The organism is Nitratidesulfovibrio sp. 1201_IL3209, assembly GCF_036763125.1.
In the GTDB taxonomy this organism is placed as follows: Bacteria; Desulfobacterota; Desulfovibrionia; order Desulfovibrionales; family Desulfovibrionaceae; genus Cupidesulfovibrio.
Window position 1 is genome coordinate 1 of the sequence record NZ_JBAIYT010000002.1, and the last position, 115,343, is coordinate 115,343.

Below are 115,343 nucleotides of genomic sequence, written 5' to 3' on the forward strand. Positions count from 1 at the left end.
AGGGTGAACCCGCTGCCAGGCCGTGCCCATGGGACATTGACGCGCTTGAGGCCATGTTCCGGGCATCTCACTCGGGGGACACGGGCCTTGATCAGGCAGTGATGCTGGAAGAAGTTGAGATGCCGCCAGCTGAACTCAGCGAAATCATGGGCCTTACACAACGCACCGCACGCCGGGCAAGGGTAGCGCTCACCTCTCGCGGCCTCGACCTCAAGGCGAAGTTCGCTTGGCTGCTTTGAAAGGTCCAGAGACTGGTCCACGACTCGCCAGGGAGCTGTGAGGCCAAGGCCCAACGTCAGTAAATCGTTAGCTTCCACGGCTCCTTCCCTCCTGGGCAAAGGGAAAGGCTACGATGCGTCAGGAAGGAGAGTCAAGAAAGCTGATTTCCACGTCTCGCGTCGAGGAACCAAAAGTTTCCGGAGGCCACGCCCCACACCACGAACTTGCGGGTTTCCTCGGCCACCAGCATCTTCACGGTCTGGGCGGTCTGCGACTGCGCGCCGGACTGCACCGCGCTGGACAGCATGGCCAACAGGGGCAGGGTTTCGCCGCCGCCGGAAACGGCCTTGGGGGGACGCGCCACCAGGTCGGACATGAAGGCATCCACCCCGCGCTGGGCGATGCGGCCCACATCCACGTACTTTTCCAGCAGGGCGGCGTTGTTGGTGTCGATGGCGGTCTGCACCTGGCGCAGGGCGGCTTCCGGGGTTTCCTCGGCGACGGCTGGGCGGGGGGCGGCCAACAGCAGGATTGCGGCCAGAATCAAGCCGAATGGAATCAGGCGAGGCGGATTCAAACGGAGCGAAATCAGACGGCGAAAATATCCGGGCATGTGAGGCTTCCTGTTCAGGGTTTGGGGCCGCACGGGCGGCTCATGCGGCTTCTACTCCAGCGGCGGGCCGGGGTCCAGTGCCGCCCTACCCCATGCAGGCTGCGGGCACCCCGCCCTTGACGGCCAGGGGCAATCCGCTGACGGCCAGGACCACGCCGGTACAGGCTGAAGCCAGCAACTGGTTGGCCTCGCCGGACAGGTCGCGGAAGCGGCGGCCCAGCGGGGTTTCCGGCACCACGCCCCAGCCCACCTCGTTGGTCACCACGGCCACGGGCACGGTGGACGCGCGCAGCAGCGCCGCCAGATCCTTCACCCCGCGCAGGATGGCCGCGTCGTCGTGATCGGCCAGCATGCGGTTGGTCAGCCACAGGGTGACGCAGTCCAGCAGCACCCCGTTAGGGCGGGCCGTGACGGACTGGCCCGCACCCTGCCCCATGCAGCCGCGCAGGGCGGCGCACACGTCCAGCGGTTCTTCCACCGTGCGCCATCCCGCGCCCCGCGCGGCCTGGTGGCGGCGCACCCGCTCGGCCATTTCCGCGTCGCGGGCGGCCCCGGTGGCGATGTACACCCGCGACGGCCCCAGCGATTCCACCCAGCGCTGGGCCAGCCCGCTCTTACCGCTGCGGCACCCGCCGGTGAACAGGATGGTGCCGACGGGGGCGGAACAGGTGTCGGCGGGTGACGGTCGGGACATATGGGACATGGCGGGTTCCACGGTTGGGGTGACGGGGCCGATGCGGCGCGGCGGAACAAACGGATGACGGCACGGCGGCGCAGTCAGGCGGGACGGGTTGTGCCCGCCGCCGGGCATCCCCTGCCGCCCGCGCCTGCTGTAGCACGGTGCGGGCCGGACTAGCCAGCGCGCCCCGCTTGCCCGCCGGGCGGGGGTGTCCTATGGTCGCCCCGGCGCGGCACCCGTCCCGTGGCATTCCGCCCTGCGCCGCACGCCCTGACCCACGTCACGCACCCCAACCCGCACCCCAATCCACATCACCGATGCCCGGATACCGCACCCACCTCGTCGGCGGCGCCGTGCTGGCCGCCGGAGCCCTGTTCGTGGCGCAGACCCTGCGCATTCACGCTCCCGGCCTGCCCACCCAGGCCGCCCTTCTGGCCGTGTCCACCGCCTTTGCCCTGGCCCCGGACGTAGATACCCACTCGCGCGGGCGGACGTGGTTCTACGGACTGCTGGCCGTGGCCGACGTGGCGCTCATCGCCACCCGGCGCTACCAGTGGGCCGCCCTGCTGGGGCTGCTGGCCATGCTGCCCGCCATCGACGGCCACCGGGGGTGGACCCACACCTGGTGGGCCATGCTGCTGGTGCCCCTGCCCCTGCTGCTGGCCCCGGTGCTGCTGTACGGCTGGGCGTGGCAGACCGCCGCGCCTTGGTACGCGGCTGCCGTGCTGGGGTATTTCTCGCACCTGTTGCTGGACAGGCAGTTCTGACGGCCGAAGGAAGGCAAAAGGCAACGGTCGCACCGGGTCATGCCGTGCGCACCGGTCCGCTCCTCCCCCGATTCCGTCTTTTCCCCACACATTCCCACGCAAAAACGCCGCGAAGGGTTGCCCCCTCGCGGCGTCGTCGTTTCCGTATCGCCTTTCCGCACCTACTGCCGCGCGGCCTGCGCCGCCTTGTCGAAGCGGGCGGCCGTGTCGGCCAGCACCGTGGCCGCCATGCGCACGGCGTCCATCTTTTCCGGCTTGCCGTTGGCCCGGCGGTACACCCACCCCGCCGTGTAGACCAGGGTGTCGTCGTCCAGCCTGCGGGCGTCGGGGTTGCGGCGGATGGCCTCGGCCAGGGTTTCGCGGGCGCGTTCGCGGGCCATGATGGCCTGCTGGTACGCCTTGCCGGAAAGCTCCATGATGCGCCGGGCCTGCTCGGCCATGTGCGCGGAATTGCCCTCGCGCGCGGTGTCGTAGCCGAACACGGCGTCCTGGTACTTGGCGTTGGCCTCCAGCGCGGTCTGCTGCGCGGTGAGCCAGGCGTTCACCCGCACCACCGCGTCGGGCATGCCCGCAATCTCGCGCAGGGCGCCGGACAGGCCGCGCAGGCGCGTGGCGTACAGGCCGTACATTTCCGCAATCTCGGCGGGGGCCAGCGGCCGCTCCCTGCCCTTGTCCGTGACCTTGGCGGCCGACGCCGCGGCGGCCATGGCCTCCATGAACCGGTCGGCGTACAGGCGTTGCAGGGCTTCGAGCATGGCCGGGGTGAAGGCGTAGTCCAGCACGCCGGCGCGCCCGGCGGAAATATCGTCGCCGGACCACGACAGCCCGGTCATGTTTACGCCGTAGCGCATGTTGGCCGACTTCAGGCTGGGGGCCACCCAGCCGGAGGTGCGCGCCTCCATGTGCGTGCCCTTGGGGTAGTAGCTTTCCACCAGCCAGTTGGCCACATCCTCCACGAAGGCGAAGCGCACCACCGCGTCGTCCTGGGCAAAGGCCCCGTCCGGGCTGGTGGCGTTGACGCCGGGCGCCGCAGCCGTGGCGTTGGCCTGGGCATCGGCGGCCGCGTCGCCGCCCATCGGCACCATGGAGGGCAGCGTGCCGTTGGTGGCGTTGGGCCCCAGGATGGCGGCGTCCGTGCCGGTCATGTTGGCCTGCCGCTCGGGCACGGCATCGCGCAGGACCAGGTCGCGCAGTTCCCACAGGGCCACGCCAGCCACGGCCAGGGCCAGCAGGAACACCCAGACCAGCTTGCTGCGCGTGCGCCTGGGGGGCCTGGGCATGTCGAGCAGGCTGCCGTCCTGCCGGGTGGGGCCGGAGGCGGAACGGGCGGGGTCGCGGCCGGGAGTCGTAGTGGAGGTCTGGTCGGGCTTCTGGTCTGGAGTCTGATCGGGCGTTTCGGGGGCCATCCGTGGCATCCTCCTGCGGGCGCGGGCCGTGCGGCGCGGGCCCATTGGTCGGGCGTGTCGGGTGAGCGTGCCTGGTGCGTCGAGTCTGGTCCGGCATGATCCGGCGACATGGGCTGGCGGCACGGTCTGGCGGGACAGTCTGTGCCGTACCGTCCGGCCGCGCCTGCACCGTCCGTCTCCGGCGGGCATGTCTGGGCGGTATGTACCATCCCGCAGGGCCACTGTGAAGCCGCCGCCGGGTTACGGAAGCATCACGCGGCCATGCGTCCGTTTTTCCGGGCGTTCCGGGCTTGCCTTCCCCACCGCCATCGTTCACAACACCGGTACGACAACAACGGGAGGATGCCATGCCGCTGGCCGGATACGGCTTCGTGCTGCTTGCCGCCGGGTTGTGGGCGCTCATCGGCCCCCTGGCCCGCTACTGCCTTGCCGAAGGGGTGACCCCGCTGGAAATCGCCTTCTGGCGCGCCACGTTCGGCGCGCTGTTCTTCGGCCTGCACGCGGCCCGGCACGGGCTGTGGCGCGCCCCGGCGCGCGACGCGGCCGCCTTCGCCGTGTTCGGGCTGGTGGGGGTGGCGTTGTTCTTCGGCTCGTACCAGTTGGCCGTGCGCGAAGGCGGCGCGGCGCTGGCCTCCATCCTGCTGTACACCGCCCCGGCGTGGGTAGCGCTGCTTTCGCGGCTGTGCTTCGCGGAACCCTTGACCCGTGCCAAGCTGGCCGCCCTGGGCTTGGCCATGGCCGGGGCCTTCCTGATCTGCCGGTCCGGCGGAGGATTGCAGGGCGGCACCAGCGCGGCGGGCATCGGCTTCGGCCTGCTGGCGGGCTTCACCTATTCGCTGCACTACGTGTTCAGCCGCCACTTCCTGCACCGCCATTCGCCGGTGACCCTGTACCTGTTCTGCCTGCCCGTGGGGGCGCTGGCCCTGCTGCCCTTCGTGGACTTCGCCCCCAAGGGGCCGCTGGCGTGGGCGTTGCTGGTGCTGGGCATGGGGCTGGTGACCACCTACGGCGCGTACATGGCCTACTGCGAGGGCATGCGCCGCCTCTCGCCCACCCGCGTGGCCGTGGTGGCCAACTTCGAGCCGGTGCTGGCGGCCCTGCTGGCCTACTGGCTGTGGGACGAACTGTTCCCGCCCTCGGGCTGGCTGGGTGCGGGGCTGGTCATCGCGGCGGTGTTCTGCGTGGTGCTGGACGGCGCGCGGGGCCGCGACAGGCATGACGGGGGCGTATCCCGCGCCGTCGGCGCGGCATGCGCACGGGACGCGGCGCAAACGGAAACGGCCACGGAAACGGCCGATGACGACACCGGCCTGACGCGCGGGCACATGCCCGTGGAATGAGCGGAAGCGGGAAGGCCCCGGAATCGCCGGGCGGCCATGTCCTTAACGAACGGCCACGTCCTCACCAACGGCTACGCCTTGGCGAGAATGCGCAGGTACAGGTCGCCCTGCCACGGCCCGATGCGCTTGCCCAGCCCCTTGAGCCGGATGGGCCGCCCCACCACGTAGTCCTGCGGCAGGGTCACCTCCACGGTGCGCACCTCTCCGGACAGGCCCTGGGTGACCTGCAAGCGCAGCCGCGCCCCCGGCACGATGCTGAGGGCGGGCAGGTACACCGTCTGCTCGTCGTCGATCTGGCGACGCAGCCAGCCCTTCACCGCACCGCCGATGCCGTGGGTGAAGTCCAGCGTCAGGGCCTTGCCGCCCCATTCCAGGCTGAGCTTGCGCTTCTTGGGCGGGCGCGCGGCCAGCCCGCCGCTGTCGCGGCGGATCTGGCTGTAGATGTCCTCGAACACGCGCCGGGCGAACGGGTCGCGCAGGATGTCCTGCAACACCTCGTCCTGACTGGCCTGGTAAGTGGCCTCCGCCTTGCGGCGGCTGCGGTCGGCCCCGCCGGTACCGCGCGCGGTGGACGCGCCGCCCGTGAACGTGTTCCCGGCAGAGGCCCCGGCCGATGCGGACGAGGCCGAAGATCCGGGTCCGCCCCCGGCTCCCCCCGCTCCACCAGCTCCCCCTGCTCCCCCGGCTCCCATGTCACCGAAGCGCTGGCGGGCCTGCTCGTAGGCGCGGGCGGCCTCGCGCTCGGCCGATGCACGGTCGGCGGCGCCGGCGGTACCCGTCCCGTTCCCGTTGCCGCCGGGTGCGGCCGCGTCCAGGGTACGCGAAAGCTGCACGTACGCCTCGTTCAGGCGCTGGAACCGGCGGGCCGCGTCGGACCGGCCGGGGTTCAGGTCCGGATGCAGTTCGAAGGCCAGCTTGCGGTACGCCTTCTTGACCTCGTCAAGCGACGCGCCGTTGCCCACTTGCAGTATCCGGTAGCAATCCCTCAGCGTCACGCGACCTCCACGCCCCCGCTTGCCTCGCCTCCAGCCTTTCGGCCGTTTCGGCGAAAAACCTTACCGCGGACCCGCGCCCTTTCCGTCGGCTATTTCGCGCCGTCTTCGTCCCGTTCAAGCACTAGCGCGTTGGCCTCGCACGTACAGTCCGAGGCCAGCAGCCCCCGCGCGGCCAGATAGGCCCGCCCGGCGGCCGCGAAGTCCGCGTGGCGCACCCCGGGCCGGATGCCGGGACAGTATTCCTTGGCCATGGCCAGGCTGCCCGCATCCACCAGGTTGCCGCGAAAGAACGGCCAGGCGCGGCAGATGTCCGGCTTGCCCTCGTGCACGGTGCAGCCGCGCCCGGCGGCAAAGAACACGCAGTTGCCGTCCGGCCCGGTGCGCACCTTCAGCTTGCCGTTGCTCCGCTCGCAGTAGGCGACCTCGAAGGCTTGCGGCGTCATGCCCAGAAAGGCGCAGATGCGCGAAAGATCGGCGGGGCTGACCACGATGCCGCCCTCGCCCTGGCAACACTGGCCGCACATGCGGCAGTCGAAGGCGTCGTCCCAGGGTTCCGGGGTGGCGGACGCCGAAGAGGCCGGGGAGGATGCCGGTGGAGAGAACGCCGGTGTCGTGGGGGCGCTCACAGCAGCCCCCCGGTCATCAGCCGACGGTGCTCCACCATCAGGCACAGGTCTTCCACCACGGCCACGCCCCGCTCGAAGAGCATCCGCCCGGCCTCCGGGCTCGATATGCCCGACTGCATCCAGAACAGGCGCGGCAGGCGCGGCAGGGCCAGCACCTCCACGGCGTGGGCCGGGCAGTGTTCCGGCGCGCGGAACACGTTGACGATGTCCACGTCCACCGGCACGTCGGCGATGGTCGGACAGGCCGGGATGCCCCACACGGCGCGGCGCACCGGATGCACCGGGCGCACGTCGTATCCGGCCTCGATGAGGTAGCGGCCCACCATGTCCACGGGCTGGCCGGGCTTGTCCTTGGCGCCGATGACGGCGATGGTGCGCGATTCGCGCAGTATGGTGCGAAGCGTGGCGTCGAGCAGCATCCTGTACCCCTGAAACCATATGTACGGCCGAAGCCGAAGCCGCGCGCCCCGGCTGACCGGCGCGGCCCTTGCCTCTTCTGCGGTCGCGCCGCCGTTGCCGGCCGCGAGCAACAATCCGGAAACATCCTCTCTACCCGGCCTTGCCGCCAAGCGCAATCGCCGCGCCTGGCGCCGCCATCGCGTGGGGGACGGTGCGGGGTCGCCCGCCGGGACCGCCCCCCTCCTCTGTCGCGGCAGGTCGCGCCCGCCCCCCCACCGGTTGCGCCCGGCCGCCCCTTGGCCTACCCTGAGCCCATCGCCGGAACCCGGTCACCAAGGAGCCCCGCAGCCATGTCCCACGCCCGCATTCCGCACGCCCCCGCCGCCCCCCGCCCGTTCACCGCCGCCGAGCGCATGCCCGCCGAAGAGGCCCGGCTGCGCCAGTCCCGCTCGCTCGACATCCTTGCCGCGCTGGCCCCGGACGCCGGGGGGCTGATGGCCTTCTCGCGCGTGGCCATCTATTATCTTGCCGGCACGGCGGGCAACGGCGTGCTGTGGCTGCCGCGCGAGGGCGAACCGGTGCTGCTGGTGCGCAAGGGCGAGGAACGCGCCCGGCTGGAAAGCCCCCTGGACAACATCGTGTCCTTCCGCTCCTACGGCGACCTGCCCGGCCTGTGCGCCGACGCGGGCAGTCCGCTGGCCCCGGTGGCGGCGGCGGAAATGTCCGGTCTGCCATGGTCGCTGGCCGCCATGATGCAGCAGCGGCTGGCGGACGTCGCCTTCGTGCCGGGGGACGCGGCGCTCACCCGCGCCCGGGCCCGCAAGACCGGATGGGAACTGGTCAAACTGCGCCTGGCCGGGGCTCGCCACCACGAATGCCTGCACGACGTGCTGCCCGGCCTGATGCGCCCCGGCATGACCGAGCGCGAGATTTCGCACCTGGCGTGGCAGGTGTTCTTCAGCCGGGGGCACGGCGGCCTGATGCGCATGGGCGCGCCGGGCGAGGAGTGCTTTCTCGGGCACATCGCCGCCGGGGATAACGGCAACTACCCCAGCCACTTCAACGGGCCGCTGGGCCTCAAGGGAGAGCATCCGGCCATCCCGTTCATGGGCTACGCGGGCTCGGTGTGGCGGCACGGAACCCCGCTGGCCCTGGATATCGGCTTCTGCCTCGAAGGCTACCACACCGACAAGACCCAGCTGTACTGGGCGGGCAACGCCGCCTCCATCCCCGACGCGGTGCGCCGCGCCCACGACCTGTGCATCGAGGTGCAGGCCCGCGCGGCGGAACGGCTGCGCCCCGGCGAAATCCCCTCGGACATCTGGCGCTCCACCCTGGAACTGGTGGAACGCGCGGGCCTGTCCGAAGGCTTCATGGGGCTGGGGTCCAACAAGGTGCACTTCCTGGGGCACGGCATCGGCCTGACCATCGACGAATATCCGGTCATCGCCCACCGCTTCGACGAGCCGCTGGAGGAAGGCATGACCATCGCCCTGGAGCCCAAGATGGGCATCCCCGGCGTGGGCATGGTGGGGGTGGAGAACACCTTCGAGGTCACCGAACAGGGCGGCCGCGCCCTGACCGGCACGGCCTACGACATGGTCTGCGTGTAGCGGAAGAGGGCTGCGACGGGCCACGATTCCCTGCGTCCGCAGGGCGGGCTCAGTCCTTCCACTCCGGCTTCGGCTTGCCAAACGCCTCCAGCAGGGCCTGCTCCATCTGGCCCGTGGTGAACAGGTCGCGCAGCACCACCGGCGAGGCGGACAACAGCCCCTTGGGGAACAGCGCCACCACGGGAATGCTGCTGCTGCCCAGGGCGCGCAGCAGGGCCTGGGCCTCGGGCGATTCCTCGGTCAGGTCCACCCGCACCAGCCGCGCGCCATGGCGTCGCGCCCATTCGGACACCGCGCCGCCGGACAGGGTGGTCTGCTCCAGCAGCTTGCAGTTGGGGCACCAGTCGGCGGTAAAGTCCACGATGAGCGGCTCGCGCCCCAGCATGGCCCGGAAGGTGGCGGGCTCGAAGGGTTCCCAGTTCGCGGGCGGCGCCGAAGGGGCAAAGGACAGCCACACCGCCACGGCCACCAGCGCCGGAGCCGCCAGGCGCACCACCGACCGGCGGCGCGGCGGGGCGTCCAGGCCGCCCCAGCGCCCCCAGACCCACGCGGCAAAGGCCACGGCCAGCAGCGACGCCAGCGCGGGCATCAGCCAGGCGGCGGGCAGGATGGTCAGCAGGTACACCGAGGTGCCCATCAGGAAGAAGCCCACCAGCTGTTCCAGCGTGCCGGTCCACGCCCCCGGCCGGGGGAAGTGGCGCACCAGCCCCGGCCGGGCCGCCAGCACCAGGTACGGCAGGGCCATGCCCATGCCCACCGAGGTGAACACGAAGGCCATGATTTCCGGCGGCTGCTGGAAGGCCCAGCCCAGCACCCCGCCCAGCAGCGGCCCGCTGCACGGGGTGGCCAGCAGCGTGGCCACCAGCCCGGTGAAAAAGGGCTGCGCACGCCCGGCGCCGCCCGCGCCCACGGCCTTCAGGTCCAGCACGGGCAGGGTGAACACCCCGAACATGCTCAGCCCCAGGCCGAACACCAGCATCAGCAGCCCCAACACCACGCCGGGCCGCTGGAACAGCTGCCCCCAGGCCAGGCCCGCGCCGCCCAGGATGAAGGCCAGCAGCAGGAACCAGGCCATGATCCCCGCCGCGAACAGCAGGTTGTGCTCGCGGAAGTGCGCCCGGCGCACCTCGTCGCCGCCAAGGGCCGCCACGGCCACGAAGCCGCTCAGCTTCAGGCTGATCACCGGCAGCACGCAGGGCATCAGGTTCAGCAGAAGACCGGCCAGCAGGCCCAGCAGCAGCGCCTTGCCGAGGCCGGACACCTCCAGTTCCGGCACCTGGTAGCGCGGCGCGAAGTTCCAGTGGGTGACGCCCGGCAGACTGCCGGACACGGCGCCGTCCGTGCCATTGGCCCCATTGGCGGCACTGGCCGCCGCCTGCGTGTCGGGCATGCCTGGCAGCGGCACGGAACGCCCACCCTTGCCGAAGGGAATGGTCACCCGGTCGCCCTGCTCCGGCGCGTCATGCCCGGTTTGCGCCGGAGACGCGGCGACGGACGGAGCGGAGGCCGGGGCCGCGTCCCCTCCGGACCGGGCGGAAGCAGGCAGCACGGCCGGACGCGCCGCGCGCAGCTGTTCCGCCCAGGGCTGCTCGTCGGCGCGGGGCAGTTCGCCCAGCATGGCGCCGTCCACGCGGAATTCCACGACGCCGCGATAGGGCAGGCAGTTGCGGTCGGAACACAGCAGCAGGGAGACCGAAGCCAGCAGGTCGCGGTCCAGATGATCCTGCGGCAGCCGCACGAACACCGGCGCACGCCCCTCGTAGACCCGCACCCGCTGGCCGGGCGACAGGGGGTCCATGATCTCGCGGCCCGGCGGGTACAGCACCCCGGCCGCGCTGGCCGGGGCCGGAACCTGCGGCGAGGCCCCGCGCACGGTGACCACCGTGGGCAGGCCCACGCCGCCGCCCCCGCTCCCCCCGCTCCCCCCGCTCCCCCCGCTCCCCCGGACGCCGCTGCCGTCCACGTCGTTGGCATAGGCATGGTATCCGGCGGGCATTTCCAGCCAGACCACCAGCAGCGCGCCGTCCTCGCCCGCACGCACTTCGCGGAAGACCTCGGCGGTCACGTCGGGGCGGGGCCCGAAACCGGCCGGACCGCCGCCGGAAGCGGCAACATCGGCCGCGCGCAGGGGGATTGCGGCGCAGAACAGCCAGACAAGCAGCGCCGTCAGCGTTCCCGCTCCGAAAATTGTACGCTTCAATATGATGATATAACTTTCTTTTTTCATAATTTCAGAAAATTTTAAAAGCCCCGGAAAAATCCGCTTGACTTCGGAGCGGGTTCTCTTTAGTTTGCCCTTCGCGTTGAGGCGCTGGGCCATTAGCTCAATTGGTAGAGCAGCTGACTCTTAATCAGTTGGTTCGGGGTTCGAGTCCCTGATGGCCCACCAGAGCAAACGAAACCCCGCAGTGGAAACCCGCTGCGGGGTTTTTGCGTTGCATGGCGGCAAAAGCGACAGTTGCGCGACATGAATTCTCCGCATGTTTCCGTGCATGGCGGCCAGCGGTGCATGGCACGGCAGGCGCACGACCCGGCACCGCGATGCGGAACCATCACACGCCACGGCAGTTGCATTGGCGCATGCCGTCCCGCCTCCTCCCTCTCCGTACTGCACGTGTGGACATGCCCGGCATGACTGACAGTACGGGCAGTACCGGCAGTACCGGACCGGAGGGAACTCCGGCACCTTAGCCGTTTTCCCCGCGCCGCGAAAGCCCGAACACGCCGCTCACCTTATAATGTCGGATCTGCCTGCGCCAACCGGCGCTCCCGTCCCCGGTGCTGCCCCGTCAATGCGACACGGCAGCCAGCGACACAGCGGCCAGGTGGTCCAGCATGGCCTGGCACACGGCTTCGGGCGTCAGGCGCACAAGGCAGGCCAACTGGTCGGGGTTGGCGCATTCGTTGCGGTTGCAGGGCTGGCAGTCCAGTCCGAGGGCCATGTGGAAATGTTCCGGGGCGGGGAAGGACCAGGCCCTGCTGGTGGCCCCGCGCACCACGAAGGTGGGCGTGCCCACGGCCACGGCGATGTGACACGGCGCGGAACAGTTGCCCACGTGCAACGCCGCCTGCTCGATGCAGGCGGCCATTTCACGCAGCGACAGTATCCGGCCGGGCATCAGCACCTTGTCCGGGCAATCGCAGGCGGCCACCACGGCGCGCACGTCGTCCTCCTCTCCGGGGCCGGACAGGGGCATGAAGCGCAGCGAAGGGTCGCGCGCGGCGGCCAGCGAAAGCAGCCTGCCGTAATGGGCGGCGGGCCAGCGCCGGGTGACGCGGCGGTGCGTGGGGTCCACGGTGACCAGCCGCTGCCCCGGGGCAAACCCCAGCGAAGCCAGCAGATCGCGCGCGGCGGCGCGCTCCGCGTCGCTCAGGTACAGGCGGGGGCGCTCGCCGTTCCAGCGTACGCCCAGCGGTTCCAGCACGCTGGCCTTGGCCATGGCGGCATAGCCGTCGCGCGGGCGCACCCAGTGGGTGAACAGCCAGCGGTTGTACCACGCGGGCGTGTAGGACAACCGCACCCGCGCGCGCGACATGGCCACCACCCACCGGCAGCGCGGCAACTGCTGGAAATCCACCACCACGTCGAAGCCGGTGCGCGCCACCCGCCAGTAGAAGGCCACCTCCCGGACAAGGGAGCCCAGTTCCTTCTTGTCGATGGCCCACACGGTGTGCACGGCGGGGTTGCCCTGCAGCATGGGCGTGCACTTGCGCTCGGTGAGCACGTGCAGTTCCGCGTGGGGAAACCGGCGATGCAGCAGTTCCAGCGAGGGGGTGGCCAGCAGCACGTCGCCGATCTGCCGCAACTGGCAGACCAGGATGCGCCGCACGCTGGCGGGGTCGATGATCGGGGGGACGGGGGGGACGGAATACCCGGCGGCGGGGGCCACGCGGGCTTCGGAAGAACGGGAAGGGGGGGTGCTGTTCACGGGTGCTCCGGTCTGGAATGGTGCCGTGCTACCGTCTTGCGCACGGTGCGTCAACCGGATGGGGGCAGATAGGGGCGGATGGGGGCAGAGGGGGGGCGGGCCGGTGCATGCCGACACTCCCCGCCGCACACGGAAAAAGCCCCCGGAGACCTGGCGGCTCCGGGGGCCTTGAACCGCCGGCGGCGGCGCGCCGCGCCGGACGGGAACTGGCAAGCCCTCTTGCGCAGCCGGTACCATGACCGAATGTCCCCGACCCTGCGCGGCCGGTGCGGGTGCCATCCGCGCCGTGCCTCGCCTGAAAGTGCGGTGAGGTCCGCCGCGCCGTTTCGTGCCCTGCGGCGCGAGCGAACTGATTAATCAATCAGCAATTCCCATATTGCCGAAGCCGCGTGGAAAGTCAAGCCGCCCGCGCGGTCCGGCCGGAATTGCAGGCCGGGGCGCATGCCGGTTACGCCGCGCCCACGGCCTCGGCAATACGCAGACAGGTATCGGCGCGGTTCAGCGTGTACAGGTGGATGCCCGGCGCCCCGCCGTCCAGCAGCGCGCGGATCTGCCGCTGGGCGAAGGCGATGCCCGCTTCCTTCACGGCCTCGGCGCCGCCCTTCCCGTTGGCGGCCTCCAGTTCCAGGTACAGATTGCCGGGAATGTTGGCCCCGCACAGCGAAAGGATGCGCCGCACCGACTCCAGGCTCTGGATGGGCAGGATGCCCGGCAGCACCGGCTTGTCCACGCCCATGGCGCGCAGCCGTTCCACGAAGTCGAAATATTCGCGCACGTCGAAGAACAACTGGGTGACGATGAAGTCCGCCCCGGCGTTGACCTTGTCCGCCGTGTGGCGCAGGTCGCTGGCGAAGCTGGGCGATTCGGGATGCGCCGCCGGGTACCCGGCCACGCCCACGCCCATGTCCGGCTGCTCGCTGCGGGTGAACCGCACCAGGTCCGCCGCGTAGCGGAATTCCGCCGTATCCCAGTCGATGGCCTGCCCCTTGGGGGCGTCGCCGCGCAGGGCCAGCACGTTGTCCACGTTCACCTCGCGCAGGCGGCGCAGGTAGTCGGCGATGCGTTCGCGCGTGGCGCCCACGCAGGTCAGGTGGGCCATGGGCTCAAGCCCCATGACGTTCTTGAGGTGCGAGGTGATTTCCAGCGTGTTGTCCTGGGTGGAGCCGCCCGCCCCGTAGGTGACCGAGGCGAACAGCGGGTTCAGGGCCTTCAGCCGTTCCACGGTGGCGAAGAAGCCGGGCCAGTTCTCCCGTTCCTTGGGGGGAAAGAATTCCAGCGAATAGAAGGGACGGGTGCTGGCGGCGATGCTGTCTCTGATCTTCACGGCGTGTCCTTTGCGGCCAGGGTCTGGCGTCTGCGTGTGCTGTCGGGTGGACCGGGGTAGCGCGTTGCGGCCGGTGCGGGGCCGGATGTCCTTGCCGATACGGGACCGGAGTCCGTCCGGGGGTCTTCCGGAGCCGGTGCGGGGCCGGGGGGACCGTCCGGGGTGCGCCCCTCGCTTCCACATTGTGGAGTTGTTCTATATCAAGCTATCTTGATATGTCAATATTGAAATGTTCATCAAAATATTCCGCCGTCCGTCCGGCTCGCCCAGTCCGCCCGGCCCGACCTGTCCAACCGGGCCAGCGCCGACCGTTGCGCCACGCAGGGGTTTCCCCTACACTGCCTCCCTGCGCCGGGGGTCACCCCCGGCCCGCGCCCCGGCTCGCGCCCAGGCCCGCGCCCCGGCTCACGCATGCCCCGTCCCATCGCCATCCGGGCGCACGGCACAACGCCTGCCGCCTGCCCCGGCCACCCACCGCATAGCCACATCCGCCATACCGCCATGATCGTCACCGCCCGTTCCGCCGCAGCGCCCGCGCGCCCCGCCCCCTCCGGCACCTGTCGGCCTGGGGCCCGCATGCGCGCCCCGCGCCGGGCAGCGGCCATGCTGGCGGTGCTGGGCATGCTGCTGGCGGCGGCACTGGCGCATGCGGACGAGGCGCTCCCGGACGGAATCCGCACGGACGATACACCCGGCTGGACCGAACTGGACACCGGGCTGCAACTGGGGGTCTTTCCCGCGCCCGACGCGCCCGACGGCCCCGAACGCATCGTGGCCGTGCGCATCGACCCCGCCTACTACGAATTCAGCCTGCACACCACGTCGGAAGAGGGCGAACCCGCCCTGTCACTGACGGACTGGGCCCGGCGCCACGACCTGAACGCGGTGATCAACGCCAGCATGTACCTGCCCGACGCGCGCACCAGCACCGGCTACCTGCGCAACGGCGCGCACCTGAACAACCCGCGCATCGGGGGCAACCTGGGGGCGTTCTTCGTGTTCGGGCCGTTGTCGTCCGACCCGCCCCAGGCCGACCTGCCCCAGGCCGACCTGCCCCAAGCCGATCTGTTGGACCGCACCGCAGACCCGTGGGAAACGCTGCTGCCGCAGTACCGTTCGGTGGTGCAGAACTACCGGCTCATCGGGGCCAACCGGCGCATCCTGTGGCCGCAGGGCGGGCCGTTGTACTCGGTGGCCGCCGTGGGCCAGGACGGGAGCGGGGCCATCCTGTTCCTGCACTGCCGCGAGCCGCTCACGGCATGGCGCTTCGCCACCATCCTGCTGGCGCTGCCCATCGACATCCGCGACGTGATGTACGTGGAAGGCGGCCCGCAGGCCGGGCTGTACCTGCGCACCCCCGTGCGCACCGACATCTGGATGGGCCGCCACCCGGCCGACTTCTGGAGCGGCGGCAACGCGGCCGCCCCCCTGCCCAACGTGCTGGGCGCGCGGCGCAAGGCCACGCCCCCGCAGCCCGGCCTGTTTCCCGACAGCCGGGAACGGGCCACGCCGCAGTTCTAGGACGCGCGCGGCATCCCGGCTGCCCGGAGTCCGGGCCTACGGCCACGGGAAACCTGCGCCGTCACCCTGCCCGCAGACATTCCTCGAAAAAGCGCAGCACGTCGTCCCAGGCCCTGGCTTCGGTGCGCGGGCAATGCCACGACGCCGCCGCATCGAACTCCGTTCCGTACGCCGCGTTGCAGAAGCCGTGGCCCGCGCCCGCGTGCAGCACCATCCGGCAGTCCACGTTGGCGTCGGCCATCTCGCGCACGAAAGGCTCCACGTCGCGCAAGGGGACGACGTGATCGCGCCCGGCCAGATGCACCAGCACCGGGCAATGCGCCACGCCGGGCGTTACCTGTTGTGACGTGGAAAGATAGCCGTACATGCTGGCCGCACCGCGCAGGGGCGCGCCGGAGCGGACCAGTTCCAGCGTGGCCCCGCCGCCCAGCGAAAAGCCCATGGCCAGCAGGCGTCCGGCATCCACGCCGCGCACTCCGGCCAACGCGTCCAGCCCGGCCCGCGCGCGCAATTGCAGCAGCGCCCTGTCGTCGCGCAGCGGGCGCAGGCAGGCGCTGGCCTGCTCGCGGTCGGCCGGGCGCAGCGCCTTGCCGTACAGGTCGGCGCACAGCACGGCGTACCCGGCCTGCACCAGCCGTGCGGCGCTGCGGAACAGGTAACTGCCGAGGCCGGTGTATTCGTGCAGCAAGAGCACGCCGGGCACGCCGCCGGAGCGCCCTCCTCCGCTGGCCGCGTCGAAGTCGTCCGCCTCGAACCGGTTCGGCAGGAACAGCCGCCCTTCGCAGTCCACGGTGCCTCCGTCCGGCTCCCCGGTTCCCGCAGGCGCGGCGTATGCCACCGCCCGGCCCGCCCGCGCCAGATCGTCCACCAGTGCATCGTCGGCGAACAGGCCCACCTTGCCGCTCCATGCGCCCATCCCGGAATCCTTGCCCATCATGCCTCCCCCAATGGCTGGTCCCCGCCATATGCAGCGACGTCCGGCGGGTTCGCCGGACGTCGCGTTTCGATCTTAAACGAGGGCGGTATCCAGGGCGTGTTTGCAAACCAGTTTTTTGTTCGCTGGCGAGGAAAACGAGCCTGCCATGAAGGAATATACTCTTTGGTATTTGACTGAGCCTTAGCCGTTAGGTGAGCTTGCGAACCTTACGGATAAGGACAGCAGCGCAATGGCAGGCGAAGTTTGACGAAGCCAGCGGGCAAAAGGACTGTTTGCACACACGCCCTAAGGTTCGATGCGCGAACCCAGCACCACCAGGAACTTGCGCATCCACTCGGGGTGCGCGGGCCACGCGGGCGCGGTGACCACATTGCCGTCCACGCAGGCGTTGGTGAAGGTGTCGTTCACCTCGCACCACGTGCCGCCCGCGCCTTCGATGTCCGGCTTCACGGCGGGGTACGCGGTGCAGGTCAGCCCCTTGACCACGCCCGCCGTCACCAGCAGCTGCTGGCCGTGGCACACCGAGGCGATGGGCTTTTTGGCCGCCGCCATCTCGCGCACGATCTCCACCACGCGCGGGTTCAGGCGGATGTACTCGGGGGCGCGGCCGCCGGGAATCACCAGCGCGTCGTAGTCGGCCGTGTTCACCGCGTCGAAGTCGGCGTTCAGGGTGAAGTTGTGGCCCGGCTTTTCGGAGTAGGTCTGGTCGCCCTCGAAGTCGTGCACCGCCGTGCGCACCTGCTGGCCCGCCTTCTTGCCGGGGCACACCGCGTGCACGTCGTGCCCCACCATCAGCAGCATCTGGAACGGTACCATGACTTCGTAATCTTCCACGAAATCGCCCACCAGGAACAGAATCTTCTTCACTGCCATGTCCGTGCTCCTTTGCGCCGGCGCACCCGGTGGCGGACGTGGCCGCCGCCCGGCGTGCCGGTCGGGGGTTGGGGGAAGGGGATGCGCGCGCCGGTGCCGCGCAACGCTTGCGTCCCGGTGCGAAATGGTTATTGAAGTGCGGACGCCCAAGGGACGTCAAGGGGGACGCCACAGGGCCGATGCCCCCGCCGGAGCGGCCCGCCGGAAAGGACGCGGCCCCGCGCGAGGGTGTTTGCGCATTCTATCAATAGCGCGTTCGGCGACTGCTTACAACCGGAACCACACATCGGAACCGGCCGGAACCCGGCCGACACGCAAAGGTCACACCCATGCCCATGTACGAATTCTCCTGCCAGGGATGCGGCGCCGTGTTCGAGGAACTGTGCGCCCGAGACGCCGAAACCTGCGCCTGCCCCGCCTGCGGCGGCCAGGGCAACCGGCTGATGTCCGCCGCCACCCCCAAGCTGCGCGCGGGCAGCCCGTTCACCAGCACCCCGCGCAACGCCGGGGCCGGGGCCGCCACCGGCTGCGCCTGCGCGAACGGTCCCGCCACCCCCGCGTCCGGCTGCGCCTGCGCCACCGGGTCCGCCCCCAGGCCGGGCGGTTGCGGCGGTGGCGGCAATGGAGGAGGGTGCGGCTGCGCCAACTAGGCGCCCCGCTCCCCCATCCCGTCTTTCCCATGACCAAACGGCGGGCCATCCCATGGGATGGCCCGCCGTTTCATTGGCAATATCCGTACGCGCGGCCCTACTCCGGCGTATCCGCCTCGTCCGCCTGATCTGGGCGCACCCCGGCCATCATCAGGCCGATGGCCTCCACCTTGGCGGTGTCGTCCCTGTCGAACACGTCGATGAACCGGCCCCGGTACATCACCGCGATGCGGTCGGCCAGTTCCAGCGCCTCGTTCAGGTCGCCGGTGACCAGCAGCACCCCGGCGGTGGAGCGCGCCTCCAGCAGCCTGCCCCACACTTCCTCGGTGGCGGAGATATCCAGCCCCTGGGTGGGGTTTTCGGCCACGATCACCTCCGGCTTGCGGAAGAACTCGCGCCCGATGACCAGCTTTTGCAGGTTGCCGCCCGAAAGCGCCCGCGCGGGCACGGTGATGTCGCCCGGCTGCACGTTATACTCCCACACCACCCGCTTCACGGCGTTGATGGCCTCGGTGCGGTCCAGGAACACGCCCCTGGCAAAGATGTTGCGGGTGGTCAGCAGGAAGTTGTCCACCAGGTCCAGTTGGCGGCAGGTGGCAAGGCCCTGCCGGTCCTCGGGGATGTAGGCCAGGCCGCGCCTGCCGGGAGGCCCGGCGAAGAATTCGCGCCACGGGCGGCCAAGGATGCGCACCTCGCCCGATTCGGGCCGGGCCAGGCCGCAGATGGCTTCCACCAGTTCCTTCTGCCCGTTGCCCGCCACCCCGGCGATGGCCACGATCTCGCCGCGCCGCACGTCCAGCGACACGTCGGAAAGGCCCGAGCCGGAAAGATGTTCCACGGACAGCACGGTGTCCACCGGGGCCAGCCGCTTGGCGTCCACCTGCAACACCACGTCGCGGCCCACCATGCGGTTGGCCAGCACGGTCTGGTTGGGCACGTCGGCCTCGCTGAACTCGTCCACCACCTCGCCCCGGCGTAGGATGGCGATCTCGTCGGCCACGGTCAGCACTTCCTGCAACTTGTGGCTGATGAACACCAGCGCCTTGCCCTGACCGGCCATGCGCCACATGGCCTCGAACAGCTGGTCGGTCTCGCGCGGGGTGAGCACGGCCGTGGGCTCGTCCAGGATCAGCACGCGGCTGTCGCGGTACAGCAGCTTCAGGATTTCCACCCGCTGCCGCTCGCCCATGGACAGTCCGCCCACGCGGGCCGCCGGGTCCACGGCCAAGCCGTAGCGTTCGGCCAGGGCGGCCACCTCGTCGCGCATGCGCGCGGGGCGCAGCACCATGTGGGGCGACTGGCCCAGCAGCACGTTTTCGGCCACGGTCATGGAATCCACCAGCATGAAGTGCTGGTAGACCATGCCGATGCCCGCGCGCAGGGCGTCGCGCGGCGAGGCGAACACCGTGGGCGCGCCGTCCACGATGATGGCGCCCGCATCCTGGCGCAGCTTGCCCGCCAGGATGGACATGAGCGTGGACTTGCCCGCGCCGTTCTCGCCCAGCAGGGCCTTGATGCAGCCGGGGCGGATGTTCAGCGTGATGTCGTGGTTGGCGCGCACCTTGCCGAACGACTTGCAGATGCCGTCCAGCCGCACCACGGGCGGCAGGTGGGCATGGGCCTCGCGGGCGCGGCGCGGGGTTTCCGGGGCCACGGCGGCGGGGGTATGCGGCGTATCGCTCATGGCATCATTCCTCGGGCTCGATGTTCACGCCCAGCGCGGCGGGCGCGGCACGCCCGCCGCCGCGCGCCGACGAGACCAGCAGCACCAGCACGGTCAGCGCGTAGGGCAGCATGAGCATCAGCGACGAGGGCAGGTTGGCCCCCATGGCCTGCAAGCGCAGTTGCAGGGCCATCACCCCGCCGAACAGATACGCGCCGAACACGGCGCGGCCCGGCCGCCAGAAGGCGAAGATGACCAGCGCCACGGCGATCCAGCCGCGCCCGGAGGTCATGTTGTTGGTCCACAGATGGGTGTAGGCCAGCGAAAGGTAGGCCCCGCCAAGCCCGGCCAGAAAGCCGCCCGTGAAGATGCCGCACCAGCGGATGCGCACCGGCGACAGCCCGGCGGCGGATGCGGCGGCCGGGTGTTCGCCCGCGGCGCGCAGGGCCAGCCCCGGCCGGGTGCGGGCCATGAACAGCCAGAACAGCGGCGGCAGCAGGTACGAAAGGTAGACCAGCGCGTCGTGCCGGAAGAAGACGGGCCCCAGCACGGGGATGTCGGCCAGCACCGGCACGGCGAAGGACTGGAAGCCGGTGGTGGTGATGCCCACGTACGGCGTGCCCAGAAAGTCGGCCAGCCCCAGGCCCAGGATGGTCAGGGCAAGGCCCGACACCACCTGGTTGCCCTGAAAGACCAGACAGACCACCCCGTGCAGCAGGGACAGCCCGCCCCCGCACAGCCCGGCGGCCAGCACCCCGGCCCACGGATTGCCGGTGAGGTGGGTGGCCAGAAAGGCGGTGAACGCGCCCACGATCATCATGCCTTCCACGCCCAGGTTCAGCACGCCGGAGCGTTCGGTGAACATCTCGCCCAGGGTGGCGTACAGGATGGGCGTGCCCGACTGCACCGTGGCGGCCAGGATGGAGAGCAGCAGCGCGGTATCCATGTCCATGCTAGCTCCTCCCGTGCAGCGTGAAGCGGTAACGGTCGAAGAACTGCCCGGCCAGCACCGAGAGCAGGATCATGCCTTCAAGGATGCCCCCGAAGGCGGCGGGCACCTGCAAATCCAGTTGCAGGTGTTCGACGCCCACACGCAAGCCCGCCAGCAAAAAGGCGAAACAGGCGATGGAACCGATGCGCAGGCGCGACAGCCAGGCCACCACGATGGCGGTGTAGCCGTAGCCCACCATGATGCTGGGTTGCAGGCGGTTGACCGTGGCCGATGTCTCGATGCATCCGGCAAAGCCCGCCAGCGCGCCGCACAGCGACATGACCAGCAGCACCAGCAGGTTGTAGGGCATGCGGGCGTAGCGGGCGGCGCGGGGGTTTTCGCCCCCGGCCAGCAATTCGAAGCCGAGGCGGGTGCGCTTCAGGAACACGGCCAGCAGCACGGCCACGCCCGCGCACACCGCAAGGCCCCAGTGCACCCGGCCCAGGGTGGCCGGGGATATTGGGCCGATGATGGCGGCCTCGGGAAAGATGGGGGTCATGGGAAAGCCGAAGCTGGTCGGGTCCTTCCACGCGCCGTAGACCAGGAATTGCAGGAACAGGATGCCGATGTAGTTGAACATCAGCGTGGAGATGATCTCGTTCATGCCGAAACGCAGGCGCAGCACGGCGGGCACCGCCGCCCACAACCCGCCCGCCGCGGCGGCGCACAGGAACATCACCGGCATCATGGCCCACACGGGCAGGCCCGGAAAGGCCAGCACGGCCCATGTGGCCCCCACCGCGCCCAGGGCGAACTGCCCCTCGGCGCCGATGTTCCACACCTGCATGCGGAACGATACGGCCACCCCCAGCGAACACAGGAAGATGGGGATGGATTTCAGCAGCGTGTCTTCCAGCGCGAAGGGACCGCCGAAGCCGCCCGACCACAGGACCGCCAGCGCCTTCAACGGCGGCTTGCCGTGCACGGCGAGCAACGCGCAGCTGACCCCCAGCGAAACGACGAGGGCCGCCGCGAAAATGAAAAAGGAGCCCCACTGAAGGGGCTCCTGCCGTTTCACGACTCTGGGGAGGAACATGGACAGGGGGCTCCGGTTCTTGGCCGCGGCTACTGGGTGGAACCGACCACGCCTTCCACGAACCAGGTCATGCCCAGCATGTCCTGGTCGGAAAGCACCTGGCCCTCGGCCACGCGCACGGCGCCGCTCTGGTCCTTCACCGGGCCGGAGAACACCTTGTAGGCGCCGGACACGATCTCGGCCTTGCGTGCGTCCACCTTGGCGCGCACGTCCTGCGGCACCATGTCGCCGTAGGGGGCGATGCCCACGATGCCGGTATCGATGCCGGGCCAGAACGCGCCGGACTTCCATTCACCCTTGCGGACCTTTTCCACCACATCCTTGTAGAACGGGGTCCAGTTCCACATGGCGGAGGTGAGGTGCGACTTGGGGGCGAACTGGCTCATGTCCGAGTTGTAGCCCACGGAGTACACGCCGCGTTCCTGGGCGGCCTCCTGCGGGCCGGGGGAATCCTGGTGCTGGGCGATGACGTCGGCGCCCACGTCCAGCAGGCTCTTGGCTGCTTCCTTTTCGGTGGCCGGGTCGTACCAGGTCTTGGTCCACACCACGCGCACCTCGGCCTTGGGGTTCACGGCGCGCACGCCCAGGGTGTAGGCGTTGATGCCGCGAATCACCTCGGGGATGGGGAAGGCCGCCACGTAGCCGAGGATGTTCGACTTGGTCATGGCGCCGGCCACCATGCCGGTCAGGTAGCGGGCCTGGTACATGCGCCCGAAGTAGTTGCTCATGTTGGGCGCGGTCTTGTAGCCCGAGCAGTGCATGAAGGTGATGTTGGGGAACTGTTCCGCCACCTTCAGCGTGGGGTCCATGTACCCGAAGCTGGTGGTGAAGATGATGTCGAAGCCCTTGCGCGCCATGTTCTGGATGACGCGTTCGGCGTCGGCCCCTTCGGGCACCGATTCCACGAACGAGGTGGTCACGCCGGGCATTTCCGCGATGGCCTTGCGGGCCTGGTCGTGCGCCCAGGACCAGCCCACGTCGCCCACGGGCGAAACGTAGACAAAGCCGACCTGCATGTCCTTCACAGGAGCGGGTGCGGGCGCGGCGGCCGCCGGCTTCTGTTCGGCCTTGGGGGCCTCGGCGGGCTTCTTGTCTTCGCCGCAGCCGGTCAGGGCGGCCATGAGCAGCATGGCGGCAACCAGCAACATCGCGGATACGGATTTGCGCATCGGGAGCCTCCTCGGGGGCTGGGTGAATGGAACGGTATACGGCCACGGACGGCGGTTGCCCGTCCGCTGATGTACCAGAGGCAATGCATCAGGGCTCGCGGCCGGGAACGTTCCGGGCGGCGAGGCCGACAGGATCGCCGGCGGCGAGGCCGCTTGGCGCGGCGCCGACACTGATGCGGAAAAAGAGATTTCTAGCCCGCTTCCCGCTGGTTGACAAGGGGCTGCACGTACTGCACCTCCGAGTCCCACGGGAAGAGAATCCATGTATCCTGGCTGACTTCGGTGATGTAGGTGTCCACCAGGGGGCGTCCTTCGGGCTTGGCGTACACGGTGGCGAAGTGGGCCTTGGGCAGCATTTCGCGCACCGCCTTGGCCGTGCGGCCGGTGTCCACCAGGTCGTCCACCATCAGCCAGCCCTCGCCGTCGCCCTGCATGCCCTTGAGCACTTCCAGGCGGCTGGACTGGTCCTGCCATTTGTAGCTGGTGATGCACACCGTGTCGATGAGGTGCACCCCCAGTTCGCGGGCGATGATGGCGGCGGGCACCAGGCCCCCCCGGGTGATGGCGATGATGCCGGTCCAGGGCCCTTTCTCCAGCAGCCGCCACGACAGCGCCTTGGCGTCGCGGTGAAGCTGTTCCCAGGTGACGGGAAAGACCTTGCGGTAGGAGTCTGCGGTGCGCACGACGGGTTCCTGCGGGTTGCGGAGCCGGGACGGATGCGGCCTGTCTTGCGGCGCATCGCCGGGCTCCCGTTGCGGTGACGCCTCCCTTGCCCTGCCCCGCCCGCGCTGTCAAGCGCTTACCGCCCGGCCGCGCGCGGCCAAGGCCGGAGCCCCGGCGGGGCGTCTGCCTGCCCTGCCCCGCGCAACCTGCGGACGGCATGCCCCCGGCGTGCTCGAAGCCCTGCACATGATGCGGGGCAAAGACGGAAAGGCCGCCCTTCCATGAGGAGGGGCGGCCTTGTGCGGTTTCGGTCGGCGATCGACGGCTAGTCGTCGATGAGCTTGGCGTTGCGCAACTCGATCTTGGCGGCCGAGGACAGTTCGCCCACGAACACCCGGAAGAGTTCCTCGCGCTTGGCGGACAACACGGTGGCGCGCACCGTTTCGGCGGCGGCGGACCATTCGGCGTCGGTGGGATGCTGCACGTCCTTGACCCGGAACAGCACCGCGCCCGCAGAGGTGTCCACCGGGGTGGCCTGCCACGCGCCGGGGGCGGCGGCAAAGGCGGCGTCCACCAGGGCGCGGCTCTGGCCGAAGGGGGCGATGACGCCGTTGCGGCCGAAGGGCTCGGCGGTCTTCACCCTGGCGGCGAGGTCGGAGGGCAGGCCATCGGCCAGCTTGGCCCCGGCTTCCTGCGCGGCCTTGACGGCCAGCTTTGCGCCTTCCACGCGGCGCACCTGGGCGGCCACCTCTTCCTTCACCTTTTCCAGCGGGGTCACGCTTTCCGGCTGCGATTCCAGCACGGCGGCGATCATGTAGCCGCCCTCGATTTCCAGCGGAGTGTCGATGACCGTGCCCGCAGGGGTGGAGAACGCGGCGCCCACGGACTGGCCCTTCAGGCCCACGGCAACGCCCGCGTCGGCGCGGGAGAACAGGCCGGTGGGCTTGTGCTCCAGCTTCAGCGCCTTGGCGATGTCGTCGATGGACTTGCCCGCCCCGGCCATTTCCAGGGCGGTGTCCAGGGCCTCGTGCATCCGTTCCGAAGCCTTTTCCTCGCCCAGGCGCTGGCGGATCTCGCCGCGTACCTCGTCCAGGGTGCGGGTGCGCTGGGCCTCGTGCGCATCCAGCCTGATGACGTGCCAGCCGAAGGCGGTGCGCACGGGGGCGCTGACCTCGCCGGGCTTCAGGGCGAACACGGCCTCCTCGAAGGGGGGCACCATCTGGCCCTTGGTGAACCAGCCAAGGTCGCCACCCTGCGCGCCGCTGCCCTTGTCGTCGGACAGCCTGGCCAGCGCGGCGAAGTCCTTGCCCTTCTTCAACTGGGCGATGACGTCCTCGGCCTTGGCGCGGGCGGCGGCGTCCTCTTCCTGGCTGGCCCCTTCCTGGGCCATGAACAGGATGTGCCGGGCGCGCACGCGCTCGGGCACCACGAAGTAGGTTTCGGCGTTGTCCGCGTAGAAGGCGGCCACGGCCGACTCGGGAATCTCCACGGCGGCGGCCAGGCTGGCCGGGGTCAGGGTGACCGCGTCCAGGCTGATGCGCTGCGGGTTGCGCCAGGCGTCCAGGTTTTCGTTGTAGCGCTCGGCGATCTGCTCGTCGGTGGGGGTCACCTTGAGCACGTAGTCTTCCAGCGGGAACAGCACGTATTCGATGGAGCGGCGCTCGCGGCCGTAGTCGAACAGGGCGCGGGCCTCTTCGTCGGTGACCGAGGCGGGCGAGGTGATCCGGTCGCGCAGCTTCTGCAGCAGCATGTCGCGACGGATGCCGTCCTCGAAGCGGCCGGGCGTGGTCTGCTGGCCCTTGAGCACGGAGCGGTACACGTCGGCGTCGAACCTGCCGTCGCCGTTGCGGAAGGCCACGATGGACTCGATGGAGCGGCGCAGTTCGGCCGGAGCCACCGAAAGCCCGATGCGCGCGGCCTCGTCGGCCAGCAGGCGTTCGGTGATCATGGCCTGCAACACCTGGCGCTTGAGGCCCATCTGCTTCATGTCCTCGGCGCTGATGCCGGGGTAGCGGCCGCGCAACGCCTCCACCTGGCGCTCGTATTCGCGCCCGAATTCCTGCACCGTGATGGGCTTCTTGTTCACCGTGGCCACGGCGCCCGTGGGGCCGTTGCTCATGGAGCCGACGCCCCAGAAGACGAACACGATGATGATGACGCCGAAGGCAATCTTCACGCCCCACGACTGCGCGTGGGCACGGATCAGTTCAAGCATTGAGAGACTCCATTGAGGTGTGCGCCAATGCCCCCCCGGTGCGTCTGCGCGGTGCGTTCGGGCGGTGCGCCAGTTGCGTCGGGGGGCCGGGGGGTGCCGGAGGCTCCGTGCGGAGCCCCGGCAAGGACACCCTACTGTTTTCTGGAAAGACGGACGTGATTCAGCAGCCCGCCTGCCCGGATAATATCCAATTCCTTTTGCGTCAAATCGTTCCGGACGCGGACGGCGCCCACGCCCTCCACCTGCACGTCCACCTCGCCCCCGGCGGCGATGGCCGACGCGGGAATGGTCACCGCGCCGCCCACGGCCAGCCTGTCGTAGTCGGCCCGGTCGCACAGGATCAGCGGCAGGATGCCGAAGTTGACCAGGTTGGCGCGGTGGATGCGCGCCAGCGAGCGCACGATGACCGCGCGGATGCCCAGGTGGCGCGGGGCCAGGGCCGCGTGCTCGCGGCTGGAACCCTGCCCGTAGTTGTCCCCGGCCACGATGACCCCGGCGCCCGCCGCCCTGGCGCGGGCCACGAAGTCCGCGTCCACCCGGCCGAAGACGTGCTGCGCGATGGCGGGCACGTTGGAGCGCAGCGAGGTGATCTCCGCCCCGGCGGGCATGATGTGGTCGGTGGTGATGTCGTCGCCCAGCTTGATGACGATCCGCGCCTGCACCGTGTCGTCCATGGGCGTGAACTGCTCCAGGGCCACGATGTTGGGCCCGCGCAGCACTTCCACCCCGCTGCCGTCCTCGGGCGGGAAGACGAACAGATGGCGGATGGAGGGGGCCTTCTCCGGCAGTTCCGGCTGGGCCGGGGGAGTGCCCCAGGTGGCCGGGTCGGTGAACCGCCCGTGCAGCGCGGCCATGGCGGCGGTGAGCGGCGAGACCAGGTACACCCTGGCGTCCCTGGTGCCGCTGCGGCCTTCAAAGTTGCGGTTGAAGGTGCGCACGCTGACCCCGCCCGACACGGGCGAGCCGCCCATGCCGATGCACGGGCCGCACGAACATTCAAGGATGCGCACGCCCGCGTCCAGCAGGGGTTCCACCAGCCCTTCGGCGGCCAGCATCTTCAGCACCTGCTTGGAGCCGGGCGAGACCATGGTGTCGGTGCCCACGCTGACCAGCTTGCCGCGCAACACCTCGGCCACCATGCGCAGGTCGGCGTAGGACGAGTTGGTGCACGAGCCGATGGCCACCTGATCCACCCCAAGGCCCGCCAGTTCCGCCACGGGCACCACCCGGTCGGGCATGTGCGGCTGGGCCACCAGCGGCGCCAGCGCGGAAAGGTCGATGACGATCTCGTCGTCACAGGCCGCGCCGTCGTCCGCGCGGAGTTCCTTCCAGTCGCCCTCGCGGCCCATGGAGGCCAGGAAGGCGCGGGTGCGTTCGTCGCTGGGGAAGATGGAGGTCGTGGCCCCCAGTTCCGCGCCCATGTTGGTGATGACGGCGCGCTCGGGCACGCTCAGGGTGGCCACGCCCGGCCCGGCGAACTCGAACACCTTGCCCACCCCGCCCTTGACCGTGAGCAGGCCGAGCAGGTGCAGGATGACGTCCTTGGCGGACGCCCAGCCGGTCAGGCGGCCTTCCAGGCGCACCCTGACCACGCGGGGCATGGAGATGAAGTACGGCTCGCCCGCCATGGCCAGGGCCACGGAAAGGCCGCCCGCGCCCATGGCCAGGCTGCCGATGCCGCCCGCCGTGGGGGTGTGGCTGTCCGAGCCCACCAGCGTGGCGCCGGGCAGCGCGAAATTCTCCAGGTGCAGTTGATGACAGATGCCGGTGCCGGGGGGCGAGAAGATCACGCCGTGCTTGGCGGCGACAGTACGCAGGAAACGGTGGTCGTCCGGGTTGCGGAAGCCCATCTGCAGGGTGTTGTGGTCCACGTAGCTCACCGAAAGGTCGGTGCGCACGCGGTCCACGCCCATGGCCTCGAATTGCAGGTAGGCCATGGTGCCGGTGGCGTCCTGGGTCAGGGTCTGGTCGATGCGCAGGCCGATTTCGGCCCCCGGCGCCATCTCTCCGCTGACGAGATGCGCCGCGATGATCTTCTGCGTAAGGTTCATGGACATGCTACCCTCGTGGATTCGGCGTTGCCGGTATGGCGTGCGCACCCGCGCCGCCCGTATGCTGGTTCGTCCGGCGGGCCGAAGGACCTCGGGACACAATGGATCGCATGGCTGCGGGCCTGCTCCACGGGGGGCAGGCGTCCGCGAGACGTCATGCGAAACGTCATGCGGAACGTTACGCGCAACAGCAGGGGATGCGCGGCACGGGGCGGCTCCCTTGGCGGGGGCCTCATGCCGCAACCGCCCGCGAACCCGCGCGAGGGGTTCCGGGCGGTTCGTCCGGTGTAGTGCACATCACCGCGGCCCGCAAGGGGCGTCAGGCCACTTCTATGCCCATTCCGCGGTATTCGTTGAGCTTGTTGCGCAGGGTGCGCACCGAGATGCCCAGCAGTTCCGCCGCCTGGGTGCGGTTGCCGGAGGTGACCTCCAGCCCCTTCAGGATCATGATGCGCTCCATCTCGTGCAGCGGAATGACCCCGCCGGGGAAGGAACCGCCGCCGTCAGGCCCGCCAGCCGGGCCGCCGGCCGAAATCGCGCCGTCACCCCCCGTCCCGGCAAGGGGCGATGCGGCGTCCCCGTCCCCTTCGGCGCCGGGGGGCAGGTCGCCCTCCTCGAACAGCGGCCAGGTGTCGGGATCCAGCAAGAAGTGCCGGGTGGTGATGGGCCGCCCCCCGGCCAGCAGCACGGCGCGCTCCATCAGGTTCTGCAATTCGCGCACGTTGCCGGGCCAGTCGTAGCGTTGCAGCCATTCCTCCGCGTCCGGCGCGAATTCCGCCGGGGCCAGGCCGTACTCGCGCACGTAGGTGGCCGCGAAATGATGGGCCAGCACCAGCACGTCGTCGCCGCGCTCATGCAGGGCGGGCAGGCGCAGGGGAATGACGTTGAGGCGGAAGAACAGGTCCTGCCGGAACTTGCCCTGCTTCACCCAGTCGTCCAGGTCGCGGTTGGTGGTGGCCAGCACGCGCACGTCCACCTTCACCGTCTCGGTGCCGCCCACGCGGTCGATCTCGCCTTCCTGCAACACGCGCAGCAGCTTGGCCTGCAAGCCAAGGTCCATCTCGGAAATTTCGTCCAGCAGGATGGTGCCGCCGCTGGCCAGCTCGAACTTGCCCAGCTTGCGGGCGATGGCCCCGGTGAAGGCGCCCTTCTCGTGGCCGAACAGTTCGCTTTCCAGCAGGTGTTCCGGCAGGGCGGCGCAGTTCACGGCCACGAAGGGGCCGTCGGCCCGGTCGCTCCAGCCGTGCAGGAACCGCGCGAACATTTCCTTGCCGGTGCCCGATTCGCCGGAAATGAGCACCGTGGCGCGCGAAGGAGCCACCTGCCGGGCCAGGGCCAGCACGCGGCGCACGGCCGGGTGGTCGCCCACGATGCGCGGCACGCCGGGACGCGGCTCGGGCGTGCGGCCGCCCAGGGTGGACGAGGGGGGCGCGGGCGCGGCGGCGCGGCGCGGCGCGGGCAGCGCGGCCGCCACCTTCTCGAACAGCAGCGGTTCCAGCCAGTAGTCGCGCGCGCCCAGCGAAAGGCAACGCTCGGCCTCTTCGGCGGAACCCTTTTCGGCAAACACGATGACGGGGGGGAATGCGGGGTCGTCCGCGCCCACGGCAAGCAGGTCGTCCACCTTGTATCCGGGCAGGCTGGGCCGCGAAAAGATCACGGCCGGACCCGACTTGCGGATGAAGGCGGAGGCACCCTTGAGGTTCTCGGCGATGCCGACCTCGAATCCCGCATCGCGCAGCTTGGGGAAGATTCGGGTCACGGCGGTGGCCGGAGCGAGGAATAGTATGCGCCGGGCGGACATGTTGAACCTTGTACCCGCAACCTTAAGCTTTATCAACTGATGGAGTATGAACGCGCCCGGCGGGGGCGGGTTCGCCCCCATGCGGACGGCGAACCCCGCGCCAGAAGGCGGGCGGCAGGCCCGGGCGGCCCGCCGGCGCGGCCCCAACTGGCGCACGGTCGGCACCGGCCGGAGTGGCGGAACGGGCCGCGCACACGGGAAGGCCGCCCCCCGTCCCGCGCCGCTTTCCATGTCAGCAACCCTTGACCGCGCGGCGGGCTGCGAGTAGGACCGTTCAGCATTCGCGCCCCGGCCTGCCCGACACGGCCCGACACGGCCCGCACGGCCGGACGCCGACATCTGCCCGGCCGCGCATGCGGCAATGTTCCCGCAACCATCAGCCGGAACTCAGGATGAAGATCGCCTATCTCGTCGGCGGGCTGCCCTTCGGCGGCATCGAAAAGTGGCTGTTCGACCTGGCCCTGGCCTACCGCGCCAACGGCCTCGTCACGCCGCGCGTCTTCAACCTTTCGGGCACGGGGCAGATGCTGCCGGAATACCAGGCCGCGGGCATCGATGTGCACTGCGTGGGCTCGCACATCCGTGCCATCGCCTCGCACCGGCTGGACACCTCGCTACGCCTGCGCGCCATGCTGCGCGAATTCTCCCCGGACATCATCCACACCATGCACATCAGCGCCAACCATCACGGGCGCATTTCCGCGCTGGGCCTGGGCATCCCGGTGGTCACCCACCTGCACAACACCAAGCACGAAAAACGCCTGCACCGCAGGCTTTCCGACAATCTGCTGTCCTACGCCACCACGCTGTACCTCACGGTGTCCAAGGCCGTGGCCGAGGTGGTCGCCACCGACCACAATCTGGCGGGCCGCCCGGTGAAGGTACTGTACAACGCCATCGACGCGGGCCGCTTCGACGTGCCCCCGCTGGACCTGCGCGCCGCCTTCGGCCTGAGCGGCCCGGTGGTGGTGGCGGTGGGCCGCTACGTGCGGCAGAAGAATTTCGACCTGCTCATCCGGGCCATCCGCATGGTGCGCGACGCGGGCGTGCCCGCATCGCTGGCCCTGGTGGGCGAAGGGGCGGAGCGCCCCCGCCTGGAAGCCCTGCGCGACGAGCTGGGCCTGCGTGACCATGTGGCGCTGACGGGATTCCGCCCGGACGTGGCGGCCTTCTACAAGGCGGCCGACGTGTTCGCCATGCCCTCGCAGTTCGAGGGGTTCCTCATCGCCCAGCTGGAGGCCATGTACTGCGGGCTGCCGTGCGTGGTGTCCCGCCATGTGCCCATGCTGGAACTGGCAGGCGAGGCATCGCTGGTGTGCGAAACCGAACCCGCCGACATCGCGGACAAGCTGCTCGCCATCCTGCGCGACGACGCCCTGCGCCAGCGGCTGTCCGACGCGGCACGCCGCCTGTCCGCCCCGCACACCATGGACCGCTACGCCGTTGCCCTGCACGCCATCTACACCGATCTGCTGGCCGGAAACCTCGCGGGGACCGCGCGTTGACCTTCACCTTCCCGCTCGAACCATCCGTCCCGTCCGCACAAGCACCTTCCCGCGGCTCACGGGGTGGGATATAGTTTGCCGCATGACCGACATCCGCCATCACACCGCCACGGCCCGCATGGCCGCCGCCCTGGATAGCTTTCGCGCCGCCCCGGACCCGCAAAAGGCGGAATGGGCGCGCACCCTGCTGTTCTGGCTGTTCTGGCTGTCCATCGCCACCTTTCCACTGGGGCAGGCCTTTCGCGAAACCGGACCCATCCTGTGCCTGGCGGTCCTGCTGCCCTACCACTACTGGGGCTACCGGCAGTCCGCCCTGCGCCGTTTCCCGCTCAAGTGGCTGTTCGTGCTCTTCTACGGGCTCATCTGCGTGAAGACGGCCATGTCGCTGGACCCCCGCCAGAGCCTGGTCTACGTGCTGCCCAACGCCTGGAAGGGCTTCGCCCTGCCCTTCGTGGCCATGGAATGCGCGCGCGACATGCGCGACATGCGCCGCCTGGTCTGGGCCTTCGTGACGGTGGGCTTCTACGAAGGGCTGGACGGCATCTACCAGCACCTCACCGGCCACGACTTCATCCATGGCACCGCCATCATGGCCAAACGCCTCACCGGTTCCATGTCCACCTACCGCGTGGGCGACTACATGGCGCTCGTGCTGGTACCCGCCTTCGGCCTGTGGGCCATGCTGCCCCGGACCCGGTCCGCGTGGCGCAGGGCCGCCGCCACCGCGCTGATCCTCGCGCCGGGCATCTACCTGTGGGTCTTCGCCCAGGCCAGGAGCGGCTATCTTGGCGTGGCCGCCGCGCTGTTCCTGCTGTGGTGCCTGTTCACCCGGCCGAAACCCGTGTACCTGCTGGCGCCCGCGTGTCTCGGCATCCTGGCCGTGCTGTTCGGCCCGCAGCGCATCACCCTGGAAACGGCCATGCGCGACGGGCGTATCGAACTGTGGCGCATGGCCTGGCAGGTCATCCAGGAACGCCCGCTGACCGGTTGGGGCATGGGCATGTTCGGCCCGGCCTTCAAGGCGCTGGGGCTGCAACCGGTCATCAACTCGCCCCGCATCCAGCACCCGCATTCGGTGTACATCCAGTTTCTGGTGGATACCGGCGCGCTGGGCTTCGCCGTCGCCATGGTCTTCCTGTTCGGCATGCTGATCTGGGGGCTGCGGCGGATATACCGCAACCTCCCGCGTTCCGGCGCGCCGTACGACATGTGGACCATGGCCGCCTTCTTCCTGGCCGGATGGCTGTGCTATCTGGTGGAGGCGCTGTTCGCGCACGACTTTCTGCGCACCTGGTGGATGGCCGTGTCCATGGGCCACCTGGGCGTGATGATCGGCGCCGTGCTCAACGCCGAAAACACCCTCACCGCGCGCGCCGAACTGCTCGCCAGCGCTCCCCCCAGCGCTCCCCCCAACACTCCCCCGGACGCCGCATGAACATCGCCTTCGTCAACAGCACCCGCAAATGGGGCGGAGTAAAGACCTGGATCCTCGATTTCGCCGAACGCCTTTCCGCCTACGGGCATGACGTGCGCGTCTACGGCCGCCAGCAGGCCTTCGTGGACCAGGCCAGACGCCGCGTGGGGCACGGAGAGACCGCCAGCTTCGGCTTCGACCTCAACCCCGCCACCATCGCGTGGTTCCGCCGCCGGTTCACGGAGCACCGCACCGACGTGGTGATCATCAACATCGGCAAGGACCTGGCCACCGCCGGGGTTGCCGCCCGCCTGCTGAACATCCCCGTGGTGCAGCAGATCGGCCTGCCCGGCGACATCCCCCACCGCCTCAAGACGCGCCTGCTGCACGCCTGGATCGCCCCGAAATTTCTTTGTTCCTGCCAGTACATAGCCGACGGCTTCCTGACCAGCCTGCCCTACCTGCGGGCCGACGACGTGCACGTGGTGCTCACGGCCAAGCGGGTGGCCACCGGGCCGCTGTCCGTGTCCACACCCCGGCGGCTGGTGGCCACGCAGCAGCTGAACCCCGACAAGGGGCACGAAACCCTGCTGCGCGCCCTGGCCAGCCTGGACCTGCCCTTCGAACTGGACGTGGCGGGCACCGGCTCGCACGAAGCGTACCTGAAGGAACTTGCCGCCTCGCTGGGCATCGCGGAGCGCATCCGCTGGCACGGCTTCACCACCAGGGTGCCGGAACTGCTGGAGCGGGCCGACGTGTTCCTGTTGGCCTCGCTCAGCGAAGGGCTGCCCAACACCCTGCAGGAGGCGCTGGCCCAGGGGCTGCTGCCCGTGGCCCGCGACGTGGGCGGGGTACGCGAGGTGTACACGCCCGAACTGGAGCCCTGGTTGCTGCCCTATGCCGCCGGTCCGGCCGAATTCGCGGACATGCTGCGCAAGGCGCTGACCCTGCCGGACGAAGACCTGGTGGAGATGAAGCACGCCGCGCGCCGGGCCTGCGCCACCCACTGCGAACTTGACAGCAAGGCCCGCGAACTGGAAGCGTGGCTGTCTGGCCTGATCACCTGTTCGGCCTGATCACCTGTTCGGCCTGATCGCCTGTCCGGCCCGCCGCGCGTTCCGCAACCGACCAACCCTTCACGCCCCACGCCGCCCATGCACAAGCGCCCCGTCGTCTTCCGCCTCACCAACAGCCTGCACTACGGCGGCGTCGCCTCGCGCTTGCGGGCCGTGCTGCCCCTGCTGCTCGACGAGTTCGAGGTGCACGTGGTCACCTACCGCACGCCGGGCGCCTTCGCGCCGGAACTGGCCGACAGGGGCGTGCGGGTGCACCACCTGCCCATTCCCACCAAGTGGAGTCCCACGGGCATCGTCCGGCTGGCGCGAATGCTGCGCGCCCACGGCGCATCGGTGCTGCACAATCATTCCTTTTCCGCCAACGTCACCGGGGCGCTGGCCGGGGCGCTGGCGGGCACGCCCGTCCGCATCGGGCAGATCCACACCCTGAAGAGCCACTGGTACGACAACCCCGCCCACCGCGCCAAGCAACGCATCGAGGAAATGCTCATCCACCGGGTTCTTTCGACACGGGTGCTGCACGTCTCGCACGAAAGCCTGCGCTACTTCAGCGCGCACATGCCGCTTGCCGCCGCCAGGTTCGAGGTGCTGCACAACGGCGTGGACTTTTCGGCGCTGGTCCCCCGCAAGGAGGCTGGCCAGCTGCGTGCCGAACTCGGCATCTCTCCCCGCGCCCGGGTCGTCGGCAACGTGGGCCGCGTCACCGGGTGCAAGCGCCTGGAACTGATCCTGTCCACGGCCGCCAGGGCCCTGGCGCACAATCCGGACATGGTCTTCGTCATCGTGGGCGGCAGCCGGCGCCAGGCCGAAGGCCTGTGCCGCCAGGCCGACGAGATGGGCATAGGCGGCAAGGTGATCTGCCCCGGCGAGACACCGCACCCCGGCGACTACTACAACATCTTCGACGCGTTCATCTTCACCTCTCCTCCGGGGTCCGAAGGCATGCCCGGCGCGGTGCTGGAGGCGGCCTCGTTCGGCATGCCCATCGTGGCCATCCGCACCGACACGCTGGAAGAAATGGCCGAGTGGTACGACGGGTTCCACTTCATCACCGAAGACTGCGACCCCGTGCAGGAACTGGCCGCCCAACTGGCCGCCGCGCTGGCCGCCCCCCGGCCCGACCCGGCCCGGCTGCGCGCGCACTTTTCCATCCAGTCCATGGCCGACCGCACCCGCTCCCTGTACCACCGTCTGCTGCGCCAGCACGCCGACCGCACGTAAATGCGCATCCTCCTCGTCACCTCCTCGTCCACCCGCAGCGGCGGCGCGCGCCAGGCCCTGTACCTTGCCGAAGGGCTGATGGAACGCGGCCATCAGGTCACCTTCTTCACCCCGCGCGAATCCACCCTGCGCACCCTGTCGGACACCATGCGCTGGGCCGACCTGCCCGCGTCGCCCGGCCGGTGGAAGGCCGCGCTGGAAGCGGCCATGCCCCCGCCGGGCCAGGGCTCCTGCATCGTGCAGGCCTTCCACAACAAGGCGGTGAAGCGCCTTGCCTGGCACGGGCTGTTCTGGCGGCGGCGCGGCGTGGTCTGCGTGGGCTACCGGGGGGTGGTCTACCGCCCCGGCAACCCGCTGACCTACTGGTCGCCGGGGCTGGACGCCTTCGTGGCCAACTCGCACGCCTGCGCCAAGGTGCTGCGCCGCATGGGCGTGGGCGAGCGGCGCCTTGCAGTCATCCACAACGGCATCCCCGCCGACCGGCTGGCGCCCCGGCGCGGGGCGGACGCCGTGCGCGCGGAACTGGACCTGCCCGCCGGAACCACGCTGCTGGGGTGCGTGGCCGGTGACAAGGGCGTGAAGGGCGTGGACCCGCTGCTGCGGGCCTTTGCCCTGGCCTGCGGTCAGGACGGCGGCACGAACGCCGACGACGGTCCGCACCTGATCGTCGTGGGGGTCACTCCCGGACGGTGGCAGCCGCTGTGCGCGGAACTGGGCATCGCCCACCGCGTCCGTCTGGTGGAGCACAGCAACTGCGTGGCCGACTACCTGCAACTGCTCGACGCCTTCGTGCTGCCCTCGTTGTCCGAGTCCATGCCCAACACCCTGCTGGAAGCCATCTGCTCCGGGCTGCCGGTGGTCGCCTCGCGGGTGGGCGGCGTGCCCGAACTGGTGCGGGGCAACGGCCTGCTGGTCCCGCCCGGCGACGTGCCCGCCCTGGCCGACGCGCTGGTCACCGTGACCGGCGACGCGGCCCTGCGCGCCGCCTGGGCCGAGGCCAGCCGGGCCCTTGCGCCGGAGTTCTCCACGGGCGCGCGCGTCACCCGCTTCGAGACGTTGTACCGCACGCTGCTGCACCGCAGGGGATTGTCCGATGCCTGATCCCGGCCCTGCTCCCCACGCCGCGCCCGCACCGGTCGCCCTCGCGTCCACCGGCAGCACGCCCACCGGCCGCGCACCGGACCAGGGCGCGCACGGCGGCGACGTCTACCGCGTGGCGCGCGAGTTGGGAGTGGACCCGGAACGCATCCTGGATTGCAGCAGCAACGGCTTCGCCCACGTGCTGGAACTGACCCGCGCCCTGGTGGCCGCACAGCCCCACCCGTTCGAACACTACCCGGACAGCGCCAGCACCGCCCTGCGCGAGGAACTGGCCACCCACGAGGGGCTTGCACCCGGCAACATCATGGTGGGCAACGGCTCGTCCGAACTGATCTGGCTGGCCCTGCGCCTGTTGCGGCCCGACCGGGTCACCCTGCTGGGCTCCACCTTTTCCGAGTACGCCCGCGCCTGCGAGGCCCACGCCATACCGTGGCGGGTGCTGCACACCGACCCCCTGCGCGCGCTGGACCCGCCCCCATCGGGTTTCCGGGCCGATGCGGACGGCGAACTGGCGGTGCTGTGCTCGCCGGGCAATCCCTGCCCGGTCACCGCGCCCGACCTGCCCGCCCTGGTGGCCGCCCTGTTCCGGGCCGGTTTCCGCACCGTGCTGGCCGACCTGACCTACCGCGACTTCCTGTGGGACACGCCGGAGCATGCGGCCCACCATCACCGAGCCCTCGCCCCGGCCTGCCCGCCCCGCCTGGCGGACGGCATCCTGCTCTGCCTGCACAGCTTCACCAAGTTCTTCCATTGCACCGGGATACGCCTGGGCTACCTGACCGGTCCGCAGGCCCTGCTGGACCGCCTGCAAGCGCAGCGCCCGCCGTGGATGGTCTCCCCCTTCGCAGAGGCCATGGGCAGGCGCTTCCTGCGCGCCCTGCCGGACTACCGGGCGCACCTTGCCGACCTGCGCGCCGACCGCGCCGCCCTGCTCCGCGACCTGCGCGCGGCGCAACTGTTCGATCCCCGCGCCACCGACGCGGGACCCAGCTTCGTGACCTGCCGCCTGCGCCACGAACTGCTGCGGAACGGCGTCACGTCGGAAATGGTGCGCCGCGAACTGCTGCGGCTCGGCATGCTTGTCCGGGCCTGCGACAACATACCCGGCATGCCCCCCGGCCACATAAGAATGCAGGTCCGCCGCCAAAGCGACAACCAACGGCTGCTGCAACACATCGCATCGCTGTCCTTCGCGCCGCATGCAGTGACGCAACAGGGCGCATGAATCTCCCGAAGGCGCGCCTTGCGTCGCCACGCCGCGCACGGGATGCGGCGCGTCTCCGCGCCGCGTGGCGCAATGGACTTTCCGCACGATATCCCGTAACACGGGTGCGTCACGGCCCGGAACCGCTCCGGCCTTCCGGCCCGCATGCCGCCCCCGCCAGCGCGGGAACGGCGCCTTGCTCCGGCATGATCACCCTACTCGCATCCGTGGCGGCCCCAGCGTGAGCAACGAGATCAAATACACCTTCGCTCCGGCGTTCGCCCGCGCGGTCGTGGACCTGCTGCGCGCCGTGTGCCGCCCCGACCCCGAATTTCCCGCAGCGGACGTCTTTTCGCTGTACTACGACACGCCGGACCTGGACCTGCTGGAAGAAAAGCGCAACAGCGACTACCTGAAGACCAAGATCCGCTGCCGCTGGTACGGCGCCGTGGCGGGAACGGAAATGGGGCGCGCCGTGTTCATCGAGGCCAAGCGCAAGGAAGGCGCGGCCCGCGACAAGGCCCGCGTGCTGCTGCCCATGGACGGCGCCACCCTGTGGAACACTCCGCTCACCGCCCCCGAACTGCACCGCCTGCCGGAACACCTGGCCGAGGCGGGCATTCCGTTTCCCCGGCCCATCTTTCCCATGTTCATCCTGCGCTACACCCGCCACCGCTTCATCGACCCGGCCAGCGGGGCGCGCATCGCCGTGGACGCGGGCATCCACGTGCCCAGGGCCAACCCGGCCTTCATCCCCCGGCACAACCCCACCCCCCTGCCGGTGGCCGTGCTGGAGGTGAAGGGCGGCCTGCGCGAGATGCCGCGCCCGCTCCAGGCCGCAAGCACCTTCCACTTCCGGCGGGAAACGTTTTCCAAATACCTCGCATGCCACGACATGCTGTTCTGTTCCACCGGGGTGCCGGGCGGCTACACATGCTTCGCCCCGGCGGCGCCGCCTCGCAGCCGCGCCTGACGCCCTTCCCGCCGCCCGCAAGGCCCCGAACACCCGACCTTCGAACACCTCACCTCCAGACAAGGCCGTCATCCCCATGGTTGAATCACTTTTCGACGTTCTCGGCAGTTCCTACCAGGCACTGGTCGCCGTGACCGGCTTCGGCTCCAAGCAGGCGGCGAACATCGGCGCGGGCACCTTCCTGCTGGCCCTGCTCATCTCCCTGCTCACCTCGCAGTACACCGCTCTGCTGTACTCCCGCTTCTACGAAAACCGGGGCACGGGCAGCCTGGTCCACCGCAGCTTCCTGCTGCTGGGGCCGTCCATCACCGCCATCTTCATCTGCGTGCAGTTCTCGCTGCCGCTGTCCCTGGGCCTGCTCGGCGCGCTGTCCATCATCCGCTTCCGTACCCCCATCAAGGAACCGGAAGAGGTGGGCTTCATCATGGTGAACATCGCCACCGCCATCTGCTGCGCCACCCTGAACATCGTCATCCTGGCCCTGTTCCTGGGCGTGATCACCGCCGGGCTCGTGCTGGTGCACCGCTTCCGGCGCAACCGGGTGGCGCGGCGCAGTGGCACGGCGGTCATCGCCTACCCGGCCTCCGAGCGCGAGGCCGACGCGGCCATGCTGCCCGCCCTGCGCGAAAGCCTGCCGGAACTGACCGTGGCCAGCATTTCCGGCGACGGCGAGCGGCGCACCATCGTCGCCACCTTCGCCCGCTCCGACGAAACCCTGGTGCAGCGCCTGACCACGCTGGCCGGCGGGCTTGCCCCCCACGCGGAAATCAATGTCTATTTCGACCACGCGGCCCGGTAGCGCCCAGCCGCCCGCCCCGGGGCCACACTCCGGCGCGGCCCGCATCTCCCGCGTTCCCCACGCTCCCCACATTCCGTTGTGGACGGCGGCGCTGTTTCTGGCGGCCCTGCTCTGCGCGGGCCTGCTGCTGGAACGTTCCCCCGCCCTCCGGCAGTACCGCGCCGTATCGCTGGACATCGCCACCAGCAAGGATTCGCTGGGTTCCCCCCGAAAGCGGCAACTGCTCACCGAACTGGGCCTGCCCGACGTGCACGCCGTATCGCCCGAGCACCGCGACCAGGTCGAACGGCTGCTCGGCGAGGCGCGCGGCGACATATCCCCCGCCCTCATCGCCAGCGGCTGGCCGGTGGTCGCCATCCGCACGGACGAGGAGAACCTTTCCGACCCGGAAATCGGCATCGTCGCCAATCCGGAAGAGCGGGGCATCGCCTGGGAGCGCCTGTCTTCCATGGTCTTCTACAAGGATGGGCAGGAGCGGCTCGCCACCGGCGCGGGCCTGCGCATCCACGGCGGCGGGTCGCGCAAGGACGGCATAGCCTTCCGCCTGTACTTCCGGAACTCGTACGGCCAGTCCCCCATCCCCGCGGACACGTTCTTTCCCGGCGTCGAAGGCAGCCTGAAGCGCATCGTCCTGCGCAAGGAAAAAATGCCCCGTCCCGGCTTCGTCTGCATGCTGGGCTTCGACGTCATGGCCAGGCTGGGGGCGCAGGTTCCGCACTTCGTGCCCGCCATTTACCTGATCAACGGCAAGGAAATGGGTATTTCACTGCTGTGCGAACACATCAGCGTCAATGGCTGGCGTCGTAAGCTCGGCCACAACGACTTTCTGCTCTACAACATCCGCAAGAGCAACGACCGTAAGGAATTCGCCGCATTGCGCGAGCTGTACCTGTGGGCCCGGCTGATGCCCGCGCCGCTCACCATGCAGCAGGTGGAACGCCGGATGGACCTGCGCAGCATGTGCGCGATCATCTTCGGTTCGATGTATCTGGGAGCCAACGACTGGGACCAGGGGGCCTTCCTGCTCGACAGGGCGCAGCCCGACCCGGTCTGGATGAACATCGCGTGGGATCTGGACCAGGCTTTCCAGCACCTGTCGCCCACCGCGCCGCTGGAAAAGCGGCCCGGCTGGAAGTTCGCCATGGACGAGGCCAAGGCGGTGCGCATGCGCCTGTTCCTCCGCCTGTGGAAGGAAGCGCCCGAATTCAGGACCTGGTTCCTGCGCTACATGGCCGATGCCCTGAACCACACGCTGCATCCTTCCGAGCTGGAACGCATGATTGCCCCGTATGTGGCGATGGAACGGCAACTGGGGCGCGAGATGTTCGACCAGGATCTGGCCGCGGCGATGCTTGCGGCCCGTCCCGTGCAGGTCATGGAAGAGACCGTGCGCGACCTTGGCGCGCCCGCATGGTCCGCCGTGCGCGTCAGTTCGCCCTGCCCGGTGCGCATCGACGACATGGCCGACTACACCGAGTACACGGGGCGCTATTTCATGGGTCAGACCGTGCGCCTGCACGCCATGCCGCCCGCCGGGAAACGGTTTTCGCACTGGGAGGTGGACGGCGCCCGGCGCGACGGCCCGGACATGGAACTGGCCGTCGAGGGCCCCATGGCCATCCGCGCCGTGTTCACCGATGCGTGACGCCGCTTCCCGCCCCTAGCACCGCGTACATCTCGTCCACCCCATCCAGCAATACCTCGCAGGCGGCGTCCAGGTCGTGCGCCGAAATGAACCCCGCGTCCACGGCGTCGCCGTCCAGCGGCTGCACGCAGTCGTCGCCGGTGCCGCCGATGCCGAAGGCCTTCACCGCCTCGTCGGCCAAGTGCACCAGCAACGCCTCGTCGCTGGCCGGGGCCTCGGACGGGGCATGATGATGGCACACCGCATCCAGCAGCACGGGGGGCAGGTTCCAGCGGCGCAGCAGGGCCGCGCCCAGTTCGCCGTGGGTCAGGCCCAGTTCCGCCCGTTCCGCCTCGGTCAGCGACAGCCCCTGGTCAAGGCAGCGGTCCAGCACCCGTTCCGCCCCGGCGGGCCACACGGCGCAGATGGCCAGCCAGCCCATGTCGTGCAGCAGCCCGGCCACGAAATAGCGTTCCGGGTCGTCGCGCCCCAGCCGCGTGGCCAGGGCCCGCGCCGTGAGCGCCGTGGCCACCGAATGCAGCCAGAAATCGTGCAGGTTGACCACGTGGGGCGGCCGTTCGCGGAACAGCCCCAGCACGAAGGTGCCCAGGGCCAGAGAGGTCACCCGGCGCGTGCCCGCCGCCGCCACGGCGCGGCTTACCGTTTCCACCGGCGCGCGAAAGCCGAACAGCGGCCCGTTGACCAGCCGCAGCAGCGAGGCGGCAAGGCGGGGGTCCTTGGAGATGATGGCCGCCAGTTCTTCGTACGAGGGCTCCTCGCGCTCCATGGCGTGCTGCAACTCCAGGAACACCTGCGGCAGGGCGGGCAGGCGGGCGTGTTCGGCCAGCCCGTCAAGGTCGCCGGGAACCAGGCCGGTGTTGGCCTCGTGGCTCACCTCGGGCGGCAGCGGCATGCGCGGGGCGGGCAGTTCGCAGGTGGCCCCTTCGCGCAGGGACCGCACCAGCGCTTCCACCGCCCTGCGCCTGAGCAGCGCCAGCAGCGGATGCGCAGCGCCCGAAAGCCGGAACCGCCGCGCCACCGCCTCCTCGGCGGTTTCCTGCACGTCGCGGCTGCAACCGCCCGGCATTACCGGCCCCATTGCCTGCGACACGATCACCCCCGGATGGAATACAGGATACGAAATCGCCCACTCGACTTTCTCATACGCCAATTGCCACCGGACGCAAATACCCGCGCCCGGCGGATTGGTTGAAGGCCCCGCACCGGGCATCGCTCGCCGCGCGGCGTGTGCCCGGCTGGCGGATTGGCGCACGGGGTTGGCGCGCCCCAGCCGCGTGCCCCGCAATTCCGCCACTGCCCCGAAAATGCCAAAACCCCGGTGAGGGGAACACCGGGGTTTTGTCGGAATGAAGCGACTGAATCATAAGTCCGGGCGCGAGGGAACGCACGGACTCGGCACCGAAAAGAACGGCAGCACCGTCTTTCGTGACGTACAGAAGCACAACCCGTGCCAGACGGGTGACAACCCGCCGGAACCACGGCGGGCAAGGGTTTGCTGTGCTCCATGCCCGCCATGGCTATTACGAAATTTCGTTGTTGACGAAATTTCGTAACGAGATATCGTGGGAGCATTCCCGCAGGCCCCCATCTCCCCATTCCGGAGGTTTTCCCATGTCCGCCGACGCTCCGGCCTCCCCTTACTCCCCGGCCCGCCCGGAACCCTCCCTGGCCCACTCGGTGCTCCAGCAGTTCGACATCAGCCCGTTCCTGGACATGATGCTCAACGTGGCGCAGGAACGCACCGTGGAGGGCCTTCTGGAACTGACCCACCGCGTCAACCGGGGCACCCACGTCATGTGCGGGTGCATCTGGTTCGTGGATGCGCCGTCCCCGGCCAGCGGGGCCGCGTCCGGCCCCGCATCCGGTAGAGACGGCGAGAGCGACCATGTCCTGCGCCTGATGACCGTGGCCGGGCACACCGTGACCCCGGTGCGCGACTGGCGCCACGCCGAGGGCTCCTACGCCATGGTGCCGCTGACCGAGCCGCTGGTGGGCCAGGTGGCCGCGCGCGGCGAGCCCGCGTGGGCGGCATCGCCCGAGGAATGGACCCGCCCGGCCTGGGCCGTGGACGAGTCCATCCACGCCTACGCCGCCTACCCGTTGCAGTTCAAGGGCGACCTGATCGGGGTCATGGCCGTGTTCTACGACCGGCCCATGCGCGGCGTGCTGGCCGACCTGATGCTGCTGCACCGCAAGATGCACAAGATCTTCGCGGACTCGCTGTCCGCCGCCGTGGTCAACGCCCGCTCCTTCGAGGAAATCCAGCACCTGCGCCGCGCCCTGGAACTGGAGAACGAACACCTGCGGGGCGAGGTGCGCCGCGCCCGCGCGCCGCACGCCATCGTGGGCGACAGCCCCCCGCTGCGCCGCGCCCTGGAGCAGGTGGACATGGTGGCCCCCACCGACGCCACCGTGCTGCTGCTGGGCGAATCGGGCACCGGCAAGGAACTGGTGGCCCAGGCCATCCACGACCGCAGCCAACGCGCCGCCGCGCCGCTGGTGCGGGTGAACTGCTCGGCCATCCCGCGCGAGCTGTTCGAGAGCGAATTCTTCGGCCACGTGAAGGGCGCGTTCACCGGCGCCCTGCGCGACCGCGTGGGCCGTTTCCAACTGGCCGACGGTGGCACCCTGTTCCTGGACGAAGTGGGCGAAATCCCTCTGGAATTGCAGGGCAAGCTGCTGCGGGTGCTGCAAGAAGGGGTGTTCGAGCGGGTGGGCGAGGAACGCAGCCGCAGCGTGGACGTGCGCATCATCGCCGCCACCAACCGCGACCTGCGGGCCGACGTGGAGCACGGCCGCTTCCGGCAGGACCTGTTCTTCCGGCTCAGCGTGTTCCCCGTGGCCCTGCCGCCCCTGCGCGCCCGGCGCGAGGACATCCCCCTGCTGGCCCGCCATTTCGTGCGCGCCTCGTGCCGCCGCCTGAACCTACCGGAACCGCGCATCGCGCACCGCCAGATGGCCGAGTTGCAATCCTACCCATGGCCGGGCAACGTGCGCGAGTTGCAGAACGTCATCGAGCGCGGGGTGATCATGGCCGAAGGGGGGCCGCTGGTGCTGGACCTGCCCCCGGATGGCGGGGGGTCCGGCGCGGCTGGTCCGACTGGCGTGACTGGCGTGACTGGCGTGGCCGGGGCGCCCGGCAGGCCGGGGACCGGATGGCAGGCCGAAGGCTGGCAGGCTCCCGCGCCCGTGGCCGGCCCGGCGGCGTCCGCGTCCGGCGCGCCCGGCCATGCGGGGGGAGCCGGACAGGGCCGTGGCGTACCGAACGCCACCGGCTCGGGCGTGGAAACCGGGGAGCCGGACGCCGCCCCCATCATCCCCGAAGCGCGCTGGCGCGAATTGCAGCGGGCCAACATCGAACGCGCCCTGGCCATGGCCGGGGGCCGCGTGCATGGCCCCGGCGGCGCGGCGGAACTGCTGGGCATCCCGCCCACCACCCTGCAATCGCGCATGAAGACACTGGGGCTGCGCGGACGCTGAGGCGGCGCGGCGGCACACGCCGATGCCCCTTCGACGGCTCCGCGCGCCTCGCCCGGCCCGGGCGGCACGCCGCCATGCCCGCAACGCGCGGCCACAGCGTCCGGCGGTGATATTTACGCCGCACCGGGCGCGTCCCGCTTGTCATGCCCGCCGCCATGGGCGAAACTACGGTCCGGCCCGGCATGAGCCCACGGAAACCGGCATGTCCGCCGGGAGCCGACCGCCCAAGGAGCGACACATGAGCGACGATTCCCGCACCCGCAAGGCCCGCATCGTGCGCACCGTGCGCGAGAACGACAACACCACCTCCGTGTACATCGACACGGGCGACGACGAGCGTTTCCGCACGTTCCGCCCCGGACAGTTCGCCACCCTGCGGGTGATGGAGGAGGACGGCTGGAGCGAGGCCCACCCCTTCACCATCGCCGCCGCGCCCGGCGACACCGTGCGGCTGACCATCCGGGGCAAGGGGCGCTTCACGTCGGAACTGGTGCCCGGCCTGCGCGACGGCGACGAGGTGCGCTGCGCCGGACCCTACGGGGTGTTCTGCCGCGACATCGAACGGCAGGAGCAGATCGTGCTCATCGCGGGCGGGGTGGGCATCACGCCGTTTCTCAGCGTGCTGCGCAGCTTCGACCAGACCGGGGCCACCAACCGGGTGGTGCTGTTCTGGTCCAACAAGACCTACGGCGACGCCTTTGCCGCCGGGGAACTGGAAGCCATGACCCGGCGGCTGGACCTGACCGTGGTGCACGTGCTCACGCGCGAGACCAGCCCGCACCATTACGCCGACCCGGAACTGCCCGCCGTGTTCTTCGAAAAGGGGCACCTCTCGCGCGACATGCTGGCCCGCCACGTGCAGTCGGCCACGGCCTCGTTCTACCTGTGCGGGCCCGGCCCCATGCAGCAGCACGTGCTGACCGAACTGCGCGCCTTCGGGGTGGATACCGGCGGCGTGGAGACCGAGCAGTTCGTGTTCTCGTAGGCGAGCGCCATCGCCGGGGCCTTGCCGGGGGGCCTCCGGGACCGGAAGCCTGCGGGCGAAACGCCCTGTAACAGCGGCAACTACTGTCTCGGCACGTTACCGGTGAGTTCCCGGTAGCGGGCCACCGCCTCGCTGACCAGCCCGCTGCTGGCCGCCAGCACCTCGATGCCCGCGTCGGCCAGGGCCAACCGCGCCTTGGGGCCGCACTCGCCGCACAGCACCACCGTGGCCCGCGCGGCGGCCAGCAGTTGCGCCACCGAGCGCCCGGCATCCTCGCGGTCATCGCGGTGCGCGTTGCGCACGGCAATGACGCCCTCGGTCTCCGTATCGGTCACCACGAACCATTCCGCCCGGCCGAACACCGGCTCCACGTTGCTGTCGGGCCGGGGCCCGTCCGCCGCCACGGCAATGCGCATGGCTCCTCCTTGCGTTGTTCCGGTCGTCGATGATCGTCCCGTCCAGCCGGACGGCCCGGCCCGCGTCGCCCTGCCCGCCATTCCCGACCGCCGCCTGCCATCCCTGCTATCCCTACCATCCCCACTATCGCCTGACCGCCCGCACCGCGCCGCGCAGTTCCGCCGCCGCCCGCCGGGGATCGTCGGCCGCGCACACGGCCGAGACCACGGCCAGCCCGTCGGCCCCGGCCGCCAGCACCGAGGCCGCGTTGGCCGCGCCGATGCCGCCGATGGCCACCAGCGTGCGCCCCGTGGCCGCGCGCAGCCGGGCAAGGCCGTCCAGCCCCCACGGCAACGCGGTGTCCGCCTTGGTGGGGGTGGCGAACACCGGGCTTACTCCCAGGTAATCCACGTCCAGCGTTTCCGCCTCGCGCGCCTGGTCCATGGTTTCCACGGACAGGCCGATGAGGGCCACGGGACCCAGCAAGGCCCGCGCGTCGGCGGGGTGCATGTCGCCCTGCCCCACGTGCACTCCGTCCGCGCCGCAGGCCAGGGCCACGTCCACCCGGTCATTGATCAGCAGGGGCACGCCGCGCGGGGCCAGCAGCGCCTTCAGCGCCCGGGCCAGTTCCACGAATTCGCGCGTGTCCACGTACTTTTCGCGCAACTGCACCACCGTGACGCCGCCCGCCACGGCCGCCATGACCACGTCCGGCAGGGGGCGGCCCCGGCACAGCGCGCGGTCGGTGACCAGATACACCCCGTAGTCCGCGTCGCGGCGGGGCCTGCTCACGGCCGGGCCACCCGCACGCGGGACCGGACGTCCTGCTCCGACAGGGTGTACAGCGCGTCGATGAAGTGCATGGCGAAGCTGCCCGGCCCGGCGGCGCGCTCCGCCGCCATGCCCCCGGCGGCGGACATGGCGGCCATGCCGCTCACCGCGCCTTCCAGCGGGCTGGCGGCCACGGCGGCGTGGGCGGCCACCAGCACAGTGGCCACACAGCCCATGCCGGTGACGCGGGGCATCAACTCGTGCCCGCCGGTGACCAGCACCACCTCGTCGCCATCGGTGACCAGGTCCACCGGGCCGCTGACCACGGTGACGCAACGGTGGCGGCGCGACAGGGCCCGCGCGGAATCGGCGGCGGCGTGCGCGTCGCGGGTGGAGTCCACCCCGCGCGTGGCCCCCGCCGCACCGGCCAGGGCCATGATTTCCGAGCCGTTGCCGCGCACGATGGCCGGGCGCACCCGCTCCATGAGCTGCGCGGCGGTGGTGGTGCGCAGGGTGGACGCGCCCGCGCCCACCGGGTCGAGCACCACGGGAATGCCCCGCTCGTGCGCGGCGGCCCCGGCCAGGAACATGCTGTCGATCCACGGCGCGCTCAGGGTGCCGATGTTCAGCACCAGCGCGGAGACGATGCTCACCAGTTCCTCCATCTCCTCGCGGGCGTGGGCCATGATGGGCGAGGCCCCGGCGGCCAGCAGCGCGTTGGCGGTGACGTTCATGACCACGAAATTGGTGATGCTGTGCACCAGCGGCGCCTGGCGCCGCACGGCGTCCACGTTGCGCCAGATCTGCTCGGTATGGGGCATGGCGACCCTCCTTGTGTGCAGCCCGCACGCGGCGGGGACGTTCCTCCGGACCGCCTACGCCGCGCCGCCCAGATACTCGTGCAGGCACTGCCCGAGGCGCGCGATGCCCTCGTCGATCAGTTCCGGGCTGGAGTTGGAGAAGTTCAGGCGGAAGGTGTCGTCGGTGTCGTCCACGTAGAACGGCCGCCCCGGCACAAAGGCCACCTTGCGCCCGATGGCCTTGTGGAACAGCGCTTCGGCCGAAAGGCCAGCAGGCAGCGTGCACCACAGGAACATGCCGCCCTCCGGCTCGGTGCAGGCAACCTCTTCGGGGAAGTGCCTGCGGATGGCCTGCACCATGGCGTCGCGCTGCGCGCCGTAGCGGGCGCGAATGGACGCGATGTGCGCATCCACGTCGTTGTCCGCAAGGTAGCGGTGCAGGATGCGCTGGGTGAAGCCGGGGGTGTGCAGGTCGCTGGCCTGCTTGGCGGTGATCATGGGGTTCAGCACGTCCTGCGGGGCGCACACCCAGCCCAGGCGCAAGCCCGGCGACACCACCTTGGAGAACGAGCCCAGCAGTACCGAGGGCGCGTGCATGTACGCGCGCACCGGCGGCAGGTGCCGCCCCATGAAGCGCAGTTCGCCGTAGGGATTATCCTCCACCAGCAGGCAACCCGTTTCAGCCATGATCTCGGCCACCTCGCGGCGGGTCTGCTCGTCGTAGGTGATGCCGGAGGGGTTCTGGAAGCTGGGCACGGCGTAGAACACCTGCGCACCCTTGGCCGCCTGGCGCAGCGCGTCCGTGTCCACCCCGCGCGGGGTCAGGGGCACGGTGACGAAGTCCGGCCCGAACACGGCGAAACACTGGATGGCCCCGAGGTAGCCGGGCCGTTCCATGACCACCCTGCCGCCCCGGTCGATGCACGCCTTGGCCACCAGGTCCAGGGCCTGTTGCGAGCCGGTGGTGATCAGGATGTCGTCCGCCGACACGGTGATGCCCTGCCGCTTGTAGCGGTCGGCGATCCACTGCCGCAGGGGCGGGAACCCCTCGGTGGTGGTGTATTGCAGGGCTTCCGGCCCGGCCTCTTCCAGCACGCTGGCGGCGGCGCGGGCCACCGCGTCCACCGGGAACGACGCCGGGTGCGGCAGCCCCCCGGCAAAGGAGATGATGTCCGGTTGCGCCGTCACCTTCAGGATTTCACGGATGTAGGAACGGGGCACACCTTCCATGCGTTGGGCAAGACGCATCGCTGCTTCCTCCGCCGCCCCCTCGGGCGGCATGTATCTGTGCGGGCAACCGGCCCGCGTGGGGTCTGCGTGTGGTGAACGGGCGCATTGCCTCCTATCCTGCCGAAATGCCGGACGGAGGTGCCGGGCGGCCCCGCTAGTTGGTCACCTCGGGGTCCTCCCCGGCCATGAACCCTTCCGGCATGGAAATGATGGCGATGTCGTGCTTGTCGGCCAGGGCGATGCTTTCCTCGCGGTCGAAGAACAGGGTCTTGCCCGCTTCCAGCGCCAGGCAGGTGTAGCCGTAGTCGGCCAGCACCCGGATGGTGCCCGCGCCAAGGGCCGGAAGATCGATGCGGTCGTCCTGTCCGGGCTTGACCACCTTCACCGCCACGCAGCCCTCGCCGCCCAGTTCGCCGCCACGGCGCAGGGTGGCGTCTGTGCCTTCCATGCCCTCCACGGCCACCGTCATGCCGCGCTTGACCACGATGCACTGGCCGATGTCCAGCCGCCCCAGCACGTGGGCGATGGGCCAGCCGTAGCGGATGTCGGCCCATTCCTCGTCGCTGGGCGGGCGCTTGGTCAGCACCCCCTCGGGCGCGCGCAGGCCGGGCACCAGCGAGGCGGGCTGCACCACGGCAAGGCCCTCCGCTTCCAGTTCGTCGATGACCGCGCGCAGGATGGCGTCGTCGCCCTTGGCCCGCAGGCGGAACAGCACCTTGGCCGCCCGCAGGTCGGGCCGCAGGTCCAGCGCGCGCGGCTTGCTGATGGCCCCGGCCAGGCACAGGCGGTGCACGCCGTGGTCGCGGAAGAAGTCGATGAGCTTGCCGAGCTGCCCCAGGTGCAGCATGGCGAAGGCGTCCGCCTCGTGTTCCAGCGTCTCGTCGGTGTGGCCGTGAAAGCCGCACATGACCACGGAGAGCCCCTCGGCGCGCGCGCCGCGCGCCACCAGCGCCGGAAACTGTCCCTTGCCTGCGATGATGCCGATGGATTCGTTGCTCATGCTGCTCCCGTGCGGGTGTGTGCCGTCTGATATCCGAGTGTGTCGCGGGCGCGCCGTCCGCCCGGCCGGAACGGCGAAGGGGGAAAGGGGCCACGGCCCGCTTTCCCCCTTCGACGGAATGGCGGCGCATTCCGTACGGGCTATACGGGCGTTCCCTGCGATGCGGGCAGAATGCCGCGCTCGCTGGCGCGAATGAATTCTACGAATAGAAGAACTTCGGGGTAGTTGCCAAGCTCGTATTCCAGCTGTTCCAGGGCTTCCTTGCGGGGCACCTCGGAATTCCAGACCAGCCGGTAGGCGTTCTTCAGCGCGGCGATAAGCTCGCGCGTGGCCTGCATGCGGCGCAGGCCCACCAGGTTGGGGCTGTGCACCCCGGCGCGGTGGCCCACGGCCAGCATGAACGGTGGCAGGTCCTGGGCGATGCCGCTCATGCCGCCCACGAAGGCGTGGTCGCCGATGCGCACGAACTGGTGCACGGCGGAAAGGCCGCTGAGGATCACGTGGTCGCCCACGTGCACGTGCCCGGCCAGGGTCGCGCCGTTGGACATGACGATGCCGCTGCCCAGGACGCAGTCGTGCGCCACGTGGGTGTAGGCCATCAGCAGGTTGTTGCTGCCGATGCGGGTCACCCCGCCGCCGCCCTCGGTGCCCCGGTGCAGGGTGGCGAATTCGCGCACGGTGTTGCCGTCGCCCATCTCCAGGGTGGAGACTTCGCCATGAAACTTCAGATCCTGCGGCTCGCCGCCCACGCAGGCATAGGAGTGGATGTGGTTGCGCTCGCCCATGCGGGTATGGCGCTTGACCGAGGCGAAGGCGTCGATGCGCGACCCGGCCCCGACGACCACGTCCTCCTCGATGACGGCGCAGGGGCCGACCGTCACGTCGTCGCCAAGCCGCGCGCTTTCGTGCACGAACGCGGAAGGATGCACCTGCGCGGGCACTACATGTCCTCCCTGTTGGTCACGGCGGCGGTCATCACCGCCTCGGCGGCCAGCTTGCCGTCCACGTAGGCGAAGCCTTCCATCTTCCACAGCTTCAGCTTGTGGCGCAGCAGGCGGCAGTGCAGTTCCAGCCTGTCGCCGGGATACACCGGCTTGCGGAAACGCACCGACTCGATGCCGGTGAACAGGAACAGCTTGTCCTCCACGGGGGTGTCGGTGCTCTTGACCACCAGGATGCCCCCGGCCTGGGCCAGGGCCTCCATGATCAGCACGCCCGGCATCACGGGCACGCCGGGAAAGTGCCCCTCGAAGAACGGCTCGTTCATGGTCACGTTCTTGTAGGCCTTGATGTACTCGCCGGGTACGTATTCCGTCACCCTGTCCACCAGCAGGAAGGGGTAGCGATGGGGCAACAGGCCCAGGATCTGGCGGATGTCGAGGATGTTCCGTGCGGGGTCGCTCATGTCATTCCTTGGCGGCGAGCTTTTTCAGTTCTTCAAGCTCCTTTTCGAGCTTGCCGATGCGCTTGTACATGTCGGGGAGCTTGGGCATCACGGTCAGGGTGCGCATGTAGGTGGCCTTGTCCACGGCGGGGGCGCCGCCCATGGTTTCGCCGTCGGGGATGCTCTTGGCCACGCCCGACTTGGGACCCAGGGTCACCCCGTTGCCGATGGAAAGGTGCCCGGCCACGCCCACCTGCCCGGCCATGGTCACGTCGTCTCCCACCTTGGTGGAGCCGGAAATGCCCACCTGCGAGACGATGAGGCAGTTGCGCCCCATCTCCACATTATGGCCGATCTGCACCAGATTGTCGATCTTGGTCCCGTCGCCCACGGTGGTCACGCCCAGCACCGAACGGTCGATGGCGGTGTTGGCCCCCACCTCCACGTCGTTGCCCAGGCGCACGGAGCCCACCTGCGGAATCTTCTGGATGCCGAAGTCGGTGCGGGCAAAGCCGAAGCCGTCGGCGCCCAGCACCACGCCCGCGTGCAGGATGCAGCCGTTGCCGATCTCGGTCCCGGCCATCAGCACCGCGTTGGGGTACAGCAGGCAGCCCGTGCCCACGCGGCAGTCCTCGCCCACGTAGCAGCCGGGAAAAAGAACGGTCCCCGCGCCGATGCGCGCACGGGGACCGATGAATGCAAAGGGATAGACGGTGCAGCCGTCGCCCAGTTCCGCCTCGGGGTGCACGAACGCCATGTCGCTCACGCCCGAAAGGCTGCCCTGCGGTTTGGCGAACAGGGCCAGGGTGCGGCCGAAATCGAAGTACGGGTTGGCGCTGACCAGGGCGCACGGCACCGCGTCCGCATGCTCGACCGACACGATGACCGCGCCGGCGCGGGTGGTCGCCAGCAGGTGGGTGTACTTGGGGTTCGCCAGAAAGCTCACCTCGGCGGGGCCTGCCGCCTCGAGGGTGTTCACGCCCTCGATCGCGCGGTCCTCGCCGCGCAGTTCGAGTCCCAGCAGCCCCGCCAACTCGGAAAGCAGTCTGGCCATCGGCCCCCCGCTACTTCTTGCCCGCGCGGTACACGCGGTTCACTTCGTCCAGCAGTTCCTTGGTCACGTCGATGGTCTTGTCGGCATGCACCACGCCGGCGGCGGCGCCGTCGAGGATCAGGGTGTAGCCCTTCTTCTCGCCGTATTCCTTGGCGGCCTTCAGGATGAGGGCGGCCATCTCCTGGCGCACGCGCACTTCGGCCCCTTCCACCTTGCGGGCGAAGGCGCGGGTCTTGTCCTCGAGGTCGCGCTTCAGGCGGATGAACTCCACCTTCTTGTCCTCCTTGGCTTCGGCGGACAGCGCGGCGGACTGGACCTTCATGTCCTCGGCCTTCTTCTTCAGGTCGTTGGCCTGCTTTTCCAGCTGGTCCTTCTCGGCGCCGAAGGTGGCCTTCATCTTCTTCTGGGCTTCCTGCGCGGCTTCGCTCTGGGAGGCGATGGCCTGCATGTTGACGATGGCGATCTTCATGTCGGCGGCGGCGGCAACGGTGGTCCAGGCAAGGACGAAGGCCGCGGCCAGGATGAGAACTCTACGCATGCGAAGCGACTCCTTTGAAAACACCTTGGATGATTGGCAGCCGGAAGCCCCGGCGTGTACTTGCGATGATGCGCGGCCCGGCGCTGCCGCCGGTTCGCGGGGGTCCCTGAAAGCCGCCGGACGCCGCCCGACGCCGGTTCCGCGCCGTTCCCCCGGCGCATGCCGCATGCCGCGCCGGGGGGCGCGATATGCAGGGGTTCGCGGTCAGTTATCCCCTTGTCGATGGGGCGTCAAGCGGTGCGTCATCTCTGCGAAAAACGGGCAAGTTTGCGCTTGTACGAGGCCACCCCCTCGGCGATGCCGTCGGCCAGGGTGGACAGGTACTTGTCCGAGTTCAGGCGGCGCGCCTCGTCCGGGTTGGTGCAGTAGCCAAGCTCCACCAGCACCGAGGGCATGCGCGCCCCCATCAGCACGTAGAACGGGGCCGAGCGCACGCCGTTGTCGTGGGCGGGAAAGCCGCTGCGCCGCAGCCGCCCCAGGGCGGAATCCTGCACGAAGTTGGCCACGTCGCGCGACTCCTGGGTCTTGGCGTTGAGCATGAGGTCGGTGAGGATGAATTGCAGGTCGCTGAGGCTTTTCTCGCTGACGGCGTTTTCGCGCGCGGCCACGCGGGTGGCGCTGTCCGACCGGGCGAGGTCCAGGTAGTAGGTCTCGAAGCCGCAGATGCGCGGGTCGGTGTTGGCGTTGACGTGCAGCGACAGGAACAGGTCGGCCTTCCTGTCGTTGGCCAGGGCCGTGCGCTTGTCCAGCGGCACGAACACGTCCTTGTCGCGGGTGTAGATGACCGCAAAGCCCATGCGGCGCAAGCGCTCGCCCACCATCCGGGCCATCTTCAGGGTCAGGTTGCGCTCGACGATGCCGTTGCCCATGGCGCCGGGGTCCTTGCCGCCGTGGCCCGCGTCGATCATCACGGTGTGCACGGTGAGGCCCAGTTGCTCCACCAGGTCCTTGGGCGGCGTGGACGGGGCGGCCCTGTCCGCCTCGCGCACCGGCACGGACACCCGCGAATCGTCGGGGCGCTGGCCGTCCGGCAGGGCCGCGTCGGTGGCGCCCACCTCGATGACCACCCGGTACGGGTTGCGCACCGCCTGCACCTTGTAGCGCTTGAGGGCCTTGAAATCGAGGATGACCCGGGTATGGCCGGACGAGGGCTGGTCGGAGCGCACCCGCGTCAGCAGCGCGCCGGACACCTTGGCGCCGGGCTTCACCGCATCGTCGGGCAGGGCGTCGGCAAAGTCGATGTACAGGCGCGGCGGACGGCCTGCGCCGTTGTCCGGCGCGGCGTACTGGCTGCGCCATTCCGTCTCGCGCGAAAGCTCGATGGTGATGGTGGCCCGGTCGTTGTCCGCCCGCCACGACACCTGGCGCAGCACGGCGGGCTTGACGGGCCGCGCCGGGGCGGCGGGCGACTGTGTGGGCTGGGGGGCCGACTGGGGAGCGGAAGCCGCCGGGGACGCGGCCTTGCCCGGCTGGGCGGACGCGGTGATGCGCGCGGCGGTCAGGTCCGCCAGCAGGGCGCGGGCCTCTCCGGCCATGTCGCCCTTGGGGTAGCGGTGCAACTGCGTTTCCAGCATCTGGTGCGCGCCTTCGGCGTCGTCCAGGCGAGTGGCCTTGAGCCGCGCGGCGCGCAGCATGCAGTCGTCGGCCAGCGAATCGTCGGGGTAGGCGGCCACCACCTCGTTGTAGCGGGTCACCGCCGCGACAAAATCGTCCTTGCGCCAGGAGCGCGAGGCCAGTTCTTCCTGCGCCACGGCCACGCCGTACGCGGCATTGGGGGCCAGATCACCCTCGGGGGCGGCATCGCGCGCGCCCTCGTACAGCGACATGACCCGCAGCCACGGCTCGCGCAGGGCGGCGCGTTTGGCGTCGCCGCGCAGCCCGTCCAGTTCCTTGCGGGCCTCGGCGTAGAGCTTCGCGGCCTTGGCCGGGTCGCTGCGCGCGCCCTTGCGCGGACTGGCCGGAGCCTTGGCCGGGGATTTGGCGGCAGGCACGGCGTCGGTGGTGGACGCCACGGCCACCCCGCCTTCGGCGGCGCGTGCGGCAGGGCCCGGCCTGCTGGCGGCAGGCGCGTCGCCGTCCTGCTCCAGGCGGCCGGAGCGCCCCACCGCCACCGGGGCCTTGGGCGCATCGCCGCCGGGCACGCCGGACAGGGCGGCCAGCAGGTCGCGGGCGGGTTCGGCCATGTCGCCGCTGGGGTAGCGGGTCAGGATGGTGTCCAGCAGCTTGCGGGCGTCGGCGGCATCGCCAAGGCGGTTGCCCCGGATGTCCGCGGCGTGCAGCAGCGCGTCGTCGGCCAGCACGTGCCACGCGTATCTGGCGGCCACCCGCTCGAAGCGGCGGGCGGCGTCCTCGAAGTCGGCCTTGCGGAAGGAGCGGCTCGCCAGTTCTTCCATGGCCAGCGCGGCGTGGAACATGGCGGCGGGCACGTTGGGCCAGTTCGGATGCTCGCGGACCACGCCGTCGAAACGGGCAACCACCCGTTCCCACGGTTCGCGCAGGGCCGCGCGCCGGGCGTCCTTCTTCAGCGCCTCCAGTTCCTTCTTGGCGGCGGTGTAGGTGGACGCGGCGTCGGCGGCATCCGCCGGTGCGGGAAGGCCAAGGCAGCACATGAGGATGAGGGAAAACAGAAGGAGAGCGAAAAACCTGTGCATGTCCATTCCTGGGTTCCGCCGGGCGGCCACGGCGCGATGCGGCCGTCAGCGCCCCGGACGGGGCTGCGGCGGCGGCAAACCCTACCGCAACCCGCGCCACGTTGGCAACCCGTGCCCGCTCCGGGGGACCCGGCCGACCCGACCGCCCCGATCCGGTGGCCCCTGCGGCCGGGGCAATGTGAAAGGGGCGCGGCCAACGCCGCGCCCCCCTGCTGCATCGTGTCGTTTGCCGTCCGGTGTCCGGGGCTAGAAAAACTGACCCATGGAGAACTCGAAGCGGCCGTTGGTCTTGTCGCCTTCGCGGTTTTCGTCCAGCGGGTAGCCGTAGGCGAAGCGCAGGTCGCCCATGGGCGAACGCCACCGGAATTCCAGGCCCACCGACTTCTTGATCTCGTCGTCCCAGTTGAATTCCTCGCGCGAGTCCGCGTTGAAGCCCACGTCGAAGAACGGCACCAGGGCAAGGCCCAGCTCGGGCTGGAACACCCAGATGTATTCCAGGTTGGCGAAGGCCATGCGGTCGCCGCCGATGCGGTCGCCGGAATCCTTGTCGCGCGGGGAGATGTCCTTGGAGCTGTAGCCGCGGATGGAGTCGATGCCGCCGATGAAGAAGCGTTCGAACACCGGCACTTCCTCGCCGTCCTTGGTTTCCAGCACCACGCCGCCGCGCACGCGGCCGTGCAGCACGTGGTTGGGCACGATCTGGTAGTACTGTTCGGTCTGCGCCGTGGGCTTGAAGAAGTTGTCGTCGCCCATCAGCACGCCGCCGCCGTATTCGGTGAAGATCTTGGTGATGTTGCCCCGGGTCGGGTTTTCGCGGCTGTCCGTGGTGTCGCGGGTGATGCGGCCGTGCACGACGCTGGACACGTTGTCGCCTTCGCGCTCCTGGATGATGTCGGCCGCGTCGTCCTCGACGTCGTACAGCTTGTAGAAGTCGAGCCGGTAGCCCCAGCCCACGGTGGTGTATTCGCCGATGGGATAGGCGAAGCGGATGGTGTTGCCGATGGTGTTCTTGCTGAAGTCCGTATACTCGTCGCGGATGTTGTACGCGTCGTAGCCCACCGACAGGTTGGTGTCGTCGTAGCGCGGGTTGGTGAAGGACCACTGGTACGCGGTGCGGCGGCCGGAGAACAGGGCCATGAACGAGGTCTGGTACCCCTTGCCGAACAGGTTGCGCTCCATGATGGTGCCGGACACGCCGAACTCGTAGTAGGTGGAGTAGCCGATGCCGCCGATGAGCGCGCCGGTGTTCTTCTCCTTCACCTTGACCTTCAGGTCCACTTCCTCTTCGCGCTCGGTGGGCACCAGTTCGGTGGACACGGCTTCGAAGTATTGCAGCTTGTTCAGGCGTTCGGCGCTGCGGCGCAGCTTCTTGCCCTCGAACATGTCGCCGTCGGTGATGCGCAGTTCGCGCAGGATGACGTTGTCGCGGGTCTTGTCGTTGCCTTCCACCAGCGCGCGGCGGATGTACACCTTCTGCCGCTTGTTGACGGTGTAGGCCACGTCCACCACCGGTTCCTCGTCGTGCTTCCTGGTGCGGGCGTTCACTTCCGCGAAGGCGTAGCCGTAGTCGGCGTAGAAGTCGGTAAGGGCCTTGTTGTCGTCCTGCATCACGTTGAAGCGGAAGAACCCGTCTTCCTTCTTCACGTCGTCCAGCTTGACGATCTCGGCCAGGCGGGCGTCCGGCTCGATGAGGTCGCCCGCGAAGGTCACCTCGCCCAGCTTGTAGCGCGGGCCTTCCTTGATGGCGAAGGTGACGACGATGCCGTCCTCCTCGTAGTCCACCCTGGGCGCGGCCACCATGGCGTCGAGGTAGCCGTGGTTCATGCAGTAGGCGGTGAGGGCGGCGGAATCGCGCTCCAGGTGTTCGTCCTTGAGCACGCCGGACCCGGTGATCCACGAGAACATGCCGCGCTCGGAAAGCGCCAGTTGCTTCTTCAGTTCGTCGGCGTCCATCTTCTCGACGCCTTCGAAGGCCACCTTCTTGATGTACAGCTTCTTGCCCTCTTCCACCTTCAGCACCAGGCTGGCGCCCGCCCCGCCCGCACGCGAATCGATGCGGTGCGAGACCTTGGCCAGGTAGTAGCCTTCCTTGCGGTAGAGTTCGGTGACCTTCTGCAGGTCCTGGGCGAGCAGCTTTTCATTGAGGACCGAACCGGTCTTGGTGCTCATGGCGGCCAGGATGTCGTCCACGTCCACCTTGTCCGAGCCCTCGACGGTGATGTTTTCGATGCGCGGCTTTTCCGCCACCGTGTACACGAGGACAAGGCCTTCGCCGTCCTGCTCCACGTTGGCCTGCACGTCGCTGAAATAGCCGAGGTCCCAGATGCGCTTCACTTCGCGGTTGATGGCGGCCGGGTCCACCGGGTCGCCCTTGCGGGTGGTCAGGCGCATCAGCACCACGTCGGGGTCCAGCACCTTGGTGCCGCGCACCTTGACGTCGGCCAGGGTGTTGCGGCGCAGCAGGTCGGAGGCGATGCGCTCGGCCAGTTCGTCCACGGCGGGCAATACGTTGATGAGCCCTTCCTTCTGGATGAAGAAGGGCCGCGCGGCGCGGATGCCCATGGCGTCCACCACGCGCACGTCGATGCTGAAGCCTTCGCCCACCTGGTTGAAGCTGCCGTACACGCCGACGCCCGCGCCCGCCAGCACGGACAGGTCGCGCGCGATGGACACGTCCAGGGTGGTCACGCGCTGGTCGCGCACCAGGGCCTGGGTGTCCTGCCGGGCGATGACGGTAAGCCCGCGCGCCACCAGGCGCTGCGAGATGAGTTCCGGCAGGTCTTCATTGAGATATTCGAGGTCCGGACCGGCATTCACCTGAAAGGGCAGGACAATGACGGTGGTGTCCCTCGGCGTCTGGGCCGGAGAGGTTGCCGCGTGTGCGAGCACAAGCAGGGCCACCGCAAGGATGCGCCCCCATCTAGCGAGTCTGGTCATACAGCTCTCCGGCTCTGAGTTCTAGGCATCTGCCCATGATGTCGGCCAATTCGCGGTTGTGGGTCACGATGACGAGGGTCATGCCCAGGTCCCGGTTCAGGTCAAGCAGCAGGCGCGCCACCACCTCGCCGGTGCGCGCGTCGAGATTGCCCGTGGGCTCGTCGGCCAGCAGCACCTTGGGGCGCATCAGGATAGCGCGCGCGATGGCCGCGCGCTGGCGCTCGCCGCCCGACAGCGTGGTCACCCGGTGCCCGGTCCTGTCGGCCATGCCGACCAGGGCCAGGGTGTCGCGCGCCCGGGCAAGGGCCTCGGCGCGCGGCATGCCCGCGATGATGGCCTGCATGGCCACGTTTTCCAATGTATCGAATTCCGGAAGCAGGTGGTGGAACTGGAAGACGAAGCCGATCTCGCGGTTGCGCAGCCCCGCCTTCTCGTCCGGCGACATGGTTCCCATGTCCCGCCCCTCGAACAGCACCTGTCCCTGTGAGGGAGTATCAAGGGTACCCAGCAGATGCAAGAGGGTGGACTTGCCCGAGCCGGACGCTCCGACAATGGCCACCGACTCGCCCCGGTGGATGGCAAGGTCCACTCCACGCAGGATGGTCAGTTGCTCGGCCGGGCCGTCGTACTCCTTGTCCACGCCCACCAGGCGGTACAGCGGCGCGTCGTCCCCGAACGGGGACGGAGACAGGGACAAGGGCGCGTCCGGTGACAGGGGAACGTCCGATGCCGGGGGGGTGCCCGGGGACAGGGGAGCGCCCGGGGACGGGGGGGCCTGGCCGGGGGCGGTCATGTGCGGGGATGCGGTGCTCATTCGTAGCGCAGCGCTTCGGCGGGTTCCAGGCTGGCGGCCTGGCGTGCCGGGTAGATGGTGGCGACGAAGCACAGCAGCATGGAGCTTGCGCCGATGGCCAGCATGTCGGGCCATTGCAGCAGCACCGGCAGGTGGTCCAGCGAATAGACGCCGTGCGGCAGCTTGATGAACTGGTAGCGCTTGAGCAACTCCGCCACCCCCAGCCCCAGCGCGTAGCCGAGGCCGGTGCCGATGGCCCCGATGATGGTGCCCTGAAGCATGAAGATGCGCCGGATCATGCCCTTGGTGGCCCCCATGGACATGAGTATGGCGATGTCGCGCGTCTTTTCCATGACCAGCATGACCAGGGTGGTGATGATGGAGAACGAGCCTACCAGCACGATGAGCACCAGGATCACGGCCATGGCCGTCTTCTCCAGCTTCAGCGCGGCGAACAGGTTGGCGTTCATCTCCATCCAGTGGCGGGTGTACAGCGGGTAACCGCCCACGGCGCGGGTGACCCGTTCGGCCACCTCGTCCGCCTTGTACACGTCGGCAACGGCCAGTTCCACGCCGGAAATGGCGCCCTCGGGCAGGCCCAGCACGTCGCGCGCGGCATCCAGCGAGACGAACCCCAACGAGGAGTCGTACTCGAACATGCCGGTGGAGAACACGCCCACCACCACGAAGGGACGGATGCGCGGGGCGAACCCGGCCGAGGTCTTCTGCCCCGCCGGGGACAGCAGGTTCACCCGGCTGCCCACCACCACGCCCAGGCGCTGGGCCAGTTCGTCGCCGATGATCACGCCGGGCGGGCCAGAAGCCGCGCCAGCGGCCCCTGCGGAAGACGCGCCTTCGGGCGTGGCGCGCGGGGCAAGGTCGGCCACGTCGCCCTTGGTCATGTTGGACAGGATGCCCAGCACCGAAGGCGCGGTCCGTGGGTCTATGCCGCGCAGCACCAGCCCCTTCACCCCGTGCGGGGTGGACAGCATGACCTCGGAATAGATGAACGGCGTCGCGCCGCGCACCCCGTCCACCTGCCGTATCCTGTCGATGAGATGCGGCGCGTCGGACAGGCCGGTGCGGTCGGCGGACATGACGATGCCGTGGGCGTTGGCGCCCAGGATCTTGTCGCGCAGGTCGGTGGTGAAGCCGTTCATGACGCCCAGCACCACGATCAGCGACGCCACCCCCAGCGCCACCCCCAGGATGGAGGTGACGGAGATGACGGAAATGAAGGTCTGCCTGCGCCGTGCGAACAGGTAGCGCAAGGCCACGAACAGTTCGAAGCTCATGCGGCGGGGCCTAGCTTTCCGGCTTCAGCAGCGGGAACAGGATGACCTCGCGGATGGAGGGCGAGTCGGTCAGCAGCATGACCAGGCGGTCGATGCCCACCCCCTGCCCGGCGGCCGGCGGCATGCCGTACTCCAGGGCGCGCAGGTAGTCCTCGTCCATGAAGTGCGCCTCGGCGTCGCCCGCCTCCTTCTCGGCCACCTGGTCCATGAAGCGCATGCGCTGGTCCACGGGGTCGTTCAGTTCGGAGAAGGCGTTGGCCAGTTCGCGCCCGGTGATGAACAGCTCGAAGCGGTCCGTCACCTCGGGCCGCTCGTTGTTGCGGCGCGACAGCGGCGAGATGTCGGTGGGATAGTGATAGATGAAGGTGGGCTGGATCAGCTTGCCTTCCACGTCCAGGTCGAACAGCTTGGCCTGCAATTTGGCCATCTTCTCGCCGTCCACCACCTTTTCGCCCCGGTCGCGGATGTATTTGCGCACCGCTTCGTAATCGTTGTAGAATTCCGGCCTGTGCCCGCCGATCTTCTCCAGCGATTCATGGAACGACAGGCGCTGCCAGCGGCCGGGGGTCAGGTCCACTTCCTGTCCCTGGTAGGTGACGACGCACGACCCGCAGGCCTTCTCCGCCACGTGGGCGAAAAGGTGTTCGGTGAGGTCCATGAGGTCCTCGAAGGTGGCGTACGCCCAGTAGAATTCGCACATGGTGAATTCCGGGTTGTGCCGGGTCGAGATGCCTTCGTTGCGGAAGTTGCGGTTGATCTCGAACACCTTCTCGAACCCGCCCACCAGCAGGCGCTTCAGGTACAGCTCGGGCGCGATGCGCATGTACAGCTGCATGTCCAGCGCGTTGTGGTGGGTGATGAACGGCATGGCCGTTGCGCCGCCGGGAATGGGCTGCATCATGGGGGTTTCCACCTCCATGAAGCCCTTTTCCTCCAGGAAACGGCGGAATTCGCGCACGATCAGGGTGCGCTTGCGGAAAATCTCGCGCGTGCGCGGCGTGACGATGAGGTCCACGTAGCGCTGGCGGTAGCGGGTCTCCACGTCCTTCAGGCCGTGGTACTTTTCGGGCAGGGGCCGGATGGACTTGGTGAGCAGCACGCACTGGTCGCACGACAGGGTCAGTTCGCCCGTCTTGGTGCGGAACAGCGTGCCGGAAACGCCCACGATGTCGCCGATGTCCAGCTTCTTGAAGTTGCGGTAAGGGTCTTCGCCCAGCACTTCGCGCGCGGTGTAGCACTGGAGGCGGCCGCTCTTGTCCATCAGGTGAAAGAAGGTCACCTTGCCGAACGAACGCAGAGAGACGATGCGCCCCGCGCAGGTGAAGCGGGCATCGACGTTTTCCAGTTCCTCGGCGGTCAGCCCTTCGTACTCGGCCGAGATGGCCGCCACGTCGTGGCGTTTCACGAAACCGTTGGGGTACAGGGCAACGCCGTCGTCCAGCAGTTCACAGGATTTGACCACCCGGTTCTTGACGACTTCGTTCAGTTCGTCGCGGGCTTCCAGACTTTCGAGCATGGGCATGAAGTATTCCGCCCGCCCGGACTTGGTGGCAAGCTTGATCTTCTTGCGCTTCGACTGTTCCTGACTGCTCAAGGACGTTCTCCGTGGACCTGTTGATTCTGCCGGTTGCCGGACTGCTACGGGTATGCCAATTGAGTGCGGCAGTCAAGAAACGCCCAAGCCGCCCGTTCGTCAACAGTTTTTTCGCGCTGCGCGATTTTTTGCTTGACCGTCCGGCCCGTTGCGGGTACTTCACCCTCCGCGCCGGCAAACGCCCGGCGCGCCACGTTCCCCGGTGGCTCAATTGGCAGAGCGGGTGACTGTTAATCACTAGGTTGGCGGTTCAAGTCCGTCCCGGGGAGCCAGAACGCAAGGGCGCATGACCACGGTCATGCGCCCTTTTCGCGTCGCCGCCCCCGCGCGGCTTCCCCACGTTCCTGCCCCCCTATAGACATCCTTCCTTCCTTTTTCTATTCCATATACAGGAGCGGATTCCCCCGCGCGTCGGGAACGGACAGTTCCCGACGCGCCATCGTCCCACCCTTGCACGGGAGCGCATCATGACCCAGCCCACATGGCACGCCATGACCACGGACGACGTCGCGCGCACGCTCGACACGGACCCGGCGCGCGGCCTTTCCGCCGCCCAGGCCGAGGAACGCCTGACCCGCCACGGACCCAACGAACTGACCCACGAGGAACGGCCCTCGCCCCTGCGCATGTTCCTGGGCCAGTTCGCCAACGTGCTGATCGTCATCCTGCTGGCGGCGGTGGTTCTTTCCGCCGCCGTGGGCGAGGTGGTGGACGCGGCCATCATCCTGGTCATCGTGCTGTTCTGCGCGGTGCTGGGCTTCGTGCAGGAATACCGGGCGGAACAGGCCCTGGACGCGCTGAAGAAGATGCTCTCGCCCACCACCAGCGTGCTGCGCGACGGCGCGGAGGCGCGCATCCCCTCGGCGCAGGTGGTGCCCGGCGACGTGGTGCTGCTGGAGGCGGGCGACCGCGTGCCCGCCGACGCGCGGATCATCGAGGCCCATTCCCTGCGCTGCGACGAGGCCCCCCTGACCGGCGAATCGGTGCCCGTGGGCAAGGGCACGGACCCCGTGCCCGAAGGCGCGGGCACGGCCGACCGGCGCAACATGACCTTCACCGGCACCACCGTCACCTACGGACGGGGGCGCGCCGTGGTCACGGCCACGGGCATGGAAACGGCCTTCGGGCAGATCGCCCGCGAGGTGGCCACCGTGGAAACAGTGAAGACCCCGCTGGAAAAGCGCACCGAAGAGATCGGCAAGTGGCTGGGCATCATCGCCCTGACCATCTGCGTGCTGGTGGCCGGGTTCAGCATCGCGCGCCAGGCCGTGCACGGCACCGTGGACTTCCCCTTCATCGTGTCCATGATCATGTTCGCCGTGTCGCTGGCCGTGGCCGCCGTGCCGGAGGCCCTGGCCGCCATCGTCACCGGGGCGCTGGCCATCGGCATGCGCCAGATGGCCAAGCGCGGGGCGCTGGTGCGGCGCATGCCCGCCGTGGAGACGCTGGGCTGCACCACCGTGATCTGCACCGACAAGACCGGCACCCTGACGCGCGGCGAAATGACCGTGCGCGCCCTGTTCACCGTCCCGCCCCCGGCCGGGCCGGTCGCGCCGGTCGGATCGGGCGCGGTGGGGACAACCGGCGCCGAAACCGAGGTCACCGGCTCGGGCTACGAGCCCAAGGGCCGCCTGCGCCCCACGGGACGGAACGGGGATGCGGCCGCCGGCCCGCCCCCGCGCGAGGTTCAGGCCCTGCTGCTGGCGGGCATCCTGTGCAACGACGCCGAACTGCTGCCCCCCGGAGATTCCGGCCAGTGGGCCATCCGGGGCGACCCCACCGAGGCCGCGCTGGTGGTGGCCGCGCTGAAGCTGCGTTCCCCCGGTTCCGAAGACGCCGCGGCGGACTGCCCGGCGTGGCTGGCCGCCGTGCCGGAACTGCCCGACGCGGGCTGCGCCCTGCACGTGCGCGGCCCCAACCCGCGCGTGGAGGAATTTCCGTTCAGTTCCGAGCGCAAGCGCATGACCACGGTGCACGACCTCTCGCCCCACGCCGCTGCCGTGGCGGGCGCGCAGTACGCCGCGTTCATGAAGGGCGCGCCCGAGGTGGTGCTGGCCCGCTGCGACCGGGTGCTCTCCGGCGGCGAGGTGCGCCCCCTGACCGAGGCGGACCGCGCCGCCGTGCTGGCGGCGGCCGAAGGCATGGCGGGCCGGGCCCTGCGCGTGCTGGCCCTGTCCATGCTGCCGCTGGAGGGTGAAGCGCAGGCGGCCCCGCTTGCCTCGCTTACGGAGGACACCGCCGAAAGCGGCCACGTGCTGCTGGGCCTTGCGGGCATGATGGACCCGCCCCGCGACGAGGCCAAGGACGCCGTGGCCACCTGCCGCAGGGTGGGCATCCGCCCGGTGATGATCACCGGCGACCACCGCCTGACGGCCGAGGCCGTGGCCCACGAGATCGGCATCCACCGGGAGGGCGACGTGGTGTTGACCGGCGACGGGCTGGCGGCGCTGGACGACGCCACCTTCGCGGACATGGTGGACAAGGTCAGCGTGTATGCTCGCGTCTCGCCCATGGACAAGCTGCGCATCGTCAAGGCGTGGAAGGCGCGCGGCGACGTGGTGGCCATGACCGGCGACGGGGTGAACGACGCCCCGGCCCTGAAGCAGGCCGACATCGGGGTGGCCATGGGCATCGCGGGCACCGAGGTGGCGCGCGAGGCGGCCGACATGGTGCTGACCGACGACAACTTCGCATCCATCGTCAAGGCCATCGAACTGGGCCGCTGGATCTACGACAACATCAAGAAGTACCTGACCTTCCTGCTGCGCTGCAACATCACCGAGGTGGCCGTCATCGGCGGCATGGTGCTGCTGCTGGGGCCGGACTACCTGCCCCTGCTGCCCGCCGCCATCCTGTACATCAACCTGGCCACCGACGGCCTGCCCGCGCTGGCCCTGGGCGTGGCCCCGCCGGACCCGGACATCATGGACCGCCCCCCGCGCGACCCGCGCGAAAGCGTGTTCACCCGCGACGTGACCACATTCGTGCTGCTGGCCGTGTGCATCGAGATACCGCTGTTCTTCGGCCTGTTCCTGTACGACCTGTCGGACATCGGCACCGCGCGCACCGAGATGTTCTTCCTGTTCATCGTCATTGAAATGATCATCGCGCTGAACTTCCGGTCCATGCGCTTCAGCATCGTGCAGGCCCCGCCGCACGGCTGGTTGCTGCTGGCCATCGTGTGGGAGGTGGTGCTCATCGTGCTGCTGATGCAGTTCGAGCCGGTGCGCGAGGCCTTCGGCATTCACATGCCCGACGGGCGCACCCTGGGCATCATCGCCGGGTTCGGCGTGCTGGTGTTCGCCTCCATGGAGGCGGCCAAGGTGTTCATCCGCAAGCGCATGGGCACGGGAACCGGGCTGCCGGGCTGACAGACAGGGCAGATCGGGCAGGCCGGGGAGTGATGCGGGGCGCAGGCCGAAACGGCAGGAAGGCGGCCTGCGTCCCGCGCGACCAAAACAGGACATCGACCGGCCGCCCCGGTGACGGGGCGGCCTAGTCGCGCATGCGGAACGGGTTGGGCCACAGCCGGTTCACCCGCATGGCGTAGCGGTCCCATTCATCGCCGAAGCGGGCGGCCAGAAACGATTCCTCCACCACCACGGTCTCGCGGAACAGCGCCCACGCCACAACCGGCCCGGCCAGCATGGGCCACGAGGCGAAGCACAGGGCGATGCCCGGCAGGATGCCCAGAATCCACCCGGCGTAGATGGGGTTGCGGCTGACCGCGTACAGACCGCCGGTAACCAGGCGGCCGTCCATGCGCCCCGGCTTCAGCGTGCCCCAGGCGTGGCGCACGGTCAGGGCGCCCAGCAACAGGGCGCACATACCGATAAGCGCCCAGCCCCAGTGGGGCAGCATCTCCATGCCGAACGCGCCCGGCAGGGTCAGGGTAAGCCCCGCGCCGCCCAGCTGCACCAGCAGGGCGGGCACCACGATGCGCGGACCCGCGCCCCACAGCGAAAGGTCCTCCGGCCCCACCCCGCCGGCGCGCTCGTCCTCGTGCGAGGGGACCACGCGGGGGATCGCCGCGCCTTCGCCCGGCGCGGCCAATCCGGCCCGGTCGGTGGGATTGGCGGAATCTGCGGAATCGGCGGATTCCACCCCGTCCGGCGGGGCGGCGGCGTCGCGCGGCCAGCCAAAGGCGCCGGGCTGCCGGTCGTTGGCCTCGTCGGCCCGGAGAAGCGCGGAATACTCGTTCGCGAGTCCAAGATGATCCTGCTTCATGGCGGAACCTCCATGCGGAAGGGTTTCCCACGCCTGCATCATAGCCGAACCGGGAGGCATCAGGGAAGCCCCCGGCGGCGCCGCCGCGCCGCTTCGGCCGCCATGAAGGCATCGCGCCCCGTCCGTCATGCCACGGGAATGCGCGCCTGGTGCAGCTTTGCGGACTGCGATATCCATGGTAACAGCCAGTCGATCTTCTTGACTGTCCGCAGTGGATGCATATTTCCGAGAGTTGCATCTCGAAATCATCAACAGGAGTCCACATGACGCATGACACCGGTCGCGACCTGCGATCCTCCTACGCACGGCCCGCGACCCCTGCCGACCGCCTGCTCGACCCCTTCCTGTCCTTCATGCGCATGGAGGCCGCCAGCGGCATCCTGCTGCTTGCCTGCACCGTGCTTGCGCTGTGCGCGGCCAATTCATCCCTGGCGCCCGCCTGGGAGGCTTTCTGGCAGCACCCCTTCGCCGTGGGGCCGGAAGGCTTCGAACTGCGCAAGCCGCTGATCCTCTGGGTGAACGACGGCCTGATGGCCATCTTCTTCTTTCTGGTGGGCCTTGAGATAAAACGCGAAATGCTGGCCGGGGAACTGGCCACGCCCGCGCAGGCGCTGCCGCCCGTGCTGGCCGCCGCGGGGGGCATGGCGGCCCCGGCGCTGATCTACCTGGCCTTCAACCTGGGTCGGCCTTCGGGCATCGCGGAAGGGTGGGCCGTGCCCATGGCCACCGACATCGCCTTCGCCCTCGGCGTGCTTTCGCTGGCCGGGGACCGGGTGCCCCTTTCGGTCAAGGTGTTCCTGACCGCCCTGGCCATTGCCGACGACATCGGCGCGGTGCTGGCCATCGCCCTGTTCTACACGGCGGACATCTCGCTGGCGGCGCTGGGCGTCGGCTTCGCCGGGCTGGCCGTGGCCGCGCTGGGCAACGCCCTGGGCGTGGTGCGCACCCTGTTCTACGTGCTGGCGGGTGCGGTCACCTGGGTGGCCTTCCTGAAGTCGGGCGTGCACGCCACAGTGGCGGGCGTGCTGCTGGCCTTCTGCATTCCCGCCCGCGCCCGGGCCACCCCCGGCGACCTCGTGCGCGCCGGGCGGCGTCTGCTGGTCGCCGTGGAAAACGGCGCGGCGGACGGACACCTGCTGGCCGACGGCCACCGCCACGCCGCCGTGGAGGCCATGGAAACGGCCGCCCGCCACGCCGCCGCGCCGCTGCGCAGACTGGAGCACGCCCTGGCCCCGTGGGTGGCCTGGGGCATCATGCCGGTGTTCGCCCTGGCCAATGCCGGGGTGGCCGTCAGCGCGGACCTGCTGGGGGGCCTCGGCAACCCGGTGACCCTGGGCGTGGCCGCCGGGCTTTTCCTCGGCAAGCAGTTGGGGGTGCTGGTCGCCGTGTGGCTTCCGGTGAAGCTGGGCCTGGCCCGGCTGCCACGGGACATGACCTGGCGGCACGTGTACGGCATCGCCCTGCTGGCGGGCATCGGCTTCACCATGGCCCTGTTCGTGGCCCAGTTGGCCTATGCCGACCCGCGCACCCTGGACTACGCCAAGGTGGGCATTCTTTCCGCCTCGCTGGTGGCCGGGGTGTGCGGCTGGCTGGTGCTGCGCACCGCGCCGTCGGCCCCGGCCGTCCGGTCCGACACCACCGTCCACTCCGGCACCACCGTCCGGCCCGACGCCGCCATGCGGCCGGAGCGCGGCCCCGCCGCGTGACGGAAGGGCTCCGCCCGGAAACCTGCCCCACGCGCTTGACAAAGAAGCCGCTTCACCATACACACCTTCTTCGCCGCAACGACGGCCACGTTCCCCGGTGGCTCAATCGGCAGAGCGGGTGACTGTTAATCACTAGGTTGGCGGTTCAAGTCCGTCCCGGGGAGCCAGAATGCACAGGGCGCATGATCACGGTCATGCGCCCTTTTCGCGTCCGCCGGTGCCCCGTCCACCGGTCCCCCCCGTTCACCGGCGTGGTCCATCAAGCGCGAGGCCACGGCCGCCTAGGCGGGCCGGACAGGCGGACGGTTTTCCCGGCGAAAACACGGGGCCGGGGCGGCGGTACGCGCCGTTCCGGCCCTTTTTCCGTCCCTTTTCCGTCCCGCGCGCGGCCGCCCCTGCCGAAACCGCCGGATGTCCGTCCGGCCTTTCCCGCGCGACCCTGCGCATCCTAACGCATCCCCCGCGCATCCCCCCGCATCTGGTGTTGACCAACACCGCCACGGGCCTATACATGGCGGTACGGAGCACGCACACGCCGCACGGCACGCGCGCCCGCGACCACAACCCGAAGCCCCAGGAGGCACCATGAAACGCATCATCCCGGCCGCCGTGCTGCTGCTGTGCGCCGCCACGGCCCAGGCCGACGACAAGTTCTCCGCCATGGACAAGGACGGCAACGCCAGCGTGACCTGGGAGGAATTCTCCGCCGCGTTCCCGCAGATGAAGAAGCCCGCCTTCGACGCCATCGACACCGACGGCAGCGGCGCCCTCACCCACGAGGAATGGGACGCCTTCCGCGCCCACCACGGCCAGGGCGGCATGGGCATGGGCGGCGGCATGGGCCCCAAGGACATGCAGGGCACCGAAATGCCCAAGGACATGCCCAAGGGCATGGGCGGCATGGGCTCCACCCCGCTGATCCAGCCTCCCTCCAAGTAACGTCCGTCGTGCCGCCACGGCGCGACGGCACGCCCCCGAAAACGCGATACGGGCCGGTGGATCACCGGCCCGTTCATTTTCACGCGCGTGGAAAACCGCTCGAACGCATGACCCGCAGGGCATGCCCCCGCCGGGGACGACAGCCCGCGCAGCCGCCAAACCGGCCCGGACTACCGCCCTTCTCCCCCGCCCGGTCCTTCACCCGGTCCTTCACTCGACCCTGCACCCGATCCCCCGCCCGGCCCCACGCCGGGCGGCTGGGTGCCGCGCTGCATCTTGCGCAGTTCGTGCTCCAACTGGTTCAGGGCGTCCATCAGCAGCATGAACACCGGGCGCGTCTCTTCCGCGCCCGCCGCGCGGGTGCGCAGTTCCAGCCGTTCGGCCATCTGGCGCACCCGTTCCGCGCCGATGGCCTCGGCCTCCAGGCGCAGCAGGTGCGACAGGGCGATGAGCTCCACGCGGCTGCCCCGGTCCATGGCCGACCACAGGCTTTCGCGCAGCGTGCCCGACTGGCGCAGGAAGCGCAGCGAAGCCTCGTCGCCGCCCACCAGCAGCGCGGCGGCGTTGAACACCGGGAGCTCGTCCACCGGCGCGGGCGACGAGCGGCGCAACGTGTCCTCCCCCGCACCGCCCACCATGCCTTCCACGGCGGCCAGCAACGTTTTCAGGCGCACCGGCTTCAGGGCCACGGACACCCCGCCCGCCGCGTCCAGCGCGGCCTGGTCCACCCCGGCCGGGTCGCCGGTCATGAGCAGCACCGGCACATCCGAAGGAGTAGCCGCATCGGCCAGGCGACGCAGTTCGCGCAGCACCTGCGCGCCGTCCATGTCGCGCGGGTGCGCGTCGGTGAGCACCAGGTCGAAGCGCTGGGTGCGCGCCGTTTCCAGCGCCTCGCGCCCGGTGACCGCCGTGACCGGGTGATGCCCGCCGCGCGTCAGCACGCGGCTGACGGCGTGGCGGTTCACGTCGTCCGATTCCACCAGCAGTACCCGCAACGGTTCGGCGGGCACCAGCCGGGGCGGCGCGAACCGGGGAGCGTCCGGCGTCACCCCGCGCCAGGCGTCTGCAGGACGGTCCTCGGCCACGTGGCACGTCCCGGCGGGGTCCGCATCCGGCCGGCCGCCCGTCACCGCCGGGACGTGCGCCCCGGCCTCGCAGACGCCGAAGGGCAGCAGCACGCGGAAGGTGCTGCCCTGCCCCGGCGTGCTGTCCAGCACGATGCGCCCGCCCATCATGTCCGTGAACTTGCGGCAGATGGCCAGGCCCAGGCCGGAACCGCCGTAGCGCCGCGCCGTGGAGGCGTCGGCCTGGCGGAAATTCTCGAAGATCAGGTCGTGCTTGTCTTCCGGAATGCCGATGCCCGTGTCGCGCACCGAAAAGCACAGCCACTGCGCGTCGCCGCCGGACGGCACGTCAAGAGAGCCACCGGGGAAGCCACCGGAGGAGCCACGGGGGGGACCGCCGGGGAGACCGCCGTGCGCGGCCGCATCCGGCGTGCGGCAGACGCCGTCCCCGCCGGAACCGGCAGCGGCGGCGCCATCCGGCGGCTCGGACCGGCAGACCATGACGTGCACCCCGCCCTCGTCGGTAAACTTGATGGCGTTGCTGATGAAGTTCACCAGCACCTGGCGCAGCCGCCCCGGATCGCCGCGCAGGCGGCGGGGCACGTCGCGGTCGATGTGCAGGGTCAGGACCAGCCCCTTGCGCTCGGCCGTGTGGCCCATGACGCGCATCACCCCGCGCACCAGCCGGGCCGGGGCGAAATCGATGCATTCCAGGCGCAGCTTGCCCGCCTCCACCCGCGAAAGGTCCAGCAGGTCGTTGACGATGCCCAGCAGCGCTTCCGCCGAGACCAGCGAGGCGCGCAGGTTCTCGGCCACGTCGCCGGGCAGGCGTTCCTGAAGCGAAAGTTCCGTCAGGCCGATGATGGCGTTGAGCGGCGTGCGGATTTCGTGGCTCATGTTGGCCAGGAATTCGCTCTTGGCCCGGCTGGCCTCCTCCAGCCCGCGCGCCGATTCGGACAGGGCCAGTTCGGTCCTGCGCCGCTCCAGCGCGGCGCCGATGATCTCGCACGCCGTCTGCAGGAACTTGAGGTCCACCGATTCCCACACCCTGGGCCTGCGGGTGTCGTCGAAGCCGATGAACCCGTACCACCGCCCCTGTACCACGATGGGCAGCACCAGCAGCGAAAGCACGCCCTGCGCTTCCAGCACCATCCGTTCCGACTCGGGGAAGGTGGCCACCGGCCCCCGGATCACCCGGCCCGCCTCCAGTTCCTGTTGCCAGCGCGGCACCACGGTGGAGTAAGGCACGTCCAGCAGCAGCGGGTTGTCGATCTGGGGCGGCACCCCCGGCGCGCACCGCTCGTAGCGTTGCGAACAGCACAGGCCGCCCTGCGCGTCCTCGTGATTCTCGAAGATGTACACCCGGCAGGCCCCGGCCGCCTCGCGCAGGCTTTCCAGCACCGCCTGCAACGTCTCGTCGGTGCAGGGGCGCGACAGCAGGTCGCGCGCGCAGGTGGACAGCACCCGGTCGTACAGCAGGCGCAGCTGCATCTCGTTGCGGGAGCGCACCCGTTCCGAGATGTCGCGCGCCACCGCCACGATGAGGTCCCCGCGCGGGGAATGCCACGCGCTGGTGCTGAGCTCCACGGGCACCAGGGTGCCGTCGCCCCGGCAGTAGCGTGTCTCCTGGTCCAGCAGCGGCGTGCCGCCCAGCACGGTGCGCGAGATTTCCAGGCACCGGTCGCGGGTCAGGGTGGGATTGATGTCGCAGGGACCCATGGCCAGCAGTTGTTCGCGCGAAAGCCCCAGCAGGGCGCAGGCCCCCCGGTTGACGTCCACGTGCAGCCCGGTCACCGGATCGATGAGGAAAATGGCCTCGGCCGTGGCGTCCAAGGCGGCGCGGAAGCGGCGCATGGCCTCTTCCGTCTCCTTCATGTCGGTGATGTCCACGGCCAGCTCGTAGCGGGCCAGGCGGCCGCCGCCCAGCGGCACCAGCCGGTCGATGCAGCGGAACCAGCGGTTCAGGGCCGGGTTGCGGAACTCCCAGACGTGGGCCTTTTCCGGCTCGGCGCGCAGGCGGGCGTTGTTGCAGAAGGGGCACGGGGCGGCGCGGCCCTGTAGCGCCTCGTGGCAGAGGCGGCCCTCGCAATCGCCCACCAGGCGGCGCAGGGCGGCGTTGACGTGGAGGATCTCGTGCGTGTCGATGTCCGACACGTAGGCGCAGACCAGGCCGTCCACGGCCGGGGCGGCCATTTCCACGAAGGGGTCGGCCACGTCGTGCCGGGGAAAGGGGCTGCCCGCCCAAGGGCCGGGTGCACCCGACGGGCCGGGCAGGACAGACGGATCGGACGGCGCCGGGTCGCCGGGGCGCAGCCCCAGGGCCTCGCGCAGGCGGCGGTTTTCCTCCTCCAACCGGCGCAAGATATCCTGCCCTTCGTCACCGGGCATGCGGGCGGCGGTACGCGGGCCGTCACCGGCACGCGACGCCGCCTGGCCGCGACCGGTGGAGGGGGCATGGTCCGGACCAGTATCCGGGGTACGGGGACAGGGCTGCGCGGCCCCGTCGGCATCATCCTTCCGCATGGTGTCCTCACGGGGTCCCCCGGCATCGGGGGGCACCGGCATAGTGCGCGAAACCGGGGGCGAAGGCAACCGCCACGGAACCACGGGGCGCGCCCGGAATCCGGCTCTTCTCCTTGCCTGCCCCCCTGCCCGCCACTATAGTCCGCGCATGCGACATTCCAGCCACCACGGCCGCGGCGCCCGGCCGGGCAACGCCACGACCCGCCACGCCGCGCATCACGCGCCGCACGGTTCCGCCTATCTCCCGGAGCGCGGGCGCACGCCCCTGCCCCAGCCCGCCTTTCTGCCCACCACCCCGCGCGAGATGCGCGACCTCGGCTGGGACCGGCTGGACGTGCTGCTCGTCTCCGGCGACGCCTACGTGGACCACCCCACCTTCGCCGTGGCCCTGCTGGGCCGCTGGCTGGTGGCGCACGGCTTTCGCACCGGCATCGTGGCCCAGCCCCGCTGGGACGTGCCACATCAGGTGGACGACGTGGCCCGCATGGGCAGGCCCCGCCTGTTCACCGGCATTTCGGCGGGCGCGCTGGATTCCATGCTGGCCCACTACACCGCCTTCCGGAAAAAGCGCCACGACGACGCCTTCACCCCCGGCGGCCGCGCCGGGGCGCGCCCCAACCGGGCGGCCATCGTCTACGCCAACCTGGCGCGCCAGGCCTTTCCCGGCCTGCCCGTGGTGCTGGGCGGCATAGAGGCGTCGCTGCGGCGCATCAGCCACTACGATTTCTGGACCGACGCGCTGCGGCGGCCCATCCTCATGGACGCCAAGGCCGACCTGCTGGTGTGGGGCATGGGCGAACGCGCCCTGCTGGACGCGGCCTGCGCGCTGGATGCGGCCGTGGAGGCCGTGGGGGCGGACGCCTATGACGCCGCCCTGCTGCCCCCGCTTGCGGACATTTTCGACGGCATCCCCGGCACGGCGCGCATGGGCCGCGTTGCCGAATGGGATGCGGACCCGGCGGCGGATGGCGGCCGGGAGGATGACGGGGACGACGCACCCAATGCCGGCCCCGATGCTGCGCCTGACGCCGACGCATCCGCCACCCTCATGCGCCTGCCCTCGCACGCGGCCATCACGGCGGACCCGCGCCTGCTGATGCGCGCCACCCTGCTGCTGGAGCGCCACGTGCACCGGGGCGACGCACGGGCCATCCAGCCCGTGGACGACACGGCCAATTCGCGGGCCGTGCTGCTGGCCCCGCCCGCGCCGCCCCTGTCGCCGCAAGAGATGGACGCGCTGTACGCGCTGCCCTTCGCCCGGCGGGCGCACCCGTCCCACCGCGAGCCGGTGCCCGCCGAGGAAATGATCCGCACCAGCATCACCACCCACCGAGGGTGCGGGGGCGGCTGCTCGTTCTGTTCGCTGGCCCTGCACCAGGGGCGGCGCATCGCCTCGCGCAGCCGTGATTCTGTGCTGGACGAGGCGCGCCGCCTGAACGACATGGAGCGCTTCAACGGCTCGGTCAGCGACGTGGGCGGCCCCAGCGCCAACATGTGGAACGCCCGCTGCACCCTGGACCCGGCCCGCTGCCGCCGCGCAAGCTGCATGCACCCGCGCGTGTGCCCCGGCTTCGCCGTGGACCAGACCGAGGCCGTGGAACTGCTGCGCGCGGTGCGCGCCACCCCCGGCGTGCGCCACGTGCGCGTGGCCAGCGGGGTGCGCTTCGACCTGGCCCTGCGCGACGATACGGCCCTGCGCGCCTACACCATGGAATTCACCGGCGGCCAGTTGAAGGTGGCCCCGGAACACGTCTGCGACGGCGTGCTGGACCTGATGCGCAAGCCGGGCCTGGCCGTGTTCGAGCGGTTCCTGACCGCCTTCGCCGACCATTCGGCGGCGGCGGGCAAGGAACAGTACGTGGTGCCCTACCTGCTCAGCGCCTTTCCCGGCTGCACCGACGACGACATGCGCGCCCTGGCCCGCTGGCTGGCGGCGCGCGGCTGGTCGCCCCGGCAGGTGCAGTGTTTCATCCCCACCCCCGGCACCGTGGCCACGGCCATGTTCTTCGCGGGCATCGACCCCGAGGGCAACCCCGTGCCCGTGGCCCGCACCGACGCCCAGCGGCTGCGCCAGCACCGCATCCTGATTCCCGACTTCGGCCTGCCGCCGGGCGCGGGGGGCGGCAAGAGCGGGCGCTCGGGGCAACGCCCCGACCGAAAGCCCCTCCCCCGCGACGGAGCGCCGCACGGCGGGGCCGACCGGCGCGCGGCGGGACGCGACGATCGAGGACAGGGGGACAGGACCGGCGGCCGGAGCGAACGGCCGGGGCGGAACCGCGACGCGGAAGGACGGGAGGACAGGCGCGGAGACAGGAGCCGAAGCAGGGGGCAGGGCCGGGGCGGACGCTGACGCCGACAGTCCGCGTCGTCAACCCGCGTCGTCAACTCACATCATCATCGGAAGGGAACGGCGGGCCGTCTTCAGGAGCAGGCCGTACGGGAGAGCCCGCGCCACCGGGCCGGGTTCCGTCACGGGCGCGGGGGCCATCCCCCCCATCGCCCCCATCGCCCGAACGGCGACGGCGCAGGGCCTGCAACGCGGCCTCGCGCACCGCATCGCCGCCATGGCGCAACAACGCAGCCAGCGCCGTGGCGGGCGGGGCATCGCGGCCTTCCTCCTCCCTGGCCACGGGCAGGGCCAGCACCCGGCAGGCGTGTTCTTCCGGCAGGGCGCGGCACAGGGCGTTTTCCGCCACCAGCAGCGCTTCCAGCGAACCGGACCGGACAGTGTGGGCCGGGCGCGATTGGCGGCGGCCACCCTGCCCCGCCAGTCCCGCCTGTCCCGCCTGTCCCATCAGGCCCGCCGCCCAGCCGCCGTTTTCCCCCACCTCCGGCGAAAGGCCCACCACCACCGGGCCGGCCCACGCCGTGGGCAGCGCGCCCAGCACCGCCGCGGCCCGCCGCGCGTCGCGCACGGACAAGTGGCGCAGCACCGCCACCGTGACGGCCAGTCCTTCCGCCGTCAGCAGCCGGGCCAGCGCCACGGCGGGCACTCCCAGCAGCGGGGCGAACGGTTCGGCGTCGTGCGTCGCCTGTCCGCTGGCGGGACCACCTTCCGCGAACTCTCCATTTCCGGCATCCGCCCCGTCCACACCGTCCGCGCCACCTGGGCCGCCCGGCACCGGAGACGCCGGGGAAGCGGCCGGGGCACGACACGCCGCCGCGTCCAGGCAGGCCCGCACCGCGCGCATGTCGTCCGGCCCCAGCGCCCGCATGAGCAGGCGGCGCACCTGAGACTCGCCTTCCAGCACCAGGTCTTCCGCACCGGCCAGCCCCGCGCCGTCGTCGCGCAGCACGGCCTCCACCTGTTCCGCGTACAGCGACCCCAGCCCCCGTCCCAGCCCGCGCATGACCCGCACGAAACGGGCCGCCGCCTCGGGCCGCATGGCCGCCAGGGTCTGCGCGGCGTGCACCTCGCCCAGGGCCAGGGTGCGCACCACGAAGCGCTGCTCCGGCGACAACACCTCCCGGAACAGCCGCCGCCGGGCCATGCGCCGCCGCACCTCGGCGCCCAGTTCCGGCCCCAGCAGCGCCAGCACCCCGTCGCGCCGCTGCGGGGCCAGCCGGGCCACCACCACCGCCGCCGTCTGGGGGTGCCCCTCCGCCAGGCGCGCGGCCAGGTCGGCATCGGACAGCACCTGCAACCTGTCGTGGGCCGATTCTGCGGATTCGGTCTGCTCCGGGGCCAGCAGCACGGTGTCGTCGGCCAGCAGATCGGCCAGGGGCAACAGCATGGCCAGGGGCAGCACCAGCATCAGGCGGCCGTTCCAGGACGCGGAGGGCGCGCCGGGCTGGCCGAATTGGCCGGAAGGCGGGGGCGCCAGTTCCTGGGGAATGGACGGCTGGGCCGGGCCGGGCACGGCAGCGGGCGACGGCCAGTGCAGGGCCACCTCGAAGGGGGTGGGCACCAACGGTTCGCCCAGGGCCGTCCAGTCGGGGCGCAAGGCCTCGCGGGCGTGGGCGGGCTGGCCGCCCGGTTCGCCGGGGGGCGCGTCGCAGCCGGAGGTCTCGATTTCGAAATAGGGCAGGAAGGCCCATTCCAGGTCCAGCTGCAACTGGCGGCCAAGATGCGCGCACAGTCCGGCCTCGGCATGGCCGGGCAGCCACCCGTTGCGGCCGCCGGACCCCGGCGGGGGCGGCATGGAGTCTCCACCGGACCACGACCCCGGCCATGACCCAGCCATGCCGCGCGGGTCCACGCCCAGCCCCAGCCAGGTGACGGCCTCACGCAGGGAATGGTCGAACAGCAGCGCGGCCGTGCCCTCCAGCGGCACCACGCCGAAGCGGTGCATGGCGGGCCGCGCCAGCAGTCCGGCGCAACCGGCCATGTCGCACAGCCGCGTCTCGTCGGGGGTGATCACGCAGCCCACCCCGCACAGGATGCCGATGCGCCGGGCGGCCGCGTCGGCGAAGCGGCGCAGGATGCGCTTGAACAATGGCAGGCGGCGCAGTGTGGGCTGCGCGCCGGGACGGCGGCACAAGCCAGCAGGGCCGCCAAGGTCCGCAAGGCCATCCATGCACCGGAAGGAAAGTCCGGGCGGGGCCACGGCCCCCAGGGAACGGGGCGCGCGGCCGCGCCCGCCCCGGCCGGGCACCACCACCAGTTCCGGCGGGTGGCTCCCGGTGCCTCCGGTGCCGGTACCGCCAACGCCATCCGGCAGGTCCGGACCGGCAGAATCTGTCGAACCGGCGGGGCCTGGCGGACCATCGGGCGCCACGAAACCACCGGACAGGCCAGGCGGACCAGGCGGGCGCGGCGCGCCGTACGGCGCATCGCCGCCGGTTCCGGCGCCACGGCGGGTGCGGCGGAAGGGAAGCACCTTGCGGTGGGGTGGCCTGCGCTCCTTCATGGAACCTCCGGCGGGTTTTCCGCCCATAGCGACCACCTACGCCAAAACGCAGCCGCCGCCAAGTGCGCCATGCAGCCCCATGGGCTTTACGGCGGCGCGCGGCGCGGGTATCGTCCGGCGCATGGACCACACATCCCCGCAAGGAGGCGCCATGCCCCGCCACTGGCTGTTCAAGACCGAGCCCGGCTGCTTCTCCATCGACCACCTGGCCGCCCTGCCCGGCTCCACCACCAGTTGGGACGGCGTGCGCAACTACCAGGCCCGCAACTTCATGCGCGACATGCGCGCGGGCGACCTGGGGCTGTTCTACCACAGCGTCACCAACCCCTCGGTGGCGGGGGTGGTGGAAATCGTGCGCGAAGCCTACCCCGACCACACCGCGTGGGATCCGGAAGACCGCCACTACGACCCGGCGTCCACGCCGGAAAAACCCCGCTGGTTCATGGTGGACGTACGGCTGGTGCGCGCCTTCGCCCGGCCGGTGCCGCTGGCGCTGCTGCGCACCCTGCCGGAACTGGCGGGCATGGAACTCTTGCGCAAGGGCAGCCGCCTTTCGGTGCAGCCGGTCAGCCCGCAGGAATACGAAACGGTGCTGCGCCTGGCCGATACCCCGGCCCGATGAGGACTGACGCGGCACGGAACAGCCCGGCATGGCTCCGGAGCCCCCGCACCCGACCACCCGCCGACACATCACGGACAGCATGACATGACCAAGGAACTGGAAGACCGGCTGGCCCGGCTGGAAGAGACCGTCTATTTTCAGGAACAGGCCCTGCGCGAACTGAACGACGCGCTGGTGCGCCAGCAGGCCCAACTGGACGAGACGGAACGGCTGCTGGAGGCGGCGCGCGAACGGCTGCGCTCGCTCACCCGGATGATGGAGGACGACGGCGGCGAGGATACCGGACCGCCGCCGCATTACCTGTAGGGGAATTTCGCGCAACCGGCGGACGCGAAATGCATCGCTACCGGGTGGCGCGCCGCGCCACCGTCAGCGCAGCCGTCAGCCGCCGCCGGAACAGGCGGTAGGGGGGGCGGCATCCCGCTCGGCCCGGCCCATGACGATACCGTCCCCCGGCGGCGCGCACGGTCCGCAGGGACCGAACTCCACGGGCAGCCCGGCGGCGTGCCAGGCATCCATGCCGCCCGCGATGCGGTAGGCCACGGCAAAGCCCTGCACCACGGCGGCGCGGGCCGCGGAATCGCTGCGCGAGGACGTGGCCCCGCCGCACACGAAGGCCACGGCGGGGCACCGCACGGCGCACAGCACCTTGTGCAGCCACCAGCGCCGCAAGAGGCGGGCCACCCAGGTGGGCGGCAGGGGAAAGCACAGCGCGCCGGGCACGTGCCCGGCCTCGAAGTGCGGCGCATCGCGCACGTCCACCACGCTCAGCGAACCAGCCTGGACCCGCCGCCACGCCTCGTCGGGGGTCAGCAGGCCGTAGCCGCCCGCGTCCGCCTGGCGCTGCAAACCGGCCGGAAAACCAGCCGGAACATCCCGCGTGCCGTCACTCATGCGCCTGCTTCCCATCCCCCCGGATGTTCGCGGCCGACTCCGCCGCCTTACCCGCCACGTAACACGGCGCGGACGGGACGAAAAGCCCGCCCGCGCCGCCGGTCATGCGCGTGGTACGGCAGGGCGGGGCACGCGGAACGCGCCGGGGCCGCAATGCGTCCCGCCGGTCCCACCAGTCCCGCCGCCAGCCGCCTCCTTCCTAGACTTCGCCGCCCTTGAGCGACGCCGGAGCCTCCGGCCCGTTCTTCAGACATTGCAGCACGTGGGCCATGTTGCGGCCCAGGTTGACCATGGTGCGGATGCCCTCCTCGTCGCCGTTGACGTCGCCGGGAGCCAGGCCGATGCCCACGTTCCAGTAGCTGGAACACGGCACCACCATCTCGGCGATGCCGAAGAAGGCCATCAGCCCGTTGTACACCTGCTGCGCGCCGCCGCGCCGCACGGCCACCACGGGCGCGCCCACCTTCATGCGCAGCGCGCCCCCGTTGGCGATGGAGACCATGCCCGCTCGGTCGATGAGGGCCTTCATTTCCGTGGAGACGTTGGCGAAATAGGTGGGCGAGCCCAGGATGACGCCGTCGGCCTTGTGCATGGCGGCGATCCATTCGTTCATGGGGTCGCCGGTCTGGATGCACTGGCCGTCCTGCTTCTCGAAACACTTCATGCAGGCGATGCAGCCGCGCACGGCCTTGCCGCCCACGCGAAATTCCTCGGTGGTGACGCCTGCGGCCTCAAGTTCACGACGGACGGTGCCGAGCAGGATGGACGTGTTGCCGTTCTTGCGGGGGCTGCCGTTGAAGACTGCGACATGCATGGAAAGAACCTCCGGGTTGTGGGGGGACATGATGGTTTGGTGGCATGGCCCGCGCCGCATCCGGAGGCGGGGCCGCGCGCGCCCTGTCCGTTCCGGCCAGGGAGGGCGGAACGGCACGCGGGGCGCGCGGCCCGTATCCGGGCTATTGCGCGGGGCCTGCGGCGGTTGCTTCCGCCGGGCTGTCGGCCTCTTCGATGAGCAGGCCCAGCGGCACGTACGGGCCAAGGGGAATCAGTTCGAACTCGATCTGCCCCTGCCTGACCAGGGGCAGCGTGCCGATCAGCGACTGCGCCTCCTCAAGGGAGGGGGCTTCCAGCACCATGACGGTGCCGGAACGGTCCTGCCGGAAATACACCTCGCGGACCACGTCGGCGAGGTACAGCTTGATGGTATGGGCCACTTCCTTCAGGAAGTTGGCGCGGATGACGTCGGGGGTGGCGTCTTCGCGAACCTTGTCGATGGCGAGAATCTTCATGCGCGGCTCCTGGTGGAATTGCGGGTTGCACCCGGTCCACGACGGGTACGCGGTTTCGCCGCCTCGCTCAAGGCCCGAGTGCCCGGCGCTATTCCCCGGCCGCCTCGCCGCGCGCCACGGGACAGTAGAAGCCGCGGTTCTCGCGCAGCGGGCCGTAACACTTGTTGCACGAGATGCACGCGGCGCGGGCGTCGTCGCCATCGGCCCAGCGGCGCACCAGGCCGGGCTCGCGGATCAGCGGGCGGCACATGGAGAGCATGTCGGCCGTGCCCTCGTCCACCAGTTGCTGCGCCACCTGCGGGGTGCGGATGCCGCCCACCAGGATCAGCGGCGCGCCCACCTCGGCCCCTACCTCCGCCTTGAAGCGGCGCGCGGCCTTGCGGTACCAGGCCTCGTCCTCCGGCGTGCGGATGCGCGTCACCCGGGCGGGCATGCGGTTCGGCGGGTTCATGGCCGTGCCGCCGGACATTTCCACGGCGTCCACCCCGGCGGATACGGCCTGGCGGGCCGTTTCCAGCATGTCGTCCAGTTCGAACCCGCCATCCATGAAGTCGGAACAGTTCAGCTTCACCCACACCGGAAAGTCCGGCCCCACGGACTCGCGCACGGCGCGCACCGCCATCAGCAGGGGCCGCATGCGGTTTTCCAGGCTGCCGCCGAATTGGTCGGCGCGCCTGTTGCGCGCGGGCGACAGGAACTGGCTGAGCAGGTAGCCGTGCGCCCCGTGCACCTGCACCCCGTCGAAGCCCGCTTGCACGGCGCGGCGCGCGGCGGCGGCCAGGGCGGCCACCACTGCGTCCAGGTCGGCGGCGGTCATTTCGCGCATGGGCGGAAAGCCGTCCCGCTCGAAGGGGGTGGCGGTCATGCCGGGCTCGCCCGTGGCCGGGGTGTGGGCCAGACCGCCCGCGTGGGCCAGTTGGGCCACGATGCGCCCGCCGCCCGCGTGCACGGCGTCGGCCAGCATGCGCAGGCCGGGGATGCACGCGTCGTCGTGGATGCCGAGTTGGCGCGGCCCCGCCTGCCCGCGCTTTTCCACGTAGGCGTGGCCGGGAATGACCACGCCCACGCCGCCTTTGGCCAGTTCGCCCAGCACCTCGGCCAGGGCCGGGGTGGCCAGGCCGTCGTCGGTGGCCAGCCCTTCCCAGGTGGCGGAGCGGACGAAGCGGTTGGGCGATTCCAGGTTGCCGATGCGCACGGGTGCGAAAATGGATGCGCTCATGGTGTCTCCGTGATGCGCCGCCCTGCCCCGCAAAAGGGAGGACGCGCGGAAATGTGGAGGGGGGGGGATGGGGACGGGCGGGCGGCGCGGGCCGCCGCCCGTCATTTCTTCCGGTCGGCCAGCAGCACCCCGGCCACGCCGATGTCCTCGGGCTGGCGGCAGTCGATGAGCACGGTGATGGTCTCGGGCGGCAGCTTCATGACGCGCGCCGTCGTGGCGGTAAGCTCGCGCACCAGTTCGCGCTTGTCGTCCGTGGTCATGGGGTTGGCCACAACGTTGACGATGGGCATGCTACCACCCGTTCCAGTGGATCTTGGCGGCGTCGTAGCGGTCCTGCGGGGCCAGTTCCTGGGCCGGATGGCCGATGACGATGAAGCCCAGCGGCACGATGTTCTCCGGCAGGCCCAGCAGGCGGCGGAAACCGTCCTCGCGGTCCTTCATGGGGTGCACCCCGGTCCACACCGCGCCCAGCCCCTTGCCGTGCACGGCCAGCAGGATGTTCTGCACGGCGGCGGAGCAGTCCTGCACCCAGTAGCCGGGATACTTTTCGGCCGTCAGGTCGGCGCACACCAGAATGCCCAGCGGCGCCCTGGCGGCCATGGCGGCGTACTGGCTGAACGCGGGGACGGCCTCCAGCAGCTTGCGGTCGTCCACGACCACGAAGCGCCACGGCTGGGCGTTGCCCGCACTGGGCGCGGCCATGGCGGCGGCCAGGATGTCGCGCACGTCGGCCTCGGCAATCGGGGCCTCGGTATACTTGCGGATGGAACGGCGGCCGTGGATGGCGGAAAAGACGTCCATGAAACAAACCTCCTGCGCCGTGCGGGCGCTGTCTGACAAGGCGGGAGTCCGTGTCGCTTCAATTCCGGGGGTGGTATCCGGCGGCGCGCCGGACCTTGCGGGCAACTTCACCCGGCGGCGCGGCGGGCGTCGGGACCGGCCCGCCCATGGCGAACCGGTACGGGTCAAAATACCCGCTTGGGCATTTCCATCAAGTACGCACCATTTTGTGGCATAGTATCCTGCACCATACCGTAGGGTCTTGAAAGATACCGCAGATGCTACTATGTTTCGCGCGGAGGTACCAGATGGTCACGGCATGCACCCTCAAGCACTGCGCGGGCAAGGAATACTACTGCGCGCTGGAGCTGACCCTGCAGGTCATCGGCGGCAAGTGGAAGCCCATCATCCTGTGGCGGCTCGGGCAGGACGGCACGCTGCGCTTCAGCGAACTGCGGCGCATCATGCCCAACATCACCCAGAAGATGCTCACCCAGCAACTGCGCGAACTGGAATCGGACGGCGTGCTGCACCGCCAGGTGTACCCCCAGGTGCCGCCGCGCGTGGAATATTCGCTGACCGAACTTGGCCGCAGCGTGCTGCCGGTGCTGTCCGAGATGTGCAAGTGGGGTCACGCCTTCGAGGCGAATCACGGGACCATAGGGACTGTAGGGACTGGGCGCGGCGCGCCCGCTGCAACCGGCGACGCTCTGGACATGGCCGTGGGCGAGGCGTAGCGGCCAGCCGCCGGACATCCGCCCCTGAAACGAAAGCGCCCGGAATTCATCCGGGCGCTTTTTCCTGTTCGCACGGGGGACCGTGCCTACAGCACGTTGCGCAGGCACAGCAACGCCGTGCCCGCGAAGGCGATGCCCGCCCCGGCAATGGCGCGGGGCGTGGGCCAGCGCCGCTCCACCATGGCGGCCACGGGAATGATGAAGATGGGCTCCAGCCCGATGAGGGTGGCGGCGATGCCGGTCTGGGTGGCGCCGATGGCCACCAGCGACAACCATACCCCCACCACCGGCCCGATGAGCGAGGCCGCCAGCAGCAGGCGGAAGTTGTGGCGGTCGCCGCGCACCACGCCCAGCGCCGGGCGCAGCCTGCCGGTCAGCATGGCCGTGGGCCAGAACACGCCCATGGCCACCACCATGCGCAGCAGCGCGGCGAACAGCGGGTCCACCCCCTCGGACAGCCCCTGCTTGGACAGCACCATGCCGCTGGAAAGCGCCAGCGCCGAGGCGAAGGCCAGCCCCACCCCGCGCAGGCGCACCGCGCGCGACAGGGGCACCGCGCCTTCGGGCACCGTGCCGCTGTCGCCCACCACCCAGGCCACCCCGGCCGTGGCGATGAGGATGCCCGCGATGCCCATGGGGCCGATGGCCTCGCCCAACAGCAGGTAGCCGAGCACGGCGGTGATCACCGTGGACAGCGACTGCACCAGCAGGGCCACCCGCGCGCCCACCAGCACCACGCCGGAATAGAACAGCAGGTCGCACAGGGCCACGCCGACCACCCCGGAAAGGGCCAGCGCGCCCAAGGCCAGCGGGCTGGGGCCGCCCGTGCCCATCCAGCCGGGCGAGCCGGGGGAGCCGGGCGCGCCGGGGACCATCACCCCGCCGCCGAAAAACAGCACGGATGCGCCCCACCACGCGCCGAACATCACGATGCAGATGGGCAGGCGCAGCAGGATCAGGGTATGGGGGCCGAGACGCCGGGAAAGGATGGCGTGGATCTGGCACGACACCGCCCAGAGGGCGGCGGTGGACAGGGCGGCGATTTCGCCGGTCCCGAGGGCGGGCATGCGGTTCCTCCGCAGGGCGGAAGCTGGCCGGACAAGGTCCGGCGCGGGTTGCGGGACGGGCGCCCTGCACCGCCACCACGGCGGATGCGGATGCCCGAGCGCACGGCCTACGCCTTGTGGCGCGCCGGGTCAACCATGCGGACATGCCGCCGGACATGCGGCCGGACATGCGACCGGTTTCGTGGGCGGATGGCACGCATCCCGCGAACGCGCGGAACGGCGCGCGAGGCCGGGGCGACAGCCCCTATGCGCCTTGCCCCCTTTCCCGCAGCACCCCCCAGCACAGCAGCGGAACATCGGTGATCAGCCCGTCCACGCCCCAGTCGAGAAAGCGGCGCATGTCCGCCTCTTCGTTCACGGTCCACACGTTGACGGCAACGCCCATGGCCCGCAGGGCCGCCACGTCCGCTTCCGTGACGATGTCGCCGCCGGGGTGGTAGGCCACCACGCCAAGGTCGCGGCACAGGGCCATCGGGTCGTCCGGGCGCACGTCCTCCACCAGCGCGGCAAGGGCCAGCGCGGGTTCCATGGCCGCCGCGTGGCGCAGGTACGCGTGCCGGAACGAGGACAACAGCACCCGCTCCGTCAGGCCGTGCGCGCGGATGCACTCCAGCACGGCGCGGGTCACCGCCTCGTCGCCGGGGTAGCCGGGACCATTGGCGGCCATGTCCTTGATCTCCACGTTGACGCGCCAGCCGTGGTCCGCCGTGAAGGCCAGGGCTTCGTCCAGCGTGGGGATGCGCAGGCCGGGGAACAGGGCCAGGTCATCGGCGGTCACGCCGCCCGAGGCCACCACCCCGAACGGATCGGCGGCCTGGTACCAGCCGCCCGCATCCAGCCCGCGCACCTCGTCCAGGGTGAAGTCGCGGACTCGCCATGGCGCGCGGCCAGCGTATTCCGGACGGGAGGCCACGTCGGTGGTGCGTTCCAGGGTGTCGTCGTGCACCACCACCAGATGCCCGTCGGCGGTGAGTTGCACGTCCAGTTCCCACAGGTCCGCGCCCTCTTCCAGCCCGCGCTGGGCGGCGAGGATGGTGTTTTCGGGTGCCACGGAACGCGCGCCGCGATGGGCGATGCACAGCACCCGCCCTTCACGCGGGGCGAAATATCCTTCACGGGACATGGTTGCGCCGGACATGCTGACCTCCTGAATCAAGGAAACAAGACGATTTCACAGACAGACAACGATGCAGATGAGCATACCCACCCCGCCCGCGCGCCGCAGGATTTTTGCCTTCCGGCAAGGAAGGTGAGCTTTTTGCGCAGGGAGCGGACTCTTCCGTCCGTGACCGGAGCAAAAAACGATGCCTGACAGCGTTGCTCTCGATGGCCGTAAGACTCGCAAGCTCGTCTAACGGCCACGCTGCGCGCCCTTCGGGTCGGGCTGCCGCAAGGCAAAAGGACAAGGCGCGCTAACTGGCTTCAGTCCTCCGTCCGGCATACAGATTCACGCACGCCACCAGCGAGGTCCCCACGATGAGCAGGAACGAGATGGCGTTGATGACGGGGGTGGAGCCGTCGCGCACCTGCAAATACAGATTGATGGGCAGGGTGGGTTCCGAGCCCACCAGGAACAGGGTGGTGTTGAAGTTCTCGAACGACATCAGGAAGGCCACGGCGCCCGCGCCGATGATGGCCGTGCGCAAAAACGGCAGGGTGATGTACCGGATCACCTCCAGCCGCGTGGCCCCCAGGTTCAGCGCGGCCTCTTCAAGGGTGCGGTCGAACTTCTTGAGCCGGGCGGACACCACAAGGGTGACGAAGGTGGTGATGAACGAGAACTGCCCCAGCACCACCAGCCAGAAGCCGGGCCGCAGGATGCCCACGTCGATGCCCAGCGCGTCCTCCATGAAGGCGCCCGCGGTGGTGGCGGCAATGAGGATGGAGATGCCCAGGATGACGCCGGGGATCACCAGCGGGGCCAGCATCAGGAAGTACAGCGCGCCCTTCAGCGGAAACTCCTCCTGTTCGAACAGGAAGGCGGCGCAGGTGCCCACCAGGGTGGCCAGCGCGGACACGAGGATGGCGGTGCGGGCGCTGGTGAGGATGGACGACAGGTTGCCCCGGTCGTGGAAGATGCCGGTGCGCGCGGGCAGGTCGGCCAGGAACCAGTCCAGCGTGAAACCCTTCCACGGCAGCGAGGGAAACTGCGAATCGTTGAAGGCCAGCACGCAGGTGACCGCCAGCGGCGCGAACAGAAAGACGAAGTACAGCGCGACATACAGGCCGTAGCCCATGGTGTAGCCGCGCGAGCGCGGCAGCGAACGGATCATTGCACCACCCTGCTCAGCTTCTGGCCGGTCAGCTTCAGCCCCAGCCAGATGATGCACGACGACAGCGCCAGCAGCAGAAAGCCGAAGGCCGCGCCCTGGTTCCAGTTGAAGCTGGCGATGAACTGGTTGTAGATCTGCTCGGTGAACCACAGCGAGTTCTTGCCGCCCATCAGGTTGGGCGTCAGGTAGTTGCCGAGGGTGAGCATGAACACCACGATGGACCCGGACATGATGCCCGGCATGCAGTGCGGCGCCACGATGGTGCGCATGATGGTCCACGGGCCCGCGCCAAGGTCGCAGGCGGCCTCGATGAGGCTGTCGTCCAGGCTTTCCAGAACGGAGACCAGCGGCACCACCATGAACAGCATGGAGGTGTACACCAGGCCCATGATCATGGCCGCGTCGTTGTACAGCATTTCCACGGGCGCGGCGGTGATGCCGAGCGCCGTCAGCCAGTGGTTCAGCACGCCGCTTTCGCGCAGCAGGATCATCCAGCCGTACACCCGCACCAGTTCGCTCACCCAGAACGGCAGCAGCAGCATGGTCAGCAGAAAGCGCGAGGCGCCCCGGTCCACCACCTTGGTCACGTAGAAGGCCACGGGCATGGACACCAGAAAGGTCAGCAGGGTGACCAGCACCGAATACCCGGCCGTGCGCACGAAGGTGAGCCAGTAGATGGGTTCCGCGAAGAACTGGTGGTAGTTTTCGAGGCTCCAGCCCCCGTCGCCGAAGGCCGGGTCCATGCGGAAGGACATGATCAGAAGGTCGATGTGCGGCAGCACGATGAGCAGCCCCAGCCACAGCGCCACCGGGGTCAGGAACAGCGCCAGGGTCAGGCGCATGCCCGGCCCGGATTTCACGAGCCCGGATTTCACGGACGCGGAAGGGGCGGAAGGCATGGCGGCGGGGCTCATCGCCCGCTCCCGGCCGCGAAGCAGATGCCCGCGCGGTCGTCCCAGCCCACGGAGATGCGGTCGCCGGGCTTGATGTGGTCGTACAGGCGGTTCTGGGGCAGGGCCACCGTGATCTCGCGGCGCGAACCTTCCGGATGGGCCAGCAGGCGGCTGGCCGCGCCGTCGAACAGGATGGCCTGCACCTGCACCTGCGCGCGGTTGGAGCACGCCCCGCGCGGCGGCAGGGGGGCGTCGCCGCCGGGGGCGGCATCGCCGTCCGCGTCCGGGGCCACGCAGGACGCGCCGTCGGGGTCGATCAGCACGGCCTCGGGCCGGATGAACATGTCCACCCGCGCGCCCCTGGCAAGCCCGGCGGCCACGCGGGCGCGGAAGACAGCGCCCTCGTCGGTGCGCACCAGGCCCGCGTCGCCGGTGACCTCATCCAGCGTGCCCGTCCAGACATTGGTCTCGCCCACGAACCCGGCCACGAAGGCCGAGGCGGGCCGACGGTACAGGTTGCGCGGGGTGTCCACCTGCTCGAAGCGCCCGGCGTTCATGACCGCCACGTGGTCGGACATGACCAGCGCCTCGGACTGGTCGTGGGTGATGTACACGAAGGTGGTGCCCACCTCGGCCTGAAGGGTCTTCAGCTCCACCTTCATCTGCTCGCGCAGCTTCAGGTCCAGCGCGCCCAGGGGTTCGTCCAGCAGCAGCACGGCGGGCTCCAGCACCAGGCAGCGGGCGATGGCCACGCGCTGCTTCTGTCCGCCGGAAAGCTGAGCAGGCATCTTGGCGCCGTAGCCGGGCAGGCCCACGCGTTCCAGCACGTCCCGCACCCTGCGGGCGATCTCGCCCCCGGCCATGCCCCGGCGTTTCAGGCCGAAGGCCACGTTCTCGGCCACGGACATCATGGGGAACAGCGCAAGATGCTGAAAGATCAGGTTCACCGGGCGGCGGTTGGGGGCGATGCCCGCCATGTCGCGCCCGCGAATGGCGATGACCCCGGAATCCGGCGCTTCGAAGCCCGCGATCATGCGCAGCAGGGTGGTCTTGCCGCAGCCCGAGGGGCCGAGGATGGAAAAGAACTTGCCCTGCTCCACCTCGAACGACACGTCGTCGACCGCCGTGAACCGTTCGAAGCGCTTGACGATGTTGGTGACCGAAAGGTCCACCGAAATGTTCGGGGGCATGTCCGGGAAAATGTTCGGGGAAATAGCTGTGGGCATCTGGTCATGCACTCCCGCCGCGCCGGGCCGTCCGGTATCCATCGCGGCTCCGCCCCACGGCGATGGAAGGGGCGGAACCGCCGGGCCCTGCATGCCCGGCGCGTCCTGTTCCGGATAAAACGGGTCCACGGATCCACTGAACCACGGAACCACGGAATCGGGGGGGGGCGCCGCCCCGCCTTCACCGACAGGCGCGGCGCCCCGGCATCATGCTACTGGGCGGCCTTCACCCGGTCCAGCGCCTTGCCTTCCATGGCTTCGAGCCTGGCGGGCACGGGCGGGTACCACTTGATGTTGTCGATGACCTGCTGCGGGTAGCAGCGTTCGAAGTCGGCGCGGAAGGTGGGCTTCAGGCGTTCGCCCACGCCCACGGCGGCGGTGGGGGTGTCTTCGGCGTTGGTGAACACGGCCGCGTTCTCGGGCCGCATCATGAAGTTGATCCACGTGTACGCGGCGTCCACGTTGTCGGCCTTGGCGGGGATGGCGAAGGTGTCGATCCAGCCCAGCGCGCCGGTGACGGGCGCCACGAAGTCGATGTCCGGGTTTTCGGCGTGCAGTTTGAAGCCGCCGTTGTCCCAGGCCTGGGCGATGTGCACTTCGCCCGAACGCATGGATTCCAGCAGGGCGTCGCCGTTGGTCCAGTAGTTCTTCACCACGCCCTTGGCGGCGATGAGCTTGCCTTCCACCTGGTCCAGCATCTTCTGGTAGGCGGCCTCATCGGCGTACAGGGCAAAGGGGTCCACGCCCATGCCGAAGGCCTGCGCGATGATGGTGGGGCGCTTCAGGCGGTAGCTGGCGCGCCCGGCGTATCTGGAATCGAGCAGGTCGGAAAAGCTCCTGGCCTCGGGCGCGAACTTGCGGTTCACGATGAGGCCGTCGGTGCCCCAGCAGAACGGCACGGCGTAGGACTTGCCCTTGACCAGGGTGTTCTTCTTCACCGCGTCGAGCATGGAGGGAATGAACCGGGCCGCCTCGATGCGGCCGAAGTCGATGGGCTGGTACAGGCCGAAGCTTTCCTGCACGGAAGAGATGCGGTCCTGGCTCGGCTGGGCGAGGTCGAAGCCGCCGCCGCGCGTGGCGCGCAGCTTGGCGATCATTTCCTCGTTGTTCGAGTAGGTCACCTGCACCTTGTAGCCGGTCTCCTTCTCGAACTTCTCCACCAGTTCCGCCGGGGCGTAGCCCTTCCAGGTCAGCAGGCGGAACTCCCTGGGCGCGGCATGGCCCAGGCAGGGCAGCAGCAGCACCGTTATCATCGACAGCAGCGACAACATCTTCCTCGTCATGTGCAGCCTCCGGGTATGATGGGTTGCCCGCCCGCGCGCACCACGTCCCATGCGCGGCGCACCCCCGCAACGGGAACGCACCCGATGGCGTCGCCATGTCGCACGGGGATCGCGCACAGGCCACGCACGGGTCACGGTCGCACGACCGCTCTTTTCAGGCTACTCCAAAACCCGGCGGCTGTCACCGGACGGCATGACGATAGGCGCTCCTGGCCGCACGAAGTCCGTCCGCCGTATACAGGGCCAGCGCCGTCCAGATGCAGGCGAAGGTCAGCATGTGGGCGGAGGTCACCGGCTCGCGGAACACGAAGGCTCCCAACAGAAAGGCCAGGCTGGGCGCGATGTACTGCATGACCCCCAGCGTGGTCAGGCGCAGCCGCCGCGCCGCGAAGGCAAAGCACAGCAGCGGAGTGGAGGTGGCGATGCCCGCGCCCACCAGCAAGAGGTCGGTGGCCAGGCCCTGGTGCCCCAGCGCCCCGCCCCCCTGCCAGGCCACCCAGGCCAGATACCCGGCAGCCAGGGGCACCAGCAGCATGGTTTCGATGAACAGGCCGGGGATGGATTCCACCCGCACCAGCTTGCGCAGCAGGCCGTAGAACGAGAAGGACACGGCCAGCACCAGCGCCACCCACGGCAGCCTGCCGTACGAGACCAGCATGGACAGCACCCCGGCGGCCGCGATGGCGATGGCCGCGAGTTGCACGCGGCTGGGCCGCTCGCCCAGCACCAGCGCGCCCAGCAGGGCGTTGACCAGCGGGGTCATGTAGTAGCCCAGGCTGGTTTCCAGCACCATGTCCGAGTTCACGGCCCAGATGTACAGGAACCAGTTGCCGCCGATGAGCAGGCTGCTGCCCACGATGGTCAGCAGGTTGCGGCGCGAGGCCACGGCGGCGCGCACCTCGGCCATGCGGCCGCCCAGCAGCACCAGCGGCAGCAGGAACACCACCGACCAGGCGATGCGGTGGCACAGTATCTCGAAGGGGGGCACCTGCTGCACGAGCTTCCAGTACAGGGGCAAAAGGCCCCACAGGCCGAACGCGCCAAGGGCTCCCCAAAGGCCCGAGCGGGTGGTGCGTTGCTCCGGTTGCGGCGGCATGACTTCTCCGTGGCGGCGGTGGCGGGGTGCGAGCCCGCCCCATGAGTGTAAATAAGGTCGTGGATAAGGTCGTCGATGAGGTCGCGGAAACATGGCGACGGGACACACGGGAACACGCCGGGCGGACCGGCCGCCATGGATGCGGCGCGCGGCCCAAAAACGAAGGGGGCCGTCGCCGACGGCCCCCGAAACTACGCTGGGTCGTTGTCTAGCGGCTGAAGGATCTGGCGAACAGGGCCTCGATGGCGGCCTTGCCGTTGTCCTCGAGGAACCGGGTGCCGGTGGCGGTGAAGTGGCGGTGGGAAATGCGCGGGGCCGCCTCGGGCAGCCAGGCGTCCTGTTCCCAGCGGAACCAGCCATTCTTCACCTGGTCGAACACGAACAGGGGCTTGTTGCAGATCTTGGCGAACTCGGCGCCCCAGCCGGTGCCGCCCTTGACCGTCCCGTCCTCCATCACTTCGCCCACCACGAACACCTCGTGGCCGCTGCTGACCTGCCAGCAGATGGACTGCAACACCTTCCGGAACAGGGGGGCGCGGGTGTACTGGCGGCTCATCAGCCGCGAAACGTAGGTCAGGCTCACGTCCTTCAGGGCCAGCTCCTCGCTGGTCAGCACGCGCACCCCGCGCATGCGTTCCACCTGATGGCCCTCGAAGCTGTAGTTGACCTCCTGCAGGCCATACGCCTCGGCCGTGGCGCCGAAACAGGCCTCGGTTCCCGCGGCGCCGCCGCTGTACAGGATGCATTCCCTGGGATCAAGCATCGGTATCCTCCGTCGCGTTCGTGAAGGCCGGCCCGCCGCCGGCGCGGTGTGGTGGCGTCGTGCGACGTGCGCGGCGGGCACCACCCGGCGACACGTCCTGAAGAAGAGGGAAGACCCGCCCCGGAAGGCCGGGACGGGTCCAGTATACGCATTTGTCTTCTGGTGTACAGCGGCGGGGTACCGCAGTGCCAGCGGTTGTTTCCAAATAAGGATTTTCGTTCGTTGGCAAGGAAAACAAGCCTGCCATGAGGGAGTGCGGCAGCCGTTAGGTGAGCGAAGCGAACCTTACGGATGGCGACCGCAGAGCGTACTCTTACGGTATTTGACCGAGCCTTAGCCGTTAGCGAGCGCGTAGCGCGAGTCTTACGGATAAGGACAGCAACGCAATGGCAGGCGAAGTTTGACGCAGCCAACGGGCGAAAAGACTATTTAGAAACAACTGCTAGTGACGCACGCGGGCAGACCCGTCATTGCCCGTCAGCACGCGCACCCGGTCGCCCACCATGAAGGTTTCGTCCGGTTCCTGCACCACGGACATCATCTGCCCGTTTTCCAGCCTGACGGTGATTTCGATGGCCTTCTTGGTCTTGATGGCCTGCTCGCCGGCGTAGCCCGCGGCACCACCGGCCACGGCGCCGCCAAGCGTGGTCAGCACGCGGCCCTTGCCGCCGCCGATCATGTTGCCGAGCACGCCGCCCACCACGGCGCCGCCCAGCGCGCCGATACCGCTGGGACTGTCCTCGATCACGGAGTCGTTGACCTGTTCCACGGTGCCGTACTGCACGGTGTGCGACATGCGGGTCTGCCCGCCCTTGTAAGTGCCGCCGCCATAGGTCTGGGCGCAGCCGGAAAGGGCAAGCCCGACGATCAGCAGCGCCACGAGGGCCTTGAGTTGACGCATCTCGTTCTCCTTGTCTTGAGACGGAATCGTTTTGTCGCGCCGCCGGGGATGACGGCGCGATTTCCTATCTGAATATACAGCGTGCGGGCGAGGGATGCAACATGGCCCGCGCAGGGCCTGTTCCGCACGGGGCGCGGAGCCATGCAGAACGCCGCCCCGGAACCTGCTGTCCCGGGGCGGCGCGGAATGCGGCGTGCAGGGTGCGGTCAGTATCTGGGCGGACGGGGCGCCTTGGGCTGTGCCTCGTTGACGCGCAGGTTGCGCCCGCCGAACGGGGTGTTGTCCAGGGCTTCGATGGCCGCCGCCGCCGCGGCGTCATCCATTTCGACAAAGCCGAAGCCGCGGGCGCGCCCGGTTTCACGGTCGGTGACGAGCTTGACGGAAAGCACCGTGCCGTAAGTGCTGAACAGGCTGCGCACTTCGTCCTCGGTGGCGGCCCATGGCAGATTGCCGACATAGATAGACTTGGCCATGCGGAAAACCTCTCACTAAGAATGGAACACTCCCGCGCCGTTTCATCGGGACAGGACCGATGTCCTGCTGCGCGGCCCCAGTTTCTGCCCTTGCCCCATGCGGGGCCATCCGTCAACAGGAAACATCAAGGGTGATGCCCCCCTGCGTGCGCGCTCCGCGCCGAAAGCACCCGCTCCGCCGCCCCCGCCGGGCAAAAATGGGGCCAACCGGGGCACGGACCGGGGCATGAACCGGGGCCAATGCTCCATTACATCAGGCACATGCCCTCCGGGCCGCTTTTCAAACGGAACGGAATCCTCTATCCTTTTTTCATCCAACGCCGTTTCCCGAAGGGCCTCAGATGACCACCCGCCGCAAGGCGTCATGGCCGCAGGAGGCATCACCGCACGCGCCCTCGCGTGCGTCCGCCCCCTGCCCGCGCCGCCGTTCCCGCAGTCTTCCGCCGGACCAGGCACCCGCCGCGCGCCAGCATACCGCCGACCGCCCCCGCCGCATCCACCGCCTGCCGGTTTTCCCGCCCGCGTCATTCCTGCTTGCCCCGCCGTTGCTGGCCACGGCCACGGCCCGCCCCGCGCTGGCCGCCGGTGAAGGCATCGCCGCCGGGACGCCGGTCTGGACCGCAGCCCCGCTGCTGCTCGGCCTTGCCGCCGGGCTTGCGCTCGGCCTGCTGGCCGGGTTGCTCGTGCGGCGCGGCAGGGCCGGAAGCGCCGCTCAGGACGAAGCCCGCGACGCACGGCAGGCCCTGCCGTCCGGTCCGTCGGCATCGTCGCGCCCGGCGGACCTCGCCGGTCACGCAGGCGGCCTGAACCACGCCGGTGACCTAAACCACGCCCGCGAGCAGTACCACGCCATCTTCACCAGCGCGCCGGTGGGCATCTTCCGGGTGACGCCGGACGGACGCTACGAGAACGTCAACCCGGAGTACGCGCGCATCTGGGGATGCGCCTCCACCGATGAAATGCTGGCCCTGGTCACCGACATCCCCAACCAGATGTACGCCAACCCGGACGACCGCCGACGCTTCGTGGACGCCATGCGGGCCACCGGCCGCGTGGACCGCATGGAACTGCGCCTGAAGCGCCGCGACGGCTCCCTGTACTGGGGGCTGGTCAGCGCGCGGCTGGTGAGCGGCCCGGACTCCGGCAGGGCGGCCGACAGGACCGACAGAACCGACAAGACCGACAGAGCTGGGGCCGAGGCGGAATTCATCGACGGCTTCGTGCTGGACATCACCGAGCAGAAGGTGATGCAGGACCGGCTTTCCGAGGCCTGGCGCAGGCTGCGCGACATCATCGACTTCCTGCCCGACGCCGCCCTGGTGCTGGACGCGAACCGCCGGGTCATCGCCTGGAACCGCGCCATGGAGGAAATGACCGGCCATTCCGCCGCCGACATGCTGGGGCGCGGCAACTTCGAATACGCCCTGCCCTTCTACGGCGAACGCATTCCCCTGCTGGGCGACCGGTTCTTCAGTCCGGACATGCCCCTGCCCAGCCACTACACCCAGTTCGGCGGGCACGGCGACAAGCTGACGGCCGAGGCCTACGTGCCCACGCTGTACGGCGGCCGGGGCGCCCACGTGTGGACCGTGGCGTCCGCCCTGCGCGACGGCGAAGGCCGCCTGGACGGGGTCATCCAGACCATCCGCGACGTCACCGAACGCCATTCCCAGATGCTGGAACTGGAAAAGAGCCGCCAGCGCTACGACATGGCCATTTCGGCCACCAACGACGGCATCTGGGAATGGGAACTGGCCACCAACACCCTGTACCATTCGCCGCGCTGCCTCGACATCATGGGCCGCGCCGCCCACGAGACGTTGACGCCCATGGACATCGCGGCCATCCTGCACCCGGAGGACCGGCTGGGCGTGCTGTCCGAGGTGCGCCGCGTCACCGGCGAAGACGCGGAACGCTTCGAGCACGAGTTCCGCATGCGCCACACCGACGGCACGTGGCGCTGGGTGCTGGCGCGCGGCGCGGCCCGGCGCGGCCCCGGCGGCCGCCTGAACCGGGTGGCCGGGGCCCTGGCCGACATCACCGACCGCAAGCAGGGCGAGGCCATCGCGGGCATCCTGTTCCACATCGCCAACGCCATCAACGAAACGCGCGACCTGGACGAACTGTTCCAGTCCATCCACGCCGCCCTGCGCCGCCACGTGCAGGCCCCCAACTTCTTCATCGCGCTGGTGGACGAGCCGGGGGACAGGCTCGACTTCGCCTACTTCGCCGACGAGCGCGACGCCCGCTACAGCCAGGTGGAGCACATTTCCGACCCCGTGGTGAAAAGCCCCACGCTGGAGGTCATCCGCACCGGCAGGCAACTGCACCTGCACAGCGACGACATCGAGGCGCGCCCGGTGTTCGGCTCGCGCCCGGCGGCCTGGCTGGGCACCCCGCTGCGCTCGCGCGGCAAGGTCATCGGGGCCATGGTGGTGCAGCACTACGAGGATTCGGAATTCTTCTCGGCCCGCGACGCGGAACTGATGGTGCCCGTGGCCGAACAGGTGGCCGTGGCCATCGAGCGCAAGCAGGGCGAGGAAATGCTGACCCACCTCGCCCTGCACGACCCGCTCACCGGCCTGCCCAACCGCGCCCTGCTGCTGGACCGCATCGACCGGGCCATCCAGCGCCGCCGCCGCAACGCCAACCATCGGTTCGCGGTGCTGATGCTGGACCTGGACCGGTTCAAGTTCATCAACGACAGCCACGGCCACACCACGGGCGACAACCTGCTGGTGGAGGTGGCCCGGCGCATGCGCCCGGTGGTGCGCGCGGGCGACACCGTGGCCCGCCTGGGCGGCGACGAGTTCGCCCTGCTGCTGGAAGACGTGGACTCGCCCCGGCGCATCGTGCAGATCACCCGCCGCCTGCTGGCCGCGCTGGAACGCCCGGTGCGCATGGGGGCCAAGGTGGTGCGCACCTCGGCCAGCATCGGCATCGTGCTGCGCACCCAGGCATACGACACGGCCGACGGGCTGCTGCGCGACGCGGACATCGCCATGTACCAGGCCAAGGCCCGGGGCAAGGGGCGGTTCCGGGTGTTCAACCAGGCCATGCACCGCCACGCCATGGAAATGATGACCCTGGAAGGCGACCTTTCCATGGCCATGCGCCGCAAGCAGCTGTATCTGGAATACCAGCCGGTGTTCGCCGTGGACGGCTCCACCCTGCTGGGGTTCGAAGCGCTGGTGCGCTGGCTCCACCCCACCGAAGGCGCGGTGCCGCCCGCCCGGTTCATCCCCATGGCCGAAGAGACGGGGCTCATCCTGCGCATAGGCCAGTGGGTGCTGGAACAGGCGGCGGCCACCCTGGCCCGCTGGCGGGCCACCCTGCCCGGCGCGCAAGACCTGTACGTCTCGGTGAACCTTTCGGCGCGGCAGGCGTCGCAGCCCAACCTCACCGGCCGGGTGGCCCGCATCCTGTCCGACACGGGCCTGCCTCCCGATGCCCTGAAGCTGGAAATCACCGAAACGGCCATCATGCAGGACCCGGACGGGGCGCTGCAACGTCTGGAAGCATTGCGCAGGCTGGGGGTGGGCATCGGCATCGACGACTTCGGCACCGGCTATTCGTCCCTGGCCTACCTGCAACGCTTCCCGGTGGACACCCTGAAGGTGGACCGCTCGTTCGTCTCCGCCGTGGCCGGGGACGCGGAAAACCGCGAGATCGTGCGCACCGTGGTCACCCTGGGCCGCAGCCTTGGCCTGCACGTGGTGGCCGAGGGGGTGGAGACGGCGGAACAGTTCGCCATCGTGGCCGAACTGGGCTGCCACGCGGTACAGGGCTACCATTTTTCGCGTCCCGTTGCCGAGGACCGCGCCGTGGAATTCATCACCGCCGGGGCCGCCAGCGCATCCCGCGAGGCGGACACCCCGGAAACACGCTGACGACGCCCGGCCCGCCAGCCGCGCGCAGAGAGACACGCACATGACCGCACCACGCATCCTGCTGACCAACGACGACGGGGTACGCTCGCCCGGCCTGCTGGCCGCGGCCGAGGCGCTGCACGCCCTGGGCGCGGTGGACGTGTTCGCCCCGCTGCGCCAGCAGACGGCCATGGGCCGCGCCCAGACCGGCGACCGCAACGCCGTCCTGCAACAGGTGGAACTGACCGTGGCGGGCGCGCCCCTGCGGGCCTGGGCCTGCGACGCCTCACCGGCGGCCACCGTGGGCCACGGGCTGAAGGTGATGCCCGGCTACGCCCCCGCGCTGCTGGTGTCCGGCATCAACTACGGCGAAAACCTGGGGGCCAGCATCACCAGTTCCGGCACCGTGGGCGCCGCGCTGGAGGGGGCCTGCCGGGGCATTCCCGCGCTGGCGGTGTCCATGGAGACGGGCATCGAATCGCACCACGCCTACACCGAGCAGGACTGGAGCGCGGCCATGCACTTCCTTTCGCTGTTCGCGGGCATGGTGCTGGAGCGCGGCCTGCCCGGCGACGTGCACGTGCTGAAGATAGACGTGCCCGCCGGGGCCACCCCGGACACCCCGTGGCGGCTGACCCGCCTTTCGCCGGGCATGTACTACGAATCGCGGCTGGTTGACCCTTCGCCGCGCAGCAGGCTGGGCGACGCCACCGTGACCAAGGGACCCGCGCCCGGCGAATCGCCGGAAACCGACGTGTACGCCCTGAGCGTGGACCGGGTGGTCTCGGTGACCCCGCTGACCCTGGACTTCACGGCGCGCACGGCGTTCCGCGACATCCGCACGTGGCTTGCGCACGGGGGACGCTGAACCGGCGCGCACTCGCGCACGGCACACGAAAAAACCCGGACCTTGGTCCGGGTTTTTTCGTTGTCCATGAGGTCGCGGACGCGAAGGCCCGCCGCGCAACTACCTGGCAGACGCAGCGCAACTGCCTAGCAAACGCAGCGTAGCACCTTCAGGCCGTCCTGAAAGAGCACCTCGACCTTGTCGGGGCGCACCACGGCGCGCACCTCGCCGGGGCCGAACACCGGATGGTCGATGATCTCGCCCTCTTCGTAGCTTTCGTTCATGCTGTACGTGCGGTTGGCGGCGGCCGCGTTGCGGGTCATGGCAACCTTCCAGGCCACCTCGGTGGCCTCGGCGTCGCGCGCGGCGCGCTGCTGGGCGCGGGTGGCGGCGGCCTTGCGGGCGGCCTCGGAACGCGATGAGGAAACGTCCACGGCCTCGGCGCGGGTGGAGCCCGCGCGCACCTTGCGCACCGAGGGCGCGGCGCCGCGCGGGGCGTCCTTTTTCTGGGGACGGTATTTGTGCACCGAGCCGCAGGCCCGGCATTCGACCTTCACCACTTCACCGCCGACCATGGCCACGATGACGTGGCCGGTAATGTCGTTGCATCGTGTGCACTTGGCTTCGATGATCGTCCCGGCGGCAAGTCCTGTACTACGCATCAACACACCTTTCGCCTGACGGGCGACGCAGGCCCGCCGACGGCATGCGCCGTCGGCCGCGCGCACCGACCCGGAAAAGAATGAATCCACCCCGCGCCCGCCGTCCGCCCCCCGGCAAGGGGATGGCGCGGCCTCCGGCGGGGAGCATGCCCGCACCCGTGTAACCGCCGCAACGGCGCGCCCGCGTGGCCTCACCGGCCTTCCCCGCCCCTGTCGCGGCCTGCATTCCGCGACGCATCTGTCAACAACATCCGGGACATGGACGACGCGCTGCCCCCGGACGCTCGGTCCGGGCGCGGCGGGCATCGGCCCGTGGACGCAACTGTCGGGGATCATGAAAGCCCGGCGGCATGGCCGTGGCGGAGCGCCCCCCACCGTAAAAAAACCACAGGCTGGCACCTGTGGTCGGGCGGGGTGTTGCGGAACGGCTTCCTTACCTCCGCAGGGCGGCGAAGGCAAGTCCAAAAGGCGTCCGCCGCACCGGCGACGGAGCCGGATACCCATGGAGAAGAGGCGATAATCGCCGGAACAACCCGGAAAGCGGCGGCAGGCCGCACGCCGTATTCGGGCAACGCGTACGCGCGGATCGAACGGCCGTTCCCGGCGCCGCGCGCCACGCCCTTACGCAACGCCGTGAATGATGGTACACACGCCCCCATGAACGCATCCACCCGGTGCGCATCTTCCGGAGCGTACATTCCATGACCGCACCCTTCATGACCGACCCCGAAACCGCCCTCCGCATGGGCAGCCTGCGCGTGCGCACCCTGCACCTGGCGCCGGACTGCACCATCGCCCCCGTGCCGCCCGGCACGGAACCGCCCTCCGCGCCGGACGGGGCCTGCCCGCGGGCGTCCGGCGCGGCCACGACGGACGGGACCGGCGGGGCCGAATCCACAAGGCACGATGGCATGTCGTCGAACGAGGCCGAGCCTGCGAGGCCCGCCGTTATCTGGCCAGGCGGTGCCGAGTCCCCGAGGCCCGCCGTCATCTGGCAAGACGTCGCCACCCCCTCGCGCGACGACCTGGGCCGCTTCCTCGCCCCCTACGACCTGCCCGACGACGTGACCGAAGCCTGCCTTTCCCCGCGCCGCTACCCCGAGGTCAGCGTGTTCCCCTCGGGCATCATGGTGCACCTGCCCACCCGCCACGACTGGGACGCCCAGCACGGCCGCTACCTGACGGTGCTCTGCCTGCCCGGCCGCATGATCACCCTGCACGACGAGGACATCCCCCTGCTGGACCGGCTGGTGCAGATGATCCGCTCGGGCAACGCGCCGTTGCAGGCCAGCGTGCAGGCCCTGCTCATCTTCCTGCTGGATGCGTGCATCGACGCCAACGTGCACTTCTACATGGAGGCGCGCTCGCGCGTGGAGCAGTTGGCCGAAATGCTGGACGACACCCCCGACGCGGTCAACCCCGATGACATCCTGCCGCTGAAGCGCGCCATCACCCGGCTGTCCATCCAGTTCGAGGACCAGTTCTACTGCCTGGCCACGCTCCAGACGCTTCAGGCCACCGCCCTGCCCCTGACCAGCCAGCGCGAGGGCCTGCGCGACATCATGGACAACCAGAACCACCTGGCCCGCAGCCAGGGCCGGCTGGAAATGCGCCTGCGCGACCTGTACCAGCTCTGCCTGCTGGTGCTGCAACGCCGCACCGACCACCGCATCCGGGTGCTCACGGTGCTCACGGCGGTGTGCATGCCGCTCACGGTCATCGCGGGCGTCTACGGCATGAACTTCCGCCACATGCCGGAACTGGACTGGGACTACGGCTACTACACGGCGCTGGCGGCCATGCTGGCCGTGGCCGGGGGGATGATGTGGTTTTTCCACAGGCGCGGCTGGTTCCGGTAGGGACTGTCTCCCAATTGTCTTTTCGTCCGTTGGCGTCGTCAAACTGCGCCTGCCATGGCGTTGCTGTCCTCATCCGTAAGGTTCGCTTCGCTCACCTAACGGCTAGGGCACTCCCTCATGGCAGGCTCGTTTTCCTCGCCAACGAACGAAAATCCTAATGGAAGACAGCCCCTATAGGTGTAGTGTTTCGACAGGTCGTTCACCCGGCGCATCCTTGCCCGATGCGAAAAGGCCCCCGGCAATGCCGGGGGCCTTTTTCATTGCGACGGCGAATTGCGTTACCCCTGCGAGATTTCGATGCGCCGGGGCTTGGCCGCCTCGGCCTTGGGCAGGAACAGGTTCAGCACCCCGTCCTTGAGCACGGCGCGGATGCGCTCTCTGTCCACCATGTCCGATAGGGTGAAGGTGCGCACGAACTCCACGGCGTCGAACTCGGCGTGCATGCGCCGGTCGTTGCCCGCCGGGGCGTAGCTGCTGCGCCCGGTGACGGTGACCTCGTTCTCCTCGAGATCGATGGTCAGCCCGTCCGGCGGCACGCCGGGCAGGTCCATCAGGATGTGGAAGCCGTCGGCCTGCTCGATGATGTCCGTGGCCGGGGATACCCGCTCGATGCGCGCGACGCGGCCCTCGCGCACCGACGAAGACCGTTCGGCCCCGGTGGGTTCGGCGTGGGCCAGGTCGGCGTTGCGTTCGGCGATGTCGGTCATCATTGCACACCTCCTGCCTGCGATTCGATGGCGATCTTGCGCGGCTTCACGGCTTCGGCCTTGGGCAGGGTCACCCGCAGGACGCCGTTCTCGCTGCGGGCGGAAACGCGGTCGCGGTCCACGGGCACGTTCAGGCTCAGGATGCGCTGGAACGAGCCGGACAGGCGTTCCTGCCTGAAGTACCTGCCCTCGGCGGCCTTGCGCTCGCCCTTGATGATCAGGTTGCGGTCGGTAAGGGTCAGTTCCACGTCTCCGGGAGCCACGCCGGGAACGCTGACGTCCACGGTGTAGCCGTCATCGTTCTCGTGCACGTTCAGCAACGGGTATGCAGTGCGCCGCGAGCTGAACGAATGCAAACGCGACATCTCGTCGAACATCCTCTCGAAACTTTTCGGCATGTCGTACAATGTGCTGAAGTCGATCACCATGATGGTACCTCCTCTGGTCCGGCACGTTCATGATTCGCCATTGCCACCGTGCAGCGGCATACGGATGGAGCCGGGATGCCGCCGCACCCTTTCCGGAAAATAGCTAAATCCGCTTGCGGCGGTGTCAACACCCCCGGCGCGCGCCGCATGGCGGGCCGCTTCCGGCGGGGCGGGCGGGCCGGAAACGGCAGCCCGGCCGGATGGTTGACCCGGCTCCGCGCATCCTCTACATCGTGGGGCGCGTCCCCGCATTCCGTGGGGGCGCGGCGACGCAAGGAGCACGCCATGCGCATTTCGGTGGATGTGGAAGCGGCCCTGCCGGAAACCCTGCGCGGCCCCGAGGGCGGCACCGGTCCCCAGGCCGCGCGCGAGGAACTGGGCGTCATCGCGGGTGCGGCGCGCGGGCTGGCCGACGTGGTGCGCATCGAACGCATCGTGGTGCCCGCCGACTTCGACGCCACGCTGGCCGCGCTGGCCCCGCACCGCCATGCGTCCCGGCATGCCGCCCGATCCCGCAAGGCCCCTGCCGCCTCGACTGTCCCCACGGCCCCGTCCGCCCCCCCGGCCACGTCCGTAATGACGGCCGCCATCCCCTCGGAACGCGGCTGGGTGCTGCTCTTCCACCCCGGCATCTACGGACCGGAGCACGACGCCCACATGCGCTACGCCCTGTACTGGCGCGAGTTCACCCGGCTGGTGAACAGGGGGCGGCTGCCCGTGCCCCTGCGCGGCGCGCAAGGCGCCCCCCGCCAGGACCGCCACGCCGTGCTGCTCACCGCCGTCTCGCGCCTGTTCGGCGAATACGACGCCGCGCGCAAGGCGTGGGACTTCCGCGACGGGCTGCTGCGCAAGGTGCTGCGGCAGGAGCTTTCCGAACGCGCCCGCACCGCCCTGCTGCATGCCTTTGCCGCCGACCTCGGCCACGCCACCTCGGCCGACGCGCGCACCTGGCTGCGCATGCTGGCCGACGACCACGCCCGCACCGGCGACACCGCCACCTACCTGCGCGCGGTGCGCCCGCTGGTGATGCGCATTTCCCTGGCCCTGGCCCACGCCTGGGCCACCCTGGACCACTTTCCCGGCCTGGCCGCCCCCGGCGCGGAACTGCTGCACCGGGCGGACCTGCCCGCCGCCGCGCGCGACCTGCACGCCTTCTTCCGCAACCGCCACGTGGCCGGTTCGCCCGACATGGAACCCGGCGTGGAACTGCTGGCGGCACTGTGGGCGGGCTTCGGCCTGCGCCTGGCCGACGGGCCTGATGGATCGGGCAGGCTCACCGCGCTCGCGCCCGGCGACTAGCAGGGCGATCGGCACGGAAGGGGGGCCACGCCAACCCCGGCATGCGGCGCCAGACGGGACAGGACGGGACGGGACGGAACGATCTTTGCCGTTCCATCCGCCGCATGCCCTTCCCCTCCGCCGCGCGAATACTTATAGTCCCGGCATTGCCCGGCGGCCCGCGCCATACGCCGGGCTCGCCCCTGGCTCACCGGGCGGCACGGACGGAAGCGCCCCGCTGACCGCCGCGACCCCGGCGCCACGTTTCCCCCGACCCCGCACGCCCTTCCCACTGCACGGACCGCCCAGACGACACGGATACGGGAACCCCATGCGCAAGAAGATCATCATCGGCCTCGCCGTCGCCCTGGCCGTGGCCCTGGCCGCGGCCTACCTCCTGTCGCGGCGCGAAGGCCGCACCGAAATCACCCAGACCGCCACGGTGGCCCGGGCCACCGTGCGCAAGGTGCTGGACGCCACGGGCATCATCAAGCCCGAGGTGGGGGCCATCGTGAAGACCGGCACCCGGTTCACCGGCATCATCCGCACCATGCACGTCAAGGTGGGCGACGCGGTGAAGGCCGGGCAGATCATCGCCGAAATCGACGACCGCGAGCAGCGCGCCCAGCAGGACCAGGCCGAGGCCACCCTGCGCAGGACCAGGGCGGACCTGGCCAAGGTGGAGGCGTCGTACCCCCTGCAAATCCGCGAGGCCGAGGCCCAGGTGGCCGCCGCGCAGGCCGACTACGACTATGCCGCCCTGAACCTGAAGCGCCGCCGCACCCTGGTGGACCAGGACCTGGACGCCCGCAACACCCTGGACGAGGCCAAACAGCAGGCGGAAACCACCGGCAACATCCTGGCCGCGCGCAAGGCCACCCTGGACCGCCTGCAACGCGAATCGGCCCTGGCCATCAAGAGCGCCCGCGAGGCCGTGCAGGAGGCGCAATCCGCCCTGGACGCCACCAACGTCCGCCTGTCCTATTCCGTGATCCGCGCCCCGCTGGACGGCGTGGTCAGCGAGGTCACGGCGCAGGGCGGCGAAACCGTGGTGGCGGGCTTCCAGGTGGCCAACCTGATCACCGTGCTGGACCCCACCCGGCTGGAAATGTGGATCTACGTGGACGAGACCGACGTGGGCCAGGTGACCCCCGGCATGTCCGTGGAGTTCCGCGTGGATTCGCTGCCGGGCCGCACCTTCAGCGGCACGGTGAACCAGATCTACCCGCAGCCGGAAATCCGCGACAACATCGTGTACTACCGGGCGCTGGTGCGCCTTACCCCGCAGACCTCCACCGACCTGCGGCCGGAAATGACCACCCAGTGTCGCATCGTGGTGCAGCAGAAGGACGGCGTGCTGGCCGTGCCCAACGAAGCCCTGAAATGGGTGGGCGGCGAACAGGTGGTGTTCGTGCAGGACGGCGGAAACATCCGCAGGGTGCGGCCGCGCATCGGCCTGACAGGCGCCGAGACCAGCGAGGTGCTGGAAGGACTGGCAGAGGGCGACGTGGTGGGCACCAGGGTGGTGCTGCCCGCTTCGCGCGGCGGCTCGCGGCCCGAGCAGGCGTCTGGCGGGCCGGGCGGATCGGGCGGACCCGGCGGTCCCGGTTCCGGGCGGCCGGGCCGGTAGGCGGGCGCTGGCAATGACCACCGCACCCATATCCCCTCCCGTTGGCGCACCCGGCGTGGCCGGGTCGTCCACAGCGCCCGGAACGCCCGGCGCACTGGTCGAGCTTTCCGGCATCACCCGCAGTTTCCGGCAGGGCGACCTGACCGTGGACGTGCTGCGCGGCGTCAGCTTTTCCATCGCGCACGGCGAGTTCGTGGCCATCCAGGGCGCGTCCGGCTCGGGCAAGTCCACGCTGCTGCACATCCTCGGCCTGCTGGACAGCCCCACCGCGGGCCGCTACGTGCTGGACGGGCACGACGTGTCGCACCTGGACGACGACGCCCGGTCCGAGGCGCGCAACCAGCTGACCGGCTTCGTGTTCCAGAACTTCTACCTCATCCCCTATGCCACCGCGCTGGACAACGTGCTGCTGCCCGGCCTGTACAGCCACAAGAACCTGCGCGCCCAGCGCAAGCGGGCGGAGGAACTGCTGCATCGCGTGGGACTGGGCGACCGCATGGACTTCGTGCCCGCGCGCCTTTCCGGCGGGCAGCAGCAGCGCGTGGCCCTGGCCCGCGCCCTGCTGAACGACCCCGCGCTGATCCTGGCCGACGAACCCACCGGCCAGCTCGATTCCACCACCAGCGCCGACATCCTGGACCTGCTGGCGGACATCAACCGCACCGGCAAGACCGTGGTGGTGGTGACCCACGACGCGGAAACCGCCGCCCGCGCGCGGCGGCGCATCGTCATCCGCGACGGGATCATCGAAAGCGACGGCCTGCACGGGAGTGGGGCCGCCAGCGAGGCGCCCGCATGACCACCCCGGCGGGCACGGCATCCGGTCCGGCGACTGGTCCGGCTACCGCTCCGGCGCCCGGCCGCTTCGGCGGGCGGGGCCCGTCGGGTTTCTCCGGCCTGTCCGGCCTGTCCGGGCTGTCCGGCCTGCTGCGCGAAACCTGGCGCGCCGCCGCGCTGGGCCTTTCCGCGCTGCTGGCCTACCGGCTGCGCAGCTTCTTCGTCATCGCCGCCGTGTCGCTGGGCATCGCCTCGCTGACGGTCATCGTGGCCGCCGTGGACGGCGCGTCCAGAAAGGCCGACGAAATCGCCGACATGTTCGGGCCGGACGCGGTGCTGGTGTTCGGCGGCAACATCGTCAACCGCGCCGTGGGCGCGCGCACCCTCACCCTGACCTGGGAGGACGCGGCGCGCATCCGCCAGTCGCTGCCGGGCGCGTACATCGTGCTGCCCATGCGTTCCAGGGGCAACGTGCGCCTGAAGCACGAGGCCAACAACTACGACGTCTCTCTGGTGGCGGGCACCACCGAGAACTACGCCAAGGCCTGGAACTGGCCGCTGGTGGAAGGCCGCGACCTGACGGCCGAGGACGTGCAGCGCGGCGCGCGCGTGGCCCTGATGGGCGACAAGCCCGCCCGCGAGCTGTTCGGCGACGAAAGCCCCGTGGGCCGCACCTTCCTGATGTCCGGCGTGCCGTTCACCGTGGTGGGGCTGATGCAGTACCGGGGCATGTCCGGCGGCGGCGGCAACGTGGACGACCGCGTGGTCATCCCCCTCACCACGCTGACCCAGCGCTTCAACATGGACCGCCGCTACTTCCGCGCCCTGCGCGTGAAATTCGAGGACACGGCGGGCATGGACGCCCACGTGGAAGACCTGCGCAGCCTGCTGCGCCACCTGCACCGCCTGGCCCCGGAAGACCCTGACGACTTCACCGTGCTCACCGCGCGCGAAGTGCTGAAATTCCTGGATGTTATCAAGGGTGGACTGGTGCTATTCCTGGGGGTGACGGCGGCCGCCGCCATGGTGGTGGGCGGCTTCGTGCTGGCCAACCTGTTCCTGCTCTCGGTCACCGAACGGCGGGTGGAGATCGGGCTCAAGAAGGCCCTGGGCGCGCCGGGCCGGGCCATCCTGCTGCAATTTCTCATGGAATCCCTGGCGCTGACCCTGTGCGGGGCCGTGGGCGGCGTGGTGCTGGGCGCGCTGATGGGCCAGACGCTGGAACGCCTTGGACTCATCGAGATGGTGCTGTCGGTGAAGGTGTTCCTGCTGGCCCTGGCCGCCGCCACGGCGGTGGGGCTGGTGTTCGGGCTGCGCCCGGCGCGGCAGGCCGCCGCGCTGGACCCCATCCAGGCCCTGCGCGGGGGTGAGTGATGCAGCGCCTGCGCATCGCCCTGCGCTCGCTGGCCGCGCACCGCATGCGCACGGTGCTGGCCATGCTGGGAGTCTTTCTTGGCGCGCTGGCGCTCACCGCCGTGCTGCACATCTCGAAAGCCATGGTCAAGAAGGCCGACATCGAGACGCAGCGCCTTGGCCCCAACCTGTTGCAGGCCCTGTCCGGGCAGGCCAGCTTCCGGCGCGAAGGGGCCACCCGCGTCACCGGCATGACCACCACCTTCAGCCTGGAAGACGCCCGCGAAATCCTGGGGACCATACCCCAGGTGCGCCTTGGCGCTCCCTACGCCGGAGGGTCCATGCCGGTGCGCCATGGCCGGGTGACCACCAACAGCCAGCTCATGGCCTCGCCCCCGGTCTACGCGCAGGTGCGGATGCTGGAAACCGAGCACGGCCGCTACTACAACGAGGAAGAGGAGGCGACGCAGGCCAAGGTCTGCGTGCTGGGCTTCGCCATCGCGCAGCGCCTGTTCGGCGACCCGGCAGAGGCCGTGGGCAAACAGGTGTTCTTCTTTCGCGCCAACGTGCTGGTGGTGGGCGTGCTGCCGGAAAAGGGGCAGGACGTGACCGGGGCCAACCTTGATGAAATGGTCTTCACCCCGCTGTCCACGTACATGCGCCGCTTCGCCAACCAGGACTGGATCAGCGGTGTGTTCATGAACCTGCACGACCAGAAGGACGAGGAAGCCGCCAAGGCCGCCGTTACCGACATCCTGCGCCGACGCCACCACATGGGGCCGGGCCGCAAGGACGATTTTTCGGTGATCTCGGCGCAGGATTCGGCCCGCCTGCGCAATCAGGCGCTGGACCTGGTGTGGACGCTGGGGGTGCTGTCGTCGTCCATCTCGTTCGCGGTGGGCGCGCTGGGCATCCTGTCCATCATGATCCTGCTGGTGCGCGCCCGCAGGCTGGAAATCGGCATCCGCCGGGCCGTGGGCGCCAGCCGCACGGTGATCATCCGCCAGTTCCTGGCCGAGGCCGGGGTGATGGCCGGGGTGGGCGGCGCGGCCGGGGTGCTGGCCGCCGTGGGCATCGTCAGCGTGGTGTACGCCGTGGGAGACTTTCCGTACCTGTACGACCCGCTGCTGATCGTGGGGGCCTGCGTGGCCTCGGTGCTGCTGGGGCTGGTGGCCGGGGCGTACCCGGCGTGGCAGGCGTCGCGGGTGGAGGTGCTGGAGGTGCTTAGGAATCCTGAGTGATAAGGGGATGGGACGGGTAGTGCGCGGTTGTGCACGGCTTCTACGAAGACACGCCAGCCCTGTTGATAGCGCTCGATTTCGTTATGTCTCCGGCGGGTGGGAATGGTGGATGGGGGGCCTTGTTGCAACCGGCCTCTACGAAGACAGTTCTGCCCTCTTGACCACCCTCGATTTCGTTATGCCTCCGGCGGGCAAGGGGCCGCTAAGCGGCGGCCCCTTGCATCCCCGCGCTCCAGGGGCTCCGCCCCTTGGAACCCCGGGTTATCTTGCACCGCATTCCTTCGCCGCCAGCTTCCCTTCGGCGCAAAGCGCCTTCGGGTGATCTGGCGACGGGAATGCGATGTGCGCGAATCTCTCGCCGTCTCTATCTTACTGGGGGCTCTTAGCCCCACCCCCGTTGCGACGCATGTGCCGCCGTCAAAGCCCGGCGTCACACGCTTCTACGCACATCACGCTTCCCTTGAGCAACATTCGGCCCTGCGCGGCTGGTCTGTCGTTACAATGAGGCAAGGCGTCAGGCCCTTCAGGCAAAGTGTAACACACGCGCGGATTGCGCCCGCAGCCGGAGATCGCCGCCGGAGGCTTTGCGACGGCGGAAGCTCCGGCGTTGCGGGTGCACCGCAACTCGACTGAACGGTAAAGGCACAACCCGAACCATCGGCAAGGCGACGAGAGATATGCGCGCATACGCATTCAGCCGGGCAGATCACCCGAGGCGCGCCAGCGCCGCAGGGAAGCTGCCCGGCATAAAGAATGCGGCGCATGAAAACCTGGGGAGACCAGGGGGGCAGCGCCCCCCGGAGCGCGGGGGTACAGGGGGCCGCCGCTTAGCGGCCCCCTGTCCGTCGGAGACATAACGAAATCGAGCGTGATCAACAGGGCTGGCGTGTCTTCGTAGAAGCCGCGCGCAACAAGGCACACGACCCTCTCACCGCAATGGCACGCCAATACCAGACGTATCCAACAGGGCTGGCGGGCCTTCGCAGAAACCGTCCTCAACCCCACACTCCCCCATCCCCAACCAGCGCAGCTTTGCCCCTATTCCTTCCCGTTCTTCCTCTCCCACCACCCCCGGTCGGGCCCCAGAAACCACCAGTCGGTGTGGTCGGTCTCGGCGATGGTTCGGGCAAGCTCGCGGCCTTCTTCGGTGTGCAGCCGTTCCAGCGCGCTTTCCATCCACTTGCCCGCGTACTTGTTGCCCAGGTCCAGCTCGCGCTTCAGGTTCAGGATCAGGTCCAACTGGTCCGCGTCGTGGGCCAGTTGCGCCTCGGGCGTCCGCGAGGCTTCCAGGTCGTCCCAGAACTCCAGCATGTCCACTTCGAGGCCGGTGCCCTCGGCGGCGTGCACCACGGCATCGCGCGGCTTCGAGGTGTTGTAGATGCGGTTCACGTAGTTGAAGTCGCCGATGCGCGCCTCGTGGAAATCGTGGAACAGGCACAGCATGGCGGTGCGGGAAGGATCGGCCCCGGCCATGCGGGCCAGCGCGTAGCCGATGATGGCGGTGCGGAAGGAGTGCTCGGCCACGTTCTCGCTGCCGGTGCCGAGAAACTGGTAGCCGGTGCGCGGCGTGAGGCGCAGCATGCCCGCCTCGTTCAGGAAGTCGACGATGCGCTTCAGGCGGCCGCGCCCCTGAAGGTTCAACTGGGGATTGCAGGCGGTCATGGCAAGGCTCCGGAAAAAAACGACGTCGGCCGCCAGCGCCCGGCGGCAGGCCACCGGATGCGCCGCGCGGCGCGCCCGTCCGGCATACGGCATTTCCCCGGCGCTGTCCAAACGGCCCCGGCCAACGTCTTGCGCCGCTGTCCGCCGGTTCATGCCACGCGGTGCGCCTGCCTTCCGGCGCCTGCCCGTCCTCCGGCGCGCACCCTGCCCCGCCTACGCCGGGTCCATGCTGCCCCAGCGCCTGCCGTACAGCCGGAACAGAGCCAGCGCGCAGACCGCCCCCAGGGTGTCCGCCAGCATGTCCTTCTGGGCGTCCCACTCGTCGCCCTGGCTGCCCAGGAAGGCGTGCCCGGCATCGCCGCCCTCGGCCACGGCGACCAGCCATTCCAGAATTTCCCACCCGGCGGCCACGGCCATCACCGCGAACAGCCCGAACAGCACGGAAACCACCGGCCCGGCCAGGCGGCGGCGCATGAGCAGTTCCGCCAGCGCATAGGCATAGAAGCCCACGCTGAAATGCCCCACCCTGTCGAAATGGTTGCGCGAAAAGCCGAAGGTGTCGGTAATGGCGCCGAAGGGCACCCGCGAGAAGGTGTAGTGCCCGCCCACGGTATGCCAGAACAGCCATACCGCCATCAGCAGGTAGGCGGCGTCGCTGAACCGGAACTTGCGCGCCGTGCCCGCCAGCAGCAGGAAGATGGCGACCACGGGCGTGCATTCCAGAAACCACACCGCGCGGTCGTACGGGGCGACGCCCAGCAGGACGAACATCACCACGAACACGGCGGCGAGCGCCTCCGGCAGGCGTGATGGCCTGCCCTGCCGCGCGTGGTGCGAAAGGGGTGACCGTTGCGACGACGGGGAATGCGGGGAATGCGGGGGACGCGGGGAACACGGGATCATGGGCCGCTCCTGATGGATGTGCAGCATACGGACCTGCCCACGATGCCGCAGTCCGGCCCCCGCTGTAAACAGCGGGCCGGTGACGAACGCAGAAAACCGGGCCGCTTGCGCGGCCCGGTCGAGCGTACTGCGGAAACCCCTCCACCTTACGGTGTGTTGCCTTAGCCGCCCAGCAGCTGCATGGCCATACGCGGCAGGGAGTTGGCCTGCGAGAGCATGGCGACGGCAGCCTGGGTGAGGATCTGCTGACGGGTGAATTCCGTCATTTCGCTCGAAACGTCCACGTCCGAAATCCGGGATTCGGCGGCCTGCAGGTTTTCGGCCTGGATCTGCAGGTTGCTGATGGTGTTTTCCAGGCGGTTCTGGAGCGCACCAAGGTTCGCGCGAATCTGGTCCTTCGAGATGATGGCGTTCTGGATGCCTTCCAGGGCGGCCTGCGCGGCCGACTGCGTGGAGATCGACTTGCCCGCGCCTTCGGCGGCGGAAGCGCCCACACCCAGGGCCGACGCCGTGGCGGTGCCGATGCGGATGTAGTAGTAGTCTTCCGAGCAGTCGTTGGCGGTGCCGAAGTGGACCTTCAGCTTCCCGGTGGACGTCAGGCCGGAGCCGTCGTGCGTCGCGCCGGACAGGTTGCCGTTGAGCAGGTGGATGCCGTTGAAGTCCGTCGAGTTGGCGATTCGGGTGATTTCCGAGGCCATGGCCTGGTATTCCGAATCGATGATGAGACGCTGGTCCGAGGTGTAGGTGCCGGTGGCGGCCTGTTCGGCCAGTTCCTTCATGCGGATCAGCTTTTCATCGATGACGCCGAGGGCGCCGTCGGCGGTCTGGATCAGCGAGATGGCGTCGTTGGCGTTACGCACGCCCTGGTTCAGGGCGGCGATGTCCGAACGCATCAGTTCGCGAATGGCCAGGCCGGCTGCGTCGTCGGCGGCGGTGCCGACACGAAGGCCCGAAGACAGCCGGCGTACGGACGTGGACAGGCTGCCGTACGACGAGCTGAGGTTGCGGGCGGCATTCATTGCCATCAAGTTGTGATTGATAACGAGAGACATAATATTCCTCCATGAATATTGCGCCGTTCCGGGCGGGGCACCACGCCGATCGCATCCATGCGATCATCCGCCGTTCATGCCCCTCTTTTCGGCCTGCCCATGTGAAACTATAGGGGGCGGCCTTCACTTTTCTTTACGCTCGTTGGGCCGGGCCGGACCGGCGAAGATTTTCCGCGCGAATCCCGAAGGATGCGGCCGCCGCTCCTTCCCGCCCTCCCCGCCGGTTTCCGGGTTTGCCATGCCCCGGTGGCGGATGTAGGATGGCTGCCCGGCGCGGCCCGCGCCGCCCGTTCACCGGATGAACCGCCCCGGGCACCCCCCGGCGCCTCCGTCCCCACCGCACAGCAAGGAGCCTCACATGAGCGTCCATCCGTCACCGGAACGCCCCGCCACCACCGACGCCCCGGCCCGGCCGCGCCGCCCGGTCGGCACGCTGGACGTGCGCGCCGCCAAGGGCGCGCGGCGCATCGCCATGCTCACCGCCTACGACGCCCCCACCGCCGCCCTGGTGGACGCCTGCGACATCGACATCATCCTGGTGGGCGATTCGCTGGGCATGGTCATGCTGGGCCGGGACGACACCCTGTCCGTGACCGTGGACGAAATGGTGCACCACTGCCGCGCGGTGACCGGCAGCGTTTCTCGCGCGCTGGTGGTGGCGGACATGCCCTTCCTGTCCTACGAGACGGGTCCGGCCGACGCCCTGCGCAATGCCGGGCGGCTGTTCCGCGAAGGGGGCGTGCGCGCCGTGAAGCTGGAAGGCGCCGGGCCGTGCCTGCCGCAAATCCGCGCCCTGGTGGACGCGGGCATTCCGGTGATGGGGCACATCGGCCTGACCCCGCAGCGGGTGGCGCAACTGGGCGGCTTCCGGGTGCAGGGCAAGACCGCCGACGCCGCCCGCCGCCTGCTGGACGACGCGCTGGCCCTGGAACAGGCGGGCTGTTTCTCGGTGGTGCTGGAATGCGTGCCCTCGCCCGTGGCCGCGCGCATCACCGCCGCGCTGACCATTCCCACCATCGGCATCGGCGCCGGGCCGGACTGCGACGGGCAGGTGCTGGTGCTGCACGACATGCTGGGCCTGCAGGAGCGCATGGTGCCCCGCTTCGTGAAACGGTACGCCAACCTGGCCGGACAGGTGACGGCCGCCGTGACCGCCTACAAGGAAGAGGTGGAGAACGGCGCCTTTCCCGGGCCGGAACATGGCTTTGCCATGCCCGACGAAGAACTGCGCCAACTGGACGCGGACGGAAACGACGCAGGGAAGGAATGACCGGCAACCCGGCGCTGGCCGGAGCATGCGGCGGCTGACGAGAGCCAGGAGAGGGACCGGAAAGGTCCGCGACGTGAAGGCCGGGCCTACCCCGCCACTTCGATCAGGTACAGGCAGCGGGGTTCCACCAGCAGCAGCCGGTCGTCGCAGAGGTGCTCCGGCGCGGTGACGAAGCCGCCCCGTTCGATGGAATGGATGGCGTTGGCTTCGCGGCTGGAGTCGTGCAGGAACAGCGTATCCCCCAGCAGCCGCCCGGCCGCCGTCCAGTGCGACACCACCGGGTCGCCCCTGAACGGCAGGTAGCGGTGAAAGCGCAGCACGGCCGCGCGCGCCGGGCCGCCCGCAAGCCATCTGGCCAGGGTTTCCCACACCGCGCGGGGCGCGGGCTGGGCGGCGGCGTCCGGGCCGTGGGTTTTCCGCGCGGGCGGGCGGTGCCCGCCCGAGGCGTCGGGCCCCACCCGGCCGGTCACGCGCAGGGCCGGGGATCCGGCAAAGGGGCGCATGACGCGCAGGTCGGCCACGTCGCGGCCGGCGCGGTCCAGCACGGCCCGCACCAGCGCGTCGTGGTCGGTGGCGTTGTACAGCACGGCGCGCAACCCGTCCGCGTCGCGGGCAAGGTCCAGCAGCACTTCGTTGAACAGCCGCCGTGCCTGTCCGATGCCCACCGGGTGGACGGAGCGCAGGGCGTTGACTACCGCGTACACGGCGCAGAACACGTCCAGCTGCCCCTGATGGAACGAGGGGAACGGGGCGTGCGCCGCGGCGGGGCGGTCCGCTTCCCCCGGCGGCGTTCCGGGCGTATCGTCGGAATTCGGCGCGTCCATGCGGCTCCCGGCATACGATGATGGTGAAGGCCACGCCATGGCGTGCGGGCCGTCCCGCCCCTGCTCTTGCCCGCAGCCACCGCCTCCGTCAAGCGCGGCCGGAACGGGGGATGCGCAAGGCGCCGGGCCACCGGCCCTCCGGAACGAGTCCCCCGTCAGGCCATCGGCCGGGCCGCCGGTCATCCCGGTACGGGTTTTGCTGTTTCCGGCGCCACACGGACAAACCTGCCGGGCGGGCGCCGCTCCGGCCCGCGCCGCCATCGCTGCGCCATGCCCGCTTCGCGCCGTCCATATCGGCCGCCGTTTTCGCTGGACATCGTGGCGGGCTGCGTGTATACCCGCCTACACAACAATATTCGGATAACTTGATATGCAGATACTTACCGATCCCCGCACGTTGCAGCAGACCTGCCTTCGCTGGCGGGCCGACGGCCAGCACACCGTGCTGGTGCCCACCATGGGCTACTACCACTCCGGGCACGAAAGCCTGATGTCCTACGCCCGCTCGGCGGGGGACAAGGTGGTGGTCAGCCTGTTCGTGAACCCCACGCAGTTCGGCCCCGGCGAAGACCTGGCCGCCTACCCGCGCGACCTCGAGCGCGACGCCGCCGTGGCCGAGGCCAACGGCGCCGACGTGCTGTTCACCCCCCAGCCCGCGGACATGTTCCCGGCGGGCCACGCCACCTGGGTAGAGGTGCCCTCGCTGGCGGGCACGCTGTGCGGCGTTTCGCGCCCCACCCATTTCCGGGGGGTGTGCACCGTGGTCATGAAGCTGTTCCAGCTGGCCATGCCGCGCACCGCCGTGTTCGGCCAGAAGGACTGGCAGCAGTTGGCCATCATCCGCCGCATGGCGCGCGACCTGAACGTGCCCGTGGAGGTGGTGGGCCGCCCCATCGTGCGCGAGGCCGACGGCCTGGCCATGAGCTCGCGCAACGTCTACCTTTCGGCCGAGGAACGCGCCCAGGCCCCCAACATCCACCACGGCCTGGCCCTTGGCCGGGCGCTGGTGCAGGGGGGCGAGCGCGACGCCGCCGCCGTGGCCGAGGCCATGCGCCGCTACTGGCGCGAAAGCCTGCCCCTGGCGCAGGAGGACTACGTGTCCATCGTGCACCCGGAAACCCTGGAACCGCTGGCGCGCATCGCCGACGCGGCCCTGTGCGCGGTGGCCTTCCGCCTGGGCAAGGCCCGGCTCATCGACAACATGCTGCTGGCCGGCGATTAGCCCCTGGCCCTGGCCCCTTAGCCCCGAGCCACCGCACCCGACAACCGCAACCCACGCATCGAAACGCGCCCGAGCCCGCCGCGCCCGCACCATACGCCGGGGCGCCAGGCCACACGCCGGGGCCACGCGCGCATCATCAGGAGGACCGCATGATTCCCGGAAAAGGCCGCTACTTCTTCACGTCCGAATCCGTCACCGAAGGCCACCCCGACAAGGTGGCCGACCAGATTTCCGATGCCGTGCTCGACGTGCTGCTGGCGCAGGACCCCATGTCCCGCGTGGCCTGCGAAACGCTGGTGACCACCGGCATGGCCTTCATCGCGGGCGAAATCCGCACCAAGGGCTTCGCCGACCTGCCCGAGGTGGTGCGCTCGACCATCCGCAACATCGGCTACTGCAACTCGGACATGGGCTTCGACTGGAAGACCTGCGCGGTCATCTCCTCCATCGACAAGCAGTCGGGCGACATCGCCCAGGGCGTGGACCGGGGCAACCCCGAAGACCAGGGCGCGGGCGACCAGGGCATGATGTTCGGCTTCGCCTGCGACGAGACCCCCTCCCTGATGCCCGCCCCCATCTACTGGGCGCACCAGCTTTCGCAGCGCCTGACCAAGGTGCGCAAGGACGGCGTCCTCGATTTCCTGCGGCCCGACGGCAAGACCCAGGTCTCGTTCGAATACGTGGACGGCAAGCCCGTGCACATCAACAACGTGGTGGTCTCGTCGCAGCATGCCGACAACGTGTCCAACGCCACCATCCGCGAAGGCATCATCGAGGAAGTGATCAAGAAGACGCTGCCCGAGGGCCTGATGGCCGACGACTGCGAAATCTTCATCAACACCACCGGCCGGTTCGTCGTCGGCGGCCCCATGGGCGACTGCGGCCTGACCGGCCGCAAGATCATCCAGGACACCTACGGCGGGGCCGGACACCACGGCGGCGGCGCGTTCTCGGGCAAGGACGCCTCCAAGGTGGACCGTTCCGGCGCGTACATGGGCCGCTACATCGCCAAGAACGTGGTCAAGGCGGGCCTGGCCCCCAAGTGCGAAGTGCAGATCGCCTACTGCATCGGCGTGGCCGAGCCGGTTTCCGTGCTGGTCTCGTCGCTGGGCAGCGGCGAACTGTCGGACGAAGTGCTGACCCGCGCCGTGCGCGAGGTGTTCGACCTGCGTCCGTACCACATCATCAAGCGCCTTGACCTGAACCGCCCCATCTACGGCAAGACCACCTGCTACGGCCACTTCGGCCGCGAACTGCCCGAGTTCACCTGGGAGCAGTGCGACGCCGTGGCCGACCTGCGCACCGCCGCCAAGGTGTAGCGCACGCCGGGCCGCCCCGGAATTCTACGGACAAACGCAAGGGCGGGGAGCATGCTCCCCGCCCTTTTCTTGTGCGCCCTGTTCCGGTCAACCCGGCCAGTTCCGGCCAGTCCAGCCAACCCGGCCAGCCCGCCACTATCGGCCGCTATCGGCCACTATCCCGCCACTATCCCGCAAGATCGGCCAGATCCGCCTGCAGGCCCGACACCGAGGCGTCCAGGTCCACGTCGAAACTGGCCCCGAATTCGATGCCCCCCGGCTGGTCACTTTTGACCCAGGCCACCGTGTA

The 115,343-nt window shown here is 69.7% G+C and carries 97 protein-coding genes and 3 tRNA genes (1 of these 100 running past the window's edge); 38 read left to right on the forward strand and 62 right to left on the reverse strand.

Annotated features, from left to right (window positions below; genetic code table 11):
• The 3 genes from V6B97_RS01565 to cobU all read right to left on the reverse strand — a co-directional run.
• Nucleotides 1–317 (reverse strand): transposase family protein (locus V6B97_RS01565; protein WP_333504739.1); only part of this gene is annotated, 317 nt, incomplete at its 3' end.
• Nucleotides 318–370: 53 nt separating this feature from the next.
• Nucleotides 371–766, reverse strand: a complete 396-nt coding sequence (locus V6B97_RS01570) for a hypothetical protein (protein WP_333504740.1) — start codon at nt 764–766, stop codon at nt 371–373.
• Between the two features lie 151 nt (nt 767–917).
• Nucleotides 918–1,535, reverse strand: coding sequence for a bifunctional adenosylcobinamide kinase/adenosylcobinamide-phosphate guanylyltransferase (gene cobU, locus V6B97_RS01575; protein ID WP_333504741.1), 618 nt, complete (start codon nt 1,533–1,535; stop codon nt 918–920).
• 293 nt (nt 1,536–1,828) lie between these two features.
• Here cobU and V6B97_RS01580 point away from each other — a divergent pair, with 293 nt between their 5' ends.
• On the forward strand, nt 1,829–2,278 hold the full coding sequence (locus V6B97_RS01580; protein ID WP_333504742.1) for a metal-dependent hydrolase: 450 nt from the start codon (nt 1,829–1,831) through the stop codon (nt 2,276–2,278).
• A 161-nt stretch (nt 2,279–2,439) separates the two neighbouring features.
• Here V6B97_RS01580 and V6B97_RS01585 read toward each other — a convergent pair whose 3' ends face one another.
• A complete protein-coding gene (locus tag V6B97_RS01585) occupies nt 2,440–3,684 on the reverse strand; it encodes a hypothetical protein (protein WP_333504744.1) in 1,245 nt (414 codons plus the stop codon).
• 347 nt (nt 3,685–4,031) lie between these two features.
• On the opposite strand from V6B97_RS01585, the gene V6B97_RS01590 reads away from it, so the two are divergent.
• Nucleotides 4,032–5,024: a DMT family transporter gene (locus V6B97_RS01590; protein ID WP_333504745.1), complete on the forward strand. Its 993-nt coding sequence runs from the start codon at nt 4,032–4,034 to the stop codon at nt 5,022–5,024.
• Between the two features lie 71 nt (nt 5,025–5,095).
• Here V6B97_RS01590 and V6B97_RS01595 read toward each other — a convergent pair whose 3' ends face one another.
• The 3 genes from V6B97_RS01595 to V6B97_RS01605 form a co-directional block, all read right to left on the reverse strand.
• Nucleotides 5,096–6,019, reverse strand: a complete 924-nt coding sequence (locus tag V6B97_RS01595; protein ID WP_333504746.1) for a J domain-containing protein — start codon at nt 6,017–6,019, stop codon at nt 5,096–5,098.
• 89 nt (nt 6,020–6,108) lie between these two features.
• Nucleotides 6,109–6,543 (reverse strand): YkgJ family cysteine cluster protein, encoded by a 435-nt coding sequence (locus tag V6B97_RS01600; protein ID WP_333504959.1) that lies wholly within the window; start codon nt 6,541–6,543, stop codon nt 6,109–6,111.
• A gap of 98 nt (nt 6,544–6,641) precedes the next feature.
• A complete protein-coding gene (locus tag V6B97_RS01605) occupies nt 6,642–7,064 on the reverse strand; it encodes a CoA-binding protein (protein WP_333504747.1) in 423 nt (140 codons plus the stop codon).
• Between the two features lie 330 nt (nt 7,065–7,394).
• On the opposite strand from V6B97_RS01605, the gene V6B97_RS01610 reads away from it, so the two are divergent.
• Complete coding sequence (locus V6B97_RS01610; protein WP_333504748.1) at nt 7,395–8,657, forward strand: M24 family metallopeptidase; 1,263 nt, start codon at nt 7,395–7,397, stop codon at nt 8,655–8,657.
• A 49-nt stretch (nt 8,658–8,706) separates the two neighbouring features.
• On the opposite strand, the gene V6B97_RS01615 is transcribed toward V6B97_RS01610, so the two are convergent.
• Complete coding sequence (locus V6B97_RS01615; RefSeq protein ID WP_333504749.1) at nt 8,707–10,857, reverse strand: protein-disulfide reductase DsbD family protein; 2,151 nt, start codon at nt 10,855–10,857, stop codon at nt 8,707–8,709.
• 113 nt (nt 10,858–10,970) lie between these two features.
• On the opposite strand from V6B97_RS01615, the gene V6B97_RS01620 reads away from it, so the two are divergent.
• Nucleotides 10,971–11,046, forward strand: a tRNA-Lys gene (locus V6B97_RS01620).
• A gap of 400 nt (nt 11,047–11,446) precedes the next feature.
• Here V6B97_RS01620 and V6B97_RS01625 read toward each other — a convergent pair.
• A complete protein-coding gene (locus V6B97_RS01625; RefSeq protein ID WP_333504960.1) occupies nt 11,447–12,487 on the reverse strand; it encodes a glycosyltransferase family 9 protein in 1,041 nt (346 codons plus the stop codon).
• 547 nt (nt 12,488–13,034) lie between these two features.
• A complete protein-coding gene (gene metF, locus V6B97_RS01630) occupies nt 13,035–13,910 on the reverse strand; it encodes a methylenetetrahydrofolate reductase [NAD(P)H] (RefSeq protein WP_333504750.1) in 876 nt (291 codons plus the stop codon).
• A 576-nt stretch (nt 13,911–14,486) separates the two neighbouring features.
• Here metF and V6B97_RS01635 point away from each other — a divergent pair.
• On the forward strand, nt 14,487–15,431 hold the full coding sequence (locus V6B97_RS01635; RefSeq protein ID WP_333504751.1) for a phosphodiester glycosidase family protein: 945 nt from the start codon (nt 14,487–14,489) through the stop codon (nt 15,429–15,431).
• Between the two features lie 61 nt (nt 15,432–15,492).
• Here V6B97_RS01635 and V6B97_RS01640 read toward each other — a convergent pair whose 3' ends face one another.
• Together V6B97_RS01640 and V6B97_RS01645 are read right to left on the reverse strand one after the other, a co-directional pair.
• Nucleotides 15,493–16,365 carry a dienelactone hydrolase family protein gene (locus V6B97_RS01640; protein WP_333504752.1) on the reverse strand — a complete coding sequence of 291 codons (873 nt, stop codon included), beginning with the start codon at nt 16,363–16,365 and terminating at the stop codon, nt 15,493–15,495.
• A 288-nt stretch (nt 16,366–16,653) separates the two neighbouring features.
• The gene (locus V6B97_RS01645) at nt 16,654–17,241 is read right to left on the reverse strand and encodes a DJ-1/PfpI family protein (RefSeq protein WP_333504753.1); all 588 of its coding nucleotides are present in this window, start codon (nt 17,239–17,241) and stop codon (nt 16,654–16,656) included.
• 329 nt (nt 17,242–17,570) lie between these two features.
• Here V6B97_RS01645 and V6B97_RS01650 point away from each other — a divergent pair, with 329 nt between their 5' ends.
• On the forward strand, nt 17,571–17,891 hold the full coding sequence (locus tag V6B97_RS01650; RefSeq protein ID WP_333504754.1) for a zinc ribbon domain-containing protein: 321 nt from the start codon (nt 17,571–17,573) through the stop codon (nt 17,889–17,891).
• Between the two features lie 97 nt (nt 17,892–17,988).
• On the opposite strand, the gene V6B97_RS01655 is transcribed toward V6B97_RS01650, so the two are convergent.
• The 8 genes from V6B97_RS01655 to V6B97_RS01690 all read right to left on the reverse strand — a co-directional run bounded on the left by V6B97_RS01655 (nt 17,989) and on the right by V6B97_RS01690 (nt 29,480).
• The gene (locus V6B97_RS01655) at nt 17,989–19,575 is read right to left on the reverse strand and encodes an ABC transporter ATP-binding protein (protein WP_333504755.1); all 1,587 of its coding nucleotides are present in this window, start codon (nt 19,573–19,575) and stop codon (nt 17,989–17,991) included.
• A gap of 4 nt (nt 19,576–19,579) precedes the next feature.
• A complete protein-coding gene (locus V6B97_RS01660) occupies nt 19,580–20,500 on the reverse strand; it encodes an ABC transporter permease (protein ID WP_333504961.1) in 921 nt (306 codons plus the stop codon).
• 7 nt (nt 20,501–20,507) lie between these two features.
• A complete protein-coding gene (locus V6B97_RS01665; protein WP_333504756.1) occupies nt 20,508–21,581 on the reverse strand; it encodes an ABC transporter permease in 1,074 nt (357 codons plus the stop codon).
• 29 nt (nt 21,582–21,610) lie between these two features.
• On the reverse strand, nt 21,611–22,750 hold the full coding sequence (locus tag V6B97_RS01670) for a BMP family ABC transporter substrate-binding protein (RefSeq protein WP_333504757.1): 1,140 nt from the start codon (nt 22,748–22,750) through the stop codon (nt 21,611–21,613).
• Between the two features lie 191 nt (nt 22,751–22,941).
• Entirely contained in the window at nt 22,942–23,433 is a 492-nt protein-coding gene (gene gpt, locus V6B97_RS01675; protein WP_333504758.1) for a xanthine phosphoribosyltransferase, read from the reverse strand.
• A gap of 305 nt (nt 23,434–23,738) precedes the next feature.
• Nucleotides 23,739–25,628 (reverse strand): peptidylprolyl isomerase, encoded by a 1,890-nt coding sequence (locus V6B97_RS01680; RefSeq protein WP_333504759.1) that lies wholly within the window; start codon nt 25,626–25,628, stop codon nt 23,739–23,741.
• Between the two features lie 131 nt (nt 25,629–25,759).
• Nucleotides 25,760–27,685 (reverse strand): aconitate hydratase, encoded by a 1,926-nt coding sequence (locus tag V6B97_RS01685; protein WP_333504760.1) that lies wholly within the window; start codon nt 27,683–27,685, stop codon nt 25,760–25,762.
• 313 nt (nt 27,686–27,998) lie between these two features.
• A complete protein-coding gene (locus V6B97_RS01690; protein ID WP_333504761.1) occupies nt 27,999–29,480 on the reverse strand; it encodes a sigma-54 dependent transcriptional regulator in 1,482 nt (493 codons plus the stop codon).
• 392 nt (nt 29,481–29,872) lie between these two features.
• Between V6B97_RS01690 and V6B97_RS01695 the strand changes: the two genes are divergently transcribed.
• The 9 genes from V6B97_RS01695 to V6B97_RS01735 all read left to right on the forward strand — a co-directional run bounded on the left by V6B97_RS01695 (nt 29,873) and on the right by V6B97_RS01735 (nt 40,418).
• Nucleotides 29,873–30,985, forward strand: a complete 1,113-nt coding sequence (locus tag V6B97_RS01695) for a glycosyltransferase (RefSeq protein ID WP_333504762.1) — start codon at nt 29,873–29,875, stop codon at nt 30,983–30,985.
• A gap of 82 nt (nt 30,986–31,067) precedes the next feature.
• Nucleotides 31,068–32,420, forward strand: a complete 1,353-nt coding sequence (locus V6B97_RS01700) for an O-antigen ligase family protein (RefSeq protein ID WP_333504763.1) — start codon at nt 31,068–31,070, stop codon at nt 32,418–32,420.
• The gene (locus tag V6B97_RS01705) at nt 32,417–33,475 is read left to right on the forward strand and encodes a glycosyltransferase (protein WP_333504764.1); all 1,059 of its coding nucleotides are present in this window, start codon (nt 32,417–32,419) and stop codon (nt 33,473–33,475) included. The genes V6B97_RS01700 and V6B97_RS01705 overlap by 4 nt, the downstream gene beginning before the upstream one ends.
• A 78-nt stretch (nt 33,476–33,553) precedes the next feature.
• The gene (locus V6B97_RS01710) at nt 33,554–34,696 is read left to right on the forward strand and encodes a glycosyltransferase (RefSeq protein ID WP_333504765.1); all 1,143 of its coding nucleotides are present in this window, start codon (nt 33,554–33,556) and stop codon (nt 34,694–34,696) included.
• Nucleotides 34,697–35,797: a glycosyltransferase family 4 protein gene (locus V6B97_RS01715; RefSeq protein WP_333504766.1), complete on the forward strand. Its 1,101-nt coding sequence runs from the start codon at nt 34,697–34,699 to the stop codon at nt 35,795–35,797.
• Nucleotides 35,790–37,022 (forward strand): aminotransferase class I/II-fold pyridoxal phosphate-dependent enzyme, encoded by a 1,233-nt coding sequence (locus tag V6B97_RS01720; protein WP_333504767.1) that lies wholly within the window; start codon nt 35,790–35,792, stop codon nt 37,020–37,022. The genes V6B97_RS01715 and V6B97_RS01720 overlap by 8 nt, the downstream gene beginning before the upstream one ends.
• A 220-nt stretch (nt 37,023–37,242) precedes the next feature.
• Nucleotides 37,243–37,974: a VTC domain-containing protein gene (locus tag V6B97_RS01725; RefSeq protein WP_333504768.1), complete on the forward strand. Its 732-nt coding sequence runs from the start codon at nt 37,243–37,245 to the stop codon at nt 37,972–37,974.
• Nucleotides 37,975–38,050: 76 nt separating this feature from the next.
• On the forward strand, nt 38,051–38,773 hold the full coding sequence (locus V6B97_RS01730; RefSeq protein WP_333504769.1) for a DUF4956 domain-containing protein: 723 nt from the start codon (nt 38,051–38,053) through the stop codon (nt 38,771–38,773).
• Complete coding sequence (locus tag V6B97_RS01735; RefSeq protein ID WP_333504770.1) at nt 38,745–40,418, forward strand: CotH kinase family protein; 1,674 nt, start codon at nt 38,745–38,747, stop codon at nt 40,416–40,418. Before V6B97_RS01730 ends, V6B97_RS01735 begins: the two co-directional genes overlap by 29 nt.
• On the opposite strand, the gene V6B97_RS01740 is transcribed toward V6B97_RS01735, so the two are convergent.
• Complete coding sequence (locus V6B97_RS01740) at nt 40,405–41,508, reverse strand: HDOD domain-containing protein (protein WP_333504771.1); 1,104 nt, start codon at nt 41,506–41,508, stop codon at nt 40,405–40,407. The two genes, V6B97_RS01735 and V6B97_RS01740, sit on opposite strands and share 14 nt — an antisense overlap.
• Before the next feature lie 521 nt (nt 41,509–42,029).
• Here V6B97_RS01740 and V6B97_RS01745 point away from each other — a divergent pair.
• Nucleotides 42,030–43,898 carry a sigma-54-dependent Fis family transcriptional regulator gene (locus V6B97_RS01745; protein WP_333504772.1) on the forward strand — a complete coding sequence of 623 codons (1,869 nt, stop codon included), beginning with the start codon at nt 42,030–42,032 and terminating at the stop codon, nt 43,896–43,898.
• A 238-nt stretch (nt 43,899–44,136) separates the two neighbouring features.
• On the forward strand, nt 44,137–44,883 hold the full coding sequence (locus V6B97_RS01750; protein ID WP_333504773.1) for an FAD/NAD-binding family oxidoreductase: 747 nt from the start codon (nt 44,137–44,139) through the stop codon (nt 44,881–44,883).
• 80 nt (nt 44,884–44,963) lie between these two features.
• Here V6B97_RS01750 and V6B97_RS01755 read toward each other — a convergent pair whose 3' ends face one another.
• The 14 genes from V6B97_RS01755 to lysS all read right to left on the reverse strand — a co-directional run bounded on the left by V6B97_RS01755 (nt 44,964) and on the right by lysS (nt 61,248).
• Nucleotides 44,964–45,299, reverse strand: a complete 336-nt coding sequence (locus V6B97_RS01755; RefSeq protein ID WP_333504774.1) for a NifB/NifX family molybdenum-iron cluster-binding protein — start codon at nt 45,297–45,299, stop codon at nt 44,964–44,966.
• A 124-nt stretch (nt 45,300–45,423) separates the two neighbouring features.
• Nucleotides 45,424–46,071, reverse strand: a complete 648-nt coding sequence (thiE, locus tag V6B97_RS01760) for a thiamine phosphate synthase (RefSeq protein WP_333504775.1) — start codon at nt 46,069–46,071, stop codon at nt 45,424–45,426.
• On the reverse strand, nt 46,068–46,871 hold the full coding sequence (gene thiM, locus V6B97_RS01765; RefSeq protein WP_333504776.1) for a hydroxyethylthiazole kinase: 804 nt from the start codon (nt 46,869–46,871) through the stop codon (nt 46,068–46,070). The genes thiE and thiM overlap by 4 nt, the downstream gene beginning before the upstream one ends.
• A gap of 54 nt (nt 46,872–46,925) precedes the next feature.
• A complete protein-coding gene (locus V6B97_RS01770; RefSeq protein WP_333504777.1) occupies nt 46,926–48,098 on the reverse strand; it encodes an aminotransferase-like domain-containing protein in 1,173 nt (390 codons plus the stop codon).
• Between the two features lie 136 nt (nt 48,099–48,234).
• Nucleotides 48,235–49,080, reverse strand: coding sequence for an LpxI family protein (locus V6B97_RS01775; protein ID WP_333504778.1), 846 nt, complete (start codon nt 49,078–49,080; stop codon nt 48,235–48,237).
• 140 nt (nt 49,081–49,220) lie between these two features.
• On the reverse strand, nt 49,221–50,021 hold the full coding sequence (gene lpxA / locus V6B97_RS01780; RefSeq protein ID WP_333504779.1) for an acyl-ACP--UDP-N-acetylglucosamine O-acyltransferase: 801 nt from the start codon (nt 50,019–50,021) through the stop codon (nt 49,221–49,223).
• The gene (gene fabZ, locus V6B97_RS01785) at nt 50,021–50,485 is read right to left on the reverse strand and encodes a 3-hydroxyacyl-ACP dehydratase FabZ (protein ID WP_333504780.1); all 465 of its coding nucleotides are present in this window, start codon (nt 50,483–50,485) and stop codon (nt 50,021–50,023) included. Before fabZ ends, lpxA begins: the two co-directional genes overlap by 1 nt.
• A gap of 1 nt (nt 50,486) precedes the next feature.
• A complete protein-coding gene (gene lpxD, locus V6B97_RS01790) occupies nt 50,487–51,518 on the reverse strand; it encodes a UDP-3-O-(3-hydroxymyristoyl)glucosamine N-acyltransferase (protein ID WP_333504781.1) in 1,032 nt (343 codons plus the stop codon).
• 10 nt (nt 51,519–51,528) lie between these two features.
• A complete protein-coding gene (locus tag V6B97_RS01795) occupies nt 51,529–52,056 on the reverse strand; it encodes an OmpH family outer membrane protein (protein WP_333504782.1) in 528 nt (175 codons plus the stop codon).
• 242 nt (nt 52,057–52,298) lie between these two features.
• A complete protein-coding gene (locus V6B97_RS01800; protein WP_333504783.1) occupies nt 52,299–54,707 on the reverse strand; it encodes an N-acetylmuramoyl-L-alanine amidase in 2,409 nt (802 codons plus the stop codon).
• Nucleotides 54,708–54,953: 246 nt separating this feature from the next.
• Entirely contained in the window at nt 54,954–57,644 is a 2,691-nt protein-coding gene (gene bamA / locus V6B97_RS01805) for an outer membrane protein assembly factor BamA (RefSeq protein WP_333504784.1), read from the reverse strand.
• A complete protein-coding gene (locus V6B97_RS01810) occupies nt 57,628–58,302 on the reverse strand; it encodes an ABC transporter ATP-binding protein (RefSeq protein WP_333504962.1) in 675 nt (224 codons plus the stop codon). Before V6B97_RS01810 ends, bamA begins: the two co-directional genes overlap by 17 nt.
• A 152-nt stretch (nt 58,303–58,454) precedes the next feature.
• A complete protein-coding gene (locus V6B97_RS01815) occupies nt 58,455–59,732 on the reverse strand; it encodes a lipoprotein-releasing ABC transporter permease subunit (RefSeq protein ID WP_333504785.1) in 1,278 nt (425 codons plus the stop codon).
• A 10-nt stretch (nt 59,733–59,742) separates the two neighbouring features.
• A complete protein-coding gene (gene lysS, locus V6B97_RS01820) occupies nt 59,743–61,248 on the reverse strand; it encodes a lysine--tRNA ligase (protein ID WP_333504963.1) in 1,506 nt (501 codons plus the stop codon).
• Between the two features lie 89 nt (nt 61,249–61,337).
• Here lysS and V6B97_RS01825 point away from each other — a divergent pair, with 89 nt between their 5' ends.
• The 3 genes from V6B97_RS01825 (at nt 61,338) to V6B97_RS01835 (ending at nt 64,697) form a co-directional block, all read left to right on the forward strand.
• Nucleotides 61,338–61,553 carry a hypothetical protein gene (locus V6B97_RS01825; protein WP_333504786.1) on the forward strand — a complete coding sequence of 72 codons (216 nt, stop codon included), beginning with the start codon at nt 61,338–61,340 and terminating at the stop codon, nt 61,551–61,553.
• Nucleotides 61,523–61,598 (forward strand) — tRNA-Asn (locus V6B97_RS01830). The genes V6B97_RS01825 and V6B97_RS01830 overlap by 31 nt, the downstream gene beginning before the upstream one ends.
• Before the next feature lie 195 nt (nt 61,599–61,793).
• Complete coding sequence (locus tag V6B97_RS01835; protein ID WP_333504787.1) at nt 61,794–64,697, forward strand: cation-translocating P-type ATPase; 2,904 nt, start codon at nt 61,794–61,796, stop codon at nt 64,695–64,697.
• A gap of 124 nt (nt 64,698–64,821) precedes the next feature.
• On the opposite strand, the gene V6B97_RS01840 is transcribed toward V6B97_RS01835, so the two are convergent.
• Nucleotides 64,822–65,553, reverse strand: coding sequence for a methyltransferase family protein (locus tag V6B97_RS01840; RefSeq protein ID WP_333504788.1), 732 nt, complete (start codon nt 65,551–65,553; stop codon nt 64,822–64,824).
• A 263-nt stretch (nt 65,554–65,816) separates the two neighbouring features.
• Here V6B97_RS01840 and nhaA point away from each other — a divergent pair, with 263 nt between their 5' ends.
• The 3 genes from nhaA (at nt 65,817) to V6B97_RS01855 (ending at nt 68,198) form a co-directional block, all read left to right on the forward strand.
• The gene (gene nhaA / locus V6B97_RS01845) at nt 65,817–67,259 is read left to right on the forward strand and encodes a Na+/H+ antiporter NhaA (RefSeq protein ID WP_333504789.1); all 1,443 of its coding nucleotides are present in this window, start codon (nt 65,817–65,819) and stop codon (nt 67,257–67,259) included.
• Nucleotides 67,260–67,350: 91 nt separating this feature from the next.
• Nucleotides 67,351–67,426, forward strand: a tRNA-Asn gene (locus tag V6B97_RS01850).
• Between the two features lie 418 nt (nt 67,427–67,844).
• Entirely contained in the window at nt 67,845–68,198 is a 354-nt protein-coding gene (locus V6B97_RS01855; protein WP_333504790.1) for a calcium-binding protein, read from the forward strand.
• 170 nt (nt 68,199–68,368) lie between these two features.
• On the opposite strand, the gene V6B97_RS01860 is transcribed toward V6B97_RS01855, so the two are convergent.
• The gene (locus V6B97_RS01860) at nt 68,369–71,785 is read right to left on the reverse strand and encodes an ATP-binding protein (protein WP_333504791.1); all 3,417 of its coding nucleotides are present in this window, start codon (nt 71,783–71,785) and stop codon (nt 68,369–68,371) included.
• Nucleotides 71,786–71,933: 148 nt separating this feature from the next.
• On the opposite strand from V6B97_RS01860, the gene V6B97_RS01865 reads away from it, so the two are divergent.
• Nucleotides 71,934–74,135, forward strand: coding sequence for a YgiQ family radical SAM protein (locus V6B97_RS01865; protein WP_442935451.1), 2,202 nt, complete (start codon nt 71,934–71,936; stop codon nt 74,133–74,135).
• 31 nt (nt 74,136–74,166) lie between these two features.
• On the opposite strand, the gene V6B97_RS01870 is transcribed toward V6B97_RS01865, so the two are convergent.
• A complete protein-coding gene (locus V6B97_RS01870) occupies nt 74,167–76,635 on the reverse strand; it encodes a hypothetical protein (RefSeq protein WP_333504792.1) in 2,469 nt (822 codons plus the stop codon).
• 151 nt (nt 76,636–76,786) lie between these two features.
• Here V6B97_RS01870 and V6B97_RS01875 point away from each other — a divergent pair, with 151 nt between their 5' ends.
• Both V6B97_RS01875 and V6B97_RS01880 read left to right on the forward strand, forming a co-directional pair.
• Complete coding sequence (locus tag V6B97_RS01875; RefSeq protein WP_333504793.1) at nt 76,787–77,257, forward strand: EVE domain-containing protein; 471 nt, start codon at nt 76,787–76,789, stop codon at nt 77,255–77,257.
• 84 nt (nt 77,258–77,341) lie between these two features.
• On the forward strand, nt 77,342–77,563 hold the full coding sequence (locus V6B97_RS01880) for a SlyX family protein (RefSeq protein ID WP_333504794.1): 222 nt from the start codon (nt 77,342–77,344) through the stop codon (nt 77,561–77,563).
• Between the two features lie 75 nt (nt 77,564–77,638).
• On the opposite strand, the gene V6B97_RS01885 is transcribed toward V6B97_RS01880, so the two are convergent.
• The 6 genes from V6B97_RS01885 to V6B97_RS01910 all read right to left on the reverse strand — a co-directional run bounded on the left by V6B97_RS01885 (nt 77,639) and on the right by V6B97_RS01910 (nt 81,460).
• Nucleotides 77,639–78,151 (reverse strand): rhodanese-like domain-containing protein, encoded by a 513-nt coding sequence (locus tag V6B97_RS01885; RefSeq protein ID WP_333504795.1) that lies wholly within the window; start codon nt 78,149–78,151, stop codon nt 77,639–77,641.
• 199 nt (nt 78,152–78,350) lie between these two features.
• Nucleotides 78,351–78,965: a flavodoxin family protein gene (locus V6B97_RS01890; protein ID WP_333504796.1), complete on the reverse strand. Its 615-nt coding sequence runs from the start codon at nt 78,963–78,965 to the stop codon at nt 78,351–78,353.
• A 142-nt stretch (nt 78,966–79,107) separates the two neighbouring features.
• Nucleotides 79,108–79,440: a hypothetical protein gene (locus V6B97_RS01895; protein ID WP_333504797.1), complete on the reverse strand. Its 333-nt coding sequence runs from the start codon at nt 79,438–79,440 to the stop codon at nt 79,108–79,110.
• 88 nt (nt 79,441–79,528) lie between these two features.
• A complete protein-coding gene (locus tag V6B97_RS01900; protein ID WP_333504798.1) occupies nt 79,529–80,659 on the reverse strand; it encodes an NADH:flavin oxidoreductase in 1,131 nt (376 codons plus the stop codon).
• Between the two features lie 101 nt (nt 80,660–80,760).
• Nucleotides 80,761–80,949, reverse strand: a complete 189-nt coding sequence (gene dmpI, locus V6B97_RS01905; RefSeq protein WP_333504799.1) for a 4-oxalocrotonate tautomerase DmpI — start codon at nt 80,947–80,949, stop codon at nt 80,761–80,763.
• 1 nt (nt 80,950) lies between these two features.
• Nucleotides 80,951–81,460, reverse strand: a complete 510-nt coding sequence (locus tag V6B97_RS01910) for a nitroreductase family protein (protein WP_333504800.1) — start codon at nt 81,458–81,460, stop codon at nt 80,951–80,953.
• 287 nt (nt 81,461–81,747) lie between these two features.
• On the opposite strand from V6B97_RS01910, the gene V6B97_RS01915 reads away from it, so the two are divergent.
• Nucleotides 81,748–82,176 carry a winged helix-turn-helix transcriptional regulator gene (locus V6B97_RS01915; protein WP_333504801.1) on the forward strand — a complete coding sequence of 143 codons (429 nt, stop codon included), beginning with the start codon at nt 81,748–81,750 and terminating at the stop codon, nt 82,174–82,176.
• Between the two features lie 86 nt (nt 82,177–82,262).
• On the opposite strand, the gene V6B97_RS01920 is transcribed toward V6B97_RS01915, so the two are convergent.
• From V6B97_RS01920 to V6B97_RS01965, 10 genes are all read right to left on the reverse strand, one after another.
• Nucleotides 82,263–83,243 carry a DMT family transporter gene (locus V6B97_RS01920; protein ID WP_333504802.1) on the reverse strand — a complete coding sequence of 327 codons (981 nt, stop codon included), beginning with the start codon at nt 83,241–83,243 and terminating at the stop codon, nt 82,263–82,265.
• Nucleotides 83,244–83,487: 244 nt separating this feature from the next.
• Complete coding sequence (locus V6B97_RS01925) at nt 83,488–84,381, reverse strand: glycerophosphodiester phosphodiesterase (RefSeq protein WP_333504803.1); 894 nt, start codon at nt 84,379–84,381, stop codon at nt 83,488–83,490.
• Between the two features lie 274 nt (nt 84,382–84,655).
• A complete protein-coding gene (locus V6B97_RS01930; RefSeq protein ID WP_333504804.1) occupies nt 84,656–85,516 on the reverse strand; it encodes an ABC transporter permease in 861 nt (286 codons plus the stop codon).
• The gene (locus tag V6B97_RS01935) at nt 85,513–86,415 is read right to left on the reverse strand and encodes an ABC transporter permease (protein ID WP_442935455.1); all 903 of its coding nucleotides are present in this window, start codon (nt 86,413–86,415) and stop codon (nt 85,513–85,515) included. Before V6B97_RS01935 ends, V6B97_RS01930 begins: the two co-directional genes overlap by 4 nt.
• Nucleotides 86,416–86,426: 11 nt before the next feature.
• A complete protein-coding gene (locus tag V6B97_RS01940) occupies nt 86,427–87,599 on the reverse strand; it encodes an ABC transporter ATP-binding protein (protein WP_333504805.1) in 1,173 nt (390 codons plus the stop codon).
• A 248-nt stretch (nt 87,600–87,847) separates the two neighbouring features.
• Complete coding sequence (locus tag V6B97_RS01945; RefSeq protein ID WP_442935452.1) at nt 87,848–88,918, reverse strand: extracellular solute-binding protein; 1,071 nt, start codon at nt 88,916–88,918, stop codon at nt 87,848–87,850.
• Nucleotides 88,919–89,099: 181 nt separating this feature from the next.
• Nucleotides 89,100–90,014, reverse strand: coding sequence for an EamA family transporter RarD (rarD, locus tag V6B97_RS01950; RefSeq protein WP_333504806.1), 915 nt, complete (start codon nt 90,012–90,014; stop codon nt 89,100–89,102).
• Nucleotides 90,015–90,222: 208 nt separating this feature from the next.
• Nucleotides 90,223–90,777, reverse strand: a complete 555-nt coding sequence (locus V6B97_RS01955) for a hypothetical protein (RefSeq protein ID WP_333504807.1) — start codon at nt 90,775–90,777, stop codon at nt 90,223–90,225.
• Between the two features lie 442 nt (nt 90,778–91,219).
• Nucleotides 91,220–91,678, reverse strand: coding sequence for a glycine zipper 2TM domain-containing protein (locus V6B97_RS01960; protein ID WP_333504808.1), 459 nt, complete (start codon nt 91,676–91,678; stop codon nt 91,220–91,222).
• A gap of 206 nt (nt 91,679–91,884) precedes the next feature.
• A complete protein-coding gene (locus V6B97_RS01965; RefSeq protein ID WP_035068700.1) occupies nt 91,885–92,151 on the reverse strand; it encodes an RNA recognition motif domain-containing protein in 267 nt (88 codons plus the stop codon).
• Nucleotides 92,152–92,492: 341 nt separating this feature from the next.
• Here V6B97_RS01965 and V6B97_RS01970 point away from each other — a divergent pair, with 341 nt between their 5' ends.
• Nucleotides 92,493–96,041, forward strand: coding sequence for an EAL domain-containing protein (locus V6B97_RS01970; protein WP_333504809.1), 3,549 nt, complete (start codon nt 92,493–92,495; stop codon nt 96,039–96,041).
• Between the two features lie 40 nt (nt 96,042–96,081).
• Entirely contained in the window at nt 96,082–96,888 is an 807-nt protein-coding gene (surE, locus tag V6B97_RS01975; protein WP_333504810.1) for a 5'/3'-nucleotidase SurE, read from the forward strand.
• Nucleotides 96,889–97,013: 125 nt separating this feature from the next.
• Here the strand turns inward: surE and V6B97_RS01980 are convergent, their stop codons facing one another.
• A complete protein-coding gene (locus V6B97_RS01980) occupies nt 97,014–97,529 on the reverse strand; it encodes a hypothetical protein (protein ID WP_333504811.1) in 516 nt (171 codons plus the stop codon).
• A gap of 701 nt (nt 97,530–98,230) precedes the next feature.
• Between V6B97_RS01980 and V6B97_RS01985 the strand changes: the two genes are divergently transcribed.
• Nucleotides 98,231–99,388, forward strand: coding sequence for a magnesium transporter CorA family protein (locus tag V6B97_RS01985; protein ID WP_333504812.1), 1,158 nt, complete (start codon nt 98,231–98,233; stop codon nt 99,386–99,388).
• A 278-nt stretch (nt 99,389–99,666) separates the two neighbouring features.
• Here V6B97_RS01985 and V6B97_RS01990 read toward each other — a convergent pair whose 3' ends face one another.
• On the reverse strand, nt 99,667–100,095 hold the full coding sequence (locus V6B97_RS01990) for an Hsp20/alpha crystallin family protein (protein WP_333504967.1): 429 nt from the start codon (nt 100,093–100,095) through the stop codon (nt 99,667–99,669).
• Nucleotides 100,095–100,523, reverse strand: coding sequence for an Hsp20/alpha crystallin family protein (locus V6B97_RS01995; RefSeq protein ID WP_333504813.1), 429 nt, complete (start codon nt 100,521–100,523; stop codon nt 100,095–100,097). The genes V6B97_RS01990 and V6B97_RS01995 overlap by 1 nt, the downstream gene beginning before the upstream one ends.
• A 285-nt stretch (nt 100,524–100,808) precedes the next feature.
• Between V6B97_RS01995 and V6B97_RS02000 the strand changes: the two genes are divergently transcribed.
• The 5 genes from V6B97_RS02000 (at nt 100,809) to V6B97_RS02020 (ending at nt 106,802) form a co-directional block, all read left to right on the forward strand.
• Nucleotides 100,809–101,822 (forward strand): hypothetical protein, encoded by a 1,014-nt coding sequence (locus tag V6B97_RS02000; RefSeq protein WP_333504814.1) that lies wholly within the window; start codon nt 100,809–100,811, stop codon nt 101,820–101,822.
• Nucleotides 101,823–102,132: 310 nt separating this feature from the next.
• A complete protein-coding gene (locus V6B97_RS02005; protein ID WP_333504815.1) occupies nt 102,133–103,431 on the forward strand; it encodes an efflux RND transporter periplasmic adaptor subunit in 1,299 nt (432 codons plus the stop codon).
• A 13-nt stretch (nt 103,432–103,444) separates the two neighbouring features.
• Entirely contained in the window at nt 103,445–104,230 is a 786-nt protein-coding gene (locus V6B97_RS02010) for an ABC transporter ATP-binding protein (protein ID WP_333504816.1), read from the forward strand.
• Complete coding sequence (locus V6B97_RS02015; protein ID WP_333504817.1) at nt 104,227–105,582, forward strand: ABC transporter permease; 1,356 nt, start codon at nt 104,227–104,229, stop codon at nt 105,580–105,582. The genes V6B97_RS02010 and V6B97_RS02015 overlap by 4 nt, the downstream gene beginning before the upstream one ends.
• Nucleotides 105,582–106,802 carry an ABC transporter permease gene (locus V6B97_RS02020; protein WP_333504818.1) on the forward strand — a complete coding sequence of 407 codons (1,221 nt, stop codon included), beginning with the start codon at nt 105,582–105,584 and terminating at the stop codon, nt 106,800–106,802. Before V6B97_RS02015 ends, V6B97_RS02020 begins: the two co-directional genes overlap by 1 nt.
• A 1,038-nt stretch (nt 106,803–107,840) precedes the next feature.
• On the opposite strand, the gene V6B97_RS02025 is transcribed toward V6B97_RS02020, so the two are convergent.
• The 3 genes from V6B97_RS02025 to V6B97_RS02035 all read right to left on the reverse strand — a co-directional run bounded on the left by V6B97_RS02025 (nt 107,841) and on the right by V6B97_RS02035 (nt 110,419).
• Complete coding sequence (locus tag V6B97_RS02025; RefSeq protein ID WP_333504819.1) at nt 107,841–108,464, reverse strand: HD domain-containing protein; 624 nt, start codon at nt 108,462–108,464, stop codon at nt 107,841–107,843.
• Between the two features lie 213 nt (nt 108,465–108,677).
• Nucleotides 108,678–109,235, reverse strand: coding sequence for a DUF2238 domain-containing protein (locus V6B97_RS02030; RefSeq protein WP_333504968.1), 558 nt, complete (start codon nt 109,233–109,235; stop codon nt 108,678–108,680).
• Between the two features lie 293 nt (nt 109,236–109,528).
• On the reverse strand, nt 109,529–110,419 hold the full coding sequence (locus V6B97_RS02035) for a flagellin N-terminal helical domain-containing protein (RefSeq protein ID WP_333504820.1): 891 nt from the start codon (nt 110,417–110,419) through the stop codon (nt 109,529–109,531).
• A 358-nt stretch (nt 110,420–110,777) separates the two neighbouring features.
• On the opposite strand from V6B97_RS02035, the gene panB reads away from it, so the two are divergent.
• A complete protein-coding gene (gene panB / locus V6B97_RS02040) occupies nt 110,778–111,689 on the forward strand; it encodes a 3-methyl-2-oxobutanoate hydroxymethyltransferase (protein WP_333504821.1) in 912 nt (303 codons plus the stop codon).
• Nucleotides 111,690–111,775: 86 nt separating this feature from the next.
• Here the strand turns inward: panB and V6B97_RS02045 are convergent, their stop codons facing one another.
• Nucleotides 111,776–112,513 carry a hypothetical protein gene (locus V6B97_RS02045; protein ID WP_333504822.1) on the reverse strand — a complete coding sequence of 246 codons (738 nt, stop codon included), beginning with the start codon at nt 112,511–112,513 and terminating at the stop codon, nt 111,776–111,778.
• A 370-nt stretch (nt 112,514–112,883) separates the two neighbouring features.
• On the opposite strand from V6B97_RS02045, the gene panC reads away from it, so the two are divergent.
• Entirely contained in the window at nt 112,884–113,735 is an 852-nt protein-coding gene (gene panC / locus V6B97_RS02050) for a pantoate--beta-alanine ligase (RefSeq protein ID WP_333504823.1), read from the forward strand.
• Between the two features lie 149 nt (nt 113,736–113,884).
• Entirely contained in the window at nt 113,885–115,054 is a 1,170-nt protein-coding gene (gene metK / locus V6B97_RS02055) for a methionine adenosyltransferase (RefSeq protein ID WP_333504824.1), read from the forward strand.
• A 166-nt stretch (nt 115,055–115,220) separates the two neighbouring features.
• On the opposite strand, the gene V6B97_RS02060 is transcribed toward metK, so the two are convergent.
• Nucleotides 115,221–115,343, reverse strand: partial view of a PilZ domain-containing protein gene (locus V6B97_RS02060; protein WP_333504825.1) — the final stretch only. Its footprint extends 225 nt past the window's final position; 123 of the gene's 348 nt are visible here — the last part of the coding sequence; its start codon lies off the right edge, out of view; the stop codon is at nt 115,221–115,223.

Bases quoted from the DNA above. Each gene is read 5' to 3' on its own strand.
- rarD (WP_333504806.1), bottom strand. From the start codon at position 90,014: ATGCCGCCGCAACCGGAGCAACGCACCACCCGCTCGGGCCTTTGGGGA.
- V6B97_RS01960 (WP_333504808.1), bottom strand. From the start codon at position 91,678: ATGCGTCAACTCAAGGCCCTCGTGGCGCTGCTGATCGTCGGGCTTGCC.
- V6B97_RS01875 (WP_333504793.1), top strand. From the start codon at position 76,787: ATGCCCCGCCACTGGCTGTTCAAGACCGAGCCCGGCTGCTTCTCCATC.
- V6B97_RS01735 (WP_333504770.1), top strand. From the start codon at position 38,745: ATGTCTATTTCGACCACGCGGCCCGGTAGCGCCCAGCCGCCCGCCCCG.
- V6B97_RS01590 (WP_333504745.1), top strand. From the start codon at position 4,032: ATGCCGCTGGCCGGATACGGCTTCGTGCTGCTTGCCGCCGGGTTGTGG.
- V6B97_RS01700 (WP_333504763.1), top strand. From the start codon at position 31,068: ATGACCGACATCCGCCATCACACCGCCACGGCCCGCATGGCCGCCGCC.
- dmpI (WP_333504799.1), bottom strand. From the start codon at position 80,949: ATGCCCATCGTCAACGTTGTGGCCAACCCCATGACCACGGACGACAAG.
- V6B97_RS01910 (WP_333504800.1), bottom strand. From the start codon at position 81,460: ATGGACGTCTTTTCCGCCATCCACGGCCGCCGTTCCATCCGCAAGTAT.
- bamA (WP_333504784.1), bottom strand. From the start codon at position 57,644: ATGACCAGACTCGCTAGATGGGGGCGCATCCTTGCGGTGGCCCTGCTT.
- V6B97_RS01770 (WP_333504777.1), bottom strand. From the start codon at position 48,098: ATGCGTCTTGCCCAACGCATGGAAGGTGTGCCCCGTTCCTACATCCGT.
- V6B97_RS01930 (WP_333504804.1), bottom strand. From the start codon at position 85,516: ATGATCCGTTCGCTGCCGCGCTCGCGCGGCTACACCATGGGCTACGGC.
- V6B97_RS01755 (WP_333504774.1), bottom strand. From the start codon at position 45,299: ATGCGCATTGCCGTGGCGGCGGACGGGCCCCGGCCCGACAGCAACGTG.
- V6B97_RS01980 (WP_333504811.1), bottom strand. From the start codon at position 97,529: ATGCGTAGTACAGGACTTGCCGCCGGGACGATCATCGAAGCCAAGTGC.
- V6B97_RS01605 (WP_333504747.1), bottom strand. From the start codon at position 7,064: ATGCTGCTCGACGCCACGCTTCGCACCATACTGCGCGAATCGCGCACC.
- V6B97_RS01670 (WP_333504757.1), bottom strand. From the start codon at position 22,750: ATGCGCAAATCCGTATCCGCGATGTTGCTGGTTGCCGCCATGCTGCTC.
- V6B97_RS01800 (WP_333504783.1), bottom strand. From the start codon at position 54,707: ATGCACAGGTTTTTCGCTCTCCTTCTGTTTTCCCTCATCCTCATGTGC.
- V6B97_RS01655 (WP_333504755.1), bottom strand. From the start codon at position 19,575: ATGAGCGATACGCCGCATACCCCCGCCGCCGTGGCCCCGGAAACCCCG.
- V6B97_RS02020 (WP_333504818.1), top strand. From the start codon at position 105,582: ATGCAGCGCCTGCGCATCGCCCTGCGCTCGCTGGCCGCGCACCGCATG.
- V6B97_RS01855 (WP_333504790.1), top strand. From the start codon at position 67,845: ATGAAACGCATCATCCCGGCCGCCGTGCTGCTGCTGTGCGCCGCCACG.
- V6B97_RS01695 (WP_333504762.1), top strand. From the start codon at position 29,873: ATGAAGATCGCCTATCTCGTCGGCGGGCTGCCCTTCGGCGGCATCGAA.
- V6B97_RS01650 (WP_333504754.1), top strand. From the start codon at position 17,571: ATGCCCATGTACGAATTCTCCTGCCAGGGATGCGGCGCCGTGTTCGAG.
- V6B97_RS01685 (WP_333504760.1), bottom strand. From the start codon at position 27,685: ATGTCCATGAACCTTACGCAGAAGATCATCGCGGCGCATCTCGTCAGC.
- V6B97_RS01885 (WP_333504795.1), bottom strand. From the start codon at position 78,151: ATGAGTGACGGCACGCGGGATGTTCCGGCTGGTTTTCCGGCCGGTTTG.
- V6B97_RS01860 (WP_333504791.1), bottom strand. From the start codon at position 71,785: ATGCGGAAGGATGATGCCGACGGGGCCGCGCAGCCCTGTCCCCGTACC.
- V6B97_RS02010 (WP_333504816.1), top strand. From the start codon at position 103,445: ATGACCACCGCACCCATATCCCCTCCCGTTGGCGCACCCGGCGTGGCC.
- V6B97_RS01680 (WP_333504759.1), bottom strand. From the start codon at position 25,628: ATGCTTGAACTGATCCGTGCCCACGCGCAGTCGTGGGGCGTGAAGATT.
- V6B97_RS01880 (WP_333504794.1), top strand. From the start codon at position 77,342: ATGACCAAGGAACTGGAAGACCGGCTGGCCCGGCTGGAAGAGACCGTC.
- V6B97_RS01600 (WP_333504959.1), bottom strand. From the start codon at position 6,543: ATGTGCGGCCAGTGTTGCCAGGGCGAGGGCGGCATCGTGGTCAGCCCC.
- V6B97_RS02045 (WP_333504822.1), bottom strand. From the start codon at position 112,513: ATGGACGCGCCGAATTCCGACGATACGCCCGGAACGCCGCCGGGGGAA.
- V6B97_RS01640 (WP_333504752.1), bottom strand. From the start codon at position 16,365: ATGGGCAAGGATTCCGGGATGGGCGCATGGAGCGGCAAGGTGGGCCTG.
- metK (WP_333504824.1), top strand. From the start codon at position 113,885: ATGATTCCCGGAAAAGGCCGCTACTTCTTCACGTCCGAATCCGTCACC.
- V6B97_RS01935 (WP_442935455.1), bottom strand. From the start codon at position 86,415: ATGCCTTCCGCCCCTTCCGCGTCCGTGAAATCCGGGCTCGTGAAATCC.
- V6B97_RS01955 (WP_333504807.1), bottom strand. From the start codon at position 90,777: ATGCTTGATCCCAGGGAATGCATCCTGTACAGCGGCGGCGCCGCGGGA.
- lpxD (WP_333504781.1), bottom strand. From the start codon at position 51,518: ATGGCCAGACTGCTTTCCGAGTTGGCGGGGCTGCTGGGACTCGAACTG.
- V6B97_RS01665 (WP_333504756.1), bottom strand. From the start codon at position 21,581: ATGTTCCTCCCCAGAGTCGTGAAACGGCAGGAGCCCCTTCAGTGGGGC.
- V6B97_RS01660 (WP_333504961.1), bottom strand. From the start codon at position 20,500: ATGGATACCGCGCTGCTGCTCTCCATCCTGGCCGCCACGGTGCAGTCG.
- V6B97_RS01870 (WP_333504792.1), bottom strand. From the start codon at position 76,635: ATGAAGGAGCGCAGGCCACCCCACCGCAAGGTGCTTCCCTTCCGCCGC.
- V6B97_RS01690 (WP_333504761.1), bottom strand. From the start codon at position 29,480: ATGTCCGCCCGGCGCATACTATTCCTCGCTCCGGCCACCGCCGTGACC.
- V6B97_RS01610 (WP_333504748.1), top strand. From the start codon at position 7,395: ATGTCCCACGCCCGCATTCCGCACGCCCCCGCCGCCCCCCGCCCGTTC.
- V6B97_RS01585 (WP_333504744.1), bottom strand. From the start codon at position 3,684: ATGGCCCCCGAAACGCCCGATCAGACTCCAGACCAGAAGCCCGACCAG.
- lysS (WP_333504963.1), bottom strand. From the start codon at position 61,248: ATGCTCGAAAGTCTGGAAGCCCGCGACGAACTGAACGAAGTCGTCAAG.
- V6B97_RS01965 (WP_035068700.1), bottom strand. From the start codon at position 92,151: ATGGCCAAGTCTATCTATGTCGGCAATCTGCCATGGGCCGCCACCGAG.
- V6B97_RS01890 (WP_333504796.1), bottom strand. From the start codon at position 78,965: ATGCATGTCGCAGTCTTCAACGGCAGCCCCCGCAAGAACGGCAACACG.
- V6B97_RS01835 (WP_333504787.1), top strand. From the start codon at position 61,794: ATGACCCAGCCCACATGGCACGCCATGACCACGGACGACGTCGCGCGC.
- V6B97_RS02030 (WP_333504968.1), bottom strand. From the start codon at position 109,235: ATGTTCGTCCTGCTGGGCGTCGCCCCGTACGACCGCGCGGTGTGGTTT.
- V6B97_RS01645 (WP_333504753.1), bottom strand. From the start codon at position 17,241: ATGGCAGTGAAGAAGATTCTGTTCCTGGTGGGCGATTTCGTGGAAGAT.
- panB (WP_333504821.1), top strand. From the start codon at position 110,778: ATGAGCGTCCATCCGTCACCGGAACGCCCCGCCACCACCGACGCCCCG.
- V6B97_RS01895 (WP_333504797.1), bottom strand. From the start codon at position 79,440: ATGAAGATTCTCGCCATCGACAAGGTTCGCGAAGACGCCACCCCCGAC.
- V6B97_RS01865 (WP_442935451.1), top strand. From the start codon at position 71,934: ATGCGACATTCCAGCCACCACGGCCGCGGCGCCCGGCCGGGCAACGCC.
- fabZ (WP_333504780.1), bottom strand. From the start codon at position 50,485: ATGAGCGACCCCGCACGGAACATCCTCGACATCCGCCAGATCCTGGGC.
- V6B97_RS01995 (WP_333504813.1), bottom strand. From the start codon at position 100,523: ATGGTGATCGACTTCAGCACATTGTACGACATGCCGAAAAGTTTCGAG.
- V6B97_RS02005 (WP_333504815.1), top strand. From the start codon at position 102,133: ATGCGCAAGAAGATCATCATCGGCCTCGCCGTCGCCCTGGCCGTGGCC.
- surE (WP_333504810.1), top strand. From the start codon at position 96,082: ATGACCGCACCACGCATCCTGCTGACCAACGACGACGGGGTACGCTCG.
- panC (WP_333504823.1), top strand. From the start codon at position 112,884: ATGCAGATACTTACCGATCCCCGCACGTTGCAGCAGACCTGCCTTCGC.
- V6B97_RS01795 (WP_333504782.1), bottom strand. From the start codon at position 52,056: ATGCGTAGAGTTCTCATCCTGGCCGCGGCCTTCGTCCTTGCCTGGACC.
- V6B97_RS01920 (WP_333504802.1), bottom strand. From the start codon at position 83,243: ATGCCCGCCCTCGGGACCGGCGAAATCGCCGCCCTGTCCACCGCCGCC.
- V6B97_RS01915 (WP_333504801.1), top strand. From the start codon at position 81,748: ATGGTCACGGCATGCACCCTCAAGCACTGCGCGGGCAAGGAATACTAC.
- V6B97_RS02035 (WP_333504820.1), bottom strand. From the start codon at position 110,419: ATGTCTCTCGTTATCAATCACAACTTGATGGCAATGAATGCCGCCCGC.
- V6B97_RS02015 (WP_333504817.1), top strand. From the start codon at position 104,227: ATGACCACCCCGGCGGGCACGGCATCCGGTCCGGCGACTGGTCCGGCT.
- V6B97_RS01840 (WP_333504788.1), bottom strand. From the start codon at position 65,553: ATGAAGCAGGATCATCTTGGACTCGCGAACGAGTATTCCGCGCTTCTC.
- V6B97_RS01970 (WP_333504809.1), top strand. From the start codon at position 92,493: ATGACCACCCGCCGCAAGGCGTCATGGCCGCAGGAGGCATCACCGCAC.
- V6B97_RS01925 (WP_333504803.1), bottom strand. From the start codon at position 84,381: ATGTCCGGCGCAACCATGTCCCGTGAAGGATATTTCGCCCCGCGTGAA.
- thiM (WP_333504776.1), bottom strand. From the start codon at position 46,871: ATGCCCCATACCGAGCAGATCTGGCGCAACGTGGACGCCGTGCGGCGC.
- cobU (WP_333504741.1), bottom strand. From the start codon at position 1,535: ATGTCCCATATGTCCCGACCGTCACCCGCCGACACCTGTTCCGCCCCC.
- V6B97_RS01730 (WP_333504769.1), top strand. From the start codon at position 38,051: ATGGTTGAATCACTTTTCGACGTTCTCGGCAGTTCCTACCAGGCACTG.
- V6B97_RS01775 (WP_333504778.1), bottom strand. From the start codon at position 49,080: ATGAGCAACGAATCCATCGGCATCATCGCAGGCAAGGGACAGTTTCCG.
- V6B97_RS01990 (WP_333504967.1), bottom strand. From the start codon at position 100,095: ATGACCGACATCGCCGAACGCAACGCCGACCTGGCCCACGCCGAACCC.
- V6B97_RS01815 (WP_333504785.1), bottom strand. From the start codon at position 59,732: ATGAGCTTCGAACTGTTCGTGGCCTTGCGCTACCTGTTCGCACGGCGC.
- V6B97_RS01710 (WP_333504765.1), top strand. From the start codon at position 33,554: ATGCACAAGCGCCCCGTCGTCTTCCGCCTCACCAACAGCCTGCACTAC.
- V6B97_RS01940 (WP_333504805.1), bottom strand. From the start codon at position 87,599: ATGCCCCCGAACATTTCGGTGGACCTTTCGGTCACCAACATCGTCAAG.
- V6B97_RS01580 (WP_333504742.1), top strand. From the start codon at position 1,829: ATGCCCGGATACCGCACCCACCTCGTCGGCGGCGCCGTGCTGGCCGCC.
- V6B97_RS01985 (WP_333504812.1), top strand. From the start codon at position 98,231: ATGACCGCACCCTTCATGACCGACCCCGAAACCGCCCTCCGCATGGGC.
- V6B97_RS01715 (WP_333504766.1), top strand. From the start codon at position 34,697: ATGCGCATCCTCCTCGTCACCTCCTCGTCCACCCGCAGCGGCGGCGCG.
- V6B97_RS01635 (WP_333504751.1), top strand. From the start codon at position 14,487: ATGCGCGCCCCGCGCCGGGCAGCGGCCATGCTGGCGGTGCTGGGCATG.
- nhaA (WP_333504789.1), top strand. From the start codon at position 65,817: ATGACGCATGACACCGGTCGCGACCTGCGATCCTCCTACGCACGGCCC.
- V6B97_RS01745 (WP_333504772.1), top strand. From the start codon at position 42,030: ATGTCCGCCGACGCTCCGGCCTCCCCTTACTCCCCGGCCCGCCCGGAA.
- V6B97_RS01900 (WP_333504798.1), bottom strand. From the start codon at position 80,659: ATGAGCGCATCCATTTTCGCACCCGTGCGCATCGGCAACCTGGAATCG.
- V6B97_RS01750 (WP_333504773.1), top strand. From the start codon at position 44,137: ATGAGCGACGATTCCCGCACCCGCAAGGCCCGCATCGTGCGCACCGTG.
- V6B97_RS01720 (WP_333504767.1), top strand. From the start codon at position 35,790: ATGCCTGATCCCGGCCCTGCTCCCCACGCCGCGCCCGCACCGGTCGCC.
- V6B97_RS01705 (WP_333504764.1), top strand. From the start codon at position 32,417: ATGAACATCGCCTTCGTCAACAGCACCCGCAAATGGGGCGGAGTAAAG.
- V6B97_RS02025 (WP_333504819.1), bottom strand. From the start codon at position 108,464: ATGACCGCCTGCAATCCCCAGTTGAACCTTCAGGGGCGCGGCCGCCTG.
- V6B97_RS01945 (WP_442935452.1), bottom strand. From the start codon at position 88,918: ATGACGAGGAAGATGTTGTCGCTGCTGTCGATGATAACGGTGCTGCTG.
- V6B97_RS02000 (WP_333504814.1), top strand. From the start codon at position 100,809: ATGCGCATTTCGGTGGATGTGGAAGCGGCCCTGCCGGAAACCCTGCGC.